Annotated in this window: 97 protein-coding genes (1 of these 97 running past the window's edge); 51 read left to right on the forward strand and 46 right to left on the reverse strand. The window is 43.7% G+C overall.

What is annotated here, in order from left to right:
* Positions 1-1,534: 1,534 nt before the first annotated feature.
* Entirely contained in the window at positions 1,535-2,044 is a 510-nt protein-coding gene (locus tag L3V30_RS09565; RefSeq protein WP_052708202.1) for a hypothetical protein, read from the forward strand.
* A 446-nt stretch (positions 2,045-2,490) separates the two neighbouring features.
* Here L3V30_RS09565 and L3V30_RS09570 read toward each other — a convergent pair whose 3' ends face one another.
* Positions 2,491-3,042 carry a recombinase family protein gene (locus L3V30_RS09570; RefSeq protein ID WP_237308804.1) on the reverse strand — a complete coding sequence of 184 codons (552 nt, stop codon included), beginning with the start codon at positions 3,040-3,042 and terminating at the stop codon, positions 2,491-2,493.
* 656 nt (positions 3,043-3,698) lie between these two features.
* Here L3V30_RS09570 and L3V30_RS09575 point away from each other — a divergent pair.
* The 3 genes from L3V30_RS09575 to L3V30_RS09585 are packed head-to-tail and all read left to right on the forward strand — an operon-like array spanning position 3,699 to position 4,741.
* Complete coding sequence (locus L3V30_RS09575; RefSeq protein ID WP_237308805.1) at positions 3,699-3,983, forward strand: hypothetical protein; 285 nt, start codon at positions 3,699-3,701, stop codon at positions 3,981-3,983.
* 18 nt (positions 3,984-4,001) lie between these two features.
* Positions 4,002-4,355 (forward strand): hypothetical protein, encoded by a 354-nt coding sequence (locus tag L3V30_RS09580; protein WP_237308806.1) that lies wholly within the window; start codon positions 4,002-4,004, stop codon positions 4,353-4,355.
* A 14-nt stretch (positions 4,356-4,369) separates the two neighbouring features.
* Entirely contained in the window at positions 4,370-4,741 is a 372-nt protein-coding gene (locus L3V30_RS09585; RefSeq protein WP_237308807.1) for a hypothetical protein, read from the forward strand.
* A gap of 86 nt (positions 4,742-4,827) precedes the next feature.
* On the opposite strand, the gene L3V30_RS09590 is transcribed toward L3V30_RS09585, so the two are convergent.
* From L3V30_RS09590 to L3V30_RS09600, 3 genes are all read right to left on the reverse strand, one after another.
* Positions 4,828-5,139 (reverse strand): superinfection immunity protein, encoded by a 312-nt coding sequence (locus L3V30_RS09590; protein WP_153645782.1) that lies wholly within the window; start codon positions 5,137-5,139, stop codon positions 4,828-4,830.
* A gap of 123 nt (positions 5,140-5,262) precedes the next feature.
* Positions 5,263-5,844 carry a zinc ribbon domain-containing protein gene (locus L3V30_RS09595; RefSeq protein WP_237308808.1) on the reverse strand — a complete coding sequence of 194 codons (582 nt, stop codon included), beginning with the start codon at positions 5,842-5,844 and terminating at the stop codon, positions 5,263-5,265.
* A gap of 457 nt (positions 5,845-6,301) precedes the next feature.
* The gene (locus L3V30_RS09600) at positions 6,302-7,576 is read right to left on the reverse strand and encodes a site-specific integrase (RefSeq protein WP_153645998.1); all 1,275 of its coding nucleotides are present in this window, start codon (positions 7,574-7,576) and stop codon (positions 6,302-6,304) included.
* A 621-nt stretch (positions 7,577-8,197) separates the two neighbouring features.
* Between L3V30_RS09600 and L3V30_RS09605 the strand changes: the two genes are divergently transcribed.
* Positions 8,198-8,356, forward strand: a complete 159-nt coding sequence (locus L3V30_RS09605) for a hypothetical protein (protein WP_005377784.1) — start codon at positions 8,198-8,200, stop codon at positions 8,354-8,356.
* Positions 8,357-8,387: 31 nt separating this feature from the next.
* Positions 8,388-9,122, forward strand: a complete 735-nt coding sequence (locus L3V30_RS09610; protein WP_237308809.1) for a chromosome partitioning protein ParA — start codon at positions 8,388-8,390, stop codon at positions 9,120-9,122.
* A gap of 91 nt (positions 9,123-9,213) precedes the next feature.
* Here L3V30_RS09610 and L3V30_RS09615 read toward each other — a convergent pair whose 3' ends face one another.
* Positions 9,214-9,597 carry a hypothetical protein gene (locus tag L3V30_RS09615; RefSeq protein ID WP_005393414.1) on the reverse strand — a complete coding sequence of 128 codons (384 nt, stop codon included), beginning with the start codon at positions 9,595-9,597 and terminating at the stop codon, positions 9,214-9,216.
* Between the two features lie 100 nt (positions 9,598-9,697).
* Complete coding sequence (locus tag L3V30_RS09620; protein ID WP_053807339.1) at positions 9,698-10,063, reverse strand: VOC family protein; 366 nt, start codon at positions 10,061-10,063, stop codon at positions 9,698-9,700.
* 219 nt (positions 10,064-10,282) lie between these two features.
* On the opposite strand from L3V30_RS09620, the gene L3V30_RS09625 reads away from it, so the two are divergent.
* Entirely contained in the window at positions 10,283-11,317 is a 1,035-nt protein-coding gene (locus L3V30_RS09625) for an MFS transporter permease (protein WP_237308810.1), read from the forward strand.
* 335 nt (positions 11,318-11,652) lie between these two features.
* On the opposite strand, the gene L3V30_RS09630 is transcribed toward L3V30_RS09625, so the two are convergent.
* The 11 genes from L3V30_RS09630 to proV form a co-directional block, all read right to left on the reverse strand.
* Positions 11,653-13,602, reverse strand: coding sequence for an LTA synthase family protein (locus L3V30_RS09630; RefSeq protein ID WP_237308811.1), 1,950 nt, complete (start codon positions 13,600-13,602; stop codon positions 11,653-11,655).
* Positions 13,603-13,788: 186 nt separating this feature from the next.
* A complete protein-coding gene (locus tag L3V30_RS09635; protein WP_225461625.1) occupies positions 13,789-15,201 on the reverse strand; it encodes a HAMP domain-containing sensor histidine kinase in 1,413 nt (470 codons plus the stop codon).
* On the reverse strand, positions 15,191-15,847 hold the full coding sequence (locus L3V30_RS09640; protein ID WP_237308812.1) for a response regulator: 657 nt from the start codon (positions 15,845-15,847) through the stop codon (positions 15,191-15,193). The genes L3V30_RS09635 and L3V30_RS09640 overlap by 11 nt, the downstream gene beginning before the upstream one ends.
* A gap of 3 nt (positions 15,848-15,850) precedes the next feature.
* Positions 15,851-16,486: a hypothetical protein gene (locus L3V30_RS09645; protein ID WP_225461626.1), complete on the reverse strand. Its 636-nt coding sequence runs from the start codon at positions 16,484-16,486 to the stop codon at positions 15,851-15,853.
* Positions 16,487-16,500: 14 nt separating this feature from the next.
* Positions 16,501-17,295: an SDR family oxidoreductase gene (locus L3V30_RS09650; RefSeq protein ID WP_104969382.1), complete on the reverse strand. Its 795-nt coding sequence runs from the start codon at positions 17,293-17,295 to the stop codon at positions 16,501-16,503.
* Between the two features lie 8 nt (positions 17,296-17,303).
* Entirely contained in the window at positions 17,304-17,987 is a 684-nt protein-coding gene (locus tag L3V30_RS09655; RefSeq protein ID WP_065646781.1) for an iron-containing redox enzyme family protein, read from the reverse strand.
* 25 nt (positions 17,988-18,012) lie between these two features.
* Positions 18,013-19,572, reverse strand: a complete 1,560-nt coding sequence (locus L3V30_RS09660) for an AMP-binding protein (RefSeq protein WP_237308813.1) — start codon at positions 19,570-19,572, stop codon at positions 18,013-18,015.
* A gap of 80 nt (positions 19,573-19,652) precedes the next feature.
* Entirely contained in the window at positions 19,653-20,264 is a 612-nt protein-coding gene (locus L3V30_RS09665; protein ID WP_237308814.1) for a thermostable hemolysin, read from the reverse strand.
* Between the two features lie 216 nt (positions 20,265-20,480).
* Positions 20,481-21,488, reverse strand: a complete 1,008-nt coding sequence (gene proX, locus L3V30_RS09670; protein WP_005393392.1) for a glycine betaine/L-proline ABC transporter substrate-binding protein ProX — start codon at positions 21,486-21,488, stop codon at positions 20,481-20,483.
* On the reverse strand, positions 21,481-22,572 hold the full coding sequence (gene proW / locus L3V30_RS09675) for a glycine betaine/L-proline ABC transporter permease ProW (RefSeq protein WP_046874899.1): 1,092 nt from the start codon (positions 22,570-22,572) through the stop codon (positions 21,481-21,483). The genes proX and proW overlap by 8 nt, the downstream gene beginning before the upstream one ends.
* A gap of 4 nt (positions 22,573-22,576) precedes the next feature.
* Complete coding sequence (gene proV / locus L3V30_RS09680; RefSeq protein ID WP_005393388.1) at positions 22,577-23,764, reverse strand: glycine betaine/L-proline ABC transporter ATP-binding protein ProV; 1,188 nt, start codon at positions 23,762-23,764, stop codon at positions 22,577-22,579.
* Positions 23,765-24,202: 438 nt separating this feature from the next.
* On the opposite strand from proV, the gene L3V30_RS09685 reads away from it, so the two are divergent.
* The 7 genes from L3V30_RS09685 (at position 24,203) to L3V30_RS09715 (ending at position 32,737) form a co-directional block, all read left to right on the forward strand.
* Entirely contained in the window at positions 24,203-26,083 is a 1,881-nt protein-coding gene (locus tag L3V30_RS09685; protein ID WP_006741594.1) for a DUF294 nucleotidyltransferase-like domain-containing protein, read from the forward strand.
* Complete coding sequence (locus L3V30_RS09690) at positions 26,083-26,829, forward strand: 3'-5' exonuclease (protein ID WP_005393383.1); 747 nt, start codon at positions 26,083-26,085, stop codon at positions 26,827-26,829. The genes L3V30_RS09685 and L3V30_RS09690 overlap by 1 nt, the downstream gene beginning before the upstream one ends.
* Positions 26,830-27,020: 191 nt before the next feature.
* On the forward strand, positions 27,021-28,682 hold the full coding sequence (locus tag L3V30_RS09695; protein WP_005393381.1) for a BCCT family transporter: 1,662 nt from the start codon (positions 27,021-27,023) through the stop codon (positions 28,680-28,682).
* 313 nt (positions 28,683-28,995) lie between these two features.
* Complete coding sequence (ectA, locus tag L3V30_RS09700; protein ID WP_005393379.1) at positions 28,996-29,529, forward strand: diaminobutyrate acetyltransferase; 534 nt, start codon at positions 28,996-28,998, stop codon at positions 29,527-29,529.
* Between the two features lie 34 nt (positions 29,530-29,563).
* Entirely contained in the window at positions 29,564-30,829 is a 1,266-nt protein-coding gene (gene ectB, locus L3V30_RS09705) for a diaminobutyrate--2-oxoglutarate transaminase (protein ID WP_237308815.1), read from the forward strand.
* 15 nt (positions 30,830-30,844) lie between these two features.
* Positions 30,845-31,231, forward strand: a complete 387-nt coding sequence (locus tag L3V30_RS09710; protein ID WP_005393369.1) for an ectoine synthase — start codon at positions 30,845-30,847, stop codon at positions 31,229-31,231.
* A gap of 84 nt (positions 31,232-31,315) precedes the next feature.
* On the forward strand, positions 31,316-32,737 hold the full coding sequence (locus L3V30_RS09715; protein ID WP_237308816.1) for an aspartate kinase: 1,422 nt from the start codon (positions 31,316-31,318) through the stop codon (positions 32,735-32,737).
* A 184-nt stretch (positions 32,738-32,921) separates the two neighbouring features.
* On the opposite strand, the gene L3V30_RS09720 is transcribed toward L3V30_RS09715, so the two are convergent.
* Positions 32,922-34,487, reverse strand: a complete 1,566-nt coding sequence (locus tag L3V30_RS09720) for an arylsulfatase (protein ID WP_012841879.1) — start codon at positions 34,485-34,487, stop codon at positions 32,922-32,924.
* A gap of 393 nt (positions 34,488-34,880) precedes the next feature.
* Between L3V30_RS09720 and L3V30_RS09725 the strand changes: the two genes are divergently transcribed.
* Positions 34,881-37,202: a multiheme c-type cytochrome gene (locus L3V30_RS09725; protein WP_237308817.1), complete on the forward strand. Its 2,322-nt coding sequence runs from the start codon at positions 34,881-34,883 to the stop codon at positions 37,200-37,202.
* A gap of 58 nt (positions 37,203-37,260) precedes the next feature.
* Here L3V30_RS09725 and L3V30_RS09730 read toward each other — a convergent pair whose 3' ends face one another.
* Positions 37,261-38,049: an SUMF1/EgtB/PvdO family nonheme iron enzyme gene (locus tag L3V30_RS09730; RefSeq protein WP_237308818.1), complete on the reverse strand. Its 789-nt coding sequence runs from the start codon at positions 38,047-38,049 to the stop codon at positions 37,261-37,263.
* Positions 38,050-38,226: 177 nt separating this feature from the next.
* Here L3V30_RS09730 and L3V30_RS09735 point away from each other — a divergent pair, with 177 nt between their 5' ends.
* The 7 genes from L3V30_RS09735 (at position 38,227) to L3V30_RS09765 (ending at position 46,086) form a co-directional block, all read left to right on the forward strand.
* A complete protein-coding gene (locus tag L3V30_RS09735) occupies positions 38,227-39,549 on the forward strand; it encodes an anaerobic sulfatase maturase (RefSeq protein ID WP_048626338.1) in 1,323 nt (440 codons plus the stop codon).
* 40 nt (positions 39,550-39,589) lie between these two features.
* Positions 39,590-40,672 (forward strand): hypothetical protein, encoded by a 1,083-nt coding sequence (locus L3V30_RS09740; RefSeq protein WP_237308819.1) that lies wholly within the window; start codon positions 39,590-39,592, stop codon positions 40,670-40,672.
* Positions 40,673-40,831: 159 nt separating this feature from the next.
* Positions 40,832-41,833, forward strand: coding sequence for an HAD family hydrolase (locus tag L3V30_RS09745; protein WP_237308820.1), 1,002 nt, complete (start codon positions 40,832-40,834; stop codon positions 41,831-41,833).
* Positions 41,834-42,020: 187 nt separating this feature from the next.
* Positions 42,021-42,794, forward strand: coding sequence for a DeoR/GlpR family DNA-binding transcription regulator (locus tag L3V30_RS09750; RefSeq protein WP_074191408.1), 774 nt, complete (start codon positions 42,021-42,023; stop codon positions 42,792-42,794).
* A gap of 11 nt (positions 42,795-42,805) precedes the next feature.
* Positions 42,806-43,846 carry an oxidoreductase gene (locus L3V30_RS09755; protein ID WP_237308821.1) on the forward strand — a complete coding sequence of 347 codons (1,041 nt, stop codon included), beginning with the start codon at positions 42,806-42,808 and terminating at the stop codon, positions 43,844-43,846.
* Positions 43,843-44,319: a heme-degrading domain-containing protein gene (locus tag L3V30_RS09760; protein WP_048626342.1), complete on the forward strand. Its 477-nt coding sequence runs from the start codon at positions 43,843-43,845 to the stop codon at positions 44,317-44,319. The genes L3V30_RS09755 and L3V30_RS09760 overlap by 4 nt, the downstream gene beginning before the upstream one ends.
* Positions 44,320-44,508: 189 nt before the next feature.
* Entirely contained in the window at positions 44,509-46,086 is a 1,578-nt protein-coding gene (locus L3V30_RS09765) for a sensor domain-containing diguanylate cyclase (RefSeq protein ID WP_237308822.1), read from the forward strand.
* A gap of 51 nt (positions 46,087-46,137) precedes the next feature.
* Here the strand turns inward: L3V30_RS09765 and L3V30_RS09770 are convergent, their stop codons facing one another.
* A complete protein-coding gene (locus tag L3V30_RS09770) occupies positions 46,138-46,695 on the reverse strand; it encodes a DUF3750 domain-containing protein (RefSeq protein WP_005394154.1) in 558 nt (185 codons plus the stop codon).
* A 481-nt stretch (positions 46,696-47,176) separates the two neighbouring features.
* On the opposite strand from L3V30_RS09770, the gene L3V30_RS09775 reads away from it, so the two are divergent.
* The 5 genes from L3V30_RS09775 (at position 47,177) to L3V30_RS09795 (ending at position 51,511) form a co-directional block, all read left to right on the forward strand.
* Complete coding sequence (locus L3V30_RS09775; protein WP_226421637.1) at positions 47,177-47,539, forward strand: hypothetical protein; 363 nt, start codon at positions 47,177-47,179, stop codon at positions 47,537-47,539.
* A 35-nt stretch (positions 47,540-47,574) separates the two neighbouring features.
* Positions 47,575-48,051 (forward strand): GNAT family N-acetyltransferase, encoded by a 477-nt coding sequence (locus tag L3V30_RS09780; protein WP_237308878.1) that lies wholly within the window; start codon positions 47,575-47,577, stop codon positions 48,049-48,051.
* Between the two features lie 240 nt (positions 48,052-48,291).
* Positions 48,292-49,710: an SLC13 family permease gene (locus L3V30_RS09785; RefSeq protein WP_005394158.1), complete on the forward strand. Its 1,419-nt coding sequence runs from the start codon at positions 48,292-48,294 to the stop codon at positions 49,708-49,710.
* 3 nt (positions 49,711-49,713) lie between these two features.
* Complete coding sequence (locus L3V30_RS09790; protein ID WP_237308823.1) at positions 49,714-51,051, forward strand: ATP-binding protein; 1,338 nt, start codon at positions 49,714-49,716, stop codon at positions 51,049-51,051.
* A complete protein-coding gene (locus L3V30_RS09795) occupies positions 51,038-51,511 on the forward strand; it encodes a response regulator (RefSeq protein WP_047008729.1) in 474 nt (157 codons plus the stop codon). The genes L3V30_RS09790 and L3V30_RS09795 overlap by 14 nt, the downstream gene beginning before the upstream one ends.
* A gap of 128 nt (positions 51,512-51,639) precedes the next feature.
* Here the strand turns inward: L3V30_RS09795 and L3V30_RS09800 are convergent, their stop codons facing one another.
* Positions 51,640-53,343: an EAL domain-containing protein gene (locus tag L3V30_RS09800; RefSeq protein WP_237308824.1), complete on the reverse strand. Its 1,704-nt coding sequence runs from the start codon at positions 53,341-53,343 to the stop codon at positions 51,640-51,642.
* A gap of 486 nt (positions 53,344-53,829) precedes the next feature.
* On the opposite strand from L3V30_RS09800, the gene L3V30_RS09805 reads away from it, so the two are divergent.
* The 4 genes from L3V30_RS09805 to L3V30_RS09820 all read left to right on the forward strand — a co-directional run bounded on the left by L3V30_RS09805 (position 53,830) and on the right by L3V30_RS09820 (position 58,527).
* Positions 53,830-55,047 (forward strand): HD-GYP domain-containing protein, encoded by a 1,218-nt coding sequence (locus L3V30_RS09805; protein WP_005394162.1) that lies wholly within the window; start codon positions 53,830-53,832, stop codon positions 55,045-55,047.
* 192 nt (positions 55,048-55,239) lie between these two features.
* Positions 55,240-55,863 (forward strand): LysE family translocator, encoded by a 624-nt coding sequence (locus L3V30_RS09810; protein ID WP_237308825.1) that lies wholly within the window; start codon positions 55,240-55,242, stop codon positions 55,861-55,863.
* 214 nt (positions 55,864-56,077) lie between these two features.
* Complete coding sequence (locus L3V30_RS09815) at positions 56,078-57,622, forward strand: YjjI family glycine radical enzyme (protein WP_237308826.1); 1,545 nt, start codon at positions 56,078-56,080, stop codon at positions 57,620-57,622.
* Between the two features lie 23 nt (positions 57,623-57,645).
* A complete protein-coding gene (locus L3V30_RS09820; protein ID WP_237308827.1) occupies positions 57,646-58,527 on the forward strand; it encodes a YjjW family glycine radical enzyme activase in 882 nt (293 codons plus the stop codon).
* Between the two features lie 24 nt (positions 58,528-58,551).
* Here the strand turns inward: L3V30_RS09820 and L3V30_RS09825 are convergent, their stop codons facing one another.
* Positions 58,552-59,490, reverse strand: coding sequence for a LysR family transcriptional regulator (locus tag L3V30_RS09825; RefSeq protein WP_047008735.1), 939 nt, complete (start codon positions 59,488-59,490; stop codon positions 58,552-58,554).
* Between the two features lie 415 nt (positions 59,491-59,905).
* Between L3V30_RS09825 and L3V30_RS09830 the strand changes: the two genes are divergently transcribed.
* Positions 59,906-60,676, forward strand: coding sequence for a TerC family protein (locus tag L3V30_RS09830; protein WP_085343871.1), 771 nt, complete (start codon positions 59,906-59,908; stop codon positions 60,674-60,676).
* A gap of 160 nt (positions 60,677-60,836) precedes the next feature.
* A complete protein-coding gene (locus tag L3V30_RS09835) occupies positions 60,837-61,439 on the forward strand; it encodes a 2OG-Fe(II) oxygenase (RefSeq protein ID WP_046875222.1) in 603 nt (200 codons plus the stop codon).
* Positions 61,440-61,500: 61 nt separating this feature from the next.
* Here the strand turns inward: L3V30_RS09835 and L3V30_RS09840 are convergent, their stop codons facing one another.
* Complete coding sequence (locus L3V30_RS09840; RefSeq protein ID WP_237308828.1) at positions 61,501-62,766, reverse strand: HD domain-containing protein; 1,266 nt, start codon at positions 62,764-62,766, stop codon at positions 61,501-61,503.
* A 624-nt stretch (positions 62,767-63,390) separates the two neighbouring features.
* On the opposite strand from L3V30_RS09840, the gene L3V30_RS09845 reads away from it, so the two are divergent.
* From L3V30_RS09845 to L3V30_RS09880, 8 genes are all read left to right on the forward strand, one after another.
* Positions 63,391-64,584 (forward strand): iron-containing alcohol dehydrogenase, encoded by a 1,194-nt coding sequence (locus tag L3V30_RS09845; RefSeq protein ID WP_237308829.1) that lies wholly within the window; start codon positions 63,391-63,393, stop codon positions 64,582-64,584.
* Positions 64,585-64,745: 161 nt separating this feature from the next.
* Positions 64,746-65,951 carry an aromatic amino acid transport family protein gene (locus L3V30_RS09850; protein ID WP_065646762.1) on the forward strand — a complete coding sequence of 402 codons (1,206 nt, stop codon included), beginning with the start codon at positions 64,746-64,748 and terminating at the stop codon, positions 65,949-65,951.
* Between the two features lie 274 nt (positions 65,952-66,225).
* Positions 66,226-67,350, forward strand: coding sequence for an HD domain-containing phosphohydrolase (locus L3V30_RS09855; protein WP_237308830.1), 1,125 nt, complete (start codon positions 66,226-66,228; stop codon positions 67,348-67,350).
* Between the two features lie 87 nt (positions 67,351-67,437).
* Positions 67,438-67,656, forward strand: a complete 219-nt coding sequence (locus L3V30_RS09860) for a hypothetical protein (RefSeq protein ID WP_005377723.1) — start codon at positions 67,438-67,440, stop codon at positions 67,654-67,656.
* A gap of 324 nt (positions 67,657-67,980) precedes the next feature.
* A complete protein-coding gene (locus tag L3V30_RS09865) occupies positions 67,981-68,745 on the forward strand; it encodes an ABC transporter ATP-binding protein (protein ID WP_005394180.1) in 765 nt (254 codons plus the stop codon).
* 10 nt (positions 68,746-68,755) lie between these two features.
* Entirely contained in the window at positions 68,756-69,640 is an 885-nt protein-coding gene (locus L3V30_RS09870) for an ABC transporter substrate-binding protein (RefSeq protein ID WP_237308831.1), read from the forward strand.
* Positions 69,637-71,613 (forward strand): Fe(3+)-hydroxamate ABC transporter permease FhuB, encoded by a 1,977-nt coding sequence (gene fhuB, locus L3V30_RS09875; protein WP_237308832.1) that lies wholly within the window; start codon positions 69,637-69,639, stop codon positions 71,611-71,613. Before L3V30_RS09870 ends, fhuB begins: the two co-directional genes overlap by 4 nt.
* A 201-nt stretch (positions 71,614-71,814) precedes the next feature.
* The gene (locus L3V30_RS09880) at positions 71,815-74,037 is read left to right on the forward strand and encodes a TonB-dependent siderophore receptor (RefSeq protein WP_237308833.1); all 2,223 of its coding nucleotides are present in this window, start codon (positions 71,815-71,817) and stop codon (positions 74,035-74,037) included.
* A 41-nt stretch (positions 74,038-74,078) separates the two neighbouring features.
* Here the strand turns inward: L3V30_RS09880 and L3V30_RS09885 are convergent, their stop codons facing one another.
* The 6 genes from L3V30_RS09885 to L3V30_RS09910 form a co-directional block, all read right to left on the reverse strand.
* Complete coding sequence (locus L3V30_RS09885; RefSeq protein ID WP_005394187.1) at positions 74,079-74,627, reverse strand: hypothetical protein; 549 nt, start codon at positions 74,625-74,627, stop codon at positions 74,079-74,081.
* Between the two features lie 252 nt (positions 74,628-74,879).
* Positions 74,880-76,655 (reverse strand): ABC transporter transmembrane domain-containing protein, encoded by a 1,776-nt coding sequence (locus L3V30_RS09890; protein WP_237308834.1) that lies wholly within the window; start codon positions 76,653-76,655, stop codon positions 74,880-74,882.
* 3 nt (positions 76,656-76,658) lie between these two features.
* Positions 76,659-78,398 (reverse strand): ABC transporter transmembrane domain-containing protein, encoded by a 1,740-nt coding sequence (locus tag L3V30_RS09895; RefSeq protein WP_237308835.1) that lies wholly within the window; start codon positions 78,396-78,398, stop codon positions 76,659-76,661.
* Positions 78,399-78,671: 273 nt separating this feature from the next.
* The gene (locus L3V30_RS09900) at positions 78,672-79,163 is read right to left on the reverse strand and encodes a type II secretion system protein (RefSeq protein ID WP_101911898.1); all 492 of its coding nucleotides are present in this window, start codon (positions 79,161-79,163) and stop codon (positions 78,672-78,674) included.
* A 214-nt stretch (positions 79,164-79,377) separates the two neighbouring features.
* Positions 79,378-80,721, reverse strand: coding sequence for a sodium:glutamate symporter (locus L3V30_RS09905; RefSeq protein WP_237308879.1), 1,344 nt, complete (start codon positions 80,719-80,721; stop codon positions 79,378-79,380).
* Between the two features lie 575 nt (positions 80,722-81,296).
* Entirely contained in the window at positions 81,297-81,983 is a 687-nt protein-coding gene (locus L3V30_RS09910; protein WP_065646753.1) for a DNA-3-methyladenine glycosylase I, read from the reverse strand.
* A gap of 86 nt (positions 81,984-82,069) precedes the next feature.
* On the opposite strand from L3V30_RS09910, the gene L3V30_RS09915 reads away from it, so the two are divergent.
* The gene (locus tag L3V30_RS09915) at positions 82,070-82,264 is read left to right on the forward strand and encodes a hypothetical protein (RefSeq protein WP_005394200.1); all 195 of its coding nucleotides are present in this window, start codon (positions 82,070-82,072) and stop codon (positions 82,262-82,264) included.
* Positions 82,265-82,362: 98 nt separating this feature from the next.
* Here L3V30_RS09915 and L3V30_RS09920 read toward each other — a convergent pair whose 3' ends face one another.
* From L3V30_RS09920 to L3V30_RS09930, 3 genes are all read right to left on the reverse strand, one after another.
* Positions 82,363-85,173 (reverse strand): Hsp70 family protein, encoded by a 2,811-nt coding sequence (locus L3V30_RS09920; RefSeq protein ID WP_237308836.1) that lies wholly within the window; start codon positions 85,171-85,173, stop codon positions 82,363-82,365.
* A 61-nt stretch (positions 85,174-85,234) separates the two neighbouring features.
* On the reverse strand, positions 85,235-87,190 hold the full coding sequence (locus L3V30_RS09925; protein WP_237308837.1) for an Hsp70 family protein: 1,956 nt from the start codon (positions 87,188-87,190) through the stop codon (positions 85,235-85,237).
* Positions 87,190-87,822, reverse strand: coding sequence for a DUF2760 domain-containing protein (locus L3V30_RS09930; protein ID WP_005394205.1), 633 nt, complete (start codon positions 87,820-87,822; stop codon positions 87,190-87,192). Before L3V30_RS09930 ends, L3V30_RS09925 begins: the two co-directional genes overlap by 1 nt.
* Positions 87,823-88,111: 289 nt before the next feature.
* Here L3V30_RS09930 and L3V30_RS09935 point away from each other — a divergent pair, with 289 nt between their 5' ends.
* Entirely contained in the window at positions 88,112-89,653 is a 1,542-nt protein-coding gene (locus tag L3V30_RS09935; protein WP_237308838.1) for a sensor domain-containing diguanylate cyclase, read from the forward strand.
* Positions 89,654-89,736: 83 nt separating this feature from the next.
* On the forward strand, positions 89,737-90,267 hold the full coding sequence (locus L3V30_RS09940; RefSeq protein WP_005394213.1) for a 3'-5' exonuclease: 531 nt from the start codon (positions 89,737-89,739) through the stop codon (positions 90,265-90,267).
* Between the two features lie 252 nt (positions 90,268-90,519).
* Here L3V30_RS09940 and L3V30_RS09945 read toward each other — a convergent pair whose 3' ends face one another.
* From L3V30_RS09945 to L3V30_RS09955, 3 genes are all read right to left on the reverse strand, one after another.
* Positions 90,520-90,960: a TerB family tellurite resistance protein gene (locus tag L3V30_RS09945; RefSeq protein WP_005394215.1), complete on the reverse strand. Its 441-nt coding sequence runs from the start codon at positions 90,958-90,960 to the stop codon at positions 90,520-90,522.
* A gap of 189 nt (positions 90,961-91,149) precedes the next feature.
* Positions 91,150-93,090, reverse strand: a complete 1,941-nt coding sequence (locus L3V30_RS09950) for an alkaline phosphatase D family protein (RefSeq protein ID WP_237308839.1) — start codon at positions 93,088-93,090, stop codon at positions 91,150-91,152.
* A 9-nt stretch (positions 93,091-93,099) separates the two neighbouring features.
* The gene (locus L3V30_RS09955) at positions 93,100-93,450 is read right to left on the reverse strand and encodes a hypothetical protein (RefSeq protein ID WP_005377676.1); all 351 of its coding nucleotides are present in this window, start codon (positions 93,448-93,450) and stop codon (positions 93,100-93,102) included.
* A gap of 236 nt (positions 93,451-93,686) precedes the next feature.
* On the opposite strand from L3V30_RS09955, the gene L3V30_RS09960 reads away from it, so the two are divergent.
* Both L3V30_RS09960 and L3V30_RS09965 read left to right on the forward strand, forming a co-directional pair.
* Positions 93,687-94,991 carry a MipA/OmpV family protein gene (locus tag L3V30_RS09960; protein WP_237308840.1) on the forward strand — a complete coding sequence of 435 codons (1,305 nt, stop codon included), beginning with the start codon at positions 93,687-93,689 and terminating at the stop codon, positions 94,989-94,991.
* 62 nt (positions 94,992-95,053) lie between these two features.
* Positions 95,054-95,473: a hypothetical protein gene (locus L3V30_RS09965; protein ID WP_225480717.1), complete on the forward strand. Its 420-nt coding sequence runs from the start codon at positions 95,054-95,056 to the stop codon at positions 95,471-95,473.
* Positions 95,474-95,552: 79 nt separating this feature from the next.
* Here L3V30_RS09965 and L3V30_RS09970 read toward each other — a convergent pair whose 3' ends face one another.
* The gene (locus L3V30_RS09970; RefSeq protein ID WP_237308841.1) at positions 95,553-96,137 is read right to left on the reverse strand and encodes an FMN-dependent NADH-azoreductase; all 585 of its coding nucleotides are present in this window, start codon (positions 96,135-96,137) and stop codon (positions 95,553-95,555) included.
* Between the two features lie 185 nt (positions 96,138-96,322).
* Here L3V30_RS09970 and hrpA point away from each other — a divergent pair, with 185 nt between their 5' ends.
* The 5 genes from hrpA (at position 96,323) to L3V30_RS09995 (ending at position 104,150) form a co-directional block, all read left to right on the forward strand.
* Positions 96,323-100,309, forward strand: a complete 3,987-nt coding sequence (gene hrpA, locus L3V30_RS09975) for an ATP-dependent RNA helicase HrpA (protein WP_182036578.1) — start codon at positions 96,323-96,325, stop codon at positions 100,307-100,309.
* 182 nt (positions 100,310-100,491) lie between these two features.
* Entirely contained in the window at positions 100,492-100,971 is a 480-nt protein-coding gene (locus L3V30_RS09980) for an outer membrane beta-barrel protein (RefSeq protein WP_005394221.1), read from the forward strand.
* Positions 100,972-101,170: 199 nt separating this feature from the next.
* A complete protein-coding gene (locus L3V30_RS09985) occupies positions 101,171-101,686 on the forward strand; it encodes an outer membrane beta-barrel protein (RefSeq protein ID WP_237308842.1) in 516 nt (171 codons plus the stop codon).
* Between the two features lie 372 nt (positions 101,687-102,058).
* Positions 102,059-103,639 (forward strand): BCCT family transporter, encoded by a 1,581-nt coding sequence (locus tag L3V30_RS09990; RefSeq protein ID WP_005394224.1) that lies wholly within the window; start codon positions 102,059-102,061, stop codon positions 103,637-103,639.
* A gap of 121 nt (positions 103,640-103,760) precedes the next feature.
* Positions 103,761-104,150, forward strand: coding sequence for an ATP-binding protein (locus tag L3V30_RS09995; RefSeq protein ID WP_085343852.1), 390 nt, complete (start codon positions 103,761-103,763; stop codon positions 104,148-104,150).
* A 19-nt stretch (positions 104,151-104,169) separates the two neighbouring features.
* On the opposite strand, the gene L3V30_RS10000 is transcribed toward L3V30_RS09995, so the two are convergent.
* The 10 genes from L3V30_RS10000 to L3V30_RS10045 all read right to left on the reverse strand — a co-directional run.
* Positions 104,170-104,808 (reverse strand): sugar transferase, encoded by a 639-nt coding sequence (locus tag L3V30_RS10000; RefSeq protein WP_005394228.1) that lies wholly within the window; start codon positions 104,806-104,808, stop codon positions 104,170-104,172.
* 10 nt (positions 104,809-104,818) lie between these two features.
* Entirely contained in the window at positions 104,819-106,006 is a 1,188-nt protein-coding gene (locus L3V30_RS10005) for a glycosyltransferase family 2 protein (protein WP_237308843.1), read from the reverse strand.
* Positions 105,999-107,117 carry a glycosyltransferase gene (locus L3V30_RS10010; protein ID WP_237308844.1) on the reverse strand — a complete coding sequence of 373 codons (1,119 nt, stop codon included), beginning with the start codon at positions 107,115-107,117 and terminating at the stop codon, positions 105,999-106,001. Before L3V30_RS10010 ends, L3V30_RS10005 begins: the two co-directional genes overlap by 8 nt.
* Positions 107,118-107,337: 220 nt before the next feature.
* Positions 107,338-108,771: a chain-length determining protein gene (locus L3V30_RS10015; RefSeq protein ID WP_006742947.1), complete on the reverse strand. Its 1,434-nt coding sequence runs from the start codon at positions 108,769-108,771 to the stop codon at positions 107,338-107,340.
* A complete protein-coding gene (locus L3V30_RS10020; RefSeq protein ID WP_237308845.1) occupies positions 108,768-109,892 on the reverse strand; it encodes a glycosyltransferase in 1,125 nt (374 codons plus the stop codon). The genes L3V30_RS10015 and L3V30_RS10020 overlap by 4 nt, the downstream gene beginning before the upstream one ends.
* Positions 109,893-110,007: 115 nt before the next feature.
* Entirely contained in the window at positions 110,008-111,372 is a 1,365-nt protein-coding gene (locus tag L3V30_RS10025) for an O-antigen ligase family protein (RefSeq protein ID WP_237308846.1), read from the reverse strand.
* Positions 111,369-112,799 carry a lipopolysaccharide biosynthesis protein gene (locus L3V30_RS10030; RefSeq protein WP_237308847.1) on the reverse strand — a complete coding sequence of 477 codons (1,431 nt, stop codon included), beginning with the start codon at positions 112,797-112,799 and terminating at the stop codon, positions 111,369-111,371. The genes L3V30_RS10025 and L3V30_RS10030 overlap by 4 nt, the downstream gene beginning before the upstream one ends.
* The gene (locus tag L3V30_RS10035; RefSeq protein ID WP_006742943.1) at positions 112,792-113,964 is read right to left on the reverse strand and encodes a glycosyltransferase family 4 protein; all 1,173 of its coding nucleotides are present in this window, start codon (positions 113,962-113,964) and stop codon (positions 112,792-112,794) included. The genes L3V30_RS10030 and L3V30_RS10035 overlap by 8 nt, the downstream gene beginning before the upstream one ends.
* 11 nt (positions 113,965-113,975) lie before the next feature.
* The gene (locus tag L3V30_RS10040; RefSeq protein WP_182036582.1) at positions 113,976-115,160 is read right to left on the reverse strand and encodes a glycosyltransferase; all 1,185 of its coding nucleotides are present in this window, start codon (positions 115,158-115,160) and stop codon (positions 113,976-113,978) included.
* A 155-nt stretch (positions 115,161-115,315) separates the two neighbouring features.
* Positions 115,316-115,343 carry the 3' end of a glycosyltransferase family 4 protein gene (locus L3V30_RS10045; protein WP_237308848.1) on the reverse strand. It continues 1,043 nt past the right edge of the window, so 28 of the gene's 1,071 nt are visible here — the last part of the coding sequence; its start codon lies off the right edge, out of view; its stop codon occupies positions 115,316-115,318.

A 115,343-nucleotide genomic window follows, 5' to 3' on the forward strand; every position in this document is an offset into this window, starting at 1 on the left:
CATCCTCTACGACTACATGGTCAAGTGCATGCAGGAATTAGCGAAAGCTGAACCTGATATCGATGCGCTCCTGCCTTGGAACTTCAAACATTAGCAAGATCGCCCCGTGGGTTCATGGGGCGTTTACGTTTCAATGTTCATACCATCGTAATCAAAAATCTGCATTTCTTTGTTCATGTATTATTTCTCCTTATTTAATTTCAATAATTTCACAATTGTTTGTTAGGGATGATACGAATGTGTCCACTTCATCTTCGTAAACATCGATCTCTTTTGTTTCCCAAACTTCTTTCTTAAACACCCACCAACCTTTTGAAGATACAAGTTCTTTGTACTTGATAGTCTTTGTTGGTGTTGGTAGGAATTCTACAAGGGGTAAACCAGTCCGTAGAATGAACCAGTTTCACGGGAAGGTAGGAGTTCGGATTTCAGACCGCTTTTACTTCAATACTAATAAGAACCAGTCCGTAAACTGTACCGCTTTTACTCATATAATCCTAAAAAGCAGTCCGTGAACCGTACCGGAACCAGTCCGTAGTTCTGCCCTTATAATAATAATACGTTCACTTCGTTCTCTGTAATAATGACTAAAGCAATCCTTTCAGTCGCCAGCTCCTTACATTGACTGCTTTATATAGTAATAATACTGTGTCGTCTCTTCACTCCGTTACGCTGACCACACAACAACACTACGTTTATGTGTTCACTAACTCACTACGTTCATAAGTGAATATCGCTACGCTCTAACACAAACAGATTTTTATTCTTTATTAGAATATGTATAAGAAGATAACTAACACCATTGCACTACGTTCCATTGTGTTGTGTTCGCCTTGCTCACTAATAATACAACGCTACGCTTATGTGTTTTCTATGTTCACTGTGTTCACTAAGAAAAGAAACCCTGTGTTGTCTTTAAGCTCCGCTTACACATGTTGTGTGTTTATCACTTTGTGATAGTGAATGTGTTTTATAGCTCCGCTATCTATGTGTATGTAAGATTCACGATACAACCCACCTGTAAAGCTCATAGACAAGCTATTTCACTTTCCATGTGTGATGTGTTCATCTAACCCCTAAAGGGGCTGTGTGTTGCTTTCATAAATCTTGTGTTATTCAAAGAGTTCGCAGTGTCGTAATCCAACACATTGCTATACTTAACCTCATGATACTTTTAACTCTGTTCAACGCTGAGACATCACCATGAAACGTTTATTGCTGGCTGCTATGTGCTTACTTACGGCTACTGGACAAGCAGAAACCATCTGTAAAACCGATGCGATAGGAATAACACGTTGTAAGGACTCCAATGGAGTAGAGACAAGGTACAGGACGGACACTCAAGGCACTGTTAGATCATCGGACGGAACAACGTATAAGGTTGACGCTCATGGAGCTATACGAGGCTCTGACGGCTCAATATATAAGACTGATTCAAACGGAATCATTAGGGATAACAAGGGTAATACTTGGCGTGAAGATACGCATGGAAAGTTGAGGGGGTCGGACGGATCAATCTGTAAGAAGGGACCACATGGTGAAATACGCTGTACGGATTAAGAACGAGGCTTATATGATAAAAATAAAATACGTTACTACGTTGTTAGTAATGACAATGTCAGGCTGTGGTGATTACGAATCGGTATCTATACCGAGCTTAGAGCTATCGGAAGAACAAAACCAAGTGCTCTTGGGAGTAACAGCGTCTAACCTGACATGTGCTGCTATCAGCAGATATTCAAATGATATCGGTTCACCGATTGAAGATCGAAGTTATCTAGAAAACGCAGAAACTGCTTTTAGTATTATCGCTAATTCCAATCTAAGTGGTAGAAGTAAAAACTGGGATGAAACTTATAAGCAGATGAAAACCGTAGTTTATAATGGGGTTATTACAGATTTGAATAATGCACCATCTTTGAATGACTTTTACGATCATGTATTTCCACATTATCAAGAAGCCTTAAAAGTAAAATCTATCCGAGATTGTGCCGATGTAAGTGCAGTAACTAGGCGTATTCTTGACCCGTTGTTGGTTCTGTAAAGTAGTCGATAGTGGATGATAAAGAGGTCATTACTAGTGAAATTAAGTAGTACACCTATTAACGATAGGTTTCTTATTACTTGCTAAACAAACTGCGTTATCGATCTCTATCATTCAGACCAAACTTTCATAAATGAAACGATTTTTCATTAAATTGCATAAATTCAGGCTGAATAATAATTCAATAAATGCATATAACCCATTTGTGCAATATAAATGCAAATACTCCGATATTAAGTCGATTTGTGCACTGGATGTGGGAGTGTGGGGGTAGGACTACTCAAGAATGAGCGTATATAGTCCATAGAAAGGTTTTAGCGATGAATTGGTGTGATTGTATTAATGTTGATTGAAACGTTGTGAGAGGCTTTGAGGAGTTATTTCAGACAATAAAAAACCGCCCATGATAGGCGGCTATATGATAGGACAGGGGATAGATTGAACGGTTAGATAGTCTTTGAAATTCTTATGATAGTTTGACGGCTTACCTCGTATTCTCTTGCAAGCTCTGACTTACTCACACCATCAACAAGCTTTTTCTTAACATCATCAATCTGAGTGTCTGTGAGAGCCTTAGAGCGTCCACCTTTATTACCTGTACGTTCTCTACCTGTCTGCAATCTATCTACTATTATGGAGTGCTCAAGCTCTGCAAATACCCCAAGTAGTTGTGTCATAGCCTTTTGCATTGGATTGTTACTGGTAGTATCTACTTGACCATCAAGTGTACGAACTTGAACACCTTTCTGTTGCAAGGTTTGGATAGTGAACAGAATAGCGTTGAGGCTTCTACCCATACGATCAAGCTTTGTTAATACAACAGTGTCACCTTCTCGAACATAATCTACAAGTGCATCTAGTTGCTTCTGGTTATCATCTGATTTACCTGATTGTTTACCATGAAATACCTTATCGCATCCTGCGTTATTCAGTGCTTCAAGCTGTGCTGATAAATCTTGATCATGTGTACTTACTCGTGCATAGCCTACTAATGTCATAAATCCCTCTGTCCAAAACTATGTAGTTACGTACATGACTATAGGGTGGTGTACATTGTTTGTAAAGTTAAGTTTCGGACATGTCCGTAATTGTTATTATACAATCGTACACCACAAGGTTTAAATGAGAGTAATTCTCAAGTATCACCACTATCATTTGTTGCTTAAATGATTCTTAAAATGTCCACAGAAAAGGGCAGTGATTGGTGGGGTAAATAGAGTGTTGTTTGTATGCAGGAGAGGTGCATAAATATTTCTACATTTCTACGATTTTCACATCTGGGCGTGTGTGCCGTGCTCAGTGAGTCGATCTCTCAATTTTGAACTTCAAAACCTTGCCAGCATTACCTTATCTATCCATTTAGATATTTTGCCATATCTACACCAGAGCCAATATTTTAAATGCTTATGTGTCAAATTTAATTTCATAAATATGCGTATTTTTGAGAATAAATATGTTGTTTATGGTATAATTAGACATATAGAAATATTTCTATCCTTCCCGAACTAGTCCAAATACCCCAATTTTAAGCAGTACACCAAAAATTTACATAAGGCACTGAAATATAAGTAAATTGTATTAAATCTTGGCGTATTTACACAAAAGTAAGCAGCACACCTTTTTACACGATATTTCAACACATCAAGGTATCCCAATGACAGCAAAACAACGCCTTGCAGAATTAATTCAATCAGATTTAAGAACTCTTACGTTCTCATTGATAGGTGATACACCACGGATCGCAGAGAGTACGGTAATCACAGTCTGGTTATTAGGTTTGAACCTAACTCCTAAGCAAGTGGTAGAGCTTCAGCCAGCCGTACACAACTCATCCCCGACACTAACAACCGTTTATAAGATTTCTAGTCGATTCAAAGACACAGTGAAGTTACTAAAACTCGAAGCTCATGAACTATACACAAAAGCCAACCTCCTATAAAAATAAGGAAACAACACAATGTCAGCCGTAACAGTGAACATCCCAGTTCAACCAAAAAATACAAACCAGCGAATTCTTGACAATCAACTAGATCAAATCCTAGACCTGATTACGCAGAAAAATAAAAGCCTAGGCGATCTCACGAAAGCATTCCCAAAGCTCACAAAGGTTATCCTCGACGCTGCCACAGGTAAGAACAAGGATATTTCGGGAGTCCAATTGAAAGCCGTTCAGATGGCCTTATCACTGGTTACAGATTTAGAAAAATCTATCAAAGACAGTGAGCAGATTGTCTTAGCTCTTGAAGCTGTCAAAGAAGCAGAGAAGGCAGCACCAAAAGATAGTAAATCTTCTCTTCTCCCTAAACTTTAATCGAGAGGTGTACTATGCAAATTCGACTTATTGGTGAGCACATCTCACTGTTATACAGATACTTAACACACCTTGGTTACAGTGAAGAAGAGATCCAAGAGAAAGGGGTGTACTGTCCATTAATCAGCCTCACCTCTACCGATACTTCAGAAGCTTTGTTTGGATTTATTCTGACTGAGCATGAAACACTGTTTAGCGTTCTAAAAACTGGTGGGTTCAATCATTTGATTTTTGTACTACAGCAATTTGTTGAAAATACAGGCTTACCTTTTTCGCCACCAACACAAGAAGAACTCACACAAGCGTTCAATGATGCTGTGAAGCTCTACAACAAAGAAAAGGTTGTTGGCTGTGAGATCATAATGGGTTTTGGAGACAGTAATTGAAGTCACACTTGGCATAATTAAAAAGGAGCTTAATTGCTCCTTTTTGCGCTGTAAGTAACGTTGTTACCTGATATTTGAGTGTGTACCTATTGCATTAATTCACTTTTTTTTGAATTGAACTCATCTTCAGAGATAACACCTTTTTCTTTCAGTGAATGTAGCTTTTCAATCTCATCAGCGATACTACCCGATATATTGGTTTTCTTCTCAGGGACTATGAAGCACCAGATTAGGGCGACTAGCCACCCAACACCCCAGAATAATCCGCCTAATACGTTAATAAGGATTATGGGAATTTTGTAAGGGTGATTTTTTCTGATAGAAATAATCGTTGGAAGAAAAGCCAGCGGTAGTAAAACTAAAATAATGAGTAATTGCCAAACGCTAACGCCACCCATATCAACACCTAATTAATAAGTTAAACTGAAGACATGATAACATAAGGTTTCATATCATATATTGGTTGAGATCCTGTTTTTAATATCATGCAAAAATTTTAGTGAAGTACCTAAACATGAGAATCATTGAAGTGTCACCACCCAGTTACCGCCTTTATCCTTAATGTGATAGGCGTAGTTGTGGTTGTTACACCACACGGAAAACCCTCTTGTAAATGACATTTCTACAATCCCCGATACGCTGTTGCATTTGTACCCGTACAAACCAATGATTTTAACAAGTTGATTTATTGCTTCAGGGTTTTCTTTAATACCTTCTGGTACTCTAGCTCCTGATTCGAGGAGAGGGTGAGTAAAGGTATTTGCTTGATCAGCGTTTTTTCTTACCCTACTGTTTTCCAGATTACTTATCCCAATGGTCATAGCGACTAATACTATTGAAACTAATACGAATACTGACCTAGCCTTAGCTTCCTTGGTTGGTTCTTCTTCTTCTTCGGTACTTTCAAGGCTGTTCCGGTCTTCCTGATGTGGAAGCGGTGTAAGCTCATAAGAATTACTTGCTAAATTGCTTTCTTCTTCTATTTGTTCAGGTTCTTGTTGAGGTGGTGAAACATTAACTTCCGTTGGACAACCACAGTTTATACATGCGCTTGCCTTATCGCTGTATTCCTTTCCACACTCTGTACACGTTATCAATGCCATCAACACACCCTAGATCATGTTCATCTAGTTACATATTTTAGTACCTTAACCTTAAAGTAAGATTGCACTAGTTCAAAAAGTGTAGAAATTGCACTTATGGAAAAATTCCACAATACTGTATAAATGTACAGTTATAGTGTATTCTTGCATTACTTTAGATGTTAGGGCGTCAATATGAAACTTACTGAGAGCCATTGTACACGACAGTTAAAATCTGCATTGCTCGTAGAGTACCGTTGTGAATGTGGTGAAGGTTTTTATCGTGTATCGCAAGACCACCCGATAACGAGACACAATCAGATACCACACCTTTGTACTAGCTGTAATCAGTTAGTCTATTTTGCTGCGCCTTACCCCTTTGTAAGAGTTAACAACGAACATGACTTTGTACACTGGCAAACGTTGAGAGGTGCGAACTTGAAAGGTAAATAAGGCGGCCACGTTGCCGCCTGTAGTCCTACTTGAATTCAAAATCTAACCTCTCTATTACTTCCTGTAACAACCTAGGCTTGTAGTCCTTACCGTAACGACCATATGTCATTGTTTCATCTGTATGACCCAACAGGTAAGAAGCTGGACTATATTCAACACCCAACTGTTTGAACTCATTGGCTACAGTGTGTCGGAAAGAGTGGAATGTCTTTTTGTAACGTTCATTCTTGTTTAGAACTTTATCACGCTGAATACTGAACCACTTAGAAGGGTACTTACCGTAACCATCTTCTGGTAAGTATTTGAGAGTAGGGAACACTAGCCCTAAAGGTAAGCTTTTAACGTAGTCGATAAACCCTAACTTAATTAGTTTACTGTGTATCGGGATATTCCTAAATGCAGCTTTGGTTTTGAGCTTTTGATCCGGTCTATCTGCATTGATGGAGATACACCAAACTCCATCTATTTGCTTGATGTTGTCGGTATATAATTGACACAACTCATTAATTCTAGCTCCCGTGTACAAACCTAGTAGTGGTATCCAATAGTGCCAAGCTTCTTTGGGGGTCGTTTTGTATGGTTCTATAGTGAATAACTTTTTAATGTCTGAACGTGTGAAAACTTTCCTTTCTTCACTTGCTTTGATTTCTTTACGTACTTGCAACTTAGTAAACGGGTTTTTATCTGATTTTTCATTCAAAACCAACCAGTCAAAGAAACCGCTAACCACCTTCAACGTGTCGTTAATCGTATGAATACCGATAGGTTTATCACCAAAAGCAATAATTTGTTTAATCGGTTTCCCTTTGTAACGTGGGTTGTTGTTGATATTGGGCGGTAGCTGCACAAGTTGGTGTTTAAATGATAAGGCATCATCACGGGTGAATGAGTTAATCCCTTTATCTTTAACAATGCGTAGTAGTAGTTCAAGTCTAGACCGATACCGAGCTAGGGCTTTTGGAGATACCCTATCTACTGTTTTAGCTGTCAGAAATAATTCTATGCATTCTGAGAGTTTCGGCTCTTTCTTCTTTGCTTGCTGCTGAAGCTTAACTTGGGGTCGTTCGGCTATAAATTGATTAGTTACAACAGGAGTCTGTGACAATGTTATGTATTGGAGTTGAAAGAATTCTCTATCGTAATTTGCAGTATGTTTCGTTGCTAGTATTACAGCCTCACGAGGGTTGGTTGTATGAAGAGAAAACCGTACAACTTTAGCATTTTGATAGTGATGTTGAAGGTGGGAGGGGATTCGCCTCTGATAGTAAAAGGTGTTGTTTCGTTTGGTGAGATGTCTCATTTAAATGTACCCCAAAATGTGGGTAACATCTAAGAAAGTTAATAATATCAGATAGGTAACTCTAGAAATTTAAATCTCCAGAGGTTCCTCCAACTACAGTCCCCGCTACCTAGGTAGCACCTGAAATAGTTAATTCTTCGGCGAGTTATGCTAATCAAATGTTAAAATTTGATTAATAACCACTCTCCTGCAGTCTTCATCGGAACAATTACTCAATTAAATGAGTAAAGGTTAGTTAATGATGCTGGTCATCATTAACGTGTGAACTCTATCATGTTTTTGGTCCATTTCAACACCCTATGTCAATTTATTTTCAACGAAATAACCCCACTTAATTTTCACGAAGCTATGTTTACCCAAGTTTTTTGTGTGAGTAACTGCAAAAACAAAACTTATTGGGCTAGGGAATAGAACCAAGAACACACTTCAGAACGATAAATGTGTTTCGATTATTACGGCATAAGTTATTCAATTGAGAACACAAATTTGATTAAAATCGAAGCACTTATTTTAAAATCTACGCTAAGTTGACCTTATGGGGCGTATAAATGAGTTACAATAAATCTTTGTGAAACCGTCTATGGACCTAGGCAGTTTTTCATAAGTGGACAAGGAGGCGGTATGACCAGATTATTAGCCATTGCGGTGTTGATTGCAGTAGCATTTGTGCTGTTTCGTTATCGAACCAATGAAAAAGTCCAAAAAGCGACCGTTATAACATTAATTGGCGCCTTTCTGATTTATACAGCATCGATTATGTTTGCGGAATTGATCCGCTAGCAAAGTAAAAGAGTCCTTGGAGTAGTATACGGTGAGTTCTCAGAACAAGATGGAAGAACAAGACGACGTTGTTGTCATTGAAGAGCGTGACAAACGTACTCATATCTATATCGCGATTGCTGCGGTATTAGGCTTGGCATTTGGTGGCCTTGTTGGTTCGATTGTCACTGCGAACAAGTGGGAATCGACTTATCATGTGCTAGAAGAAAAATACCAAGCGTTGACGCAAGATAAAACGCAGTTGGTGTCTCAAGTAAAAGTGCGCGAAGAAGCGCTCGACCAAGAAATACAAGAGAAAGTCACTGAACTGCTCGCTGCGAAAGATGAAGCGCACGAGAAAGCGCTTAAGAAGTTACAAAAGCAATTGACTGAGGTCGAGAAAGTTAACCTGTCGCTAGAGTCTCAATTGAAACAACAGGCAGATAAGATCAATACGACAAAATCAGAAAATGAGAAGCTGAGTCGTCAAGCGGATATGCAAGCGACTATCTTTGAACGATCGCGCGAGGTGTTTCAAAAAGAGCTGAAAATTTCGCAAGAATTGGAGTCTCTAGAGAAAGAAAGGGCGAAACTATTGCCTAAGATCGAGAAACTCAAAAAAGAGTGTGATGTATTTTTGGAAGGTAAATCTTGGGACGTGAAATCGGACGCGTGTGATAAACACGATGAAGCCAATTCACGACTAAGTCAGGTCGATCAAATGATTGAAGTTTATAAAATGGATCTCAAGCAAATCAAAGCAATAACTGAAGATATCGGCCTCTAGATCTTTTATACCTGATTTTGGAAAGTAAAAGGAGCTCTTTAAGAGCTCCTTTTTCGTTGCTAGCTTTAAACTCGGGAGCTAACGTTTATTCTTAGATACGCGAGGCGTCATAGCCTGAAGCAAGCAGCAATTCTCGCTCATGTTTAATCAGTTGGGCGCGATCTTCAATCAGCTCATTGAGAGCTAGTGAGGGCTTGCCTGCTAAAGCCTTGAACGACTCAAAAGATTCCGCGGTGTCGATTTTATCAATCATCTGACTGATGACATTACGAGCCTCACACGGGTTACTCGTAGTGGTAAAGTATTCCACTTGCTTTGCTGCCGATTTCATTTCTGTCAACAGCTCAAGTGGGCTGCTCTCTTTTGCTACCGCCATGTAGTTATCCAGCACGCGCTTTGCGTAAAGCAGTTCTTTGAGGGGGATATCTCTTCCACTCTCGATTAGAGATTCGCTAAGGATCATACTTGAGCTCATGGGCATTCCTTCTTATATACAACGCAGCTTTTGATGTTTCCCTGAGTCTAATTTATTGAAGTCACATTGGGAATGGGTAAAAAGCATTTTTAACGCATTTTTATTCACTAATGAAAACGCGAATGCGATGTTTATCCGGATCGGTAGCCACAAAATTTAAGCCATACACCGAAGTCATTGGTGGTTGAGCAAACTCAACGCCCATGTTTTTCCAACTGTTGTAAACGTGCTCTAACGTATGGCGGTTGCGCACTGCAAATGATAACTCGGTGCCACCACCTTTGATGTCGCTGGAAGGGGAAAGAACATCACTTTGCTTGAGTGTCAGTTTTAAGCCATTTGCGAGTGGCATAGAAGCAAATGTTGGAGACAAAAACGTGACCTCATAATCAAACAGTTTCGAGTAAAAAGCTTGGCTTACGTGGATGTCCTCAACATAGAGGACGAATGAATTGATAGTTAGCATGGTCTGTTTCTCAATTTACTAGAAGTATGAGGTTGAATCTAACGGAAGGGTAAGACAGGCTTTGTCAGTAGACCAAGTTAAAGTACCTTGTTTGAAATAGTGAGAAGTATCACTTTCAATTTTATTGGCTCAGGATCGAGCATATGAACATATCGTTTGCTTTGTATTTGATTCCATTTATCTTCTCGACATTTCCTTGTCAAAAGCAATTCCGTTCATATGTGTAAAACGATTAGTTCACTGTTAATTATTATTTTTTGTGTTACATGTTCATTAAGTATTTCAGCAAAAAATATAGAAAAGAAAGAAAGTCAAATTTTAACTATCAATGAAATTAATAATAAAGAAAAAATTCGTGATCTTACAGAAATAGAAAGAGTGAGCCTTTCAACTATCTATCTTCTTTACAAAAATGGAGTGATAACGGAGAGTGAAGCAAACCAAGAGTTTGGACACTTTCTCGAAAATGAAGACAGAAAAAATGCCTTATTGAAACTCGCTCACATTGATGACGCTCAAAAAGAGCTGAAGCAAGCCGAAGAAAGCAGTGACTGGGTGAAACTATTTAACTTAGTTAACCTGATGAAACTATGTGGAGTGTTGCTTCTTATCGCTGCTGTTGCTTATTTTATCGCTCAAACCTACGAACTTCTTCAAGATATCGGTAGGGTATTTTGGCGACTTATTTGCACATTACCCGCGATTTGTTACCAGATTCTATTTGTTATCATTGGCTTAACCCTAGCCTTAGTTCCAATGATTATCAGTATCTCAGAAGCGCAATATGTTGTCATTTTTGGTGTGTTGCTCGCTTATGTCGCACTAGTATGGTGGACTATTCATTACGAAGAGCAGTCAGAAATTCTCCTAGAAAAACTCTCCTTGGGTTTACCAATTGGTATGGTTTGGTCTTTTTATCATGCTATTTACTTTGGCTTTTTTGCCATCCGCGAAGAGATCGCATTTTTACAGCTAGTGACATTTGCATGGGTTGTTCTTGGTATTGCAGTGGGAATTTTTAGTTTATTTAACTTTGAAGACAAACCTTACAAAGGAACAAAGTGTTTTTCTTTAGCGTTATCATCGACCATTGTTACTTGCATAATACTATTCTTAAACCAGAGTTCAGATTGGATTACGCCATATTACAAATTTACTTATTATGGGTTGGTGCCATTGCTGTTGTTGTCCTTTTCTATTTCGGGTTTTTATCTACAAAAACCAAGTTGGGTTAAAAAATTTCAAATATTATGATGTTTTCACTCCTATTTATTAGCGCACCCTTACCAAGTTTTGGTCTGGATAATTTGTACGCTATGATTAATAGTGGTGTATTTGCCTATGGTTTTATCACGATAACAACGATGGTATTTCGGGTCAGTTTTCTGTTTGGCTTGATATCAACAAGCCTCGTTGTTTACGTGTTGGCCTTATTTATCGAACACAATCCTGAAAAGTTCATTCTCTACATATGAACTATGATTTTCTAGATACAAAGTGTGCGTTCCTCCATGTACTCTAAGAGTGAAGAGTCTTACAGAATAAAGAAAAGGAGCCAGTTGGCTCCCTTTTAACTGAATCAGCGGATATTAGTTGGTACGTTTCGAAGCGTACCAGTTGTTTTGATACGCCTTAGATGCAAACAATGCGTTTGCTTTTGCGCGTTCAATAACGGATTCATCGACTTCTAGCGGTTTCATGGTTTGGCTTTCAAAGTCGTACGCCAGGGTCGATACTTTTTCACCAGGAGAAAGCACAACTAGGTTGTCACGCGTTAAATAACCAAAGTTTTTGTCGTATTGCATCATTGCGCGTTCATCTTCGCGAGCCAGTGGTTTCGTTAAATCACGACCAATCATCGGCGTTTTGGCGTCTACGCCAATAAGAGACAACAGCGTAGGCGGCATATCTATGTTGTTTGCGATACGGTCATCTTTACGTGGTTGAATGTCTTTACCAATGATCAATGCAGGAATGTGGAAGTGCTTAACTGGAACCAAGTTAGCGCCAGACACGCGGGCATCGTGGTCTGCAATGACAATGAAAATAGTATCATCCCAGTAGGATGAGTTTTTCACCTTTTCAAAGAACGTACCCAAAGCGTAATCTGAATATTTCACCGCGTTGTTACGCGTCATGTATTCGGAATCGTATGGCTCAATTTTACCTTTCGGATACTCATAAGGACTGTGATTACTTGACGTAAAAACTAAGCTGAAAAAAGGTTTGTCGCTTTTTGAAAGGCGTTCAAACTCTTCGTCTGCTTTGTTGTATAAGTCTTCATCACTGACCCCCCAAGAGCCAACAAAGCTTGGGTTATTGTAATTATCTTCTTCGACGATTTGATCAAAACCATTACCGAAGAAGAAGGTTTTCATGTTATCGAAGTTTGCTTCACCGCCATAAATAAATTGCGTGTGATAGCCTTGTGCTTTGAGTAAGTCTGCGATGGTAAAGAAGCCTGTTTGGCTTTTGCTTAGTTTCACCACTGCGCGAGAAGGGGATGGTGGAAAACCCGTGGTTACAGCTTCGATACCACGAACAGAACGAGTACCCGTTGCGTACATTTGCGTGAACTGCCAACCTTCAGCCATGAGTTCATCTAGGTTTGGCGTAAGAGGCAGACCACCCAAAGAACCCACAAATTGTGCTCCTAAGCTCTCTTGTAGCAAGATCACTAAGTTCTTACGTTTACCATGGTAAGTCGCGGGGTTACTGTTCATGGTTGGAAGCAATGTTGGATCAAAGTCGGACTTTTTTGACGAAGCGCGAACTAGCTCCAGCATCTTTTGATTATCCATCTTGCCGTAGAACTGCTCTGCGCTTTTTTCTGACTTCATGCTGTTGACAGCAAACAGCAGTGAGTAAGATGAGTTTAATGCTAAGTCGTTAAGCAGTGGATCGTTAGAAAATGCCACCATGGCAGGGTTTAGTGGGCGGTGGCCTAAAGACGAGCGTGCGCCTGCAACACCAAGAAGTACAACAAAAATGGCTAATAGTGGGCGCCACTTCCATTTGATCTGCTGTGCATTGTCGGTCAGTTTTTTGCTCCACTTCCAACCCAAAACTAGAGTTAATGCCGTGCCTAACGCGCCAATAAACAGCTCTAGCTTATAGCCAGTCCAAAGCATGCTCATGACCTCTTTCGGATAGATAAGGTATTCCACAAACAGACGGTTTGGGCGTAGGTCATATTCTTGAATGAATGGTGCCGTTGCCAGTTCCATATATACGAGAATCCAAAGCCCTAAAACCATCCATATGCGCAATATCCATTTCCAGTATTGCCCAATCTTGCCGTTTAATGGCATTAGGGCTGAAAGCAGTGCAGGGAGGATGAATAACCAGCACAGTGTTGCAATGTCTACGCGTAAGCCTTGGCCTAGGATGTAAATTAAGTCGTTGAAAGAGTCAATTCGATCAAGTTGCCAAAAGGCGAGCAAAACGCGTGAGATAGACAAAAATATAAGTGAAAACAAAGAAAAAGCAGCAATTGGCTGCAAAGGCCCCCACACAGAGCCCTTAGATAAGTTTTTCATATTTATTCGAATAGTTTAATTGTTATGTTGTGTTGTTTTTAACAAAGCAAGCGTGAAATAAACGTGAATTATAATGTGGGTTTATGGTCGAGTAGTGTAAGTGTTGGTATGTCTATGTAAGTGTGGAATGAAGCTCATGTTCGGCTGGAACATAAATTAAACAGGTTATGGTCTGTATCGCTTTTGTTAGCACTTTGGGAAAGTGACGACAAACGTATTCCTACTATTTTCTCTGGGAATGAGCTCAAGTGTTGCACGGTGTAGTGCTGTAATGTCTTTGCAAATTGACATCCCTAAACCCGCACCGTCGCCATGTCCGGAATGACCCCGATAAAACTGTTCGAAGATTCTTTCACGAGTTTCTTTCGGGATTTCTGGACCAGTATCGGAAATTAAGACTTTGATTGTATTATTGTTCTCTGTGACGCTGACTTGTATGTCACTGTGCTCGCCGGAGTAACGAATCGCATTATCGACGAGGTTACGAAATAACACCTCTAACAACATTCGATCACCGGATATAGCGATGTTGGAAGATGATAAACTGATGTCTTGCTTATGCTTCAATGCTAACGGTGCCAAATCAGCAACAACGGTTTGCAACAAAGGGGTTAGCTCAACGGTGTCGAATACACGTTCTGATAAGCAATCTACTTTAGCTAAAGTCAGTAGCTGATGGATAAGGCGGTCAGTGCGTTCAATGCCTTGCAGAATGTTGTGTAAATCTCCTCTCAGTTGCTCCGGCTCATTACTTTCAAGTGCATTTTCTACGTTAAGACGAAGGATTGTTAGTGGGGTTTTTAGTTCATGCGCTGCAGCACGTGTAAAGCGTTTCTCTCTTTGCCAGGCTAACTCTAGTTCAGAGAGGAGAGAGTTGAGCGAATCGACAAGTGGTGCGAGTTCAACGGTGTTGTCTTTTACATGAATGCGATCTAATCGGTGTACGTTTCTTTGTGTGATGGCGGTGCGCAGGTCGTTAATCGGTCGGAAATGTTTATCGATCAACCAAAACAGCAAAAGCAACAAAGTTGGTAGTATCAGCAATTGTTCTATTGATGTGGATAGGGCAATTTCGTGGATGATCTCTTTACGTATCTTGTATTTTTCTGCAACCACGACGTATTCATTATCATGTTTTGTTTGTGGCAGTGAAATCTGAAATGTACGCCATTGTGTACCGTCTTTTACGATATCAGCGTAGCCGTTATTATCAAAGGACGTAGAGAGTGCGTGTAAGGTTTGATCAGAGCTCCAGAGCAGTGTGTTGTCTCGATAGAATTGAAAAACCAAGTTTTGTTCATAAGGGTGGCCGAACGTTGTGACATTGTCATCGTCAGACTTTGATATTGACTCAATGTTTTCCATCCACTCATTAAATAATTCTCGATGGTTAGCGAGAGTCCTCTCTTCCGTTGAAATTGAGAGCGTCAGCAACATTAATTTTGCGGATTGTCCAAGCCTAGCGTCATAAACTTCTTCGACCTCGTGCTTCGCAGATTGGAAACTGAAATAAAGTGAGATGAGTAAGAGAACACTTACCAACACGCCTACTGATAGAGTTAACTGACGTTTGATCGAGTACGATTTCTTATCTTTCAAGAATGTACCCCACACCGCGAATATTTTTAATGACTACTTTGGGCGCTTTTTTACGCAAATTGTGAATATGAACTTCGATAGCGTTGTCGCTTGAACCTTCATCCCAGCCGTGCAGTGATTGTTGCAATTGCTCCTTACTTTGCACGCGTCCGGCGTTCGTCATCAAACTGGTGAGGATTTTAAATTCATTGCGTGTGAGTTTAAGCGGTGCGTCATCGTAGCGAATGCTTTGTTCCGATAAGGATAAAGATAACTGCCCAACTTGAATGATTTCTTCTGCACTACCGGATTGACGGCGAATCAACACACGTAAGCGAGCGAGCAACTCTTCGAGTGCAAACGGTTTTCCGAGGTAATCATCTGCGCCGCCATCAAGGCCTTGAACGCGATCGCGAATGTCGTCTCGGGCGGTAAGTATAATCACTGGGAGCTTAAATCCGCCTTTGCGAATATTACGCAGAACTTCCAATCCATCGATATCGGGGAGAGTGAGATCCAATATTACGGCGGTGAACGCTTCTGTTTTGAGTGCGCTAGTCACGCCAGAGCCTTTTTCAACCCAATCCACGGTGTACCCATGGCGACTTAATGAAGTCACCATGGATTGACCGAGTAGTTTGTCATCTTCTACGAGTAATAAGCGCATGGATTATTTCAAACTCCCAAGAGTCGCTTCAATTTCCAGTTTTCGACCTTTATCAGCCAAAGGTCGGTCAGGGCGAGGTGACGCCTGCATTGCGCGAGTCAAATACACTTTCGCTTCCTTGTCTCGACCTTCTTCTGCAAGGAAGTCTCCATAAAAATAGTTCGGATCGATGCCTTTTGGATTGATCTCTAACGCTTTTTTCAACATTTCTTCGGCTTTATCGTCATCACCAAAGCCAATTGGCCACCCCGGAACTTTGTAATACAGAGAACCTAAACTGGTGTATGCAGATCCATCAAGCGCTTGCGGTGAAGTTGCGATTACCCCTTCGAGTAAAGATTTGGCTTCTTTGGCGAGTGATAGTGCACCTAAGCCACCTTGAGCACCAGCCAGCGATGCTTTGTTGATTGCCAGCCAAACGGTGAGTTCGGGATTACCCGGTTCTCTGTCGAGATAAATACTGGTTTTGGCAATCGCGCGATGGAAGCATTGTTCCTTTTCGTCACCATCGGGCGTACTGTACTGACATTCCGCCCATTTCTTTTGGACCTGTTGCAGTGGAGCATTACCTGCCAACGCGGCGGTCGAAGCTAACGTTGAACAAATCGTCAAAGCGCAAAGTAGTTGTTTGGTCTTCATCGTCTATGTCCTCTTCAGTGACTGACTCGGTTTACGTATTGGTGAATGGTTTCTTGCTGCTTACGAATCGCAGAAGAAACCGTGCTTGGAAGCAGTTGATTGATGCGTGCAAAAAGCTTCTCTGGCCAACCAATCCATTTCGCGGAAATTTCTTTTTCCAACATGGTGACAACGTGATCGGCAACAACTTGCGGCGAGTCCGTTTTGTTACCTAGCTGTCGATTCATTTCATTGACGGCATCGCTATTGAGTGAGGTTTCTGTCGCTCTTGGTGCCAAATACAGCGCACGGATTCCGGTTGCGAACAGTTCTCTGTCGAGCGATTCGGTAAAACGGTGCAACCCCGCTTTTGCCGCGCAATAGGAGGTATAGCCAGGGTAGCCAATTGAGCCGAATGTGGAACCAATATTGAGAATTACCCCAGGCTGTTTTAACCACGTCAACGCCGATTGGCACAGCAGCATCGGCGCAACGAGATTGAGTTGGATATCGTCTGCAATCTGCGTTGGTCGTTTGTGGCTTAACAACGAGAAATCGTTGCTGCCCGCATTGTTAATTAGTGCGTCCACTTTTTGATGTTGGCGCGCTCGATCTTTAATCGCTGTTAATCCTTCTGATGAGGTGATGTCTGCAACGACTAGGTTATGGCGCTCTGGATTCGACAGTTCACGCTGTAGTGTTTGCAAGCTCTCTTCGTTTCGCCCAACAAGAATGAGGCTGGCACCGCGTTTTGCTAACTCTTGCGCGATGGCTTGCCCAATTCCGCCCGTTGCGCCTGTCAGGAGAATGGTGCTGTTGTTAATGATCATGCTTCACCTCACGCCGCTTGTTGGGTTGAGAAAGAAGGCAAAGAACGCAGCATTTGTCCGTACAATGCGAACACCATTTTTGCGGAGTCGATGATGACTTGTTGATCTTCCACTTTGGTGATTTTGTTCATCAGTGATTCAAAAAATTGCAGATGATCTTGGTCTAACACGCTGTGTGAAACTAGGTAAGTCATTGCAGAAGGCGGTAGGCTTAGCGTTGACTGGATTTTTTCAGCCATTTGGCCACCAATGCCGACGCTGGTGCCTTCTAATACCCACACCATGCCAAACAGCGCGAGTGGGTTGTGGCGGTCAATGTTGTGGTAAAGGTAGGAAACCATCAGTTCAATCGGTGCACCTACTTGACCTACATCTTTGTTATTGCGCACTGCTTCGGCATCGCCGCCGCACGCTTTGATGTCATTTAAAATCCATTCTTGATGGCCTTTCTCTTCCTCGATGTACTCGGCAATGGCATCTCGTACCCATTCGTATTCGCCAGATAGTCGGCCTCCACACGCCATCAGCAAGGGAACAGTGTGCTTAACGTGATGGTAAGCTTGGGTTAGAAAGGCGATATACATATCTTTGGAAATGTTGCCTTGTTGAACGTCTGCGATGACTGGCGCAGTTAACATTGCTTGTTGAGCAGCGGTAGTGCTTTGTTTGAGTTGTTCGAAAAATAAAGTCATAACCTTCTCCTTAAGAAGCCGTTAACTAAGATGCAGTTTGGAAAGACGTAATGTGTTGCTGGAAGGGCAAATCGATGCGTTGGATCTTTTGCGCTTGCAGCGTTAATTCAGGCGTTGTGCTCGCTAATAACTGAGCCACATCATGTTCGATTTGATTTCGTTTGAGCTTGCCGTTATCCGTGTACCAACCAGAGATGGTTCGGGGGTTGTCAAACAGCAATAAGGTTCGGATTTGAGCGTAATCGGGTAGGGTTCGGTTTAATGCATGAACCTTTGCTTCGACGTCTTCGCTATTGGCAATGACAGCGCATAATGTTTGTTGGCTATCGCCTGTAACGATCAGTGGCGTCATCGGCAAAAACGCCAACGCTTCTGATTCAATCCATTCCGGTGAGACATTTCTGCCATACGCGGTGACGATAAGGTTCTTCTTGCGCCCCGAGAGAGTGACAAAACCTTGCGCGTCAATTTGGGCTAAGTCGCCAGTCGCTAACCATTCTTGAGTAAACGGCTCATTCAAATAGCCAAGAGCAACGTTGCCTTTGACGAGCAGTTCACCATCTTCCGCGATACGAATCTGAGTGTGCGGAAGCGGTTTGCCACACGTTCCTGCTTTAAATGCGGCTGGTGTATTCAAACAAACGACGGAGCCACATTCAGACAAGCCATAACCTTCAAACGCAGGGATGTTCAGCGCATGCGCGGTGTTAATCAGTTGCGACGACACTCTTGCGCCGCCAACAGCAACAAAATTTAGAGAATCCGCAAGAGAGGGCTGCTGTTTCGCGATATGAATGAGCGCAAGCAATAAAGCAGGTGTTAGTACTAAGCTTTCTGGCTTGATGGTAGCTAATACTTGCGCAAACAAACCCGGTTCGAATTGGCTTGAACCGAGTAAGCCAGTTTGCTCTCCGGGTAAAATAGATGACGTCACGCCCAACATGAGTGGAACATAAACGCCGGTTATGTTCTCGAGAAGCGTCGATAACGGAAGCAGCACTAAGTGTGAGTGCGCCGTGCCGTTTACTGCGTCGGCGAGCGATTTCGCCACCAAACACAAATGATCATTGCTTAAACACACGCCTTTAGGCTGACCAGTCGAGCCCGACGTAAATGTGATTTTTCCGGTTTCTGGTAGATAAGCTACCTGTGTATCTTCATCTCCCAACTGGTTACGATGCAGCAAAGGCAAATTTGCAATGGAAAACGAATGGTCTTGCTGGTTAAAGCTTTGCTTAGGATGAGAAGCCAACCATGCTTGCCAATCGCCGACTAAAGCATCGACGCCTGATTGCTCTAATGTGTGTTCAACTTGTGCATCAGAGAAAAAAGTCGGAATAGGTACGACGACTATGTCTGCCGCCATCGCCGCCAAATCAACAATGGCCCAATTGATGCTGTTTTCTGCGCGTAGCGCGAGTGCTTTGATGTTCTGTGCAATAAGCTCGGCGGCAACGAGTTCGATCTTGTTTAACAATTCAGAGTAAGTCAGTTCAACCGCTTGATTCGCTTCGTAGCCGACAAGTGCTACTCGAACTGGTGTCGTTTTTGCCCATTTTGTAATGGCATCGAGGAGAATATTCATACGTCACCTATATTCTGGCGTGGTTTTTAACCAAGTTGTTCTGGTTGTGTTTGCGGTTTTAACGACGTTTACTTTTCTATCTAGGCTTGTTTACGTTTTTTTTCTTGGACTAATCGAAGGCGTTCGAGTCCTTTTTGCAAATTGCCAGCTAACACACGCGGTTGATGCTCGTAGTACGCCCCCCAAGTGGACTCGGCATCGGGGACTTTATTTTGATCGGCCTGCGCGATGATATGAGGCTCCAATCCTAGGCGCGCCATCATGGCGTGAAGAGGGTCTGTTGCGGTGAAGATGCACCATTCAAAACCGAGATTGACCAGCATTTCTGCGATCAGGTAGAAGTGCAGAGATGACATGCCCTTAGCGAAAGATGCCAAGTGACCAAACTCCACTAAGTTCGAACGTTTTACGTCGCAGTTAAATACGTTAGAAACCAGCTTTTGGGCGTCGTCTTCTAAATACTGTTCAAGGAACAAAGGTTCATCTTCGGCGATGCGAAAGCCGCATACGGAAATAATTTGACCGCCGTCAATGAGGGTTAAATACGCCGGCATAAACTGTTTGAGCTCGGCAAAGAATGCTTCTTGATAACGCTGAGAAACATGCTCGATAACTTGGCTCCAAAGCGGATGCATTGGATAGACGATGTCTAAAGTAAAGCCATCTACAGAAATTTGTGCATGGTGTTTCATGAGCGCTTCCTTTGTTTGATTGGTTATCAACAAAATAAAACGCGAAACTTAAGAAACTCTTAAGGAATGAAATTAAGTAGAAACTTTAAGAAAATACTTAGGATCAGGGCTCAATATTGTTGTAACCCTTTTTACTACGGTGAATAAAATTAGAGCCAACCGATGTGATCGGTTGGCTCTAAAGTTAGGTGTCACGTATTTTAATGGTCGTGTCGGTTACATGGCTGCTTTTTTAGCTTCGTCTACCCATGCGTCGAACTTTTTCTGGTTCGCTTTGATCCAGCCATTTACATGAGACTCGATGTCTGCTGAGCTGTTCTTACCTTGGCTCATCATCATATTCTGCGCACTAACATCATTGATGTTTAGCTTGATGATTTCAAACAGCTTCGCTGCTGCTGGGTTCTTTTCAGTAAACTCTTTGTTCGCAACGATGCGCATAGAGTTCATCTCAAAGCCGTAGTTCTTACCGTTCTCTAGTGTTGTGTCGATGTCCTTACGCTCACCAGGAAGTGAAGAGAATGGCACTTCTAACCAAACAACATCTTTACCCGGAACTAAGACGCCACTTACCCAGTAAGGTGTCCAAGTGTAGTAAAGAATCGGATCGCCTTTTTTGTAACGAGAAATCGTGTCAGCGATAATCGCAGCGTAGTTACCTTGGTTGTGCGTTACTGTGTCACGAAGCTTGAACGCATCCAACTGATGCTCAACGACCATTTCACAACCCCAACCTGGGTTACAACCTGTTAAGTCCGCTTTACCGTCACCGTTGGCATCGAAAAGCTTGGCCAGTTTTGGATCTTTTAATTGACCAATATTTGTGATGCCATATTTTTCAGCGGTTTTTTTATCGATCAAGTAACCTTGAGCAGCACCACTTACATATTGACCTTTGCGGAAAAACTTATCATCACCGCCAGACATTGTGTACTTATCGGCGTGAAGAGGGAACCAACCTACTGCTAAGAAAGTGGCGTCGCCTTTAGCAATAGAGGTATAGCCTACGTTGTAATCCACTTCTTTAGTTGGTTTTACATCGTAACCAAGCTCTTCAAGTGCACGGTTTACGATCAATGTTTGAAACGTTTCCTCTGCAACGGTTGATTGAACTGGCTGAACAGTCACACCTTCACCCGGTAGTTCGCTTGCCACACCATAAGTTGAAAATGCGATAGTACTTAGAGCTCCAACAGAGAGCGCTTTCTTCCATGAATTATTCATTGATGTTTCTCCTAAGTTTTAGATCGTCTTGGTTCGTCTTTGTTTTCAGTTTTAATAGGTATGAAACAGGACCTGTGTGATACCAGCGAAGCTTGGTGTTACCCGCATTAACCCCTAATACTTGGGTAATACGGTCTAATAAAATGGCAAGAATTACGATGCCTAAGCCACCGACAGCAGCAAGACCCATATCAAGTCGGCCGATACCACGAAGTACCATTTGGCCCAAGCCGCCAACCGCAATCATTGAAGCGATCACTACCATAGAAAGTGAAAGCATCAAGGTTTGGTTTACCCCTGCCATAATCGTTGGTAACGCCAATGGCAATTGGATGCGATAAAGCATCTGTTTTTTGTTTGCCCCGAAAGAGTGGCCCGCTTCGATCAGCTCTTCAGGTACTTGCTGAATCCCTAAAATAGTCAGGCGCACAACGGGAGGCAGTGCGAAAATGATGGTTACTACAACGCCTGGAACGTTACCAATACCGAATAGCATAACGATTGGCACTAGATAAACGAACGCGGGGGTTGTTTGCATTGCATCGAGTATTGGTCTAACAAATTTGGCTGCGGTTTGGCTTCTCGCCAACCATATCCCCATCGGTAGCCCGATAAGCAAACAGAAGAAGACGGCGGTTAAAACCAGTGCGAGCGTTGTCATCGCCTGTGACCAAGCACCAATTAGGCCGATAAAAACAAGGGATACAAGCGTTGAAAAACCGAGTTTTACATTGGAAAACTGCCACGCCAGCAAAAATAAAATGAGTACCATGATAGGCGCAGGTGTGGACACCAAAGCAGTTTCAAACGAGGTAAGAATAAAGTCGATTGGAACTCGAATTGCTTGGAAAACAGGGCGACCATGTTCCACCAACCAGTTCAATCCCGATTCCACCCAGCTATCAAGTGGTAGAACCGCATCTTGGAATGGGTTCATAATATCGAATGGCGCTTGCTCTACAGTTTCTGAGCTCAACCAGTCATTACTTGGGGCAGCGTCAGCACCTGCACCTTGTGACCAAGGATCATCTTGTGCAGGAGCGGTATTCGACCAGGGATCATTGTTAGTTTGCTCTGAAGACATCGTGTTAATCCTTATCTAGTGTTTGTAGAAGACGTGATTTAGTCACGACACCAAAGTAAGTACCTTGCTCATCAACGACAGGTACGGCATAAGGAACGCCTGCAACTAGCCCCAAAATGTCATTGATTGACTGCTCTGGCTGAAGAGTGACTTCATCCGTCAATTGAGCACTGGCTAGAGAGCGGTTTTCTTTGTGAGCCAAACGTAGTGAGTCAAGAGACACGATGCCGGAATATCGGCTAGATTTATCGACGACAATGCCGTAATCACGGTCATGATCCATCAGAATCTGCATCGCAGAGCCTGGGCCATCATTTTCCGATTTCTTAAAGACGGCGGCTGGCTTCTTGCGAGCGATATCTTTTGCTGTCAAGACACTTGCGATGTTTACGCCGCGGAAAAACGCTTCGACATAATCATTTGCTGGGCTGTGCAATATTTCATCAGGTGTGCCAACCTGAACAACCTCACCGTTTTGCATGATGGCGATACGATCACCAATACGCATTGCTTCGTCCAAATCATGAGATATGAAGACAATTGTGCGTTTGTCATCGTTTTGTAGACGAATAAGCTCATCCTGCATCTCAGAACGGATTAATGGGTCTAAAGCGGAAAACGCCTCGTCCATTAATAGAATGTCTGGGTCACAAGCCAATGCCCTTGCTAGACCCACGCGCTGTTTCATACCACCGGATAACTCGTCAGGGAAAGATTCTGCATAAGGGTCTAAGCCAACTCTTTCCAAGGCGGAAAGGGCACTTTTCTGACGTTCATTAACATCAATGCCAGCAAGTTCTAAACCGAATGCAGCGTTTTCGATCACCGTCATGTGAGGCATAAGTGCGAAACTTTGAAACACCATTGAGATATTGTTGCGACGAACTTCTCGAAGTTCGTCTTCAGAGATATGGGCAATATCTTTCCCTTTTAGATAAACACTGCCTTTCGTTGGCTCAATGAGTCGGTTTAGGAGTCGAACGAGAGTAGATTTTCCCGAACCAGAAAGCCCCATGATCACGAAAATTTCACCTTCGTTAATGGTTAGAGATACATCGTTTACGCCGACTGTTAAACCTGTCTGTTCAAAAATACCGTCCTTATCGATACCTTTTTCGATAAGCGAGAAGGCTCTTTCTGGGTCTTCTCCAAACACTTTATACAGTCCCTTAACTTCCAGTATGGGATCCATGTTATCTGTCCTTTTTTGTGTGTTTATAACTGTTTAACGATTTGTACTCTAATTAATTTTAGTTCAACTTTCAACGAATGGGGTTCGGTTAACAGGATTTTATGTGCATACAATAAACAATGAAGGTGGTGTGGTTAAATAGTGTTTTTATTAACAAAAATAGATAGTTACGATTGGTTTTGTCTTCGCTTAACTTTTCCATGACATTGGTTTGAATTTATTTTGAAGTTTTTAGTACATTTCAACTCAGCCCATCTGCATAGCTATAAGGAGAAATAGATTAGAGGTCTATATTTAAAAACATTAGAGCTCTAATTTTTGGTTGGAGTTTTATTCTGCGAACTAGGTTAGGTGTTGTTATTCTTAGATTTATTCATTGATTGATTTCAATCTTGGTGATATTTATCGCTGTAGTTTAGGCAACGTATGGAATAAAAGATGGAAGCCGAACAGTTAGAAGTGCTCAACTTCATTAGCCAGTACCCACCTTTCGATGATCTACCCGAAGAGCAGTTAAAAAAGATCGCTCTAAATGCCGAGGTTGCATACTTTCGGCAAGGCACCGAGATACTCAATTTTGGAGACACGATCCGCGACTTATATATGGTGAGAAGCGGCGCTGTGGAGATCTACCGACGTAAAGGCGAACTCTATAACAGGATTGACGCTGGTGGACTGTTTGGACAGATGGGGTTGTTAATGAACAACCGTGTGCGTATGCCTGCCAAAGCGATAGAAGACACCTTGGTTTACTGTATTCCGGAGGATATTTTCAACGAGCTTTGTGACGAGTTTGAAAACTTTGCTGACTACATGGAACTGGAAGACAGCGCGCGTTTGCGAAGCGCAATATCCAGCCGCTCAGAAAGCAATGACTTTACCACTGCCAAGGCACGTAAAATCTTAGCGAGAGATCCGGTAACGTTGGAGGCGACGGCATCGATTCAAGAAGCCGCGATACTGATGGCGGAGGAAAATGTCACCTCTTTGCTTATTGTTCGCCCAGCAGAAGAACTCACAGAAGAAGATGATGAACAACTACTTGGAATATTGACTGATCGCGATCTATGTATTCGCGTATTAGCTCAGGGCATTGATACCAATATCCCAGTGAGTGAGGTCATGAGTTATGACGTGGTGTCTCTGGATTACAACGCTTATGTCTTTGAAGCCATGTTAACCATGTTGCGCTACAACGTGCACCATCTCCCAATTTTAAAAGATAAAAAGCCGATAGGAATTATTGGCATGACGGATATTGTCCGTTATGAATCTCAAAACAGCTTGTTGCTCGTTAGCTCTATCTTCCAACAAACCAGCGTTGAAGATCTCAAGCAAGTTTCTGAACAAGTGAAAGACTGCTTTGTACGAATGGTGAATGAAGATGCCAACGCTCATATGATTGGTCGAGCCATGTCGGTCATTGGTAGTAGCTTTAAACAGCGTTTGGCTGAATTAGCAGAGCAAGAGCTTGGCCCTGCGCCAATTCCGTATTGTTTGGTCGCTATGGGATCGATGGCCAGGGATGAGCAGTTAATTGTAACGGACCAAGACAACGCCCTTATTCTCGACAACAGTTATGATGTTGAGATGCACGGGGAGTACTTTGAAAAGTTTGCCAAATTTGTTTGTGATGGTTTAGCAGCATGCGGCTATGCTTACTGTACTGGCGACATTATGGCAACCAATCCAGAGTGGCGAAAAACCCGAGCGGAGTGGGAGGAGTGCTTTGGCAACTGGATAGATAACCCAACTCCTGAAAGGTTGTTAAACAGTAATATCTTTTTTGATTTATTAGGTGTTCATGGGCGAGTGAAGTGGGCGGAACAATTAAGCAGCTTTATTGTTAGGCGCGCGAAAAGAAACAACCGCTTCCTTGCATGTATGGCTTACAACGCGATACGTCGTACACCGCCATTGGGCTTCTTCAAAGATTTTGTTATGGAAAAAGATGGTCGTCATCGCAATTCTATTAACTTGAAAAGAAGAGGTACTGCGCCATTGGCAGATTTGATTCGAGTACATTCATTGGCAATTGGTTCCCGTTCGCAAAACTCGTTTGACCGATTAGACGATATCAATGATGCGGGCATTTTACCTAAAGGTCGAGGAATGGACTTGAGGGATGCAATGGAATTGATCTACATGGTTCGAATTCGTCATCAAGCACTCGATATCGAAAATGGAGATGAACCAGATAACAACATTGAGCCAGAGAACATGTCAGAGTTTGAGCGCCGAAACTTAAAAGCTGCTTTCCAAATCCTTAGTAATGCACAGAACTTCATCAAGTTCCGATACCAGAGAAGTAGCAAATAATGTGGTTCTCAAAAAATGCAGCAAAAGATCAGCCGTTGTTGGATACGTCTCGGACGCCAGAGTGGTCAACGTTATTCAAACAGCTCGCGAAAGAAGCAAGAGACGAGAGGCTCAAACGTTATTACTCGACACCGATGGTTAATGGGGAAACACCAATTGAGGAAGTGCCATTTGTCTCGGTAGATTTTGAAACGACAGGTTTGAATGCGGAAGAGGATGCAATTCTCACGATTGGACTTGTGCCGTTTACCATTGATCGTGTTCAATGTAGTGGCTCTGCGCATTGGGTTGTTAACCCTAATCGTGAGTTAAACGAAGAGTCAGTTGTGATTCATGGCATCACTGATTCTGAAGTCAAAAACGCGCCCCAACTAACCCACATTTTAGGGGAGATATTGGATGCGCTGTCAGGCAAAGTTGTGCTTGTTCATTATAAAAATATCGAAAGGCAGTTTTTTAATAACGCGTTGCTAAATAGCATTGGGGAGGGGATACAGTTTCCCGTTGTCGATACGCTAGACATTGAACACGCGATACAGCGCCGTGAATGCAGTGGCCTATTCAATAAGTTAAAAGGTAAGAAGCCAGGCTCTGTCAGGCTGGGGCATGCTCGTGAAAGGTATCGCCTTCCTGCTTATCAACCTCATCACGCTTTGACCGATGCGCTGGCAACTGCTGAACTGTTTCAAGCACAGTTGCAATATCATTTTAATCGAAGCATGCCAATCTCTTCGATTTGGCAATAAGCGTTGTTTATGATGAAGACAATAAAATGCAATGAAAGGTAGGGGGCTTTGCGATTATGATGGCGGACTGAGTAACCGCTTATAAGAACTATGTTTTTTGAACATGTGCTTGGTAGTGATGGGAGGCTTCATCACTCAAACTCCGACGAAAGTAATTTAAATTTGGTCACGTATTTTTAAGGAGATTATCCGTGAGCACCGATAATAACGGTGGCATTCAACGCCCCGATGGAAAGGTAAACGCGATAGACACTGACTATCAAATTGGTCAGGATAACGTCGCGTTAAAAGTAGGCCCGTTTGGCCTTGATATTCATAACCGTGTTTTTGCAATTTCTGGTTTAGCAATCATCCTATTTGTTGTAGTAACACTATTATTTCGAGAACAGGTAGAGCCGTTTTTCGCAGATCTAAGAGCGGGTTTGTTACACCATTTGGATTGGTTCTTTCTCGCATCTGGTAATATTTTTGTCATTGTCTGTGTTGGGTTGATTTTTACACCGCTAGGTCGGGTACGAATCGGCGGTACAGAAGCGACGCCAGATTATTCCTATGCGGGTTGGCTGGCAATGCTCTTTGCAGCAGGTATGGGTATCGGTCTGGTGTTCTTTGGTGTATCAGAACCTATGTCTCATTTTAGTTCTGCTATTGGTGGCGTGAACGTTGAGAACGGTGTTCGTACTGACTGGGCCCCTCTAGGTGGTGCAGAAGGCGATGCAAGTGCTGCATCTGCACTAGGTATGGCGGCGACGATTTACCACTGGGCGCTTCATCCGTGGTCAATCTATGCGCTATTGGCTCTTGGTTTGGCGATTTTCTCGTTTAATAAAGGCTTGCCACTTACCATGCGATCCATTTTTTACCCACTGTTTGGTGAGCGTGTATGGGGTTGGACTGGTCACATTATCGACATTCTTGCCGTTGTAGCGACAGTTTTTGGTCTGGCAACGTCTCTAGGTTACGGTGCGTCTCAAGCCGCAACGGGTCTGAACTTCCTATTTGATGTTCCAATGACGAATACTACGCAGGTACTATTGATTATTGGCATCACCGCACTCGCTTTAATCTCAGTTGTTGCGGGACTAGACAAAGGCGTGAAAATCTTATCTGAGATCAACATGGGTCTCGCTGCGCTTTTACTGCTTTTCGTTATTGTTGTCGGCCCGACGATCGCGATTTTAACGGGCTTCTTCGAAAATATAGTGTCATATGTGGCTAATATTCCTGCCCTATCAATGCCATTTGGACGAGAAGACGTAAACTATTCTCAAGGTTGGACAGCATTCTACTGGGCTTGGTGGATTTCTTGGTCACCATTTGTCGGTATGTTCATTGCGCGTGTATCTCGTGGTCGTTCAGTTCGTGAGTTCATTATTTGCGTTATCCTTATCCCTTCTTCTGTTTGTGTGTTATGGATGACCGCTTTTGGTGGTAACGCTATAAGCCAATACGTGAGCGATGGTTATGAAGCCGTGTTCAACGCGGAATTACCGTTAAAACTATTTGCCATGTTAGATGTGATGCCGCTAGCTGAAATTACATCTTTCGTCGGTATTATTTTGGTGGTGGTATTCTTCATTACCTCTTCAGACTCTGGTTCACTGGTTATTGATACTATTGCTGCGGGCGGTAAGGTCGATGCGCCAACGCCTCAACGCGTGTTCTGGTGTACGTTTGAAGGCTTAGTTGCGATTGCATTGATGCTTGGTGGTGGCCTAGCGGCAGCTCAAGCAATGGCCGTGACCACAGGCCTACCATTTACGATTGTTCTGCTTGTTGCAACGGTTTCTCTAGTAAAAGGCTTGATGGATGAACCTCGTCCAAAAGCGGTTTCTAAGAAGAAATCGAAATAACCAACATCAGCAGTTAAATATTTGAATAAAGCGGCATGCGAAAGCATGCCGTTTTTTTTGATTTTTGAATTTTTTGCTGAGAAATGAAGACCATGGAGGACTGTTTTTTCTGTTCATTTTTTATACTTATTCTTTAAGTGATTTTTTAATAAATTAGACCTCGAACTATTTTAAGATTTGGTTAAATGGCGTATTTTTGTGACGCTTGTCACAAAAGTGCCGATAAAAAGGCGGATTATTTGATTTTTAGTCGCGAGGGATGCCCATAATAAAAAGGAAATTTAATTAGACCTCAAAGGATATGTATTTCCACATGATCACATCAGCACCTTGGGTTCTTTATCCAGAGATTGGAGAAGACTCAAGTAAAAAATGGATTTTTCGTGAGCCTAAAATCTCTGATGGTGACGACATTTACAGCTTAATTGCAGACTGTCCTCCATTGGACATGAACTCATCTTATTGCAATTTCCTACAGTCTACGCATTTCAGCAAAACCAGTATTTTGGTTGAGCAAAAAGGCGAAATCGCAGGTTTCATTTCCGGTTATCAGAAACCAGACGAGCAAGACGTTTTATTTGTCTGGCAAGTTGCAGTCTCACCTCGCTTTAGAGGTCACGGTTTAGCATTCCGCATGTTGAAAGAACTTCTCACCCGAGAGGAATTGGGCGGTGTTAAATCGGTAGAAACTACCATCACGGAAGATAATAAAGCCTCTTGGGCATTGTTCAAAAAGTTAGATGCGATGAACGGCAACTCTGGCCAAGTAAGCACATTTTTGGATGAAGAAGCCCACTTTAAAGGCAAACACGATACAGAATATTTGTATCGCATTCCTCTCAAATAATCCTCAAACAATAGGAATTAAAAACGGTCTCATCATGGATATTTTCAAAAAGCAGGAATCCAACGTACGCTCATATTCAAACAATTTCCCAGTCGTTTTTCGTAAAGCGAAAGGCTGCTGGCTGGAAACAGAACAAGGTGAACGATACTTAGACTTCCTTGCTGGAGCGGGATCTCTAAATTACGGCCATAACAACCCAGTACTTAAGCAAGCACTGCTTGAGTACATTGAGATGGACGGTATTACTCACGGTTTGGATATGCACTCAGAAGCGAAAGCATCGTTTCTTGAAGCGTTGGATACGTACATCCTTAAACCAAGAAACTTGGACTACAAAGTTCAGTTTACTGGCCCAACCGGTACTAACGCCGTTGAGGCAGCACTTAAGTTAGCGAAAAAAGTAAAAGGTCGCGACAGCGTTGTTGCATTTACCAACGGTTTCCACGGTTGTACAGCTGGCGCACTGGCTACAACGGGTAACCAGCATCACAGACAAGGTAACGGTTCTAGCTTAAGTAACGTCACTCGTATTCCATTTGAAGGTTACGCTGGCGTTGATGGTCTAGCATTGTTCGAAACCATGCTAAACGACAACTCTGCAGGTATGGATAAACCAGCCGCTGTACTTCTTGAAACTGTGCAGGGCGAGGGTGGCTTAAATGCTGCTTCAAACGAGTGGTTACAACGTTTGAGCAAAATCTGTAAAGCCAATGACATTCTTGTGATTGTCGATGACATTCAAGCTGGTTGTGGACGCACAGGTACTTTCTTTAGCTTTGAGCCGTCAGGTATTCAACCAGATATCGTGACGCTATCGAAATCGATCGGTGGTTACGGTTTGCCAATGGCCGTCGTTCTACTTAAACCAGAGCTAGACCAGTGGAAGCCAGGTGAGCATAACGGCACGTTCCGTGGCAACAACCATGCATTTATTACCGCGGCGAAAGCATTAGAAATTTATTGGGCAAATGATGACTTTGAAACACACATCAAGCAGTGTTCAGACAAAGTAAGTGCTGTTATTGATCGCTGCGTTCGTCGCTTCCCACAAATGTTTGTGCAGAAAAAAGGTCGCGGCATGATGGTTGGTATTGAGTGTATCAACGGTGATATGGCATCTGAAATCGCGAAAAACTGTTTCGAAAACGGAATGGTAATTGAGACAGCTGGCCCTGACGACGAAGTCGTTAAGTTCTTCTGCCCACTTACGATTAGCGAGTCAGAATTAGACCAAGGACTAAGCATCTTTGAAAGTGCAGTGGAAACCATCGCTGCGAAACATTTCAAACAAGCATCTTAATAAGGATTATTAATTATGATCGTCAGAACACTCGATGAGTGTCGCAACAGTGAGCGACGTGTGGTTTCAGATAACTGGGAAAGTGTCCGTATGTTGTTGAAAGATGACAACATGGGTTTTTCTTTCCACATTACTACGATTTATGAAGGTACTGAAACACACATTCACTATCAAAATCACCTAGAATCGGTTTTTTGTATGAGCGGTGAAGGTGAAATTGAAGTCGTTGGTGGAGAAACTTACCCGATTAAACCGGGTACGTTATACATCCTTGATAAACACGATGAGCACTACTTGAGAGCTTATAAGAATAAAGAAATGGTAATGGCGTGCGTATTCAACCCACCAATTACCGGCGCTGAAGTGCACGATGAAAACGGTGTTTATCCTCTCGTTGACTAAAAGATAGAGGTGGGGTGCTTGTCACCCCACGATCAACTATCTCTTCTTTTTTCTTTTAAAGTTACCAATCAAAAAAGGCTTATCATGACATTTACCGTAGAAAAAATCGGCGGTACATCAATGACAGCATTTGATGCTGTTCTCGACAACATTATTCTTCGTCCTAAATCGCCATACAATCGTATCTTTGTCGTCTCTGCATACGGCGGTATGACCGACGCGCTACTCGAATGTAAAAAAACCAGTAAGCCAGGTGTTTATCAGCTTATCGCGAAACGTGATGACAAATGGGAAGAAGCGTTAGCATACGTTGAAAGCCGTATGCTGCTCACAAATGAAAATATTTTCGCGGACCCAATGAATCGTATCCGTGCAGATAAATTCATTCGCTCACGTATTGCTGAAGCGAAAAATTGTATTGCGAACATTTTAGAAACTTGTCAGTACGGTCAGTTTTCGCTACGTCAGTATTTGCCTCAAATTCGAGAGTTTCTGTCGTCTATTGGTGAGGCGCACAGTGCTTACAACACGGCACTGAAACTAAAGAATATGGGTATTAACGCTAAGTTCGTTGACCTGTCCGGTTGGGACAATCAAGCGCCAAGAAGCCTTGATGAATCGATCAGTGATGCGTTTGCTGATATCGATGTGTCAAAAGAACTGCCAATCGTTACAGGTTATGCTTACTGTAAGGAAGGCCTAATGCACACTTATGACCGAGGTTATAGTGAGATGACATTTAGCCGAATTGCAGCGATAACAAAAGCGGATTTAGCGGTAATTCACAAAGAATATCACTTGAGCTCTGCAGACCCGCGTGTTGTTGGTCCTGAAAAAGTTTTGCCAATTGGTAGTACAAACTATGATGTAGCAGACCAACTTGCTAACCTTGGCATGGAAGCGATTCACCCAAATGCAGCCGCAGGTTTACGTGAGAGTTGTATAGAGCTACAGATTAAAAATACATTTGAACCTGAACACGAAGGCACTTTGATCTCTTCAAGCTACCGCCCAGAAGAAGACAAAGTCGAAATTATCGCAGGTAAAGAAAAGGTGTTCGCACTGCATTTGTTTGACCAAGCGATGGTGGGAAAAGCCGATAACGTTAGCTACGAATTAATGGAAATTATCTCTGATGCTCGCGTAAGTTTAGTTGGTAAAGAGATGAACGCGAACTCTATTACTTACTATCTAGGTGGCAGTACTGATAGCTTGAACAAAGTATTGTATAAAGCTGAAAAACGCTATCCGAATGCGTCGATTAAAGGCCGTATGGTCGCGCTGATTTCAGCCATCGGTTCTCAAATTGACACTAACAAGACACTAGCGAAAGGTGTACTTTCTTTGATGAACAATGGCGTAACGCCAGTTGCACTTCACTCATCAATGAGAAATGTAAACGTCCAGTTCGTCGTGGGTGATAAAGAATATCAGCGTGCGATTTGCGCGTTGCATGATGAATTCTTTCAGAGCAATAGTTTAACTAAATCGGTTAACGTAGCTTAGTTTATTCACGGTTAAAATACAAAGGAGAGCAGGTTTGCTCTCCTTTTTTGTTTTTCTGTGTTCTCAATATGGGCCCGCTTTGCATGGAGTAAACTACCGAGCTAAGTGTGTTCCCATCCCGAGATACAGATAAGCCAGCAGAACTCTGCTGGCTCAGTAACGCAATCTAGAGTGATTAATTAAATTACTTAACTTTATTCACTTCTTGTTTAAGCATTTCTAACTGCTGCATCTTTTCTTGCATCTGCAAAGAGTCGTAATTTAAAGAAGCAGGGTTCATAGTTGTACCGCGTTGCATTGGGTATTCAGGTAACGTTTTAAAGAAGTCGCCAACAACGTCTTGAATTGGTACAAACAACCACATGTTGTCTGCCATCCAACGTAGATACATTTGTGACTCGCTAGGACCTTTTTCAAATGGATCAGCGCGTAAGTGAATGATCTTAGGCCAGTTTGGTACAGATCGCACGGCGTCGCTTAGGTTTCCTTCCAGAGTTGCAAAGTGAAGTTTCCAGTCATTCCAGCGTACTGCGTTTAGTTCACCATTTGAGGTGAAGTAGAGCAGAGACTCACGTGGTCCTTTCTCTTCTTTTCCCTCGAAGTATGGCATGAAGTTGTAGCCGTCTATATGGACACGCCAGTCTTTACCATTTGCTTTGTAACCTTCAGCAAGCTTTTCTTTCACGTCAGGAACGCCAGCTGCCGCCAACAATGTTGGCAACCAGTCTTGATGAGCCATCATTTCGTTGATTTTCGTTCCTGGCTTAATGACACCTGGCCAACGCACAAGTTGAGGCACACGCATACCGCCTTCCCAAGTCGTGCCTTTCTCACCGTGGAATGGGGTTGCGCCCCCATCAGGCCAAGTCATGGTCTCTGCGCCGTTATCTGTTGTATAAATAACAATGGTGTTGTCAGCAACGCCTAACTCATCGAGTTTGTCGAGCAATACGCCGACTTGATCGTCATGCTCTAACATGCCATCAGCGTAAATGCTAACACCGGATTTGCCTCGGTACTTCTCTTGTAATCGGGTCCACACGTGCATGCGCGTAGAGTTATGCCAGATGAAGAAAGGCTTATCTGCTTTAACAGCTTTCTCCATAAACGATAAAGTGCTTTCGAGGAACTCTTCGTCCGCGTGTTCCATGCGTTTACGCGTCATTGGGCCAGTATCTTCAATCTTACCGTCGGCATAAGATTTAATTACACCACGAGGACCATAGTTTTTACGGAACTCTGGGTCTTTAGGGTAATAGTAGGTTTCGGGCTCTTCTTCTGCATTAAGGTGGTACAAGTTACCAAAGAATTCATCAAAACCATGATTGGTAGGTAGGTGCTTATCTTGATCGCCCAAGTGGTTTTTACCGAACTGAGCTGTCATATAACCTTGGTCTTTTAGTAAGTCAGCAATAGTTGGTGCCCAATCTGGAATCCCATGGTCGGAACCCGGCATACCAATCGTCAGCAAGCCAGTGCGAAATGGTTCTTCGCCAGTAATGAATGCTGCTCGACCCGCAGTACAAGATTGTTGGCCGTAATGGTCTGTAAACAAAGCACCTTCGTTCGCGATACGATCGATGTTAGGGGTTTTGTAACGCATCATACCTTGGTTATATGCGCTGATGTTCCAGTAACCGACATCGTCACCGAAAATTGCAAGTATGTTGGGTTTGTCTGCCGCCATCGCTGCGCTGGACGTTGCTAACAGTCCGACGCCTACTGCGATTTTTCTCAATTGGTTTGCCATAAAAAACTCCAGGTGGTTGAGAGTAACGAGAAGCACAAGTAAACCTTGTGCTTAGGTGCTGCATAAGTTAATGATGTGTATAGAAAAATCCTCTTATACTCTTTATAACCATAAGTTATTGAGGGTATTTAACTATTTGTTTCTAAATAAAAATACTTGTCATTGTGATGATTTGGGGAGGTTTTAAAAATAGAGATGGGTCACTAATGAACACCAGAGCAGGTTGCTGGTGAGACGAATAAAGTTTCAGCAAAAACACCGAGATACTCCCTAATCGGGGGACGAAGAATGGAGCACTCATTTTGAAGGCCTTTCACTTCTAATTATTTGTATAACCAAGAGGTTAGCGACTATATTGATTCAAGTTGCACCATCTAAATACTAAGGATAGTTATGAGTCAGTGGGCAGGTCGGTTTCGGTGTCTATTTCTGGGTATCGTCATGGTGAGTGGTTCGTTTTTTCCCCAGGCATCAGTGATAGAGAGTCCCCAAAATACCACGAAGCTTGGGTTGGAATATGTCGGCACGCAAACGTGCGCGGAATGTCACCAACAAGAGGTGGAGGCTTGGAAGGGCTCTCATCACGATATGGCAATGAAACATGCAAACTCAGAATCTGTTCAAGGTGATTTTGATAACCGCACAGTGACGCATGATGGTCAACCCAACCGTTTTTTTAGACAAGGCGAGGAATATTGGGTCAATATTCAAGGCCCTGATGGTCAATGGCACGATTATAAAATTAGCTACACATTTGGCTGGGAACCGTTACAGCAATATATGGTGGAGTTTGAAGATGGTCGTGTACAGCTCATTCCTTTTGCGTGGGATTCAAGGACGAAATCGGAAGGTGGTCAGCGCTGGTTTCACCTTTATCCAGAGACAACAACGACAGATGAGTTTTACTGGACTAACACTGGGCAAAATTGGAATTTCATGTGTGCAGACTGTCATTCGACCAATGTAAAGAAGAACTATGACGCAATCAAAAATACCTACAACACGTCTTGGTCCGAGATCAATGTTGGTTGTGAAGCGTGTCATGGCCCTGCAAGTGGACACATCGAGTTGGCGAAAAAGTCCGCATCTACAGGAGGCTCTTTCGATACAGATAGTCACTATGGTTTTGACCGAAATTTATCTAAAGCGGTAACCGAGTGGGTATTTGAGAAGGGCCACAGAACATTACAACCAAAAGCAATCGCAGAAACAAATCAAGTTCAGACGTGCGCACAATGTCACAGCCGTCGAACGCAGTTAAATGAGACAGGTGATCACATTCAAGGCTCATTTTTCGATAAATATCGGTTAAGCCTGATCACTCAAGAACTCTACTACCACGATGGCAAAATTTACGATGAAGACTATGTTTACGGTTCATTTCTTCAGTCTGAAATGGCTGAAAAAGGCGTAACATGCACCAATTGCCACGATCCTCATTCGGCAAAGCTAAACATCCCAGAAGAGGCGGTATGTTCACAATGTCATATTGCGTCAGAATATACCCCAGAAAATCACACCTTCCATGAAGCGGGATCCAAAGCGTCACAATGTACGACTTGTCACATGCCAGAAACGACTTATATGCAAGTCGATCCTCGTAGAGACCACAGTTGGCACGTACCTAGACCTGACTTGAGTAAACACATCGACACGCCCAATGTATGTACGTCTTGTCATGAGGATAAGAGTAACCAGTGGGCGGATGCGCAGATAGCCGAATGGTTTCCTCACTCTCAATACCGCAATCAACAACACTTTGCTGTCGCGTTTTATGCCGATGTAATTGGGCACAAAGGGGCGGCGAATGCTCTGGCTTACTCTGCTCAGGATTCATCATTAAAAGACATCATACGAGCTTCTGCATTAGAGCGAATGGGCGGCAATACTGACCAAAATACGACTGTTTCGCTCGCAAGGGCCGTTAAAAATGAGAATGAAATGATTAGACTCGGCGCAGTTGCGGGCTCGTCTGGTTATGAGTTTCATGATCGATGGCGAATTTTAGAACCACTGCTAGATGATCCCGTACTTTCAGTGAGGGCGGAGGCGGCTTCGGTATTAGTGACCAGCTATGCGCAAATGACGCCGTTACAAAAAGATAGGATTCAACCACCGCTTGAAGAGTACATGGACATTCAAAAGTTTAACGCCGATCGTGGTTTCGGCAGAACCAATTTGGCAAATGTATACCGCAGCTTAGGCGAAATCGATAAGGCAATTGCGTTATACCAAGAAGCGATAAGTATCGAGCCTTATTTCGAAAATAGTTACGTGAATTTATCGGACCTGTATAGACGCCTTGGGAAAGAAAAAGCTGCGCTCTCGGTGTTACAACAAGGAATGAAAGCTCAGCCTAAATCCAGCTCATTACCTTACAGTGCTGGTCTTTCTTTGTTACGCCAAGGCAAGGAAGATGAGGCCAAAGCTCTACTTAAACATGCCGCAGAACTAGGAAAGACTCACGCTCACTACTGGTATGTTTATGGTCTAGCTTTGGAAAAAAGTGACGTTCTGGAAGCCAGTAAGGCATTGCAGACTGCGTTTAAAGTCGGTGGGAACCCTCAACATTTATATGCTCAATGCGAAGTTCTAGCGAGAAATCATAAAAAAGGCGCTGTCGCTTTTGCTTTCGATAGGTGTCTAAAAGAGCTGAGTAATTATGCTCCTAAGCAGGCTATTGATCAGCTGAAAGCACCTATTACGAATCTGTAGAGATTAAACACCAATAGTAAAAAGTGGAGCCTTTATCGCGCCACTTTCTCTACTTAGTTTAGTCTACGTCTTTCGCTAGTCTAAGGCCCATGTCAGACATAATGACGGATTGGCTGGCAAAATCGCGGCGATAGTTTTCAGATTCGTCTGCGTCATAAGCAAAGCTGCCGCCACGTACAGACTTGTGTGCAAGGCTTTCTTTTTCCTCTTTTGCGTTTACCGGATTATCACTGGGCGCTGTTTTGTAATAACCTTCGTCAAAAGCATCAATCACAAACTCGCCTACGTTACCTGTCATGTCGTACAACCCGAGCTCGTTTGGTTGCTTTTGACCTACCTTATGAGCCTTATTGTGCGAGTTATTCGCATACCAAGCCACATCGTCAATATTGTTTGATCCAGAAAAAGTGAAGCCTTTGCTTAAAATTCCGCCTTTAGCGGCAAACTCCCATTCAGCTTCTGTTGGTAGACGGTAATGCTCTCCCGTTTTTTCATTCAATTTCTTAATGAAATAATTGGCTTGTTGCCAACTAATATTATTGACGGGTGTATTTGGATCTCGAAAGTAGCTCAGAGAGGAGCCAGTGACAGCTTCAAAGACCGATTGAGTTACCTCGAATTTTGACAAATAGAATCCATCAACCTTAACAGTGCGAGCTGGGCGCTCTGACTTTTTGGCTGATGGATTATCTGCGCCCATCATAAACTGCCCACCTTCGACAAGAACCATATCTTGATCGATTTTCTGAGCGAGAGAGTTTGGTGGGGTTGTTGCACACCCACTAATTATCAGCGTGACCGATATGGCTGAGACAAAGGAAATAATCTTACTTTTGGGATGCTTCATTCGGCAACTCCGTCAACGACTTTGGTCAAAAAGTCTAGCAAGCAAAACCATAACAAACGGTTATACACACTATAACAAGCGCCGAGAATACTTGAACATTATCATCACCCTAGGCGATTAACTCGATGATTAGGTTTGACATCATTGGGGACAGGTTAGCAACTAAGAAGGTGATGAATGCACATAACTCAAGGGCCGCAGTTCAACGGAAAAGCATCTAAGCGTTTACATGTGATGGCAAAGCCCATTGGTGCTGCCTGCAACATCGATTGCACTTATTGTTATTACTTAAGCAAACAAGATTTGTTGGAATATAAGCAAGGGTGCTCGCCAATAATGGATGACGAAACCTTAGAGAGCTATATCCGCCAATACATAGAAGGGCAGAACACACCTGAAATTATCTTCTCTTGGCAAGGTGGAGAGCCGACCATGCTGGGGTTGGATTACTTCAAAAGAATTGTTGAACTACAAGATCAATACCGCCCTCATGGTATTACGATCTCTAATGATCTTCAGACTAATGGCACGCTTCTTAATGATGAGTGGTGCGAGTTTCTAAAAGCGAACCACTTTCTTGTCGGTTTAAGCATCGATGGCCCTGAGATGATGCACAACGCTTACCGAACAAATCGAGCGGGAAGAGGCACATTTAAACAAGTGATGAACGCCGTTGATCTATTACATAAGCATGAAGTGAAGTTTGCAACGCTTACGTGCGTGAACAACTTGACCAGCCGAAACCCATTGGAAGTGTATCGCTTCTTACGAGATGAAGTACGTTCCCCTCAAATGCAGTTTATTCCGATTGTTGAGCAGAAAACTTTCAGAACAACAGCGCCACAAACTTGGAAGCCCAATGAGCAACTAATGCAAGGTGATAAACGTCTGATTCCCGGCCACAAGGATTCAGTTGTCGAGCCATTTTGTGTGGCGGATGAAGCATGGGGTAACTTCCTTATCGCGATATTCAATGAGTGGGTCGTGCATGATATTGGTAACGTTTTTGTACAGTATTTTGAAGCAAGTTTGGAAACATGGATGGGAAGCAAAAACCCACTATGCACGCTAGGTGAAATCTGTGGCAAAGGTTTAGCAATGGAACCAAACGGTGATGTCTTTGCGTGTGACCACTATGTTTACCCGGAATACAAGATCGGAAATATTCACCGCGAAAAACTCGATACTCTCGCTTATAGCCCTGACCAGCAGAAATTCGGGTTTGCTAAAAGTCGTACACTGCCTCAGCAGTGTGTTAATTGCGATTATCAGTTTGCATGCTTTGGAGAATGCCCTAAAAACCGCTTTATTCGCACCAGAGAAGGTGAGCCCGGCCTTAACTATCTATGTGCAGGTTGGAAGAAGTTTTTTGCGCATGCCGATAAATCAATGGCGTACATTTTACGAGCGATGGGCAACCCTGTGGTACACGGCAAATACAGTGATAAGGCTTTGCACCTGAAAGCGTCTAATCAACCTGTTTTTGACACTAAGTTCTAAGATTCAACTGGTCCAGTTTTATAAAAGTAAGGTCTAATCAATGCAAAAGATAACGCATTTTACGAAGTCACTCTTAACTTTCGCGATGAGTGTAGCGTTAAGCCAAGGCGTTTGGGCTCAAGATAAACCTCTGCTCAATTCAGATAAAGTTTCACCCGTTGAGATAGCATCTCAAGAAGCTCCAATTACACCAACACAGCAAATCGAAAAGCTGTCTTATGATGCACAAAACAAAAAGTTGTCTTCAGAAAAGCGTATTGATGCTTTACGTGAACTGGCCAACTACCCCAGCCAAAACGCTTTGGTTGCCGTCGCTCGTGGTTTGAAAGATGCAGATGCTGGAATTCGTGAAGCAGCAATTGTAGGAGCTCAACCCTATATGATAGAGCATCGCTGGCGTCTGGTTTCCCCGTTGCTAAGTGATGACGATGCAATGGTTCGAATTACCGCAGCGATAAACTTGGTTCGAGATTACGCCAGTTTAAGTTCGGAGCAGCAACAGTTACTTGAAGGCGCGGTGACTGATTTAACATCCTACTTGTCGCAGAAAACTGACAACGTTTCTAGATTACTCCTTGCCGATGTATATCGTTGGCATCGAGAGTGGGACAAAGCGGCATTGATTTATCCAGAGCTAACCAAGCTGATGCCAAGTAACCCGCAAGTCTGGTTAAGCTATGCGGACAATTTTCGAGCGCAACAAAAAGATCGACAAGCTATCCAAGTACTTGATGAAGCAATCACACTTTTTCCTGATAACGCTGCTTTGCATTACTCGAAGTCATTGGCGCTAGTAAGACTCGGTGAGAAGCATGATGCCGCTAGCGAAATTGAAAAGGCCGCTAACATGGCAAAGAACAACAGTTATTTTTGGTACTTAAATGGTGTTCTGCAAGAAGAGTTAGATCTTAAAAAATCTGTGGACGCTTTTGAAAAAGCTTATTTGATCTCTGGCGCGCCGGAGCAGCTTTATGCAGTGTGTGATATCTACATTCGTTACGACAACCCCAAGTCTGAACAGTGTTTAGCGGAACTTAAGAAAGTGGCTCCGGATTACGTGATTGATGAGCTTAATCAGAAAAAGGGACGTCAAAGTACTTCAGAGCAGGTTGACGCCAGCTAACTCAACACTTTATCAGTAAGCTTCTTTAATTAAAGCGTGTTTCTAGTTACAAGGTCACTTTCTGGTGTCGTTGCATATGTTGCTCTGAATTGCGCTTGTTAATCGTGAACTATACTTTCATTTGGATTTGCATCCCGTACCTCAATATAAGGAATTAAAATGGCTATAAAGTTAAAGGTGATTGTCCTTGCGACAAGTTTTGCTCTGTCTAGCTATAGCATTGCTGCTGATGTGCAAGATCCTCTGCCGTCATGGAACAACACCGGTGCGAAGCAAGCTATTATGGCGTTTGTTACTAAAACGACGACTCAAGGATCGGACGCTTATATTCCTGAAAGCCAAAGGATCGCTACGTTTGATAATGACGGGACGCTGTGGGCAGAAAAACCCGTTTATCTACAGCTGTTTTTTGCGATCGATAAAGTGAAAGAGATGGCCTCTGAGCATCCTGATTGGAAAACAACAGAACCTTTTGCTTCGGCAATAAAAGGTGACTTGGAGGGGGTTGGCAAGCAAGGCCTTGAAGGTGTGATGCAGCTTGTTATGGCGACTCACTCTGGAATGTCGACTGATCAGTTCCATCAAGAAGTGAAGGAGTGGATGAAAACGGCCGTTCATCCTACGACGGGAAAGCCATACACTGAAATGGTTTATCAACCGATGCTTGAGTTACTCGACTACTTGAGAGCAAATGACTACCAGACCTATATAATTTCTGGAGGTGGCATTGATTTCATGCGTGTTTGGGCACCAGAAGTGTACGGGATCCCAACGCAAAATATCGTTGGGACGACATTAAAAGCGGAGTATCAGGTCGTTGATGGAAAGCCAACGATTCAACGCTTGCCAGAAATTGATTTTGTGAATGATAAAGCGGTGAAGCCTGTCACGATCCAGAACTTCATTGGTAAGCGCCCGGTGATGGCATTTGGTAATTCTGACGGTGACTTACAAATGCTAGAGTGGACTAAAGCGGGGTCTGGCCCACGATTTTCAGCGGTTATCCATCACACGGATGACAAGCGTGAATGCGCGTATGATAAAGACTCTCACGTGGGGAAATTAGACAAATCATTTAAAGTGGGTGAAGAGCAAGGTTGGCTGTTTGTCGATATGAAACAAGATTGGAATCAAGTTTTTAAAGAAGCGATGAAAAAATAGCGACCCAGCCAACGCAAACATTACACCAAAAATTTTTTGATAGGGGGTGATGAGCAAAACGCTCTTCATCTCCTCAACTTAACAATTCTGTTTGGTATCAGCATAAGCAAATATTGCGTGCGTCCGTATTGGTTATTTGATTGCTGTGTGGCATCATTGCTTAAAACCACTTAAGTGAATTTAAGTAATGACGCAAGAAGAGCGATTGATAGAGCTCAGAGCCAAGCTAGAGCTACAAAACAAAATAACGTTATCGGAAGTTTGCGAGTATTTTGGCATCTCTCGAGATTCAGCGCGTCGAGACTTAGTCAAGTTGAGCCAACTACCGGGATTACAAAGAATCCGAGGTGGCGTCATGCTTGCCCCGATATCTTCCTCTACAGAGGCGTACTCTAATCGACCAATTAGTGACACTAAGCATCGCCTCGCTCAAGCGGCCGCTAAGCTTTTGGATGAGCGTGACCACCTTGTTATTGATACCAGCACTATCTTATCTCTGCTCCCACTTTACGTAGAAAAAGCACGCTGTGAAGAAGATAAGCTCAACGTGGTCACCAACAGTATTGACGTACTAATCGCTGCTGAAAAAAGTGAATCAATGGACGTCCATTTCTTAGGTGGACACTTTGACCCCTACGCCAGAGCGATCTTGGGTGCACAAGCAGAACAGCAAATGAAGCAATATCATGTGAATAAGGCGTTTATTGGTGTGTGCGCGTTGTCATCCCGAGGGTTGACGACAAATAATGAGCTAGAAGCAACCATGAAACAAACCATGATAGAGCAAGCTCAACAAGTCATTGTCGTTTGTGAATCCCGCAAAATTGGAAGCGACAATTTTCACCATGTATGTGATTTGTCAAAGATCGACATCGTTATTACCGATCATGCTCCTCAATCAGATTTTCAACAACTTCTCGACCACAATGATATTGAATGTATTGTTGTTTCACCGAAATAAGGAATCTTAGTATGGCTTACGATCCCGTAAAGACCGCCGTGATTGGTTACGGATATTCAGCAAAAACTTTCCACTTACCCTTCATTAAAGCACTGCCAAACTTGACGTTGAGCGCAATAAGTTCTCGTCAACAGGAAGCGGTCCAAAATGATTGGCCAGATGCTCAGTGGTTTGCTGATGCCAATACTTTACTCGATGACAGTGACGCTGAGCTTGTGATCATCACTGCGCCAAATGACGTGCACTACGAGCTCGCAAAGCGCGCGTTGAACAATGGCAAACATGTTATTGTCGAAAAGCCGTTTGTAACGCGCATAGAAGATGGGAATGAGTTGATCGCCTTAGCAGAAGAAAAAGGATTGGTTCTGAGCGTTTTTCATAATAGGCGTTGGGATGGCGATTTTCTCACTGTTAAATCGCTTATCGAACAAGGTAAGTTAGGTGATGTGAGGCTGTTTGAGTCGCACTTTGATCGCTACCGTCCTGAAGTTCGTCAACGCTGGCGAGAGCAGGCTCAAGATGGCGGTGGTATTTTATTCGATCTTGCTCCCCATCTTCTCGATCAGGCCTTGGTGTTATTTGGTTTGCCAGATGCAATAGACGCACAGTGTCGAATGATGCGCCCGGGCGCGACGACGATTGATTACTACAACTTAGTGCTTCATTATCCAGATCATATTGTGCATTTACATTCAAACTTATACAGCCCAGAACCAAACCTGCGTTATAAAGTATTGGGTACCGAAGCTAAATATGAAAAGTTCGGATTAGATCCTCAAGAAGGTTACTTAAAAGAAGGCCGATTACCGGAGAACGATGCTTGGTCAGAAGAGGACGAGGCGTTATACGGTGTCCGCTACGACGAAGACGGTGCGCAAACTATCAAAACGGAGAGAGGTGCGTATCAAGCTTATTTTGTTGGTGTAGCAGATGCCATTCGTTTGGGTACTGATAACCCGGTTCCTGCCGTTCAAGCAGTACAGAATATCGCTCTGATTGAGATGGCATTGGAAAGCAGTAAAACGGGTAAAACGATTCAGGTGAAATCATGAGCTTAACGCTTGAGCTCGTCGCTCAACAAGAGCATGAGCTTCAATTGAAAGAGTTTAACCACCAAGTAGCGTGGTCTATTGGTTTAGCTTTAAAAGAAGCGGCGGAAGCCTGTGACGCGGCTGTGGCTATTGAGGTCTACGGTTTTGGACAAACGCTATTTCAATACGCGATGACAGGAACGTGCGCTGACCATTTGGATTGGGTTCGTAGAAAGCGAAATTCAGTATTGAGATATGGTCACAGCTCTTACTACCTCTCGCTGTACAATAAGCAAAAGCAGCGTGATTTTGAAAATCAGCCACATCTCGATGCGCGTGAGTATTGTGCTCATGGCGGCGCGTTCCCAATTCGAATCATGGGTTCTGGTTTAATTGGGGTTGTGACGGTATCGGGTTTACCGCAGTTAGATGATCATCAGCTTGTTGTCGATGTATTAAAGACAATGGTAATGACCAGCACAGAGCTTGCTTAAAGTTGTGCGATATTACAGTGGCACGGCATTTATTTTGTGTCACTGAATTCTCTTATTAGCTCATTTTGCGTTCTATTATGTGAGAAAATATTTAACACTGCTCCCAACTTCCTACCTGAAAATTAAATCAATTTCATATAACCTATACGCTCATTCATACAAAAAGCCATCGAAGCTGGCAGTTGGCAAATGTCCTTTAGAAGAAAAGAAAAACTTAATCTTAGAAACCTTATTGTAATCCTGTGTGTTTTCAGCGTGCTTGTCACTTTGATCAATGCGTTTTATTCGATCTATCGAGTGCAACGAGATCTCATCATCAATAACACGTTAGAGTCCAACCGCGTTTATGCGCAAAAAATGTCAGAAATGACGGACTCTTTCATAGAAAGCTCAATGTCGCAGTTAAAATACAGTGCGAACTTGCTAAAAGATAAGATGCACGATGCTCAGTTTCTTGACGAAGAGGCGGAGAGGCTGAGAAAGCAAACCAAATCATTCAACTCTGTGGTTGTCGTTAATGCGAAAGGCGTCATTATTTCTGTATCACCAGAGACACTTCAGGTGAAAGGTGTAAAGCTCGTTGGTGAAAGAAAACGTCAATCTTTAAATGCTCAAGCGCCCGTTGTCACTGAGCCATTCATCTCACCCGCAGGAAATTATCTGTTAACGATCTCATACCCTATATTTTCTCAGTCCAATGAATATTTAGGCTATATCGGCGGTACTATCTACTTAGAGAAGGATAATATTCTTGCGGAATTACTTAGCCAGCATGCTTACAAAGATGGCTCTTTCCTTTACGTTGTGGACGAAAGCAATACGCTGATCTACCACCCAGATAAATCGCGGGTTGGTGAAGTGATCAACGATAATATGGCAATTAACGCCGTGACAATGGGTCAGCGTGGTAACAAAGAAATTGTGAACTCTCGCGGTGTTGAAATGCTAGCAGGGTATGCACCAGTTGAATCATCAGGGTGGGGAATTGTCGCTCAGCGCCCGAAATCAATGACGTTAATGGTGCTAGATGAGCAGATGTGGAGTGTATTTTTCAAATCGATTCCAATTGGTTTATTAACTCTGCTGTTGATCTGGTTCTTCTCTCTACTTATTTCAAGACCATTATGGCAACTGGCTGGCGCTGTTCGAGGAGTGGAAGAACACTCTTCATCCATCGATGATTTGAAGCTGGTTAAGTCTTGGTATTTTGAGGCTTCACATTTGAAGCTCAGTTTCCTCAAAGCGTTTGGTATCGTTTCAAAAACCATTGATAAGCTGCAACTGGATACGCTAACAGACGCGATGACTGGGTTGTTAAATCGACGCGGCTTAGACAAAGTTCTAGGCTTGTTTAAGCAAGAAAACACCGCTTTTTCTATTTTAGCTTTGGATATTGATCACTTTAAGAGCGTGAATGATAACTATGGTCATGATGTGGGTGACAATCTACTCAAAGAATTCGCTCAGTTGATGAAAGAGCAGGCCCGAGCGAATGATCATCTTTGCCGTTCCGGTGGGGAAGAGTTCATGATGTTCCTTGAAGAGACGGATGTTCATCACGCGGTTGATGTCGCTGAGCGGATTAGGCATAACGTAGAAAAACACGATTTCCTGGTCGTTGGTAAGGTAACGGTATCACTTGGTGTTTCTCACTGGAAAGGCAACGATATGCCAATTGAAGCGGTAATGAAAGACGCTGACAACGCTCTGTATAAAGCAAAGCACAACGGAAGAAACAGAACCGAGTTAGGTGAAGACGCACAATAGGTATAGTGCTATGCGCTGAACGTAAAACGCGCCAGTTACCAAGCTTTTGTTCTATTCGTTGGCGTAGCCGCTACCAATTGCTCTAAATGGCAAGTCGAGTTCTAACTCTGGAATTTGCTTGCCCACCCAAGCCGGGAATGTGTTGCTATTTGGTCCTGGAAACAACGTGTATTCTTCAGCCCAAGGGTATTGGTTGATAACACTTTGTATTTTCGGGATAAGTTTATCGGCTTTTTCACCTTGTATTGAGAGTATTTTTTCTGGCTTCGCACCATACCAGTAGCGATCTGGTGTGCCCGTTTGGTATTGATACAGAGCGGGTTGTCCACGATTCACGCGCCACCCAACCACTTCATACACGGTATATTCGTTCGCATTTTCAGGCTTTACTGCAAACCAAGTGTGCACCGCAAACCAGCCTCGCCAACCAAATGCATCTGCGGCATAAAACTCAATTACGGCATGTTTTACATTGGAAGGGTCAGGCGCGATACCGGCAGGTTCTCTGCTTGCGGTACGCCAATCTCCTTGAGTGCATCCACCCATCAAAGCTGCGATTGATATCAAGCCAACTTTTAATAGATGAGTAAAACTGAGAGAGTTTTTCATTGATCGCTCCTAGACCAACCGATGTTGGAAATGCTTTATTGATTTTAGCTATAAAATAGGTGCAAGCCTTATTGTTAAATCTTCCCTTCGTTAAAAAGAAGGAAAGGCTAGCGCTACAATATCGGATCATACGTGATAATGAGATGAGTAGATTTGTAACATGTGGCATAGAAAATATTGTCTTTCTCTATTAACTCGCTTAGTTGCGTATGAAAAAGTAAGAGCTTGTACGTATATTGCTTACACTATTTAGTAATTTAAAATTAAATAAAAACAATTGCTTGGGTGTTATTGGGAGCGATTAAGTAGGCTGATTTATCCTCAGCTGCATTGTGATTTCCCCATTTTTAGCGGAATTTCATCGTACATCCTTTTACTGTATTTAGAGACTTGCGTACACCTGTGGCACAATGGGCGATTACGGAAGGAGTGCTATTTGGTAATGCAAATGGCAGAAAAATAACTAGAAATTGAATAACCAATGTTTAAATCAAAAAGTATACTTGCATTATGCATGTTCGCATTTGGCTGTTTTGCCAATCAAGATAGTGAACCAACGTCCGTTGTACTGAACTACGGTGACTCTTCACTCAGTGCGGATATTCAAGCAAATCGAAAATTTCATGTGGTCCAAGATAATGAAAGTGAGCATGTGGAGTTTTCTGGAGGAGTCACGAAGGAATATTCCGATTACATTGTTAATATACATATCATCAGAAAAAGCAAAATACGCAGATCAAGTCGAGAGCTGAATACCACCGTATTGATGAACAGCGATCAGCTTGAAAAGCCTTTAGTGGTTGGTATTGAAAATGATGAGTTCACCAGTATTACTTTGCGTTAATACTTGGTATTTATCGAATAGGAATGGTTGAACCGATGCTCTCAATACGTCGCTATCGCACAGAGGATGCTCCAATATTGTGGACACTTTTTTACCACACTGTACGAGTCATTAATCGTCGCGATTATACCGAATCACAAGTTTCAGCTTGGGCCCCATCAGATTTTGATCTCAATTCATGGCAACGCACAATGGATGCTATTCAACCCTATATCGCGGAAATAGAAGGGCAGATCGTTGGCTATTGTGATTTGCAAAGTGACGGCTTGATTGACCATTTCTTTTGTCACCATGAATATCAAGGCCAAGGTATTGGTCGTGATTTGATGTCTTTTCTATTTTCACAGGCGAAAGTAAAGGGGATAGAGCGACTGTACTCTGAAGTGAGTATCACTGTCCGACCTTTCTACGAGAAAATGGGGTTCACAGTTAAGGTTCAGCAACGTGCTGAAGTTAGGGGAGAAACCTTAACTAACTTTATGATGGAAAAGTATATTTCACTGAAATCGTGAGCATTTAGTGAGCTTGAACACAGATATAAAATGTTTTCCAATGTGAAAACAAGTTCATTGATCTCGCACCAAAGTTTTGTTTGAAAACAGTGTGCATAATCTTCTCTGGAACAAGCCATTACTGCATTTTTCGTCTCTGAAGGCTTAGTCAGAGCCTAAAAGCTTCGGTATTGCGGTGGGTAATGGCGTTCCAAACGCCAAACGTGTCTGGCTAACCATCTCAGGAAGAGAAGTAGTACTATGCGCCCTTATCTCAAATACATTATTCCAACATTGATACCATTGCTTATTTGGTTAATGCCCCTCTCTGCATTCCCATTTGATGGCATTACTATCGTCCAGCAGAGAGTGATCGCAATCTTCTTGCTTGCTGCACTCTGCTGGGTGTTTGAACCTATTCCAATCTACGCCACTTCGGTCGTTATCATTGTGCTCGAATTATTGCTTGTTTCGAATAAAAGCATCGTGCTTTTTCGCTTGCAAGAAGGGCAGCCACATTTTGGTGAGCTGTTGCAATATAACGAGATAATGGCGACTTTCGCTAGCCCGATTATAATGCTGTTCCTCGGTGGGTTCTTCTTAGCTATGGCGGCGACAAAGTACAGGCTGGATGTCAACTTAGCGCGCGTGTTGCTAAAACCATTTGGGCAAAACCCAAAGTTCGTTATGTTGGGTTTGATGTTGATCACCGCTGTCTTTTCCATGTTTATGTCAAACACCGCAACAACAGCGATGATGTTGTCGATTCTAACCCCTGTGATTGCGGTATTTGGGCCTAAAGATCCCGGTCGAATTGCGTTTGCCTTGTGTATTCCTGTTGCCGCCAACATTGGTGGTATTGGTACACCAATCGGCACGCCCCCGAATGCTATCGCGCTGAAATATTTGGTTGGTGACAACTTAATTACCTTTGGTGAATGGATGGTCTTTGGCGTGCCATTCGTCATTGTGATGATGGCGCTAGCGTGGTTTCTGATTGGCTTTTTGTATAAAGCCGAGCAAACCACCATTGATCTGAATATTAAGAGCAAGTTTTTGAAAACACCAAAAGCGATGATTGTCTATGTCACCTTCGCAGGTACGATTATTCTCTGGTTGATGGGGTCAGCACATGGGATGAACTCTTACACAGTGGCATTAATTCCGGTCGCGGTATTCTCATTGACGGGCATTATCAACAAGGAAGATTTGAAGAAAATTTCTTGGGACGTGCTTTGGTTGGTGTCAGGTGGTATCGCTCTGGGTCTTGCTCTGGATAAAACAGGGCTTGCGAAGCTGGTGGTACACAGTATTCCGTTTGATCAGTTCTCGCCATATGTGGTCTTGTTTGGTGCGGCTTTCTTGTGCTTGTTAATGGCAAACTTTATGTCGCATACGGCTACTGCAAACTTACTTATGCCGATTATGGCTGCGCTAGGTACCTCGATGACTTCGTTAACGCCATTGGGTGGAGAAGTGACGCTGATCTTAGTCGTGACATTTGCCGCGTCACTCGGTATGTCGTTACCAATCAGTACGCCACCAAACGCGTTAGCTCATGCTACTGGGCATGTCGAAAGCAGCCAAATGGCTCGTATCGGTGCAGTGCTGGGCGTGATTGGTGTATTACTTAGTTTTGTTATGGTTTGGATTTTACATACCGTTGGGCATATTGGGTAACCCATGTACGAAACGAAACTAGATGCGTTAGTACAACGCTATTTTAACCATCTTGAACGCCGATTAACGGTTTTATCCGGATCGGTGCTGATCGAGCAAGCTGGCTACAACGATCGGTTGTACTACGTGCTTTCAGGAGAGTTGGCTGGCTATTATGCGGAAGACGACAAGAAGCCAATTCAGGCATTTTCTGCGTCTCAAGGTGCGTTTATTGGCGTACATAGTTTCTTTTCTGGTACATGGACGGCCTCTTCGACAGTTATTGCTCAAACCGACGTTGAACTGGCTTGGATACAGCGTGATACGCCCGCGGTGGAAGAGGTGACATACGGACCATTGACGACACAATTTATGCCTGTGATGGTGAACGAGTTATCTCGGCGTCAACGGCGTGCAATGCAAGAGGCCTTGGCTAAAGAAAAAGCGTTACAAAAGCTGCATACCGCAGAGCAAATGACAACGTTAGGACAGCTTGCTGCGGGTATTGCTCATGAGTTGAACAATGCTATTGGTGTGGTAAGCAGTAAATCAGAGCGACTCGAGTCGGTCATCATGGAATTGCTTGAAGAAGTTCATCCGGAAGCGAGTCAGTTTTTTGATTTTGGTTTGATGCAAGGACAGAAAGTCTCTTCCAGCGAAGCGAGAAAGCGGGGGCGTCACTTCGAAAAATATTACGGCTTACCTAAGGATCTCGCGCGTGATCTCGCTCGTGCCGTTCCAAATAATTTCCTGTCGGAGCATTGGTTAAAAAGACCCGAAGAAGCGATACGTTTCTGGCAAATGGGGCGAGACCTTCATGATTTGCGTATTGCCTCTAAACATACTGTTGGCATTGTACGTTCAGTGAAACAATTGGGGCGTACGGATATCGACTTGGATGAAGCGTTTAATATTAATGACTCAATCAATCGAGCGCTGGCCCTATTGCAAAGTGACTTAAGACGCGTGAGCGTACGTTTTAGCCCAGCGGAGTTGCCGGACTTTGTCGGCTCTCAAACCGAACTCGTCCAAGTTTGGGTCAATATTTTAAAGAATGCGTGTGATGCACTTGGTCAAACCGAAGATCCGGGGATCGAAATACATACTCGAGAGAGTAAGGGGAAAATTTTGGTCACGATTGCTAACAACGGACCAGAAATCGATGAAGCGACACGCAGAAAAATTTTCCGGCCAAACTTCACCACTAAAAAGGGTGGGTTGTCGTTTGGTTTAGGATTAGGGCTGTCGATTGTGAAACGCATTATCGCCGGATATAACGGCTCTATTGTGGTAAAGAGCGACAGTGAAAAAACAATTTTTAGAATCAAGTTACCAGTAGAGGGTGAACATGGAGAAGCTTAATGTAATTTGCGTTGATGACCAACGAGAGGTATTAAGCGCGGTTCTACAAGATTTAGAGCCGTTACATCAGTGGTTGAATATCGAAGACTGCGAATCCGCAGGTGAGGTTCTAGAACTGATGGATGAGCTTGATGCAGAAGGCGAGATGATCGCATTAATAATTTCCGATCATGTCATGCCAGGTAAAACAGGAGTGGAACTACTGACAGAGGTATCACAAGACAGTCGTTTTGTTCGCACACGTAAAGTGCTTCTGACGGGGCAGGCGACGCACACGGATACCATTAATGCGATTAACTCCGCAGGTATTGATCGCTACTTTGAGAAGCCATGGCAAGCGAGCCAATTGATTGAGTGCGTTAGAAACTTGGTGACTCAATATATCTTTGATATGGGCTTAGATTACACTCAATATCACGAACACTTAGATCAGAGTGTTGTTTTTGAGCGCCTACGTTAATCAAGGCTCTCTAAGGTTGTTTTCGTCACGGCCAGTTAGTGTCTGAAATTTACTGTGAGTAGTTCAGCATGCTTAACGTGGCCGTGCGGAATAGCGTTAATTCTGGGATTATTTCGCCGAAGAACGGTTTAGCTCAATGAATAGCGACTGGCACTGGCAACAGAGAGTGGTTTAGAGAACCAATAACCTTGCAAATAATCGACGCCCATCTCGGAAAAGAAGTCACACATTTTTGCGTCTTCGATGCCTTCTATCACCACTTCAATATTATTTTCCTGACACATAGTGATAAGAAACTTCAAATACTCTTGAGAAGAGCGATTGGTCAGTGTCTTCCATGCCATCGACTTATCAATTTTGATTTGTGTCATCGGCAAGTCGAAGAAGCTATTTAATGAACTGTAACCAGAGCCAAAGTCATCGAGCGAGAGTGCAAAACCTAACTCCCTGAGCGTGCTTAGGGGAGCAATGGCCGTCTGGTTATTATCCAAAATAAACGTTTCTGTCAGTTCCAAAACAATAGACTCGGGGTCAACGCCAGCTTCATCCGCCATGGCTTTAATTCGCGTAGGGAATTCGCTGTTCATCAACTGAAGTACAGAAACGTTCACGTTAACACGAACTTGGTTTTGGTAACGTTCACGGTAGTTTTTGATGAATTCATACGCTTTGGCAAATACTTGATATCCCAGTTCGACGATCAATCCTTTGTTCTCTGCTACAGGGATAAACTCGTCGGGATAAATTTCGCCAAACTCTTTGCTACGCCAGCGAACTAGCGATTCGAAGCTCACCACTTTTGAGCTTTTGGCGTCAATAATTGGCTGAAACTTAACACTTAATGTCTGTTTTTCTAGCGCACTTTTAAGACCTTGCTCAATAAAGAAGTAGCGATCAACGGCATGCTGCGTCTTCTCACTGTAGACCGCGACGCGGTCTCTATTTTGTTCGCTCGCGTACTGACAAGTTCTTGCCGCTTTACGTAAAATTTCCTCTGCGGAGTGACTAGGGTCAATACAAGGATACAAACCAATGCTAATGTTGCTACCTAGGTATTGGCCTTCTTCAATCACCGCTTCATGGTAGGTTTGTTTTAAACTTTCAGCGTAACTCTGTAGCGCTTCTATTGAGCACTCATCGTGAATCAAAATCGCAAAGTCATCATCATGCACGCGATACACCGAGCTGTTTGGAGAGGGCAAGTGACTGAGAGTTTGTAGCAACTTCTCTACTAACCCATCGACCAGTTCACTGCCATATTGATTCAAGTAAGATTTGATGTCTTCGATCTGAATATAACAAATAGACGCGCAAGAATCGGTGGTACGTACACTGTCCTCGATATCCAGCAAGAGATGGGCGCGGTTAGCCATGCCTGACGCGTTGTCATGAAATGCAACTTGATGGATGTAACTTTCCATCAGCTTACGCTCAGAAATATCGCGATGGCTGCCAACCATGTAATGGCCATGTTCTGTTTCTTTGGTCATGGCTACGCCTTCTATCCAGACGTATTGTCCATTGGGTTTACGCACTCGGTAAGTGGTTGTAACCCTCGTATTGTTGGTCGTGATGTGCGCATCGACCCTTGTGGACAGCCTTTCTCGATCAAGAGGATGAACAAGTTCTAACCACTGCTCTAAACTGATTCGGCCAGCGTTAATACCGAGCTGTTCATAGAAGCCTTTGTTGTAAAATACCATGGTACCAAACTCATCCATGTAGAAGAGGCCTTCGTTAAATACGTCGAAGATATGAATGAATCGTTCTTCAACGATTTTCAGGAACTCTCGGTCACTATCTGAGGCTTGTTGGTCAAATATGGTGGTCAAGATATTTCCTCCTCGAGCGTGTTAGCATCAGAGATGAGTGTGGGGGTTTGATAACATAGAGTTGATCTGTTGGCGTACATTACAATCACAAAAGTATCAGTTCAAATTGTTTGGCTATCATTTTATGCGCTACTAGGTTAATAACATACTAAGATTAGGCGGCTAATCATCGACATTTATAAAAAATAGTCAACAGTAAAAATCATTTATAAAATACAGTTATTGATGCTGTCCGCAATCTATAAATATTTATGAATAATTATCCTCAAGTTATTTTAAGACGTGTCGGTTAGAGGTTCTGCTCTTGAGTGTCATATCTGTATATTTGCTAGGCTAAAGACCATATTAAAAAAAAGGGCTTAGTGATAGCGATAGGTTATTAATTGACAGGATGCTCATTAATAGTAATCAATTCTAATTTATTATCACGCCAATTAATCAAATCTCTTATAATACTGCCGTTAATATCGAGTAAGCTTTCTTTTTATGCAGTACGATCCAAAAAATTCAATCAAAATTGCGCTCGCTGATGTCGGCGTTGGTATGTTTGTTACCGCGATAGAGCACAACAAGCGCGTAAATTTAGCCAATGCAGGGCGGATATCTAGCCCAGAGGGCATTAAGAAGCTTACCGCGAGCGGCGTGAAGTATGTTTGGGTAGATCAAACATTATCTTCTCAGAAGTGTGTCTTTAAGCCTGTGGATGAATCCATTGTTGCCGTAGAAGAGGAGCGAGAGCCCAAGTCCTCTGACTTTTCGAAGGTTCAACGCGCTTATCGCTCGAGAGATGTTCAACATAAACGAGCCAAAAAGCTAATTGCGGAAGCAAAAGATCTGGCGCAGAAACTATTGAATCAAACTTTTGAAGGCAAAATCATTGAAGTTGATGAGGTAGAAGCTTGGGCCGATGATGTCATTGAAAGCGTTTTTATCGACTCAGATGCGTTGCAATGTGTTTCTGCACTCCGAAAAAAAGACTCCTACTTGTTGGAACACTCCGTCAATGTGGCTTGTCTTTTAGTGTCATTTGGTAAGTACTTGGGGTTAGATAAGCAGACACTAAAGCAGCTCGCTATTGGTGGCATCATTCATGATGTAGGTAAAATTAAAGTTGATGACAAGATTTTGCATAAACCAGCAAAGCTAACACCTGAAGAGTTTGAACACATGAAGCTACATCAAGTGTTCGCTGGTGAGATTATTCTCCATGTAAAGGGCCTTAGTGATGTGAGTCGCGATGTCTGTTTGATGCATCATGAGAAGTTAGATGGCAATGGTTACCCTAGAGGCTTGAAAGGCGATGAGATTCCGATTCACGGCCGCATGAGTTGTATTGTTGATATTTACGATGCATTGACGGCCGATCGTTGCTACAAAAAAGGCATGAGCTCAGCAGAAGCGTTTAAAATCTTGTTGAGTTTAACGCCATTTCATTTAGATGCAGACCTAGTCTACAAGTTCATCAATTGCGTTGGGATGTACCCAGTGGGCTCTATTGTTGAGTTGAGTGATGGGCGTGTTGGTATTGTTTGGTCCTCAAATGACTCTCAAGCTTTAAAGCCAGAAGTGAAGTGTTTTTACTCACGCAAATATCAGCGTTATATCGATGTGGCGATGGTCGATTTGAAAAATAGCTTACACAAAATAGAAAGAGCAGTCGCTCCGTCATCGTTAGAAATCGATCCCAAGCCTTTTTATGATTAAGAAAAATAAACATGCTTTACAACCTTGCATGCAGAGCGTATTTTGATTGCATAACTATCTATTAATGGTTTCTAAATTATGTAGGGACTAGGTGGTTATTAAAGAATCGAGTTTCATGGATGGAAACTGAGCTAGGAATATCTCAATAAAGATTGAGATATAACCCTTAACTTTTTGCGGGAAGGGATGCCAATGCAAATTGATACATGGATTTTTTACACCCTGGCCATTTTGGTGCTCACTGCATCGCCTGGGCCAAGCTCATTGCTGTGTTTAAGTAAAGGTGTGAGCAGTGGGTTTCGTATTGCCCTCATGACTGCGCTAGGCAGTTTATCAGCGATCACTATTATACTAACGCTTTCTTTTACCGGGTTAGGGGTTGTGATTGCCTCATCTGAGTTGGTCTTCAATATTATCAAATGGTGTGGTGCCGCTTATTTAATCTGGTTAGGCATTCAAGCGCTGCGCTCTTCTCAAACGGATTTTAACAAAACGGCAGCCGTCCAAAGCTCCTCGAATACGATCAGCGCGTTCACCAGTGGTTTTATTGTTGGTGCTAGTAACCCGAAAGCGATTGTCTTTTTTACCGCTTTGTTTCCTCAGTTCATTGATCCCTCTGCGCCTTTGCTGGCTCAATACGCGATTTTTGCATCTACATTTGTGGTGTTTGAGCTAAGTTGGCTAACATTTTATGCATTATTAGGTGTAAAAGCTTCAGACTGGCTGTTTGTCGCTGGAAGAGCCAAGTTGTTCAATCGCCTGACTGGCGGAGTATTTATTAGCGCGGGCGTCATGTTGTCGACGGCAAACCGATGAGAAAGCGCGTGTTCGGTGCATGGTTGGGTTATTTCAATAGCGTAAGTTGCAATAACCTAATTTAGCGTTAGCTTATTTCCATTATGGAAATAGACGTTTTGTTTATTTTCATTAGTGGCAACAGGTAAGCCGGAGTAAAATCACGTTACTCTTTAGGGGTAGAATCCATGTTTTAGCTTGTGGGTTTGTGGTTACTTTTTCAGGGACATCTCAGATGAAAAGCCTTTCTGAACTACAACAACGTTTTCTATACATTGCGACTGATGTTCGTCTTTCTCCAAAACAAAAGTCGAACTTTTTGGCCTTGGAGGCGGAAGCATGTATTCCTTACATGTCGATTTCCCCATCGCTAAGACAAGCAATGGATGAAGGAATCATCTGTGATATGTTTGAAGGCCATGCACCTTTCAAACCACGCTATGTGCTGCCTGATTACGCTAAGTTCCTATCGCAAGGCTCTGAGTATCTAGAGTTGCTTCCAGCTGACGATTTCGATGATGCGCTGAATATGCTCACCATCATTTACCATCATGTTCCATCGGTAACGAATATTCCGGTGTATTTAGGTCAGTTGGATGATGTCTTGCTGCCTTACATAGGCGACCTAACAGAGAATCAAATTTACAAAAAGTTAAAACATTTTTGGATCATGTTGGATCGCACATTGCCAGATGCGTTTATGCACGTGAATGTCGGACCGACAGACAACGTTATTTGTCGCACTATTTTAAAAGTGGACGCCGAGCTCAAGCAGATTGCGCCAAATCTTACTTTTATGTACGACGAGTCGGTCACGCCTGATGATTTACTTCGTCAAGCGACGCAGAATATTTGCGAGTGTAGTAAGCCTCATATTGCCAATTACCCTGTGCACTCGAAAGCCTACAGCGGTTCACGTTTTGGTATTGTAAGTTGCTACAATTCACTGCCACTGGCTGGTGGTTCAAACACGCTGGTGCGAATGAACCTAAAAGAAGTCGCAGAACGAGCATCGGATTGTAACGACTTCTTAAACAGTGTTTTACCTCTATACCATCAATTAATGGTTGAGTTGATGGACGCTAGAAGTACGCACTTGCATGAAAAGTCCAATTTCTTTCAAGGATTTTTGACGCAAGAAGGGTTGATTGAAGAGTCCCGTTTCGCACCAATGTATGGCATTTATGGTATGGCAGAAGCGGTGAATCTTCTGTTCGAAAAAGAAGGTCAAACGGGGCAGTACGGAAAAGATGAACGTGCGAATGCCTTTGCTCATGATGTTTCAGCCACACTGGCGAAACTAGTGGAGTCAACCCCAGTGAAATACGGTTTGGATGGCAAAGCGCTCTTACATGCTCAAGGTGGTATTAGCTTAGATCTTGGCGTTACGCCAGGTGTGCGCCTTCCTTATGGCACGGAGCCAGACCCTGTCACTTATGTACAAGCAACAGCTGAGCATCACCAGTATTATCGTGCAGGTATCAGCGATATTTTGACGATTGATGAAACGGTGAAATCAAACCCAGAAGCGATGTTCAATTTGTGCAAAGGGGCATTAAATGCAGGCTATCGTGAGTTTACCGCGAATGTGGCCTCAAATGATTTGATTCGCGTTACGGGATACATGGTTAAACTTTCTGATATCGCAAAATATGATGCAGAAGGTTCGAGAACCAATACGACGTTTCTGGGAGCAGAGGCGGCAAAAAATACTGGGATTTTAGAACGCTCACCACGTGTGGTGAGTCATGAAATGACACCGACCTACACGCAGGCGTAAAGGTCGGTTTAGGAAAGAACAAGATGTCTAGACGAAGTGGAAGCCTTTTGGCAAAAGTCACTCGTATCCTTCCTTTCTCTTGTGTTGATGGGCCAGGAAATCGTCTAGTCATCTTTCTACAGGGTTGTAACTATCAGTGTTTGAACTGTCATAACCCTCATACAATAAACCATTGTAATCACTGTGGTGATTGTGTGAGTGAGTGCCCGGCAGACGCACTGAAGTTCGACGAAAACAACAACGTTGTTTGGCTTAAAGAGGAGTGCACCCACTGCGATCATTGTATAGAGATATGTCAGAACCAATCTAATCCAAAAATTACTGACTACTCTGTGGTAACAATGCTCGATTTGATACGCAAACATCGCTTTTTCATCAGTGGTGTTACAGTATCCGGTGGGGAATCTACCTTACAACTTCCTTTCATTATTGAGCTGTTTAAAGGGATGAAGCAATATCCTGAGCTACAGCACCTTTCTTGTTTCATCGACAGCAATGGCTCTTTATCAGTGACAGGTTGGCAGCGTGTGCTTCCTTTTCTGGACGGTGCGATGATCGATTTGAAATCGTGGCAGACAGAGACGCACCAGTGGCTAACTGGGCGTGATAATCACCGTGTATTCAAAACGCTTCAGTACCTCGCAAAGCATGAAAAATTGTATGAAGTTCGGTTACTGCATATTCCAGGGAAAAGTGATTTAGATATAGAAATCGTAGCGATTGGGCGCTATTTGAGTACTTTGCCTGAATCGGTGCTTATCCGTTTAAATGCATTTCAACATCACGGAGTCATGGGGGAGGCGCTAACTTGGGATGTCTGCTCGCGCCATGATATCGAACGCTTAAAATCAGAACTTTTACGTTACGTGAGTAACCCCATCGCAGTGCCGGCTATACTCACGTAATGCAGTTTTGATTCGTTATCTTACTCACGCATCGCACGCGTCTAGCATGGCACAGGCATCGAGCAATTGTTTTTGTAGCCATTTTAAAGCCGGATCGTTCAAGCTCGCTTTGTTCCAAACGAGGCTGTAGGCTACCTGTCCATAATCGAATGGAAGGGATTGTTCAACCAAGCCTTTTGCTTGCATGGCCGCCCTTGCCCAAAGTTTGGAACAGGTGAACAAGTAATCTGAGTGCTGACACATCACCGCAGCTGAGCCAAAATCCGCTACACGCATAGCCATGTTTCGCTTCGAGTGCCTTTGTGTGAGGTTCTGCTCGAAATAAGGTTGTGAGAGATCTTTATCATGAATCCCAATGTGTCTTGCACAGAGGTAGCTTTCAACAGACAAAGGCTGTTTAGAGAGTGGATTTGATGGTCCCATTAAACAAACCATTTCGTCTTTCAGAATGGTTTGCCATACCAAGTCTTTGTTTTGCGTGGGCGGCTGACTAAGATCGTGTGGAAGCAGCAAAAAGTCCACTTGGCCTCTTACCAACGCATCGAAACTCATTTCCTCTTTTGCATGCACATTCAAATGTGCGTGATTACCGAGTTGCTGAGATAAATGTTGTAGAACTGGCGCAAAAAGCTCAAACGAACTTTCACGCATAGCTAATGAGAAACTGCCCTGATAGTAAGCTGGATTAAATGAGCCCTGATGTAATAATCCATTCATGCTAGAGAGTATGCCATGGATTGAGGGGCCAATGTGCAGCGCAAATGCTGTTGGTACCAAGCGAGTACCATCGCGATAGAAAAGGTCATCTTTCAGCGTTTCACGTAATTGCCCAAGTGTTTTACTGACGCTCGAAGGTGTTACACACAGGCGCTCTGCGGCAAGCGTAACACTGTGAGTGGTTAACAACATATGCAATACAGTGAGATGTTTTAGGCTAATGCGTGAAAGAGCAATGTAGTCCATAAATAGCATGGTTTCTTATGATTTTTGGCAGTATATCAGGATGAAACAAATTTTTACTATTGTTTATCTCGTAAATGAGCATCTTTCGCTTTGAGCTCAATGTATTTAACGTGTTGCGTAAAAATAATTTGAGCTTTGTAAGATTAAAGAACTCTCTTGGATTTGTTAGGTCTTTGGCGTTTTCCTTTCTTCAATTTTAGAATTTCTATTTTATTTATCTTTCTAGTGCGAGGGCTGAATAGTTTGTGTACGAATGAAAAGCCGTCATTACCTATTAAAAATAGCCATTGTGTTGTTGATTGTTTGGTGATTTACTCAAGATCCTTAAGTAACAGAGGTATAAATAATTAATGGACGACCCCTTTAGTCGACAGAACCCTTCACCGTATGTCTTCCCATCACTGGAGGCGTACTCATGTTAGAACTTTTCATGCAACCAGAGGCTTGGGCGATTTTTGCCACTTTGTTTGCGCTTGAAGTTGTCTTAGGCGTTGATAACGTCGTTTTTATCTCCGTCCTATGTGAAAGATTGCCACAGCACCAACGTAAACTGGCAAGAAACCTTGGCATCGGCCTTGCTGTTATTGCTCGTATTGCATTGGTTTTTTCTATCTCTTGGATTATGCAGTTGACTCAACCACTGTTTTCCGTCGCAAACCAAGCGTTTACCGGAAGAGACGTGATCATGATCGCGGGTGGTGCATTCTTATTGGCAAAAAGCCTGAAAGAGTTGTGGAGCTGGCTAAATCACAATGAATCTGGCCACTCGACTCATGCTCGTACTGGATTAGCGGTAGTACTGCTGCAGATTGTTGCTGTGGATGCGGTATTCTCAATGGACTCGGTGATAACCGCCGTCGGTTTGACAAGTGATGTCCCGCTTATGGTCGCGGCGATTGTCTCGTCTGCAATCGTGATGGTAATGACTGCTGAAAAAATCAATAATCTGGTGACGCGCTATCCCGGCTTTAAAACGTTGGCATTGCTGTTCCTCGTTTTATTGGGTGGCTTATTGATGGCAGAAGGCTTCGCAATTCATATCAATAAAGGTTATGTGTACTTTGCGATGGCATTTGGTTTGATTCTGGAACTTTGTCATATCCAGCTAAAAAACAAACAGCGTCCTAGCATTAAGCGTCTTCGTCCGTTGCGAATTCGAGCAACGAGATTAGAAGCTCGTCAATAATAAACGACATTGCCGCTCACATGAGCGGCATTTTTGTATCTTACATCGCCTATTTTAATTCTCGTTTTGCTTTGTTGTCGTCTCGATAAAAAATCGCATTTGTTGTTGTGTCGCAGATTTTTTATATAGAGCGCCCAACTAACACGAGTGAACGAAAATAATGAATAAAATGATCGATGCGTTAGCAACCAATGGCTACTACATCTGGGATGATTTTCTTTCTGAACAAGAGGTGGCTCAACTGCGAGATTGCATTCCAAGCAACTGGAAAAAAGCACGTATTGGTCGTAACGATGATGTTACTCGTATTGAATCTATTCGAAGTGACAAGATTCAATGGTTATCGCCAAATATGGGGCATGCTGTTACTTCTTACTTGGATAAAATGGAAGAGATCCGCCAAGAAGTGAACCGTCACTTGTTTCTTGGACTTTTTGAGTACGAAGCTCATTTTGCCAAGTACGAGAAAGGGGACTTCTACCAAAAACATTTAGATTGTTTCAAAGGTAACGAAAACCGTCGATTGACGACCGTTTTTTATATGAACGAATCCTGGACGGAAGAAGACGCGGGTGAATTAGTAGTATACGATTTGAATGACACTAAAATTGCAACCATTCCCCCACGCTCAGGGCGTTTGTTCGTATTCTTATCAGAGCAGTTCCCACATGAGGTGTTACCAACTAATGCCGAGCGTTTTAGTATTGCTGGTTGGTTCAGAATCAATGGTGTGCGAGATAATTTACTTGATATTGCTAGGTAGCTGTTTGTCGGCCTAGTCTTATCATCCTAAAAAAGGGGGCGTGTGTTCGCCCCTGTTTTGATTAAACGTCGGTTGAGAGTTCGTAACACTCTGTCATGTTTCGTTCTAATACCGCATAAACGTTAGAGCAAAGCTCCTCTTTGGCTATTTGCTCACCCATAATGTCGGCGATCTGTGTTTGAGTCATTCGTCCTCGATAGGGGCGATCTTGAGACAGGGCTTGGAAGACATCCGCGACAGCAATGATACGCGATGGAACATCGAGCTCGTCGCCTGTTTTGTGATAGGGATAGCCCGACCCGTCTAAACGTTCATGATGATTGGAAGCCCATTCCGCTATTTTCGCGTTAGGAAAGACCTTGTGCAATGCGAGCTGAGTATCAATGGTATGGCGTTTAATGCGTGTGTACTCTTGTTTGTTCAGAGAGCCTTCTTTGTGAAGGATTTCATCTGGTGTTTTTAACTTTCCAATATCATGCACCAGCCCTGCAATATATAACATTTCTTGGTCGTGCTCGTTTAGCCCAAGCTTAATTGCTAGATAACGAGATAATTCCGCTACTTTTTGTGAGTGTTGATAAGTGAACGGGCTCTTTGCATCGACAATTTGAGCGATAAACATTCCCAAACTATTCATATCTTGGATGGTTAATTGTTTTTGAAGCCAATCAATGCTTTTAAAATTTAGGCCTATAGTTTCAATATTTTCCGACTCCATCGCGAACCAAAACGCGTCGGTCATGACGAGTTTAACCATTGCTTCGGCCATGCTTGGATTAAACAAGGTTCCAACGTTTGCCATGATGCACTCAGCAATCAATTCTTCATGAAGCGTGACAATGTCACAGTGGCAGTTCATGACGTATTTTGAGCGCATAAAATCAAGGCGGTCTGATAAGTAGAGCAGGGCGGCCACCTCTTTTTCAAAAGGCGGTAAATCGAGCTCTTTTAGTTCGCTCCAATGTGTATGGTGGTAAAGAACTGGTGTCGCAAATTGGCGCAACAAACGACACTGCTCGAGGCTTCGGTACCCTCTTAAGCAGTGTGTTTTCACGTCTTGTGGCACGAGCTCTTCAAGTAACATTTTATGTTCTTGTGTTTCGGAGACTCCACAGTCGTGGATCATACCTGCGAAGTAACAAAACTCCGCTTTTTCTGGCTCCCAACCCATGACGCGAGCACATTGGTAAGCGATATAAGCGACACGATGGCTGTGGTGAGTATCGTCAACACCGACATAATCGAGTGCTCGAGCAACCCAGATAAGTGCTTGTTTTAGATCGACTTCAAAGCCCGTGTCCGTATGGGAATGGCAAGAATGATTCATGGTTTATACCGACATTGCTAATTAGCCCACGCGAAACCCAAATCAGAAGGTGATAGGAAAATTGGGTACGACAGCGAATAGACCCCAAAAAGGTGGGCGTTTAGACGTAGTTTTAATTATGGGGCGGATAATAATCCTAGTTGCATAACAATATCACCTGAAGCTCATGATTAAGAGTCAGTTATTTGAACTAAGTATTAGTTTTGAAAGATTATTGTTGCTTTTATTGACTTATTTGAAAACGACAATAAATCATGATGTAACGCATTCTTATTTGTATTTTTATAAGTGATGTTCGGATTAGATTACTGATATTCCGTACCGTTATGTGATTAAGCAGAATTCATATTTTTGAGTTTGTATGAATGATAAGGCACCTTCAATAACCACTTTATGATCGGCAAAGCCGAAGAGGGGTGAGTTATTAAGGTAACGCTAATGGAAAGTCATAAAAAATAATTTTCTCTACAGCTCACATGGTGTGGGGAGATCAAGATAACGGTATTGCTCCCTCAGCAGCATTTATGTGTTGATGGAATGACTTAATTAAAAATGTGTGATTGCAAAGTAAGCATAGGTGATAAAAGTAGCTAGAATGATAGCTCTAAATGAAAAGGATTTCGTATGTTGAAGCATCGCTTATATCGGACTTACACCGCAGGGCTAAAAATAGCAGCTCTTATCCTTCCTATGCCGAGACCAACCTTGTTTTCCGGCCCTGGTTCGATGAATGAGCTATTAGAATCGATGACCGAACTGGGATTTAAACGCGTCTTATTAGTTACCGATGAAGGGTTAGTCCAAGTCGGTATTGTCGATAAGGTGCTCAAGGCGGCAGCACAACTCGATTTACAGTTAGATATTTTCTCGAAAGTGCAGCCCGATCCTACCTATGATCAGGTAGAAAGCGGTCTAGAGGCTTACCATCGTTTTCATTGTGAGGGCATATTAGCTTTGGGAGGTGGCTCGGCAATGGACTGCGCAAAGGTCATTGCTGCGAAAGTTACCAATAAACGGCCAATAAAAAAGTTAGCTGGACTATTGAAAGTATGGCGAATGCCAGCGCCTCTGTTTGCTATTCCAACGACCGCAGGAACAGGAAGTGAGGTCACTATCGCCGCGGTCGTATCAGATCCCTCCTCACACATTAAAACCCCTTTGATGGATCCAAAGTTGGTACCACTAATGGCAGCTTTAGATGCGAACTTAATGATTGGTTTACCTCCTAAGATCACGGCTGATACTGGCGTTGATGCATTAACTCACGCTATTGAGGCGTATGTGTCGAGAAATGCTACTCAAGAAACTAGGGCTTACTCTGTTGCCGCCATTAAGTTAATTTTTAAGTATCTTCCTCGGGTCGTAGCACAAGGGGATGATGTTGAAGCTCGACATAAAATGGCCATGGCATCCTACTATGCAGGTTTAGCATTTACGAAAGCGAGTTTGGGTTATGTTCATGCGTTTGCTCACACATTCGGTGCGAAATATGGAATACCTCATGGCATGGCAAACGGACTAGCCTTATTACCTGTGCTGCGCTTTTCATTATCAGAGATAGAGCCTCAACTAAGAAAACTCGATGCGTTGACGGCCGAAGGGCAGTCAGGTGAGGCGAGTGCTCAACACTTTTTGACGCACGTGGAGTCTTTGTTTGCAAGCATTGATATTAAGCAGAAAAGTGCACTCATTAAGCGCGAAGATGCTGATGCGCTTGTAGATTTAATTCTGAAAGAGGCGCACTGGAATTACCCTGTCCCTAAGTTCATGAGCAGGGAAGAATGTACTCAGCTATTGTTGGATATTAGTGGCGTGTAAGTTTTTATTTACACCTGTGGTTTTTTATCCTTACACTTTGCTTGATCTTCTGCTTAAGATCCTACAATATCGACAGCATTACAAATATGGTATTGGTTTCGGTACGCCGTTGCCCGATCTAATACCGATAATTCCTAATAAAGTGTAAAGATAAATATACAATGAGTCGTTCTAAAGTATTCGGTAGTACGCTAATTATTGCGGGCACTACAATAGGTGCTGGCATGCTAGCCCTTCCACTTGCCTCTGCCGGCATTGGTTTTTCAACTTCAATCATCATCATGCTCAGTTTATGGGCTCTGATGGCTTTCACTGCCTTACTCATGCTTGAGCTTCATCAGCATGCAGAAAGTAGTGCAACTCTTCATACTTTAGCGAAACAGATCCTGGGCCAAAAAGGCAAGTGGGTGGCAAGTTTTGCGATGTTGTTTCTGTTCTACTCATTGTGTGCAGCGTACATCGCTGGCGGTGGTGCTCAGTTCGGAGACCGCCTTGCACAATGGTTTGACCTTGATATTTCAGGGCCTACATCAACGATAATCTTTACCTTGATTGTGACTTTAGTTGTGACAGTGGGTACAGGTACGGTCGATAAAGTTAACCGAGTGTTGTTCGCGATGAAACTTGTTGCGATGGTTGCTGTGCTTTCTTTTCTTGCTCCAAACGTTACGGAATCTTACTTATTGAGTATGCCGATTGAGCAAGGTCTTATTGTAGCGGCGATTCCTGTTATCTTTACTTCATTTGGTTTCCACGGAAGTATTCCGGCAATTGTGAATTACTTAGATGGCGATACTTCTTCTTTGCGCAAAGCCGTTATTATTGGCTCGACGATCCCGCTCGTGATTTACATCTTTTGGCAGATCGTGACATTGGGTGTGGTTAGCCAAAGTACGCTTATTGAAAACGGCGGGTTGAGCGCCCTTATTGGTCAACTATCGCAGACGGTGCACCAATCAAACTTAGGCAACATTGTCGGTGTATTTGCTGATTTGGCACTGTTAACGTCATTTCTTGGTGTGAGTTTGGGTCTATTCGAATTTTTGGGTGATACCATCAAAGGGAGCAACGATAAGCCTAATCGCTTGGTTGCGGCACTCGTGACATTTACCCCACCGCTGGGCTTCGCACTTTTTTACCCTCAAGGCTTTATTATGGCTTTGGGTTATGCAGCGATTGCATTAGCGATTTTAGCCATCTTTTTACCTCTGGTTATGGTGATCAAGGTTCGTAAATCGGATGATTTTACAGGAGAGTACCGAGTAGCTGGTGGCCAAGGCGCATTAGTGATAACGGGTATCGCTGGCACAGGTATCGTATTAGCTCAGCTGTTAATTACGCTGGGTGTGCTTCCTGCTCTGGGCTAGTTGTTTAGAACGTTCTCTGAATAACCTCTAGTTACTGAATCCATCGTAATCAATCAGTATTGTTAAGCCAACGAGTTGCGCTCGTTGGCTTTTTTAATCTGGATCAAATTACCGTAAGATATTCGGTGAAAGAATTGGTAGAAATGTGCTTTTATTTCGTACACTTAAGTTGTGGTATATCGATAATTTAAGTGGAGAAAACCGCTCAAAATACCATTGAATTTACAACACAATGAGCTTCTCTTGTTTCTCTGCTTGGGTGTGGAGGTGAAGTATGGCGCACCGGAGTTTTTACCCGTTTGCAAAACCGCTTAATGAGCAACTGCAAACGCTAAAGGGCAGGATGCAGGCGCACTTGCCGTGTATTGATAGGGTGTCATTTGCTAAATATCACCCAGACCAAGATGTGCTCAAATCATTTGCAGAAAGTGAGTTCGACACTTGGTGTTTAGCCCACCATGAGTCAGCATTCCGTAAACTCCACCACCTCAATATTGCCTCCAAAAACGCGATTCCTCGGATCGTCGAAGACCTTCACTATATTAATCACTGTCCTCGGGTTCAAACCTTACTCAAACACGGATACCAGTCGTCGGTTGCGATTCCTTGTTACGACAATAAAGCATTTACAGGCTTTGTGTTTTTAAATTCCACTCAGCCCAATGCGTTTAGCTTAGAAGCGTTGAATAGTCTCAAACCTTATTTCGAAATGATTCAATTTGCGGTTGAATCAGAAGACCACGTCGTTAGCGCGATAGAAACGTTGGCGAACCGAATGCAATGTATGATGCCAGGCTACTCCCCTGAGTTTTACGCGCATACCAAACGAATGAAGTACTACAGCCAAGTCATCGCAACGCAGTTAGCGGATCGTTATCACCTGAATGATGAAATGGTCGAAGATATTGGTATTTTTGCTCAATTCCATGCGCTCAGTGATATTCAGCTGCCAGTTGAAATTGCTAGTCGCCGAACAAATTATACTCAAGAACAAGAGGCGATATTGATTCAACATATTGAGCGTTGCATCGACTCGGCCGATGACATAGTGGCTCGTATCGGAAATCCGGTTCACCCGAGTGTGACTTTGTTTTTGCAGATGGTTACTTATCAATACGAAAACTTAAATGGTACTGGTTATCCGTATGGTTTAACCAGTGGCGATATACCAATCGCCGCGCAAATTACGGCTGTCGCGAATGCCTTTGATTTTATGACGACGCACCATCCGTACAGACAAGCGTGGTCCATCCCATACGCATTGTTAGAACTTGAAAAATGGGTATATCAGGGATGGTTATCTCGAGAATGTGTTAATGCTCTGCGAGAGCATCAAGGTTATATAAAGCAAATCATCCACAAATATCCGGAGCACTATACAGGCTTGGGGTTAATGTGAAGAGCAGTAACGAAGTTGAAATGTTGACGAGGAGGAATATTTAAACAATACTGTTTTTATATACAGTAATAGGTTTGGAGGTGAAGTATGTTGTGGGAAACCCTTGAAAGAGTAAACCGCTTACGCCAACAAGCACTTGCAAATCCTGAGTTTGTTGAGTCAGCAAAAGAGCACGAACAAGCACTTCAGGAGCAAGAATACCATTATCAAACGAAGAAAAAGCGTTCAGCCAAAGACAAACAAGGTAAAAAGTCGCTGGCCGATATCTATAAAGAAGTAGAGTTTGGCGCTGACGCTCGTCATTAATTTATTCACTGCGGCATTTCTCATTTCTTCATGCGCCGCAGTATTCATTCAAATTTATGCGAGGGCAGTGGTAGACCGCTGCTCTCGTTGACCTGCGACAATCCACTAATGAAGTCATCCGCAACAAATAATCATTAACGCTTAGTAATTCTCTCAATGATCTTGTTGATGTAATGATAATGACAACGGTTTGCATTTGTATCTTTGTTGTTATATAAAACCTCCCTTATTAATCGTTCTGTTGAATAAGAACGGCAAACGTGATGAACGAATGAAAGCGATTGATTAGCTTTCATTTGTGAATGGCTATTAGGTGAAGTAGGGATGTTGGAAGCTAAAGCACTCCAGTTTGAGATTGAAGGCAAGTCATTGCTAAAAGCGTTTGATGTGACATTTGAACCTGGGAAAACATACGCTCTTGTTGGGCACAATGGTTCAGGAAAATCCACATTGTTGAAGTTGCTGGCACAGCAACAGCCATACACCGCTGGTGACGTGGTTCTGCATGGAACGAGCATTAACGATCTCTCAGCGAAAAAATTCGCCCAACACATTGCCTACTTGCCTCAGCATCTTCCGGTGACCGACAGTATTTTAGGTCGAGATTTAGTCGGTTTTGGTCGTTACCCATGGCATGGTTTACTTGGTCGTTTGAGCAAGAAAGATCATGACATTGTTGAAGAATCAATGGCGATGACAGGAACACTAAAATACGCAGATCGCTTAGTTGATACGCTATCTGGAGGGGAGCGCCAACGAGTGTGGCTAGCCATGCTATTAGCGCAAAAAACCGAGTATTTGCTTCTTGATGAGCCTTTGTCTGCGTTAGATATTAGCCATCAAGTCGATATGTTGAAGCTCATCTCTAAACTCAGTAAAGAGTTGGGCTTGGGCGTTATTATCGTATTGCACGACATCAACTTAGCGGCGCGCTTTTGCGATCATATCGTTGCATTACATCAAGGTGATTTGATTGCACAAGGCAATGTTGAACAGGTGTTTACTGAACCTAAGCTAAGGGACATATACGGGATAGAGATGAAGATCTCTGACCACCCTGCGGGTTATCCGGTGGCGATGCCAAGCTAGAGGTTGAATAATGAGCAGTACAAACACTCGACTTAAGCATTTCTCTTTCGCTCTCTCACTTAGTGCGCTTTTGGTCAGTTCCTTTCAAGCAGTAGCTGAGGCGTCACCTCGGGTGATGTCGGTTGATTGGACACAAACTGAAACGATGTTGGCGTTAGGGGTTGTGCCCGTAGGCGTCGCTCAAGGGCAAGATTACGATGCTTGGGTAAAATCCCCACCGTTACCACCTCAAACTAAGGATGTAGGGTTAAGAACTCAACCCAATATAGAGCGTATTTACGAGCTCAGACCTGACCGTATTTTTATTGCCCCGTATTTCTCCTCAATGAAGCATCGCTTAGTCGATATTGCCCCCGTTACCACGATTGACTTATATGAAAGCGGGATTACAGATTGGTCGGTACTTACTCGTTTCACTCGGAGGTTTGGTGAAGAGCTAGGAAGAGAAGCGGAAGTTGAGGCACTTATACAACAATATGAAGAACGTTTCTCTTTATTAAAACAGCGCATAAACAAAGACCAGCCGCCGCTTTTAATGATTCAGTTTATGGATACGAAGCACGTTCGTGTTTTTGGTCAGAATAGTCTTTACTCTCAGGCTATCGAAAAGATTGGGCTGAGTAATGCGTGGAACGAAGAGACAAATAGCTGGGGCTTCAGCTTAGTCGGCATCGATAAGTTAGCAGGTATAAGAGCCCAAATTGTTATCGTTGAGCCATTGCCTCACGGTGGCGAAAAGCAGCTCTCTCAAGATCCGTTTTGGCAATACGTTGTTCAACAGTCTGGTGAGAAGGTCATGCAAGTCGCGCCTGTTTGGAGTTTTGGTTCTATGCCTTCAGCGCTTCGGTTCGCGGAGTTAGTTACGGCGAGTAAGGTCGAGGAGTTAGAACAATGAAAGCCATGCCTTTAAGCCTTGTGGTGTTACTTTCGGCATTTACCTTTTCTATTGGTGCTTTCCAATTGTATCAAGCAAGTTCATTCTCACTGGCTCTTAGCAGTTTATGGAAACCTAACTTTCAATCTATCGATTCCGTCTTACTTCACTTTAGCTGGTGGCCTCGAGTCTTCACCACGATTATTTCTGGTGCCGGATTAGCGGTTGCTGGGGTATTAATGCAACAAGTTCTGCGCAATCCTCTTGCTTCGCCAACAACATTAGGTGTGGCGAGCGGTTCAAGTTTTGCTTTGATGTTAGCTACGCTATTTGCCCCTTGGATGTTGGATATAGCACCTAATTTGGTTGCTCTCATCGGCGGTGTGACATCGATGGGGTTGGTGATGCTGTTGTCATGGCGACGAGCGTTATCTCCAACGGTCGTCGTCGTTTCTGGGTTAGTGATAAACCTGTACTTTGCATCATTAAGTACGGTTATTCTGATGATGAATACCGAAAAGCTGAATGGATTAATGATATGGGGAGCGGGCTCGCTTGTTCAGAGCGGATGGGGTGATTTCTCGTATCTTGCACCTCGAATCGCACTTGCTACGGTTATCGCATTTGTGTTTGCAAAGCCGTTAAGTCTGTTAGAACTCTCCGAGCAAGGTGCCAAGAGTTTAGGTGTCTCGCTAGCCAAACTGCGCTTTGTCTGTCTTGGGCTTGCGGTGTTAATCACTTCTTGGGTCGTTTCTGCAGTAGGAATCATCGGTTTCATCGGATTAGCAGCGCCAGCGATTACTCGATTGATAGGTATCAATAAAATCCAGCATAAGCTTTGGGTATCGATGCTGATTGGTGCCATGTTATTGACTTTAACCGATTTGGTTATTCAGCAACTGCCAGGGCTAATGGCGAGTTTTATACCAACGGGAGCAGCAACCGCTGCACTGGGCGCTCCGCTACTGTTATGGCTGCTACCTCGCTTATCACAAAAGACGCAGGGTCATACTCAAACGGTGTTAACTCGACATCGTCAACATGTTTACAAGCTAAACCCTAAAGCGATCTCATTGGCGTTGATCGGCACATTAATTTCCGTTGTTCTTTTTGCCACGGTTGCTGTGCAAAATGAAGGGTGGACAAACTTGTTTGCTAGCCAAAATTGGATTTTTTTGGAATGGCGCGCACCTAGATTATTTTCAGCAGCAATTGCGGGGGCAATGTTAGCGATTGCTGGCACCATGATTCAACGCCTAAGTGGAAACCCAATGGCCAGTCCAGAAGTGATCGGCATCAGTTCAGGGACAGCGATGGGATTGATCATCGCGATGTTTACTGGGTTAGGTTCGTCAATTTTCACTCTTTCTTTAGGCGGGCTTGTAGGTGCATTAGCGACGGTATTGGTCATTGTGCTGCTAAACCGTAAATCAGGTTTTCAGCCGGAGCGCATTTTGTTGACTGGTATTGCTATTACCGCACTGATGAATGCAATACAGAGCTTTATTCTAGCCACTGGTGACCCAAGAAGTTATCAAGCATTGGCTTGGTTGTCTGGGTCTACCTACTATGTTTCGGTTGAAACGTTACTCCCATTGTCTTTATCTGCGCTTGTTTTTATAGGGTTGAGTTTTCTCTGCGTAAGATGGCTAGATATTCTTCCTGTTGGCGCCGCTTCCTCTAAAGCACTTGGGATTCGCGTTGATCGTTCACGCTCGATACTGCTGCTTTTAGTTGCTTGTCTCACGGTCAGTGCGACATTGGTTGTTGGTCCTATTAGCTTTGTTGGGTTACTGGCTCCGCATTTAGCTCGCTTATTTGGCTTTAACAAAGCGTCACAACACATGTTATGCGCCGCGATATTGGGTTCCGGCGTGATGTTGTTGGCCGATTGGTTGGGACGACAAGTTCTTTACCCGCAAGAAGTACCAACAGGGCTTATGGCGTCTCTCATTGGCGGTTTGTATCTGATGTGGGGATTACGTCGTTTGTAGATACGAGCTACGCCTCAACCAAGAAAGTAATTATACAAACAAGCACTCGCAGTGGCATTCGCAACCTATGCGAGTGCTTTATGCAAAACCTCTGGTTTGTCTTTTATGGAAACAACTGGCGATGCCGTAACTCGCTTTTCTTTCAGCGATCGCTGAAGTCATGAAGGGTTGGTTTGGCTGCCGACAAAAAAGGAGAATAATATGACTCGGCAGTTTATGCTGACACCAACGTCAATGGCGGTTGTATTAGCGTTATCAACGCCAAATGTCTTGGCTCAGGAAGATGAAAATATAGTTGTGATTGGACAGCAGCAAGACAGTGCAGTTGGTCCTGATTTTAGTTATCTTGGAGCGAAGAGTCGGGCAGCGACGAAAACTGATATTGCCATCAATGAAACCCCAAGAGCGGTATCTGTTGTTACGCGAGAACAAATGGATGATCGTGCCTCTATTAGCATTTCTGACGCGCTACAGTACACACCAAGTATTCAAACTAATTATTTCGGCGAAGATAACAAGCAAGATTGGTTTATTATTCGTGGTTTTAAACAGGCGAACAGCGGGCTGTATCAAGATGGTACCCGTTTATATTCTTCTGGTTTCTATAGTTGGCAAATAGATCCGTTTGCGTTAGAAAGGGTTGAAGTGTTACGTGGTGCAGCGTCTGTTCTTTATGGGCAAAACCCTCCTGGTGGGGTTATCAATGTCGTCAGTAAGCGACCTCAATTTGATGGAGGCTCAGGGCTTGTATCTTTGGAGTACGGTTCTGAAGACCGTAAACAACTTTCTCTTGACGTAAACTCTGAGGTGAGTGAGCAGTTAGCTTTCCGCTTTCAAGGGTTAGCGAGAAAAAATGGGACGAGAATTAGTGGGGTAGAAGCAGAGCGCATTCTTCTCTCTCCATCAATGACGTACAAATTTAATGAGACGTCTGAAATTACCTTTCTAACGAGCTATCAAAAAGACGACTCAGATCCTTATCTGCAATTTTTGCCAGTTGAAGGAACGTTAACGCCAAACAAAAATGGAAAGATCAGTGATAGTTTAGCGATAGGCAATCCCAACTGGGAGACGTTTGAGCGTGAGCAGGTGTCTTTAGGCTATGAGTTTTCTCATGCGTTTAATGATACCACTTCGTTTGTTCAAGCTGCTCGTTACAGTGAAATGGATGTTAAGTTGAGACAAATGTATTCGTACGTTTACTCGGCTGATGTACCTGGGTTGGGGCCGATTTTAGATCCATCAAATGAACGCAAGACCATACTTCGGGGCGCTTCAACAGAAGATGGATCATCCGATGCTTTTAATATTGATAATCGTTTGATGCACCAAGTAAATTGGGGAAGCGTTGAGCATAACTTGATGTTGGGTTTAGATTTTCAAATGATCAGTATCGATGGTAAGGACTTTGCGAATGATCCTATCGTTGCTGATGGTAGTGCGCTCTTAAACACACCAATGGGAGCTTTGCCTGACCCTAGGTTTAATGTATTTAATCCCACTTATTCGGATAATATAACGTTACTCGATCCGAATACGCTACAGCCATTGAGCGAAACCGATAAGCAAAGAACGAAAGTTGAGAACCGACAGCTCGGTGTCTATTTTCAAGATCATATGCTGATTAACGATAAATGGACAATGTTATTGGGTGCTCGTTACGACGATACAAGTAACGAAGTACATAATGTTACCACGGGTGCTCGCACGAAAGTCGATAATGGAGAGTGGACGTTTAGCGTGGGAACGGCTTATATTTCTGATTCTGGCTTCACGCCATATTTTAGTTACTCTCAGTACTTTGATCCAATTATTCAAGAAGACAGCAATGGTATGCCAGCGAAGCCGGAAAGCGGTGATCAATTTGAAATCGGTGTAAAATACCAACCGGATTCATTCGATGGCTATTTCAATATCGCAACGTATCGGGCAACAAAAGAAAACTTGGCTCGTATCTACTTGAGTGAATTGACGCAAATAGGAAAAATAGAAAATAACGGCGTTGAGTTTGAAGCTGTAGCCAATGTGACACCTTCTTTAACATTAATCGGAAACATAGCCTATGTTGATGCAGAGATAAAAGAAGACGTCAATAAGACATGGGTTGGCAAAACACCTTCTCAAGTCGCGAATACCGTATCATCAGCTTGGGCACATTATCGTTTCTTTGATGGACCTCTTGATGGCTTTGCTGTTGGCTTAGGTGCGCGCTATACAGGTGAGTCATACGGAGATAATGAAGAGAGACTAAAAGTACCAAGTTACTTTTTAATGGATGCGACGGTCAGCTATCGCATTGGAGATTACAAGCTACAAGTCGCAGCCAAAAATATCACTGATAAAGAGTACATAGCGACATGTGATGGTTTTTGTTGGTATGGCGATCGACAAAATATTATTGCCAGTTTAACTTACGATTGGTGATTTAACGGATAAATAAACACCCCTAGTGTAGGGGTGTTTATTTAGAAATCGGCTTTGCGGACAAAGTGTGGGTTTTTGTACTTTTTCTGCGGACCAAACGATGATACGACGAGCTTGTTCCATAACGTTTTGTCAAACTCACCCTTTGGAATCGAAGGGTAGAGGGTTTCCTCTTCTTCTCTTGCAAAGTTCATGTACTGTTTCTTCTTAATTTGATTGTACTTTTTGGCGATCTGGTTATGTTTCCTTACCCACTCCAGTTTGTAATTGTGGAGCACTTTTTCACCTTCTTCCGCACTCATTCGAGATAGGAATAATCGCTTGTACGAGACCTTTCTGTCCAACATTGTGCGCATGACGGTTTGGATATATTTACCGTGGTGCGTGACAGTAATATCTTTTTCGTCAATAGGAGTGACGCACCAGCCTTTAGGTAAAAAGTCTGGCTTCTTAAATTGCTTATTACGCTCCATTAGCGCCTGATGTAAAACTAAATCAGAGGTGCCGCGGAACGTTTTTTGCCATTTACCGATACGAATTTGAATCGAACCAGGCAAGCGATAGATGTTAGTAAACTTATCTTTGTCCATGGACTTGTGTCATGAGATTAATATGCATTATTAGAAAGTGAAAAACAGTCTAGTGCAAAGGGCACCAGACTGAAGTACCGTACGATTTTACAACGACCTTGCGTGATATAGCGAGGGGTTATGTCAATAATAGGTAAGAAATAGAAAATTAGTTCACATTATGAAGAAATTGGAAGCTAATCAGGCTAACTTTTGAAGTTGGGCCGATTATGCCCATGCCTACCAAATAAAAAGAAGGCATGGGTATAAAAATCACACCGCTTCTTCGAGTTGCTTGGTTTCTTCTTCAATCTGCTGTAAATGTCGGTTTGCTTGCTGTAACTGATACATTTGGGCATAACGACCATTTTGTTTTAACAGTGCTTTGTGTGTGCCTTTCTCTACTAATTCCCCATGATGAAGAACAATGATTTGGTCCGCATCCAAAATAGTTGAAAGTCGATGAGCGATAACGACTAGTGTCATGTCTTGTCTGAGTACCGCCAAACTCTTTTGTATTAAAGCTTCTGTTCCTGAGTCAATATTGGCCGTTGCTTCATCTAGTATCAATATTTTAGGTTTTACCACAAGCACACGCGCTAACGCTAAGAGCTGTTTTTGTCCAGCAGATAGATTGGTTTCACCTCGACCTAACTGCGTGTCTAGCCCATTGGGATAACGGTGAATTTGCTCTGCCAAACCTACCTTGTCTAACGCATCCCATATTTGAGTATCGTCAACCGCTCGACTAAGAGAGATGTTTTCTCTGACTGAAGCAGGGAGAATATGTGGATCTTGTTGAACCATTGCCACATCTTTGCGAAGTACGTCTTTCCCTAATGTTTTAAGTGGACGACCATCTATGAGCAGTTCACCATATTGCGTTGGATAAAAGCCCATTAACAGTGACGCTAATGTGCTTTTACCGCTTCCTGTATGCCCGACAAGCGCAATAAAGTTTTGGTGGTTGGCCCTCAACGAAATGTCTTTTAGGACGTCCTGTTTACCATCGTAGCTAAATGTGAGGTCTTTAAGTTCGATAGCACCTGACCTTAATGGCTGATGGTCGTCCCCATAAGTTTGTTCTTTCGCATCAATCAATTCAAACACACGTTCGCTTGATACTAACGCTTGCTGAAGTAGAGCAAGCTGCTGAGTAATTTCAATTAATGGCTCAGTAACGCGCGCAAGATAACTGATAAACGCATACAGTACCCCCACACCAATCAACTCAATACCGTTAAAGCCAAAGATCGCAACCAAGCAAAGTAACGCGAGGCCAGCGAGCAAGTCCATCAATGGTCTTAGCAGATAGCCGTTTAGCCGAATCACTCGTTTAGATGCCACCAAATGCTCTGCGGTTAGCTCGTTGAACTGTTTATTAAAACGCTCTTCTTGTTGCATTAATTGAATGACACTCATCCCTTGAATGGATTCACTCAGATTCGCATTTATATCAGTCAATAGGTCACGCATCTTTCGGTAGCTTTCTGTACTTAGCTGCTTAAACAAGTACATAAAGCCGATGACGATCGGTAGCAATACAAGCACAACAAGTGTGAGTTTCCAGCTCATGAAAAACATAACGCCAAGCATCACCACAATCATGACCACGTTTTTCACCACGGTCGCGATCAAGAGCTCATAAAATTGCTGTAGAGATTCCGTATCGTTGGTGATTCGCGATACCAATTTTCCAGCAGGAGTGTAATCAAACGCAGATAACGGCTGCTTAATCACGCCAGAAAATACTTGCTTACGAATCGCTTTGATCGTGTTAGCCGCGACAATGCTAAATTGCAATGACTGAAAATACTGGAATGTTGCCGATACGATCTGAAGAGCGATATAACCTACTGCTAGCGAAATCAGAATATTTTGTGAATAGTCACCTTTAGCGATGTGCTCATCAATGAAATATTGAATTAACCAAGGGCCGCCGGCGCTGGCTAACGCTGCAATAAACAGCAAGGCGAGTCCTTTAATCATTGGCTTTGGTTGAGATAATGGGTAAGACATTAACCGTTTAAACGTACTGGTCTGCTTCATTCATTATTCCTCCATCGCCTGTTCTAGTTTTTGATACTCGAACATTTCGGCGTACCAGCCTTTATGCGCTAATAAAGCGCTATGTTGCCCACGTTCAGTAATGTGTCCGTGATTCAATACAATGATCTCGTCTGCTGCTTCCAATGCGGTGAGGCGGTGCGCAATAACGATTAGGGCTTGATCACGGTAGTGCGTTTCCAAATTCTTAAGGATTTGATGTTCGGTCCGTCCATCAACAGCGGAAAGTGCATCGTCCAAAACCAACACTTGGGCATTCAACAGCATAGCGCGTGCTATCGCAATACGTTGTTTTTGCCCGCCGGAGAGTGTAATGCCTTTTTCACCGACTTCTGTTTGGTAGCCTTCAGGAAACTTCTCAATATCGTCATGTATACAGGCTAACTTTGCTGCTCTGTAGACTTCTTCCTTTCCCGCGTTAGGGTTGCCTAAGGCAATATTGTCAAAGATAGATTTTGAAAATAGAAACGGGCTTTGATTAACCACGGCAAAGCGGTTGCGCCACTGAGGAAGTAGGGCATCTTTAATCTCAACATCCCCGAATGTAATTGAACCGTTTGTTAGGTCGTGCTGACGCAAAAGCAGCGTTAGCAGGGTTGATTTTCCGCTTCCGACAGGGCCAGCTACTCCCAACATTTTACCGGGCTTGAGCTCGATTTTTATTTCGGCTAGAGCTGGTGGTAAATCACTGGACCAGTGGAAAGCATCGATATCAATTTTTAATGGCAGTGGTTTATCTTCTAATGGTTTATTTCCACTGACAATCTCTGGTGTTTCATCAAAGATCTCTTGTAGGCGATTCCATGCTGCGGAGCCTCGCTCTAAAATATTAAATAAGAAAGCGAAGGCCAGCATAGGCCATATCATCAACCCTAAATACATCGTAAAGGCTGTTAGATCACCAAGCGTGATCTCTCCCTTATCGACAAGGTAAGCACCGGCAGCGACACTGAGAAGGAAAGAGAGGCCGATGGTGAGTTGGATAGCTGGATCAAATCTCGCGTCGACTCTAGCGACGGCGATATTTTTCTGACCGGTATCATCGACTACATCGTCAAAACGCTGTTGTTCTTGATTCTCTAACCCAAAAGCTCGCAACATTCGCACGCCGTTAAGTGACTCTTGCGTCATGTCTGACATGGTAGAAAAGGCTTCCTGAGCAATGCGGAAACGTTGATGCAGTATACGGACAATAAAAAAGATGATGATTGCAAGAAACGGCATTGGAAGAAGTGCCATAACGGTGAGCTTCCAGCTAACTTGCGTTACCATGATGATTAAAACTGCAATACCCGTGATCAAGGAATCGGCTGCCGTTAAAACCCCTTCGCCGGCTGTCATTACGATGTTACGTACATCATTAGTACCACGCGCCATCAGATCACCGGTCTTATAACGTTCGAAAAATCGGGGTGGTTGTGTCGATAAGTGCCTATAGAGACGATTACGTAGAATGGTTCCGAGTTCCCAGCTTGCGCCGAAAAGCCAAATTCGCCATAAGATACGGCATCCATAAATGGCAAAGATCAGTGCAGTGAGTCCCAAGAGCCACAGAATCAGCGTATTTGTATCTAACGTGTTATCTACGACCCCATCAACGATGATTCCGACCGCTTTAGGAGGAACAAGTTGTAGAGTTGATATCACAGCGAAAAGCAAAATCGATCCGACATAATGCTTCCACTTTTGTTGGAAATACCAACGTAACTGCCAGAATATTCTCATCACGCCTCCCGCTTTAAATTATTGAATTTGTTATAGAACTATTATTGAGCGAAATGATGAGTTTACAAGCACAAATTATTGGCGGTCGGAAAAACGATAGATTGTTTCGATTACGGGCGTGTGCGGTCGCGAATTACTTGTTTTCTCGCTGCAAGCTAACTATGAAACAACATTATGTGAAATAGTTGTTAATAATGGGTTTTGGGGCCAGTATTCTGCTAAAAGCGATGAAAGCACCAAAAGTGCAACTGTTACTTTCACTCACTAGGGGAACTAGCAGTCGTCAGTTTGTATTTTGTAGCTGACTTGGCCTCCTGGAGTTTCTGGGTAGTAAACTTCGACATAACACATATGGTCTGGACCAACAGGTTTGTTTGCAAAGCCGATAAGGAAATAGGGTTCGTCCGGGCTGTCTACCCCGTACCAAGTATTGATAGTGAGTTGAGGGTCGAAACCTGCCAGCTCTTTTGCGGGAATGACATTCTTAATGAATCCAAAGTAACCAATTAGGTCGTTATTGCCGTCATTATCTAGATCAATGTTATATTGTTTGTCGCCATCTACCGTCTCTTGAGATTGAATAACGGCTTTGGTGTACACAAAGTTGTTTGCAGTCATGAGCGCTTCCCTCGCGCCATATAGAACCGCCACTCGAGCATCTTTTTGCAGACCAAGAAATTTAGGAAGGGCAATAACACTAACGACACCAAGGATAATGATGCACACAATGAGTTCAATGAGGGTAAATCCTTGAGAGCGATGCACTGCCTTTTCTCCATGAGTCATGAATAGTTTGGCGGCTATTTTGATATAAAAATGCGCAGGTCAAGTATTAAAAAAGGATGGGAAGGAGTGACCAAGCTTGCAGATCTTAAATATAAAACAAGTTGCTTATTTGTTGCATGCTGGTGGGAGGCGGCTATCGAATAAGGGGAGAGAGTTAAATTCGGGAGGATAAAATACCTCCCGAAATGATCAATTAAGACTCGTTTGCGACGGCTTGACCGCTGCGCTTAAATACAAATCGCCAAATGAATAAGACAACGGCAATATAGGTTAGACCAACACCTAACGCTTGCCAGTGCATGTCGTTATACATTGCGATTGGCATAAGCGAGATGATGAAAATGTCCGTAATTGAGCCTGGAACATAAGCGATAGCATAGTCGTCTAACACTTTACTGCGCATTTTGGGGTCGACAATGCGTAATAACGCGATACCCATAGCGACTGTACCTGTTAACCATCCCCAAGAGAAAATGCCTTTCTCAAACCAGTCATCTCCCATGATGCGAGGTGCAACCCAAAAGATAAGCCATAGCGTGAACGCGATACCACCAATTGCGAGCACTACCATTGGCATTAAATACTGTGCTAGAACCGTGATCTTAATAGCTGAAATACCAAAGATGATCAGGTAATCCGTACTAATACCCGCTGCGTGTTTGAATGCGCCGTCACATAGGTAATGAGATGCCTTGGTTTGCTTAGCGATGATTCGAACTAACATACCGCCTAGAAAGCCAGTAACGAAAGTCGGAATTTGTACCTTATCGTGGAAAGAAGATAAGTAGTTGGCTGCTACATAAGAGAAAGCCGTTACCACTACAACCAGCGCCGCGTGAATCGCGAAAGAATCGACTGACAATGATGACATCGTATCTTTCATCACAGGTTCTTGATCGTCAGGCTTCACTAAGCCTTTGCGTTCGTGTTCGTCCATGCTGTCGAATGTCGTAAAGCTACGAATCCAGCCCATTTTCAACGCAAACTGAAGCATTAACATGCCCACAGAGATTGAAATAAAGATCCCAACCGTGGCGAACGTTAAACCAAGTGTAAAACCATCTTCCCAGCCAAGGCCTGTGAAGATTTCACCGACTACAGATGCTGAACCATGACCGCCCATGAATCCCGCGGACATGGTTACGCCAAACCCAGGATTAATGTCAGGCCAAAAGAAGGTGGTAAGTACTAAACCAAACATTGCTGCAAACAGCCATTGCGACACGGATGCAATTTGGTTAAACGCCCACAATGAGCCTGCTCGTTGAGCAACCACTTTTGGTGACGGGACATCTGTTGCTAAACCCAACGCAGAAAAAAGTGCAGCAGTTAAGAGGCTTGCGTTTGCGGTAAAGGTATCTGTCCAAGGTAATACGTTAAGCAGAGCTGGGCCAAAAATAAGACCAAATAACCCAGCCAATACAGCAGATGGAATGTACATGCGTTGTAGTAAAGGCATATGTACACGAATTACTTTTGCTGCAATTAATAGTAAGCCAGCGATGGCTAAGTCAGTCAGCATTAGACCTTTTGGCATTTCTTGTCCTCCAGTAAATGCGTTCAAGGGGCTCATCCTTTTAACCAGCCTTGATGTAATAAATAACTTCCAGCACAAAACCACGAAAATAGTCACTCATGTGACATCGCGTCATGGTTGTTCTAGTCAGCACTCTATTGCGCTGTCGAATTTGTATTAACGGATCTGTTGATCCTTAAATCTATAAAGTGAGTGCAATTGTTGTGAGTGCTCACGAAGTGTTGAGAAATTTGAATAAATTCCTCGATCAAGTTTCTGATAGTTCACTCAGGAAGGGCGTGTATCCTAGTCAGTTTGTCAGCGCAATGCAATTGAGCGTCATCAATATTTAGTGCCTAAAAACTGGGCACTTGTAATTAAATATTTGATAAATAAAAATATTGAACAAGAAAAATAATTTGTCGATATGATAACTTTTTGTGATTTGAATGGGGATTTTGCCACTTTAAGGAGGGATTTTTTGGAGGAATCGAGAAAGTAGTAATATCAGTAAGAGCTAAAGTAGAGTGATTCGCGCAAATATCATGCGTTATAGGGGGGCCGGAATTTCGCCCCCAGAGCTACAAAGTGCTTGTTTAAATTCGGTTGTCACCAGTACTAAACGCGATAATTTGACTGATTTCGGTCAAGCTTCTTCCACTTTCTTGCTGCCACTGAATAAAGGCTTTATTAGCAGAGTCCAAGGACTTTTTCGTGTCTTTGCCGCCTTCAATGATCTTGCAGTTGCGTAAATAAGCTTCGACATCGTTAGACAGAATAAAAGTGTCCACGCCCATTTGGCGTAAAGTGTAAGGGCCTGTATTTCCACCCAAACGACTACCATGCTTCTTCAAGTAGCCCCATAGTTCCGTGATCTTTTCCCGAGGCCATTCAGCAATCATGTTACTGAACGAGCCATATTCGATTCTTGCTTCATGGATCATGCGAGCGTTGGCCGGAATCGACATGACTTTAGTGAGGTGGCGAATGATGCGTTTGTCGGTCGCTTTGGTTTCCCATTGCTCGTCTGACAGCATCAACAACGGCTCAATCTTAAATCCGAAGAACACTTCTTCGAAGTTCGGCCACTTGTTGCGAACCACGCTCCACGATATCCCACTTTGGAACACCTTCATCGAAAAAGCGGCGAGCCAACGGTCATCGGGAATCGCTGCTAATTCCTCTTTACTTAATGGGTGAGACAATAGCGCTTCAAGCTGATCTTTTCCGCCTTTTCGCTTAGCAGCACGTTGATAAATCGCGTCAAATTTTTCGATACTCATAAAAGAAGTTAGTCCTAGTTTATGTCGATATTTGCGAAACATACTACGCTTAAGTGGCTGAATCGTAAATTGATGGAGTGTCACAAATGAAGAAGGTCACATTAACGTTTGTCGGGGAAGGTTCGGAGCGTATCGCGGATAAATTTTATACTTGGCTGGCTGATGGCGGATTAGAAGACAGCTTAATTGAAACTCTATCGGACAGAGAAGTGTCGGTGGTCGGTATTAGCGATATGGATAACGAAACGCGCGATGTAGTGATTACGACAGAAATGAATTAGCGCGTTGTACACGATAAAAACCAAAAGAATGCGATACAACAAAGCCCTTCGTCGGAAGAGCTTTGTACGTCTAACTCGTGTTCTTGTGTAGAGTGGATTTAATGATGAACCAGCGTTAAACCGCTTGGTAAAGCATCACCGAAGACACGTTTTGACTCACTTTCTGAGAGCTCTTTCACTTCTTCAACCAGTGATACCCAAGATTCAGGCACCTTGCTTTGCTTCAACTTAACCAAGACCTGCTCACGGTAGTCGTCAGAAATATCAAACAGGCGGTCCCCCGTCTTACGACAAATCATTACGGCTGCGAAAGCGATCATTGGCTCTTTCTGCCAGTTCTGCTCTAACAACTTAGGCAACCACTGTTCTGCTTGTTCACGAGGAATGACGTTGTGCTGGCTGCCATAAAGTGGTGTGCGAGAAGCCAAACGTCCCATCGCCCACCAGTGCGCTTGTTCAAACTGGTTTTGGTTGATCGCTTTACTCAAGAACCACGTTGCTAATAGAACTTTATCTTCCACTTCTAGATGCTCTAGCGAGGCTGAAAGACGCACCATGGATTCGTAACCCATGTCTTGTGCCGCTTTGGCGGATTGTGGGTTTTTCATCGCGCCGGGATGCAGATATTTTGCGATGTCTGCCAAAATGGTTTCTTGTTGTTCTTGGCTTAGACCGCCCGCGATACGTCGCCAGAATACCCACCAGTCTGTCCAGCCTTGATGGTTTTTGAACTGAATATTTTGTTGATACAGTCCCCAAACTTGCTCAATACGCCAAGAGTCTGTTGGATCGCCAAAGCCCGGACGCAGTGCAAAGCCAGCCAAACGAAGCCAGTTTTTCTCGTGCTGTTCAGAACGACGGCGACGCTTACGACCTTGTGCAAAAGTATCGAAAAGTTGACGGAGTGTGGTGAAGTCCCATTCGTCACGTTTGCCGAGCTTCTTCTCAAGGTCTTTGGCTAAGGTTTTGATCTCTTTGCCTTCTGCGCTTTTCTTGTTACCGCTGTAAAGGCGAGCGATCAGCTCCTTACATTCGTTCAACTTAGGGTGAAGTTTAACTTGTTCACTGTCGTCGGTTTGCTTGTTACGAACTTCGAATTCCAGCTCCCAACGTTTGTTGTCGTCTTCTGCACTGACACACTCCATCTTAAGAGTGCCAACTTCAGTCAACTGACACGCCAGTTGCACTTCTACACGCTCTTTCTGGTTAGCTTGTAACTCTGCGCCTTCACCTTCAAGTGTCGTGATGTAAGGCGGTAGCGGAGCAAACAAGTCTGGGTCAACATCAACCATCACGCCATTTTGAATGGCGGTGTTATTGGTTAAGGTATCGTGGGTAGAAGTCAGCAGGTTAAAGCGGACTGGCTCTCCAAGAGTGAGCGAGAAACGACGACCGCTTAAACGGATCTCATGGCCTTCTTCTGTTCCTTTTGCAAGTAAACAGAGGGCTTTACCCATTTTGTTTTTTTCTTGAAGATGCAAGAAGTAAGAACGCGCTGCACCACCACCAATTTTCAGTTGTGCGCCACGACGCGCTTTACCAAATGCTACAGCACCTAATGCAACAGACCAATCTGGATGTGGGTTATCTAATACCGTAACTGGTGCGCCGCGCCAGTCAGAAAGTAGGGCGGTGACACGTTCAGTCACCAGATCACTGTTAAACACGCCTCCGTTCAACAACACGCCAACTGGAATCGCGTTTTGTTTATCGTCTTCAATGCCAAGAGCGGCACGAGCGACTTGCTGGTGCTGAGTTAAGAACTCGGCAACGTGCTTGCTCACCGCTGGGTCAGCAACGTATGGAAGGCCAAACTCGACAACCGCGCTACGACGTTTGTCTGGTACGTCACTGAAATCAGAAAGCGGGAAGAAGCCATCTAATGCGATTTGGTGCACTTCTTGTTTGCTTAGAGCAATACTCTTTGTGCCCCCAAGTAGCTTAGAGCCGCTACCTAACATGGTGATCTTCACTTCGTCAGGTGCGCTCGCTGAAAGCAGGTTCTCTTTCGCTTTACGTGTTTGCTGAATTAGCTTTGTTAGGCTTGCTGCAGTGAGCTTCTTACTTTGATTGAAGCGGCTTTCTGCAAGGTGTGCTAATGCTAAGTCGAGGTTATCACCACCCAGCATCAAGTGTTCGCCAACGCCAATACGATCAAGGGCTAGCTCATCTTGAGAAGAGAAACTTGCTTCAATCAAGCTTAAGTCGGTGGTACCACCGCCCACATCGCACACCAGAATCAGCGGTAACTCTTTGAGCTCATCAGCTGCGGTTTTCTGATGGCGTGCGTACCAGTCGTAACATACGGCTTGTGGCTCTTCGAGCAGGACGATTTTCTTTAAACCTGCCAACTCTGCGGCTTCAAGCGTGAGCTTACGAGCGGTTTCATCGAACGATGCTGGAACGGTCACAACCACATCTTGGTCTTCTAGCTTGTTACTAGGATGTCGGTAGTTCCATGCTTGACGAATGTGATTGAGGTAACTTGCGCTGGCAATAACTGGCGAGACTTTATCCACGTCTTGCGCACCAGCCCAAGGAAGAATGTCTGAGTTACGATCAACCGCTTGATGTGAGAGCCAGCTTTTCGCGCTGGATACCTGACGGCCTTCTACTTTCGCGCCTAATTCGCGAGCCCATTCACCAACGATTACATTGTTAATGTCGCCGGCAACAGGTTCGTTGTCCCAAGGAAGAGTGAGGTCAGAAGGGGAGATTTGACCTACAGCTGGATGATAGCGGAAAGAGGGCAGAAGTGGTTTACGAACGACTTCGCCCGGACCAATCAGTTGGTCAATGTCAAATAGGGATACTTCGGATTGTTCAAGGTTGTCGGTTATTTCACAGTAGGCCACCACAGTGTTTGTGGTGCCAAGGTCAATACCAACAAGAAAACGAGGAGATGCCATACAAAACCAAACCTTCGTGTATTTAAAAACGGCACCCGATTGGATGCCGTTTGACTTCTAATTATTGTTCTTCGTTTGAGTCACTTTTCGCGTCTTCGCGCACATCGAACTCAACATGCCATTTTTGCCCGTTATCAGCGGCAATGGCTTCTAAGTAAAGCGTACCAAGCTCTGTGACGCGAGAGGCTAGGGTAACTGGAACCACTTCACCTTCACGACGACCTTCAGATACAGGCAGCGTTACTTGAATTTCTGGAAGCTCTTCAAGCTCTTCTGGTGCCCAGTAGTCTAAGTGAGTACCTGCTAGGTCGTCACGACGAACGGTTGAGCCGAAGAATTGGAAGTTAACTGGCTGGCCGATGATCAAACCAAACTCTTGGCTTGGTACGTCAACGCTTGAGCCTTCTTCCATACCAAATGGTGCTACACACAGTGCTTCCATTGGAGGCGCCATGCCCGGAATCGCAGGCATCGCACTTTCGATACCCACGTAGTACGCCGAAGCAATACCGCCGCGGATACGAACGCCTTGACCACGACGCACAGAGCCGTAGTAAGCCGCACCGCTAGCAACTGCAAGGTCTAGATCCACACCTGTTAGGCGTTTCGCCATTTCTGCGTCTGCTTCAATTAGCCATTCGTTGATCGTGTCTTCTAGACGAGTTGCTAGAAGTTTCGATTTCAGCACACCACCGTTGAATAGGATTGCCGTTGGTTTGATGAAGTCAGCCGATTGCGCTGCATCCGCCCCTGGCATACCTGGCATGTTTGCAAATGGGTTGAAATCTTGAGCTTGCGCTGATTCAACACCGCTTTGCGCGTGTGCTTGCTTAGACAAGAATGCTGCAATGTGGCGAGTAATACCCGCATCTTGTGCGTAAGGCAGGCCCATTTGCGTTAGTGCACCACGGTTACGTTGAACAGGGTGGTCCGTAATCGCAACTTGAGGGAAGAAGCCGTCAACCAATGTTTGTTGTACTTCTTCTTGAGTTAGTTCTGTTTTCAGTGTTGCGCCAAGCAGTTTAGAACCGCGGCTTGGTACTACGATTGGCACTGACTGAAGTTCGCTGTCGTTCAAGAGCGCTTCTTTCGCATCGCGACATGCGTGCGTCATCGCCTGAACTTGCCATGGCTGTAGCTCTTTGCCTTCTTGCGCTAGCTTCATCTTCAAGCGGTACGCAAGTGCAAGATCCATGTTGTCACCGCCAAGTAGGATGTGTTCACCTACCGCGATGCGGTTCAAAGTTAGGTTGCCGTCGTCTTCAGTTACTTCAACCAAAGAAAGGTCAGTTGTACCACCACCGATATCGACCACAAGCACGATGTCGCCAACTTCAACTTCGTCGCGCCATTTGTCGTTGCTGTTATCAATCCAGTTGTAAAGTGCAGCTTGTGGCTCTTCTAGAAGCGTTAGGTGCACAAAACCAACGTTGCGTGCTGCTTCTGCAGTTAGATCACGAGCAGCAGGATCGAAAGAAGCCGGAACCGTAATGGTAACGTCTTGATCGGCAAGTTTGTGATTTGGGTTCGCGTGATTCCAAGCATCTTTTAGGTGCTCTAGGTAAAGCTCTGTCGCGCGAAGAGGGGATACTTTTTCCACTTCTTCAGGGCTACCTGCTGGTAGGAATGCGTCACGACGGTTTACACCACCGTGGCAAAGCCAAGATTTCGCACTTGCAACAAGACGAATTGGTGTTTTTGAACCTAGGTTACGTGCAATTGCACCAACTAGAGCTTTTGGCTCGCTCGACCACGGAAGAACGCGTGATTGCGGGTTCATTTCGTGTTCGTGTGGTTGGTATAGGAAAGAGCCTAATTGGCTACGAGTCTCTACCGTACCCGGCGCAGTCAGCTGCGGGATAGGCATTACTTCTACGCGAGCATCTTCGTCGTGTGTATCAACAAAAGACATTACACAGTGTGTTGTACCTAAGTCGATACCAACACTGAATTTAGGCGTCTGTTGAGTTTCAACAGACGCTTCTTGAGAATGGTTTTCTTGGTTCATGTGTTCCATTACAGCTCAACCTCGGCTGGAGCAATCACAGATGCATCGTAGTTTTCTGCCAGCTTAGGAAGGTTCATCGATGTTGCCTTCCAGCCTTTGTGCACTAACGTGCCTTGGAATGGCGCGCTGCCTGTCACGTTGCCAGTAAGGCGGATTTCTTGTGGGTTGAAGCCTTCTTCAACCGTAATACGAGTTTCTTCGTCTTCGTTGCGAACGTGCGCAAGTGTTACGTAATCGTTCAATACTTTCTGGCCACCAGTATGAATTACGCGAGCTGCTGCGCCTACTTCTTCATCAGAGAATGACGTTAGGTCTTCTTGTAGGAAGTCGATCAGACGAGCTTCTTGCTGCATGATAGAAAGCAGCTGCATTGCAGAGTCCGTTGATGCTGTTGCAAGTTTCGATTCAACTTCAACCACTTTTTCAACGACTTTCTCAACTTCAACGACTTTTTCTACTTCGACGATCTTCTCAACTGGCTTCTCAACTTCGACGATTTTCTCGACCGGTTTTTCTACGACTTTCTCAACCACTTTTGATTTGCGAGAGACCGCGACTAAAAGAAGCAAAACGCTCGATGCGGTTAGGCCAGCGTGAAGCATATCGAACGTTTGAGGAATTAGGTTCAAATCAATGTTCATGACGTTTTTTCTCTTTCTATTGATTATTGGTGCTCAGTATTGGCTCATATGTGTTCACTAAAACGATCGTCTTTGCGATCTTGCACCAAGTTTAGACATTAAAATGATGACGGATGGTAGCATATTCAAGGCTTAAGGCTGTAATAATTCGTGACTATACCGTACGAACAGCGTGAAAAATCGACGATCGGACTGCCCAGCATAGGTTGTTGCTTGATGTTTGTGCGTTGCTAACGCAGTATTTCAATAGATCCCGAAGTTTAACTTACGGAAGTATCAAAATTACGATATGACACAAAGCACCGCTCACAAGAGCGTTATCAAACGACATTCAGACTCTATTCTAGCTTTTGCAGCGACGTTGTGTGTCACTGCTGGTGTGGTCGGTGCTGCTTATACGATGCAGCAACGGTATACGCAGACGACGTTTGATACTTTAGCTGACCGACAAGCAGAATCACTGAAAGCGAACGTCGAAAATGATTTAAAGTTCATTGGTGCAGGTGCAAACTTTTTTCATTCGATTGAACGCACCTATTGGTCTTCGTTCCCAATGTATGCGGAACAAGTAATCAATAGCTCGCGAAGTCTAATTGGACTTCAATGGATGCAAAAAGTCGAATTCGACGACCTTGATGAGCATATTTTAAAGACCCGTCAAACATTTCCTGATTTCCAACCGTTTACCGTTCCTAAAGATGGCCCCAAAACCTACGGGTACATTTTTGAACACAAAGAGCCAATTTTTATCGCATCGGATATTTATCCAAGAACACCAGAAAACCTTTCTCTACTAGGTTTCTATTTTTCACGTAAACGCTTCGATCTCATCTTGGATGATATATCCACAAATGGGCGAGCGAATGTCTCGGATAAAGTTCGCTTACTGCAAGATGGGTATGACAAGTCCATTCCTAAAACTGGGCTGCTAGTGTTCCATCCAGTGTTTGACTTCGAGAACCAACATTTACTAGGTGTAGTGACAGGGGTGATTCGAAGTACAGTTTACTTTGAGGATTTGATCACGAAAACCGCGACTGAGCTAGATATGTCGGTGCGCGTAGAAGATTTAGGCTTTGACGCAGCAGATGACCCCGTTCTCTTCCAAAGTTCAAACTGGGACAACATTCGAGGGACGGTTATAAGCCGTACCATTCAACTGCCTAATCGTGAGTGGCGGATTGATTTTAAACTTTCTGATGCCGTCTCTGCTTGGGAGCGTTCTATTTTAGCGGGCACGACATTAGCCGGGTTGGTAATCGCCTTTTTGATTAGTTGGATTGTGAATTTGCAGTCACGAGAAAAAGAGCGCTTGGCGGTCATGTTAGAGCTTAAAACCGTCGAATTAAAAAGGATGGCTGAGCGTGACCCTCTAACTCAGTTACTCAATCGCCGAGCGTTTAACGATCATTTGCTTAGCCAGATAAACAAAGGTGTTAGCTTCGCATTGGTTGGTTTTGATATCGACCACTTCAAAGTTATCAATGACAAGCACGGTCATTTAGGGGGCGATGAAGCATTGCAGCATGTGACTAAGCTAGTTAGTGCAAATCTAAAGCCTGGAGACCGATTTTATCGTGCTGGTGGTGATGAGTTCTGTATTATTTCTAAAGTCATTGATAAAGAAGCACTGGAAGCTTATCTGGAAAAGTTGCGGAGCATCGTGGCAAGTACGGCTTTTGACTATGGCGATGCTTCAATCATTTGCACGTTAAGTATTGGCGCGGCTGTCCATAAAGATGAAGATCCTGAAAGCTTGTATCACAAAATGGATAATCAACTTTATTTGAGTAAAAAAAACGGTCGTAATAATGTGTCGATTGGCGATTAAATGGGCGCGCAAATTCGAGTTTTACACCGTGTTACGGTAGAATCGCACGCTTTAAAATTTTATGTTAGGAATCAAGACAAACTATGAACCATAACCGTATTGTATGCTTCGATTTAGAAATGTGTTGCTGGAACGAAAATGGTGTCGGCAGCACGGGTGAAATTATCGAAGTTGGGTTGGCTGAAATAGATTTGTCTAGAGGCGAGATAGTCAAGCGAGCTCAATACTACGTAAAACCTGAACATGATGAAGTTTCGCTGTTTTGTGCCGAGCTAACAGGTATTACGCCGCGTAAAATTGAAAAACAAGGGCGCCCATTAGAAGAAGTGCTTAAATCCATGGTTAAGAACTTTGGTGGTCGAAACAAGATTTATGCATCATGGGGCCGAGATGACCTCATCCTGCTTGAAGAGTGTAAGCAAAAAGGTATTGAAGCGCCATTTACGGAGTTCATCAACTTAGCGACGCTTTATCGCATTCAAAATCGTCTTAAGGATAAGCGTATTGGTCACCGAGCAGCTCAAGAAGCAAAAGGCATTGATTGGGAAGGGCGCCAACATTCTGGTTATGTGGATGCCTACAATTTAGCGAAGCTTGCTCTGACTATGCTTTAATGGTCCGATATAGATAGGCAAACTTGTAATCAAATCGTCATTCAACCATTGTTGTTTTGTCATGGAATCTGTTTAGTGTAGAGCTCGTCAAACATATTCATATCTTGACCAGTATTTTAATAACAATGTCGTTGGCTTATCGAAAAAACGCGCGTAATGCGCGTTTTTTTATGGCTATAGAACCCAATCTTCGCCATCATTTCACGGTAGACTTGAAATAGCTTGCGTGACTTACATGTTTACCTTGTTTCCTTACTGAGATTGCAATTTTGCTCGAATGAACTCACTGTGATCAACGTAGAGTAGTTCTGCTGTTTTGCGGATCACAGCATCTTCTAGTGGATCAATTTCGCCATCGGCATACGCCACTTCCCACATGCTTTTGATTAAGTTGTAGCGTGTTTCTTGAGTCAATTCTCTCAGTTGAGAAGTAAAATCGTACAGAGACGCGGAGTCTTTTATTTTCTGTTGCGCTTGCTCTAACAAAGCATTTGATTCTTCTTCATTTAATGACAGGAGCTTCATCAATAATGAGCGCTTTGTTTCTTGCTCTTTATCATCGACGTTATGGTCGGCGCCAGATACTTCACACAGCAAGCACGCGATAGCCATATTCGGAGAGAGTGTGTTGGTTTGGCTTAAATCAGAGCCTTCAATGAGCTGTTTAAATAATGAGGTAAGAGAGTTAAACATATTGAACACCGAGCTATTGTTTATTTGGTTAACATGGTCATAAATACGGTAGATCTCAAGGTGTGGTATCAAATTTAGCACGCCGTTGACAGTCAAGAGCTTTGCTCATCTACCCAAATCCCTCGTACTTTTAAGTTCAGTCAAAATGACTTGCCTTCAAGAAAGGGCAAGTCATTTTGGGAGCGAGATTTAGCCTTCTGCACGAGTTGGTGGAAAATGTACCTCTTCACCATCGCTCGTTAGAATGCTAATTTGACTCGGCTTTCCTTCGTCATCAAGACGCAGCTCACCAATGGCGCTGTGGTTAACTAAGCGATAAAAATTGTGCGTACTTGGTGCGCGTTTGTAGATCTTTAGCCGCTTACGTTTTGTAAACCAGTTTAAAGGCGAACGAGGGCTATATAGCAGTCTATCTAGACCATCACAAATATTGAGCAATTGGGTTGGGAACTGATTTTTAATCCCGCTACAGGTGATTTGATAGATATTCGGACTATTTTTTCGGTAGCGAAGCTTAATGTCGTATGCAAAAGAGTAGTGCACGTCGCCAGAGAGAATAACGAAATTGGTCGGCGTCTTAGTATGTGTAAAAATACTAATAAGCGTATTCGCACTTCCGGGGTGCGCCATCCAGTTTTCAGCATCGACCATCAATGGTTTACCAAGCATCGTTACTACTCGCTGCAGTGCTTCGATAAATTTCACTCCGAACATCGGCGCGGCAGAAACAATGATAACTTTGTCTTGATGAACAAGTTCTTGGTGGAACTCAATCATTGCTTCCCAGTCCATTAACCCAGAGGGCTTGTTCATTTTCGACTCAGAACGCCAGCGTCTGGTTCGCGTATCTAGCACGACAACTTTTGGCGTCGTCGGAATGGTGTAATGCCAATTCTCAAAGCGATACAAATATTGAATAAATGCATCTTGAGTTTGTGAGGAACGCTCGTTGAAAAAGCGTTGAGCGATACTCATAAACTCATCATTGAATTTTTCTGGCGCGTTTCCCCACCCTTGGCAGAGCCAGTAGGCAATCAGGCTGTTCCCTATAATACGTTTTGCAAAGGCGTTGCTGTACGCGGCTTGTTCCCAGCCTATGGTAAGGTTCCAATCGTCGGTGACATCGTGATCATCAAAGATCATGTAGGTTGGAATGTGAGCAAGTAGGCGTTGAACATTATCTAGACCTGAGACGAATTTATCTATTTGAGCCTTTTCTTCGCGCCATTGCTGTTGCCATTTGGGTTCGAGAGTTGCTCCACCGACAGTAAACTCATTTTCTAATAAGCGATCTGTCCGAATAAGCTTCCATAAGGTCGGAGACCAAACCAATAAGTACATTGCAAAGCATTCGGCAAAGCTTATTAGATGGTTTTCACACTCTTTGGCGCTGAATATTGGCGTCCCTCTGTGCGGGAAAAACGTACTCAGTAAACTGCCATCATTCACATAATGAGGCAACAATTTGTCCCGACCATAATAACAAGCTGAGTGCTGGTAGAGGGCATTGGTATTTTTTATCGGCGCTTGCTCGAATTCTTCGCCCGGTAAACCGAGTAGGGCAATGACTTGTTCGATGGCGTCCAGAGTAGGGCCTGCAACATGGTCTGCGTAGATTTGGTCACCACTCATGATGAGCATATCTGGTCTTTCTTCGATGGTTTGAGATGCGATTTTATGATCCGAAGCGACCAATGTATCTTTACTGAAGTGGTGGGGATTCCGGCACGAGCCATGTAGAACATAATCTGCTTTTTCGCTGATTAGGAACTCAACGCCCAAATTTGGACAGTTATCTCGTTCATAAGTCAGATGAGGAAGCAGTTCCGTTACTAAACCGTGTTGCGTTTGTATTTGATAGCGTAACGTTTGATGGGGCGGAAACTCGCCCTTTAATTGCAACAAACAGCACCACGCATTGAGACCGATTTGAAGCTGTTCTTTTTGCTCACTTAAGGGGGCTTGATGAAGGACGGAGGCGTTTTCATCCGTAATTTGCACCATACCCTCCAAGCGTTGGGTGGTGACTAGCCAAATATTGATTTCAGTTGCGGTCACTTTGCGCAAAATCGGACCTGCAACGATAAGAGGAAGTGAAGATGTTTCAGTCGTATTCATCAATGCTGGCAAAACGGCTCCTTATGTGTCAGCTTCTTCTTCTAATATTTCGATAACTTGTGAACTGCTAAGTTCATGTCCCATAAGGAATAAACCTAGCATGGCATCGGCTTTTGACGCGTTATCACTGTCTTCATCCAAAATCTGCTGAAGTCGCGTTCTGATTAGATCTATTTCGTGCTCGACGAAGCCGCGTCCCTCTTCGTCTCCCTGACCATCTTCTGGAGCATTATCAAAGTGCAAAAATAACATGTCACCATCAAGTTGAGTCCCTATCAACCTTTCAGGCAGCCATGCTTCTCCCATCACAATGTCTGGGTCCGTGTCTGCGGGTAAATGATTCAAGGTAGAGATGAGTTCTGATGCTTTCACTTTTTACTTCATTATGTTTGATTTAGAACTAAGCTAGAGTTTTAAGAGCTTGTTACGATAGTAAAATATTCACAAATAAGCTCATCTAGTCGTGCAATATTAATATAATCTTGGGACTCAAACTGTCACGAGGATGACAACATTTGTCATTGTAACGGCTATCATCAGAAGAACATAAGCTTTAAATGGCAAATCATTGATGTTTGCCTGCTTCTCAACCAACATTTTTCGAACTCATGAAGAGATTAATTCTAACAACACTCACTTTGCCTTTAGCTGCGATGGCTTCTTCTGCGTATGGTGTAGAAGAGCAAACGTGGGGAATTGCAGCGATGTATCGCACCGCATCGATCCCGTTTTATACCGCCGATAATGACTCGACGGTGAGTACATTTGTACCAATGATGTTCTTTGAAAACGAGCATTTGTATATCAATGGCATTGAAGGCGGCGTTTTTCTGTATGACGAGAGTGATTCTGACTGGCGCGCGAGTGCGATTATGCGATTGAGATTTGTTGATATTCCCATGTCGCTACAAAATGCCAATGAAGGGGACAGAGTCGACTTCGGTGGTCAAGTTCGTTATAGCATTAACGACAACTGGCGCGCAGAAGTAGAATTAATGACGGACGATGAACTCCAGTTTCACTCTAATTATCGCCTTGCCGCTAATTATGCGTTTGGTGATTGGGAGTTAGAGCCATCTATCACGATTCGATACAAAGACGCTGACTTCAACAGTGAATATTATGCGTTTAAAGATGTTACTGGGGAAAGAATTGGAGCAGGACTTGACGCCAACCTCGGCATCAAAGCGCGTTATCATGTGACTTCCAACTTGTATTTATTGGGGGAGACGAGTGTCACTCGCTTAGATGATAATGCTTACAACAGCCAGCTTGTAGAAGACCGATATCAAGGTGAAGTGTTTGTCGGTTTTGGTTTTTTCAACGATAAAGGCAAAGCTCCGAAATCAACACTGAGGAATAAACCATACCTACGTATCGCGCATGGTTGGGCGACGCCTTCAAATATTGGTGAAATATTTAGCTTTGAGAGAGAAAAAGACCCATACGACAATCAACTTACTTCATTGTTTTATGGGCACCCGCTAACGGACGAGTTGTTTGGTTATCCTCTTGATATTTATTTAACACCAGGTTTGGTTCATCACTGGTCGTCCAGTGTACAGTCCGCGAGCACAGAATACGTGATGGCGATTAAGGCTTATTATACCGTTAATTGGCCAACGACTTGGCGATTTGGTGTTGCGGAAGGTATGTCATACGTCGACAACATTACCTACATCGAAGGAACCGAAATGGAAGACAAGGGTTATACACCAAGTAAGCTACTGAACTACTTAGACTTCTCGTTTGATGTAAATATAGGTGACTTATTCAACCAAAAAAACTGGGAAAATATGTGGGTGGGTTATTCATTGCATCACCGCTCAGCGATTTTCGAAAATGCGTCCCAGTTTGGGCGCATTAAAGGCGGAAGCAACTACAATACCATTTACTTCCAGTTCGAGTTTTAGAGCATCGTAAGATGCATATAGGTCGGATTTGCAACTGACTTCTTTATCGCCCATTATGAGTAATGATGAATAATACAATGCTGCTTTCAACGCGAACCTTCGTGTATCGTGCCAAAGTTAAGGCTGTTTGTGATGCATCTGATGAATCGGATGGCATGAGCACCATGAGTATCGACTCCTCATTCAATATTCAAATTGAGGCGATAAACTGTACCAACGATGAATTTGCCAAGCGCTTTTTTGTCGTCCACGGGGAAGGACATTTAGAGAGTGATGAATGGTTAGTGTTGTACGTCAATTCTCTTGAGGTTGACGTTGGAGACGATCTCGAAATTCCGAGTGATGTCGCGTTTGATGCGATGATTGAGAATATGATAAACGAAGCTGAGCAGTCTTTGGAAAAGCTCTATCACGAAGCGCTACACAACTTAGAGAAAGTGAATCGCTCTGGGAGAAATAAGATAACTTCTAAACACGATTAGGGTATTTTGATCGACAAGGGATTGGCGCGAACCAATCCCTTGTTATTTGTATTCTACTTGTTCTTGAAGTTAGGCTAATTTACGCTATCGCTGCAAGTTGGCTCTGCGCTTCAGAAATGCCTTTCGCAGCGAAATCTTCACCCATGTTTAGCGCTTCCGCATAAACAAATTCCACATCAGTGATACCAACGAAAGCTAGCACGGTACGCAGGTATGGTGTGACGTTGTCAGTTGGTGAATCTTTATGGATACCACCGCGAGTCGTGATGACAATCGCTTTCTTACCTTCGATCAGGCCTTGAACGCCGTTTTCAGTGTATTTGAATGTCACGCCAGCACGAGCAATCAAATCAATCCAGTTTTTAAGCTGAGTTGGAATTGTAAAGTTATACATTGGTGCGGCAATAACCAAAGTGTCTGCGGCTTTTACTTCTTCAATAAGGGTATCCGACAGTTCGACAACCGCTTGTTGTTCTTGTGAAAGATCTTCCGTTGCGCGAAGTGCAGTGGCAACGGCGAAGTCCAAAACTGGTAATGGGTTGGCAGCCAAATCACGAACAGTTAGCTTGTCTTGGTCCACATTTTTGATGAAGTCTTCAACCAGTTTGTTTGATTGAGAGTAGTCGCCAAGGATGCTTGATTTTAGAGCTAGTACACGAGACATAATGGTTATTCCTTAAATAAGTGCTTTTGACTATGGGAGCCATTATAAGCGAGGCACGTTGGTTAAAAAGTATAGGGATTCGCTGAACATGTTCGAAAAATTTGAATGTGGTTTCGGTTATCTTGTTGCAGATCTTGTGTGATACAATCCGCGCAGTTTTTGTAATGAAAAGAATAGGAAACGCTTTGACTTCGTCACAGCCCCCAAAAAAGAATCCCGCTGAAGAGCAAGCGACACCGTCAAATGGTGTGCAAAAGGCGACAGCGAAACAAGATAAAGCACCTCAGGCTCAAGTGAATAGCGCGGCGTCTCTACGCAAAGCGTTAAGCCAGTGCATGATGCGTGACCGCTTCCGTTTAAGTAAACGCATTTCTGGTGCGAGCAAAATTAAGAAAGACGCAGCACGTAATGCTGTGTTTGATGAAATTGCACTCGACATTGCCAAATCAATGATGGTTGCGGAACAACGCAGCAACTACAAACCAACGATTGAATACCCAGAAATTCTGCCCGTCAGCCAAAAGCGTGACGACATCGCTAAAGCGATTGAAGAAAACCAAGTGGTTATCGTCGCGGGTGAAACCGGTTCAGGTAAAACCACTCAGTTGCCAAAGATCTGTGCAGAACTTGGTCGTGGCAAATTCGGTTTGATTGGTCATACTCAGCCTCGTCGTCTTGCGGCGCGCTCGGTTGCGAACCGTATTGCTGAAGAGATGGAAACCAAGCTTGGTGAGTTTGTTGGTTACAAGGTTCGATTCAACGATCAGATCTCTGAAAATACCCAAATCAAATTGATGACGGACGGTATCTTGTTGGCTGAAATTCAGCATGACCGTTTCTTGAATCAATACGACACCATTATTATCGATGAAGCGCACGAGCGCAGCCTTAACATCGATTTCATCTTGGGTTACTTGAAAGAGTTGCTACCACGCCGTCCTGATTTGAAAGTAATTATCACGTCGGCAACCATCGACCCAGAGCGTTTTTCAAAACACTTCAACAATGCACCAATTATTGAAGTGTCAGGTCGTACTTACCCAGTAGAAACCCGTTACCGCCCACTAAGCGGTGATGACGACAATGATCGTGACCAACTTGAAGGCATCTTCGAAGCGGTAGACGAATTGTGCGATGAAGGTTTAGGTGACATCCTGATCTTCATGAACGGTGAGCGTGAAATTCGTGATACCGCAGATGCATTGTCCAAACGTAATCTGAAGAGCACGGAAATTGTGCCGCTTTACGCGCGTTTGTCGGCGGGCGAGCAGAACAAGATTTTCCAACCTCATGCTGGTCGCCGAATTGTACTGGCAACCAACGTGGCAGAAACCTCGCTAACCGTTCCGGGCATCAAGTATGTTATCGACCCGGGCACGGCGCGCATTAGCCGCTACAGTTACCGAACTAAGGTTCAGCGTCTTCCAATCGAGCCGGTTTCTCAGGCGAGTGCGAACCAACGTAAAGGTCGTTGTGGTCGTGTGGAAGAGGGTATCTGTATCCGTCTGTACTCTGAGGAAGATTTTGAGTCGCGCCCAGAGTTTACCGATCCCGAGATCCTGCGTACCAACCTAGCATCGGTTATCTTACAGATGACCGCTCTTGGCTTGGGCGACATTCAAGCCTTCCCATTTGTGGAAGCTCCGGACAAACGTAACATCCAAGATGGTGTTCGTTTGCTGGAAGAGCTTGGCGCGATTAATTCTGAGGTAAAAGACCCGAAAAAACGCCTGACTTCCATCGGTCGCCAATTAGCTCGTTTGCCAATCGACCCACGCTTGGCGCGTATGGTATTGGAAGCGCCAAAATATGGTGCGCTTAAAGAAGTGATGATCATTGCAGCGGCCTTGTCGATTCAAGATCCACGCGAGCGTCCTTCAGACAAACAACAATCATCAGATGATAAGCACCGTCGTTTCTTCCATGAAGAGTCGGACTTCCTGACGTTTGTGAATTTGTGGGAATACATCCAAAAGCAGCAAAAAGCGTTGTCTAGCAACCAGTTCCGCAAACAGTGCAAGCAAGATTATTTGAACTACTTGCGCGTTCGCGAGTGGCAAGACGTGTACTTCCAAATTCATCAGTCGATGCGTGAGATGGAATTCAAACTTAACGATGAGCCTGCTTCTTACCATGGTGTACACAGTGCGATCTTGGTTGGTTTGTTGTCGCACATCGGTATGAAAGACCAAGAAAAGAATGAATATCAAGGCGCGCGCAATGCTCGTTTCCATATCTTCCCTGCATCGGGTCTATTTAAGAAACAACCTAAGTGGATAATGTCAGCCGAGTTGGTGGAAACCTCGAAACTTTGGGGCCGTATCATTGCCAAGATTCAGCCGGAGTGGATTGAGCCATTAGCCAAACACCTTATCAAGCGCAGTTACAGCGAACCGCATTGGTCGAAGAAACGCGCGGCGGTGATGGCGCACGAAAAAGTCATGCTTTACGGCGTGCCAATCGTACCGAAACGTTTGGTGAACTACGGCAGTATCGATCCGACCGTTAGCCGCGAAATCTTTATTCGTAGTGCATTGGTTGAAGGTGAGTGGGAAACCAAACACGCGTTCTTTAAACAAAACCGTAAGCTTCTGCAAGAAGTGGAAGAGCTTGAACACAAATCTCGTCGTCGTGACATCTTGGTGGATGATGATGAGCTGTTTGATTTCTATGACCAACGTGTTGGTACCGAAGTGGTGTCTGGTAAACATTTCGATACGTGGTGGAAAAAAGCATCGAAAGAAGATCCTGAACTGCTGAACTTTGAAAAAGAGATGCTGTTCAAGGGTGATGCTAGCCATGTGACCGATTTGGATTACCCGAACTTCTGGCATCAAAATGGTTTGAAGCTCAAGTTGAGTTACCAATTTGAACCGGGCGATGATAGTGACGGTGTCACAGTGCATTTGCCGTTGCCGATTTTAAACCAAGTTGAGCCAGCGGGCTTTGACTGGCAGATCCCTGGTCTGCGTCATGAGCTTATTGTTAGTTTGATTAAATCGCTGCCGAAGACGATTCGTAAGAACTTTGTGCCTGCGCCGAACTATGCCGATGCATTCTTAGCACGTGTAACACCAATGGAAGCACCGCTGCTAGACTCGCTAGAAAAAGAACTGCGCCGTATGACGGGTGTAGAAGTATTGCGTGAAGACTGGAACTTGGAACAGGTGCCTGAGCACTTGAAAGTAACGTTCCGAGCGGTTGATCATCGAAATCGCAAACTGAAGGAACATAAAGACCTTCACGAATTGAAAGAGAGCTTGAAAGACAAAGTTCAAGAAACGCTTTCCAAAGTGGCGGATGACGATATTGAACAGCAAGGTCTGCATACGTGGAGCTTCGGTGAATTGCCGAAAGTGTATCAACAAAAACGTGGTGGCTACGATGTAAAAGCGTATCCAGCACTTGTTGATAGCAAAGACAGCGTTGAAATCAAACTCTACGAAACGGAGTACGAGCAGATAACGGCAATGCGTGCTGGTCAGCGTCGTTTGATTTTGTTGAATGTGCCGTCTCCAATTAAATATTTGCACGCTAACTTACCGAACAAATCGAAGTTGGGTTTGTATTTTAACCCTTACGGCAAAGTGCTTGATCTGATTGATGACTGTATCGCCTGTGGTGTCGATAAGCTTATTGAAGAGCAGGGTGGCTTAGTTTGGGAGCCAGAGAAGTTCGAAGCGTTGAAAGAACACGTTCGTGCTGAACTGGGTGATACCGTCGTAGAGATCGCGAAACAGGTTGAGACTATTCTGACAACGGCGTTCAGCATCAATAAGAAGCTAAAAGGCAAAATCGACTTCACAATGGCGTTTGCTCTGTCGGATATCAAAGCACAAATTGAAGGCTTGATCTTCAAAGGTTTTGCGACGGAATGTGGCTGGAAACGCTTGCCGGATATTCTTCGCTACATGCGTGCGATAGAGCGTCGTATGGAGAAGTTGCCAATCGATCCAAACAAAGATCGTTTACATATGCTGAAGATTGAATCTGTGACTCAAGACTATAAGGAGTTGCTGAACAAGATCCCGAAAGGCGTGGCCATTCCTGAAAACGTAAAAGAAGTGCGTTGGATGATTGAAGAGCTTCGCGTGAGTTACTTTGCTCAACAATTAGGCACTCCTTATCCTGTTTCTGATAAACGAGTCAAAAACGCGATTGATGCTTGCTAATCAACCAGTAAAATAGCGTCAGATTTGTAATTATCGCGTATGAGGTTACTGGTACACTAATTGCTAGTAACTCAATAAGCGTAAATTTTTAGTTCTGGGAGGCAATGGTTCGCCTCCCTTTATTTGTAGTACCAACGACTGAGTTATGCAGACGTGGGAATAATAAAGAGTAAAGGTAGATGATGAAAAAAACTCTATTAGCAGTGGCGCTACTTGGCGCATCTTCTGCGGCAATGGCAGATTCTTGGATTTACGGTGGTGCAACAGTAGGTCAGTCTGACTACAAAGGTGAGACGGATACATCATACTCTGTTCACGTTGGTACAGGCATTCTACCTATCATTGGTATTGAAGCAGGTGTGACGCAACACGGTGAATTTAACGTAAATGGTCAAGACACTAAGCTAACGTCTTACTACGCAGCACTTAAGCCAAGCATCGACTTTGGTCCACTGCATGTGTATGCAAAAGGTGGCTTCCACCAGTGGGACAAAGAAGTGAAAGGCGGCAAAGACGATGACGATTTGGATCTAATGTACGGTGTAGGTGCTGAGTACTTCATTTTTGGTCCGATGTCTGTTGGTGCTAGCTACATGAACTACACGGCGGGTAAAGACGATATCGGCACGTTCTCTGTTAACGCAACACTGCATTTCCTATAAGCGTCTAGCTTTCTAACACCCATATGAAAAACACCGACTTTATGTCGGTGTTTTTTTGTCTGGAAGTCACAAAACAAAAGTTGAACATAAATTATTCACTTTTGGATCTTAAAATGCTCATGCTTTCCAATATATAGTGGCGATTAAATGCGCATATTTGCGTAATGTTTCGCTTAGGAATCGCTCAGGAAGGGATAGTATGAAAAAAACACTCTCGTTATTAGCTCTAACGTTGTGCTCAACATCAGCAATGGCAGACTCATGGATTTACGCTGGCGGTCAAATCGGTCAATCTGATATCGATAGCGAAAACGATACAACCTACGGTATTCATGTAGGTACTGGTATTTTGCCATTCATTGGCATTGAGGCAGGTTACTTTAACCACGGCAAGGTGGATTTATCACTGAGTGGCAGCAGGGGTAGTGCTGATTTTGATTCATTCTATTTAGCAGCGAAACCAAGCATCGACTTTGGGCCGCTTCATGTCTATGCCAAAGGTGGCATCAATGCATTCAATGTTGATTATGAAGGCGGACTGAGAAATTTAGATAAAGATGATGGTGTCTCCTACATGTATGGTGTCGGTGCCGAATACTTCTTGCTCGATAATGTTTCTATTGGGGCAAGCTATCAAGCGTTTGGCGTGGATATTGACAGCGATAGTGACACCGTGAGCAGTGTGACGGGGAATATTACCTTCCATTTCCTATAATACTCAATCTATATGAAAACTTTACTGACATGGTTTCATCGCTAGCTTTGAAACCAAGTCAGTGTTACTTATCTCAATTTACGCGTCCATCAATGATAAAGCCACAGAGCGCAAGTATTTCCAGTGCTTTTCGAACGATCAAATTACGATAAAATCAATCGTTAGACCTCATAATTTTTGTGTTGATATTACTTTGTTCTCATCTGCCTTTAACTGAGCCAAAAATGCAATAAATGGCGATTTTTTGCAAAAATATGTGATTACTGCTAAACTTCGCCCCGCTTTAAAACTTTAGAGTTCAAATTAATGGAGGGCGGTATTGGAGTTCTTCTCACCTGAGGGGCGTTTCAAATTCACGTTAAATTTGTATTTATGGATAATGCATTTAAAAAATATAGTATCGACACAACAGACTATCAGGTTGGACAGGACAACGTTCAAAAGTGGGGATTCGACATACATAACCCCGTTTTTGGCATCAGTGCGGGTCTCGTTGTTTTCTGTCTAATTTCACTTCTTCTTGTTGAGCCAACCACTGCTCGTGATGTATTAAACGGTCTGAAAAACGGAATTATCGAACAGTTTGATGCGTTCTTTATGTGGTCGACAAACTTCTTCTTATTATTCGCTGTTGCTCTTCTTTTTTCTCCGCTGGGTAAAATCCGCTTAGGTGGCAAAGAAGCAACGCCGGATCACTCAACCGTTTCTTGGTTGTCGATGCTCTTTGCTGCTGGTATGGGTATTGGCCTTCTGTTCTGGAGTGTGGCGGAGCCGACCGCGTACTTCACTGATTGGTGGGGAATGCCACTGAACGCAGTGCCATACACAGAAGAAGCGAAATCTCTCGCGATGGGTGCCACCATGTTCCACTGGGGTGTGCATGGTTGGAGTATTTACGCACTCGTTGCACTAGCACTTGCGTTTTTTGCTTTTAACAAAGGTTTACCGCTTTCATTGCGCGCGGCGTTTTATCCAATTTTTGGTGACCGAGCATGGGGTTGGTTAGGGCATGTTATCGACATTCTTGCCGTTTTATCCACGCTGTTTGGTCTTGCAACGTCGCTGGGTCTCGGTGCTCAGCAGGCGACCAGTGGTATTAACCATGTCTTTGGTCTAGAAGGCGGCATTGGTACACAAATGATTGTGATCACCTTTGTTACCTTTATCGCGGTGCTATCAGTAATTCGTGGTATTGATGGTGGTGTTAAGCTACTGAGTAACGTCAATATGGTGGTTGCGTTTGCCCTGCTTATTTTCATTACCTTTATCACGTTTGATACGGCGTGGGGTTCGCTACGCGACACAACAATGGCTTACATTGAAAATATTATTCCGTTGAGCAACCCCCACGGTCGTGAAGATGAAACTTGGATGCACGGCTGGACGGTATTCTACTGGGCTTGGTGGGTATCTTGGTCACCGTTTGTTGGTATGTTTATCGCGCGTGTGTCTAAAGGTCGTACGGTTCGAGAATTCCTGTTCGCAGTGATCGTTATTCCTACTGTAGTTACCTTGATTTGGATGTCTGTATTCGGTGGTATCGCGCTTGACCAAGTGGTGAATAAAGTGGGGGAGCTAGGTGCAAATGGTCTAACTGATATTTCACTGACTCTGTTCCATGTTTACGATGCGCTACCGTATAGCTCAGTGATTTCAATGCTTTCTATCGTGCTGATTCTGGTGTTCTTTATTACATCATCAGACTCTGGCTCACTGGTTATCGATAGTATCACTGCGGGTGGTAAGATTGATGCACCAATTCCACAGCGTATTTTCTGGGCTTGTATTGAAGGTGCAATTGCAGCCGTTATGCTTTGGGTTGGTGGCAAAGAAGCCTTGCAAGCATTGCAGTCAGGTGTGGTTGCAACGGGATTACCGTTTACCTTTGTTCTGTTGTTGATGTGTGTAAGCTTGGTTAAAGGGTTAAGAACCGAACTGTCAGCTTACAAATAAACACTATCCACTATTGAATTTAAATGCCGAGCCTAATGCGCTCGGCATTTTTTATTTCTACTTTTCTTTTTCAATAATTCCGTTACAGTTTGGGCTTATTCCCACCTCATTTAACAGCATTATGTCACTGGCTAAACTCATTCTTATTCGTGGACTTCCAGGTTCAGGTAAAACAACCTTAGCAAAGCAACTGGCAATAGAGCTTGGTGCTAAGCATTTTGAAGCTGACATGTATTTTGAAAATGATGAAGGTGATTATCACTTTAACCCGACTCAATTGCCCCAAGCGCACGAATGGTGTTTTCAGCAAACTCGAAAGTGGTTGAACAAAGGAAAAGTCGTGATTGTGAGTAATACGTTTGTTCGGCACTGGGAGATGAAGCGTTACTTGGACTACTGCGTGAAGAAGCGCATTGAGGTGGAAGTTAATGTGTGTCGCGGCGCGTATCAAAGTATTCATGATGTGCCACCAGCGACCATCGAAAAGATGCGACGCCAGTGGCAAGAGTGACCGTTACCAGAACTAGGGGTTACTGACCTCGTCCGTCAATCATCACAACGAATGTTTTGCTCATGATTGAAAGGTCCATTGAAATCCAAGAGTAGAACGAACCTAAGCTTAGTGCGTAACTGTGATCAAAACCAACTTTACGTCGTACATCTTCAATGCAAGCATCATAGCCTTGGTTAACTTGCGCTAGGCCCGTAATTCCCGGTAATACGCCATATGTGCGTTCTACAAAATAAGGGATTTCATCTTCCAACTTTTGGTAGAAAGCAGGGCGCTCTGGACGTGGCCCGATCATCGACATTTCACCTCTCAACACATTAAACAGCTGTGGTAACTCATCTAAACGCGTCTTACGTAAAAAACGTCCTACTGGTGTGATTCGAGGATCATTTTCGGTTGCCCAAACTGCACCGGAGCGTTGCTCCGCATCAATATACATGGTGCGAAATTTCATGATTTGAAAAAGATCCATTTTTTCTGGTGTACAGCGCCCAACACGCAGTTGACGATAGATCACTGGGCCTTTCGATGTGATTTTTATAGCTAGCGCGATAAATGGGAATAGCGGTGCAGTGACGAGCAAAATAAACATTGCAACCAGTACATCAAACGTTCTTTTCGCGTGGCATACATTTGAATCGTAGCGTGAGTTTTTCATGATTCTTTCCTTATTGGTTGACGCGTTTCCAACGTCCATTTTCCATTCCTAGCAAATACTTCATACCGCCGATGAAATTGGCGAGATGACCAATGACGATGTAGCTAATCAGTTTAAAAGGCTTGACTGTGTTAAGTGCAGGCACCAAGTAAGTGACAAGTGCGATACCATAAACACAGGCTTGAGCGAGCAGCATTATTTGAAACAGCGGGTTGTGTGCCAGTAGTAGTGAACAAACCAAGCAAACAATCATCAAATAGGGTGTTGCTAAGCGCAGAACCTTTCCCGATAGAAATGCAAAGGCAGTGCCACGATAGCGAGGTAGCAGTAATTTCTTTAATTGCATGAGCTGCTGCATGTTACCCGCTGAAATTCTTAGGCGTCGCTTGAAGTCTGCGTCGTCTGAGCTTTGTTCGAGTTCAAGAGCCAGCATGTTAGATTCGTAGATAGCGTTATAGCCTCGCAAAACGATTCTCATAGGGAGAATAAAATCGTCATTGATGGTGCTGACTTCAAGTGGTTCAAATAGGTGGGTTCTGAATGTATAAAACGCACCGTGAGAGCCAATCGTTGAACCCAGCAAGGATTCTTGGTGCTTCACTCGAGACTGGTATTGCCAGTACGCTGCTTCACCTTGGTTATCGGTACTCATTATTTGATATGTCGCGTTAACCACTCCAACCTTCTCATTTTGATAATGCTGACTAGCTAGCAACAGAGAATCGCAAGAAATCAATGCCGATGTATCACTCAGTGCGGTAATGTCCGAGCTAACATGACGCATTTCTTCGTTGAGTAGGGCAACTTTACCGCGATTGACTTGGTGGTCATTAATGATGAACAGTGTATCTGAGCAGATTGCTTCTTGAATCGTCGCTTGAGCAATCTCGGCTGTGTTATCTGTGCAGCCATCACATGCGATCACCACTTTCAATTTATCTCTTGGGTAATCTAAGCTCGCAAGGTTGCGGATCTTTTCTGCTATCCATTGTTCTTCATTGTAGGCGGGCACGATGACAGTAATAGATGGTAACTGACTGTCTGTTTGAGAGGCTTTGTAAGCTCGCTCTACAAATGGTGCTGTGGTTTTTTGCTGTTTTAAAGGAAGCCATTTAAGTAGCAATGGATAACCAACATGATGATAGACAATCAAAAATGCGGATAAACCAAAACCTGTAATCCAAAGTAAATCATTCATAGCTAGCCTCCTTGGCCAAACGTGAGTAGCGACTCACCATGTCTCTGATATCAAAATGTTTGAGAATAAAAGTTCGAGGAGAACCATGGGTTGATTTCAATTGCAGCGACAAAGCTTCCGCCAAAGAGAACACACGGTTGGCTTCAACCAATGTGCTGTTAATCGGGCAGAGCGTCTCTTTCACGCCACCAACATCGGTTGCGACACAAGGAACGTCACATGCTTGAGCTTCTAGTGTTGAGAGGGGGAAACCCTCTTGAAGCGACGGTAAACAAAATAAATCGAGGCTTTGGTAAAAGCTGGGCATATCGTCGACCAAGCCTAAAAAGGTAACGCGATCCTCAAGTTTTAACGTTCTAACTTGTGCTTCCAATTGAGCTCTCTGAGAACCATCTCCAGCAATGGCTAGGTGTGTGTTTGGCGTAAGATGAGAGAAGGCTTCGATAAGCACTTTATGGCCTTTAACTGCTTCTAAACGCCCGGCAACGCCAATTACGGTTTTGTTGGCTGGAAGCCCAAACAAGTTTCTCTTGGTTGCTTGGTTACCGCTTTGAAATTTCTGGCAATCGATCCCATTATGTATGGTGCAGACTTTGCGGTAATTCAGTTTTGTCTGGATTTGTTCGGCGACAAAGTTCGCATCGGCAACCACATGTGGACGAATCATTTTTAGCAGTAGGGACTGCAGTCGAGCTGACTTTCTGTTATTCAGATGCCAGGCGTCGTGCTCAGTATGGATAATTACTGGCACTTGCGCTAAGCGTGCCGCAATCCCACCATATAAGAGTGGTCCGATATGGTGAGTGTGGACCACATCAGGTTTAAGTCCTTTGAGCATGGAAGTCAGCGTACTGATGGTTGTCCCGCTGAATCCAGGTTTCTTATTGAGGAAGTGCAGCTGGCCTTGGTAGGCCGAGAGTTTTGACCAGCATTGCAGTGCTTGCGCTTTGCTTCCCTCTAAACTTACGACAAACACGGAATGATTCGGTTGCGCAAAACGAAGCATCTCTAATACGAGCGTTTCCAAACCGCCAGGAGCTAAGTGCTGCACGACGTGTAATATCACTTTTTTATTGCGTTGAGTGCTATTTTGTTTTTGTCTGAATTCCATTCTCAAACCCTCGCTGAGTTCTTTGTTTCTTTAGGAATTGCAGACTGTGTGCCAATAAATTAAGTGTTTAAAAACATGAGGTTAATGGCAATGCATATGAAGGGCGATGTTTATTCTCAATTTGAGATTCATATTAGTGGAAACCTTATGCAGAGTTAGAATAAGCACAAAAAGAAAAGCACTCGCTGAGTGAGTGCTTGTAATAGAGTGTTAACGGCTGTTAGCTTCCGTATACCACTTTAGGTAGAGTGGTGATCACAGGAACGCCAAGATGCTTTTCTAATGCTCTTTTAGAGCGGATAGAGTTATCTGCTAACTCAAGTATCGTCGCTAATCCAATGCCCAAACCCGCACCACCGATAAACCCTAAAATGACAAACACAAAACTAGGTAAGTTAGACGGAATGGTTGGTGTGAAAGGTTCATCAATGATTTTCACGCGTTTATTCTCTTCAAATACGCCAAGTGAACCAGTTAATTGAGCCATTTCATAACGCTCTACAAGGTCATCATACATCTCTCTTTTTACCGCGACATCACGAGCTAGGCGGTTAATTTCTGTTGCGGTGCTACCAAATCGATGTGCATTACTTTCTAACTCTTGAATCATTGTTCGTAAGCTATTGGTTTCTTCTGTGAGGGCTTCAAAGCGTCCGCGCATAATTTGCAGTTGGTGAAGCTGAGAGACCAGAAGAGGCTGAGCTTCTCCAAGACTGTTTACGGTGGTATTGCTTGCGATATCCCAAAGTTGGGCGCTGTTTAATTCCGGTTGTTTAGAGTTTAATAGTACTGAGCGCTCTTGCTCCAAGCGGTTTAACTCTCGTAGCTTGCCTTGAACCATGCTATGCGCCTCAGTGTACTTGGCGCGAAGCAAGGTGAGCTCACTACGAATGTCGATGATTTGTTCTTCAAGCTTACCGATAACCGGGTTGGTTTTAGAAAGTTGTTGGTCCAAACTACCTAGGCTTCGGGTAACACCAGCAAGCTCCGCTTCTTTTTCTGCCAAGGTTTGTTTAAGGCTTGCCAGACGAGTCAGGCTTTGTGCTTGCATTTCAGGCGTCGCGTGAGAGTAAGTATTCTTGTATTCCGCGAACGCTTGCTCTGCTTTATCCAGCTCTTCTCTGCGTTTATTAATATGGATGGTTAAAAAGTGACTTGAATCTTTAATTGAAGATCGTTCAGGAGCCAAAAGCTGTTCGACAAAATGTTCACTGACGGAGAGTAACATCGACTCCATGCCATTCGGTTTGCCACTTCGTAGTTGGATTTGAATGAAGTCCTTACCGAGCTGCTGAACAGACAAACGCGACGCGAGATCTTTAATGATGAACTCTTGCTCCTTGGCACTCATTTCGTCACTAATCAGCGCTTGTTCTTTGGCAACTGAGTACAAAACATGTCGGCTTTTTAGTAGGGTACTGAGTGCGCTCAATCGATCTTTCAGCATAGTTGAGACGGCAAGGTCTTGAAGGAATGGGTTCATTTTCGCTGTCTCTTGGATAAGCATACTTGTATGAGCGACATAAGTCGTCGGAACCAGTTTACTTACGATGAAACCCAGCACAGGCAATACAAGCATAGGAATAACGATCATGTAGCGACGTCTCCAAGCACCATGTAACAGTACGCTGAGGTTTTCTCTTAAATCGTTCATAGCGCCCTCACTAATTTATCAACTTGGTTGGCTCTTGCTTCCCAGCTTTGCTGTTGAACAAATGACTTTGAATCTGTCGGTGGCGGTAGGAGGTGATCGAGACTGGCACGTACGTCTTCGACATCTTGAACCACATGAAGCATATGTTTGTAGGGCATTAATGCAGGAAACGGTGTGCTGATAACAGGGGTTCCTGTTGCCAAGTACTCAAGAAGTTTAAGCGGATTACATGCCTTGATTTGAGCGTTATCAACAAAGGGCAACCAACTGGCATCCCAGTGTTGGGAGTAACGTGGCAGAGTGTGATGCGCTCTCGGGCCCAGGTAGTATATGTTGCTTCTTTGTGGAAGCGGATTATCACTGAACTCGTTGGGGCCGATGAACACGAGATCCCAGTCAGGCGCTTGGTCTGCGACTTGGGCAATTAAGTCGTAGTCTAACCATTCAGACAAACTGCCATAAAAGCCCAGCACTTTGCGACCATTATTAGGAAAATCTTCAGCCTTAGGTGCTGGCTCAGAAAACAGACTAAAGTCGACACCGTGAGGCAAAGTGACGGTTTTACCAGATGTAAATTGAGTGGCGAGTTTGTCACTTGCTGTAAAAATCACATCAGCCGCGTTAACCAGTGTACGTTCATGCTTGGCAACCGTGTCGTGGTCAACACCAGCTAAAGCGCTAAAGTCATCGCCACAATAGTAAATTAGCCCACGTGAATTCATTTCCGCACAAACATCTGCGGCCGTCGGGAGCGATGTCCAAAATATAGGCTTATCAAAACCAAGAACGTGTAATTTTTTATTGAGCTGGTATTTCATCATCTTAGCCGCTACTTTTCTTGCCAGCGCAGAACTTGGAGCAGGAATAGTGAGTAGGTTAATGGTGTGAATATTTGGGTTTATTGCAGACTCTAACGTTGGCTTATGCGATCCAGCGTTATTAAATACACGAGTGAGCTTGTTTAACGCACGTTGCATGTCTTTAGTGGTCAGCCTAGGTTGACGCAGACCGATTGAGTTAACCCAAAGGATGCGGTGGCTCGTTGCTAGTCGTTTGACAATGTGTTGAGTGGAGGAGGGTAACCCGCCAAAATCTTCTCCAAATACTACGATGTCTGTCATGTGGCTCTCCTTGAGTCTTTGTTATTTGATTACTAATCAAGAGAGTAATCACAATACGTGCCAAGGATTTATTTGTTATAAAACAGGTGATTGGGCTTTCTGTTGGTATTTGAAATTAGGGTTTCTCATTTTGACAATCACTTTGAACGATTCGACTAACGACTACCGTTAATGCCGCCAGAATGTATATTGGCCAAGTGAAACCTTGAGTGAGGAAGGTGCCTGATACGATGGTCCCGATCAGCCCACTTAAGACTGCATTTGCTCCAACAGATAGGGTGTAATCCGAGGTTGGCGTCAGTAGTGAAATAGAATGCAAAGAGGTTCGAATCAATGACACAATCAATGTAATGAACACGGCGAGTCCAACAAACCCCGTTTCCGCTAATACGCCAAACCAAGTACTGTGTACGGCGTGATTGATGCCATCCCAGTGAGGGCTATAGAAATAGTAATTAAAGTAGAAATTATCAAGCCCAACCCCAGTTAACGGATGATGGAGAGCCATTTTAAATGCGGCTTCCCACGCGTAAAGTCGCCCCATCGCAGAGGCATCTATACCATCCTCGGCTGCGCCACCCGATTCTCGCCCTGAGATACCAGCAAATGCGTAGAGTACGATGGCTGCTACGGCGCCTAGTACTAAGACTAACGTTTTGCTTTTGATGTGCTTAAAGGCAAAGTACGCAAATACCGATAAAGAGCCTAACAAGCCTCCGCGGCTTTGTGTCTCAATAATCGCAAAAAACAACACCAAACAGGTAACAAGTGCGAAGAGCCGGAGATGCTTAGGTGAACGTTTCTCCATTAACTGACTAACGGTAAAGGCGAGGGGAAACATTAATACCAGCGCCAAGTCGTTCGGATCGCCGAGTACTGAACCTATGGAGCGTCCAATCGATACGCGCGTCCCTTCGACTAAATCAATGCCATTCGCTGCGTTTTGTAATGCGACTAAACCAATCAACAATCCGGCGAAAATTATCGCTTTCGACATTTGTGCTAACTGAGCCGGTTTGGTAATAAGCCAGGTGATCGCCAATGTCATAATGATGATTTTCCAATAGGTATTTTTGAAAACTGTAATGGCAATGTCACGACTGGACGCAAAGACGATGCCGATGATCACCAACCCCCAAAATATGCACAGCCATTTTAATGAAGGGTGCCAAAAAGCAGTAAGCTGGCGACTTATCAAAAGGTGGAAAGCAAGTGCGGCCAGTGCCCCCAATGATAGTAGCAATGGGATCTTAAAGTTATAGATAACGGGAAACGCTTCATGAATACGAAAGAATGAAAAAATAACGAACAGCGTGACAAGCCAAAACGTTTGGTTGAGAACGAACAGTAAAGCCAGCGGGGCGAAACATAATGCGACAATCAAAATAGGGTGAGGCATAACAATCCAAAGCAGGCCGATAAAGACGGTAATCGTCAGCGCTGCGATGGACTGCTTTCTTCTCACCTTGCTTTCAGTCATAACGAGTATCTCTTCACCTGTCCACGCCATTTCACCATGTATCGAGTGAGCGCATTTAGCGTCTCTTTACTCATATAGCGAGTGGCTATCCCTGCCAGCAAAGTGCATGTCAAAATGCAAATTGCGATGGCGATGCCTATTGATTGTGAGGAGTGAAGCAGGAACAGTGCCACACCGGAGATAATCTGCAATAAAACCATCAGACTTAGGTGAAAAGGCAACGGCATGCATTGTTGGCCTACCACATAAGTAAGGCCAAGCTTACACAGTTGAGCGTAATAAAGCGCAATGAAAACTCCATAGATACCCAGGGACGATAGGCCAAACAGCAAAGCAATTGCAACGCATGCTGAGACGACATTAATACCCAGTAACCAGCGAGTACGACGCTTGTACAAAATGGAAATATTAATGAGCTCGCTCCACTCTTTTAGCATAGCGATAGGCAGTAAGAACAAGCTGAACAGTACCGCCTCATGATAGGTTTCTGGTAACAGGTAAGTGATCATCACCATTGCTAATGTGCCGACTGCAACACTTAAACCGGTAATGTAAATCATGCCTAGATGAGTGATGCGCACAGCTTCTGTACTCTTACGACCTTCTAGGTAATTAAATCGACGTGGCATCCACCACATGCCAAATGGCTGAACTAAAATACACATGCCAACCGCAAATTTTACGGCTATCGCGTAAATCCCTAAGGTCGCAAGTGAGGCGTTCGCGCCGATGAACCAGCGTTCAGCGCCATTGAGACAAAACGCAACCAATCCAGCCATCATCATTGGAAGACAGTAATTTAGGTATTGTTTCGCCACTGTCAGATTTGGCAGAGTCATGCTGTAGCGGTTAATGATGTGCAGCCAGACAAACTGAGTAATAGCAGCCAACAAGCCACCCCATAAAACAGAAATAACATGTGGGTGAATAGACAGTGCCGTGATGATGAAAATGACCTGAAAAACAGTGGTAGTCACCATGACGTTAAGTAGGGTTCTTGCTTTGTCGTCCTGTGTTCTCAACCAAGCTGTGCCGATTGCGATACTGCCTTCTAGAGCGATAGCAAACATAACAATAGCAAACTCGACTCGCGTAAAAGGTGCAGGAATAGGCGCGAGCATAATGATAGCGAGTAGGCATAAAGCCACGATGCCAGCGATGAATAAAGCAAGTGAGTACAGCTGGTTTAGAAGGCTTGTGCGCGTATTTTGATCCTTTTCAACCCCGACGAATCGATACAGCGCTTCATGCAAAGCGAAACTGACGAATAAGGTTGTGACAACGCCAAAGGTGGTAAGCAGTTCAAGCTTGCCCATTTGTTCTGGTGAGAGAAAGTGGGGCAATACAGGCAGCATGATTAAGCTGATGCTTTTGTTTATCACTAACGCGATAGCGAACAGCGACATGTTGGTCATTGCTTTAGACATGGTCATATCCTTTGATGTATCGCGGTGTTTTGAGTTTACAATCGCCATTCGGTGCGGATTCTGCTGCAAGGTGCTGAGCGATTGGCAGATAACAACGTTCGGCCGTATAAAGTTGAGAAACGTTGAGTGCTTCGATACCCATTGTCACTTTCATCCATGGAGACTCATTCAAAAGGCGAATTGCGTTATGTAACGACGCCACATTGTTTGGTGTGTACTTGATGCAATTGCGGCCATGCGTCAATACGCGATCCCAGTAGCTATCATCATGTGGGATGACGATGCACATGCCTGCTGCGAGAGCTTCTAAAATGGATAATCCAAAAGGTTCGTTAACACTGGTGGAAACAAACACACCACACTGAGAGCGTAGGTCATCGAGGTTATCTGGGCATTCATGCCATTCAACACCTTTTGTGGTGAAGTCTGGTGTTGAATATTCCACACCTGCCACATTTGGTTTGATGTAACACACGGTAGATTTGATCTCTTTTGTCTTATCAAGTGTTAAAGCATCAAGAAAAAGATCGATGTTCTTCCATTTTAGTAAGCTGGCCGCCCAGAAGACGCGGTTTGAAATCGGATTTGCTTGTTTTGGCCAACGGTCTCTCGATAGTCCGTTAACAAACGTAGACGCATTCAAACCACACCAATAGCGTTCAGTGGCTGGCTTCTCTGTTTTGAGGTAGACCTGTAAGGCCTCTAGCATCGATTCTCGGGTGTTTGCCAAGTAATAAATTGCGGATGCTTTTACCAAGCAGTAGCCGGAAGATCTTGAACGACCAACTGGACCATGAACCATTTGTACCACAGGCTTTTTGCTGATTAATCTTAGTAAGTACAAAGGCATATCGTTACTTGGGCAAGATAGACCTAAAAAGCTATCTATCTTTGGTAGTTTCATGCACGCAAAAATCAGTTGGATAAAGTAATACGCGTTCATTAACCAGTAAGTGAGGCCATGAGTGGAGCTCAGTGGTGATGGTTTGATTTTGATAATCTGCACACGAGGCGTATCGCTAAGTAGTGACTCCCAATGCTCTGGATTCGTGGTCAGCAGATAACCAATTACGTTCAGTTTATCGCACTGTTTGAGGAGCTCTGCATTCGCAATTTTAGAACCACCTTGCATTGGGATTGCGTCGAACATTAATACACGTTTCATGACTGGCCTCCTCAATTGATGCTCAACCAGCGTGAAAGAGGCTTCATGCAGTGAGTCATTGGCATTGGTGTAATACTGTTGCTCTCAAGCTCACCTTCATAAATACGTTCAATGGCGCTTATGGATGCTGCAGTCGTGAGGTTTTGGCTAGCATGAAGATAGGCGTTTTCAGCTAGCTTGTTTCTTAGCGCTGCATCTTGCATGACTTGTTGGATAGCGTTTAATAAGCCTGCCATTCCACTATTCTGGTACAGTAGCGCAGAGTGATTATGCTCGAACAACTCAGGAATGCCTCCTGTTTTAGGAGCCACGATAGGCAGTTGAGCTAAAGCCGCTTCCCCTAATACGAGACCAAAGGCTTCCTCGTAGGCGCCGCTAATAAAAGCGTCTGCATTCCCAGACATCCATGCACCAGCATTGCTTTTTTCCCCGACAAAGTGGACTCTGTCTTGGATACCGAGATCCGAAGCAAGTTGTTGCAATGTTTCTCTTTCCTCGCCATCGCCAACGATAACAAGATGAGGATTATCGTGATGGTAATTGTGCATGCGCATAGCGCGAATAAGGCGGTCGAATCCTTTTCTTTTAATCAACGAACCTACCGAGAGAAAGGTAAACGCTTGTGGAGGTATTCCGAGGTGAGCCTTGATATCAATGGGCGTATCAGAGTCTTGAAGCGATACACCGTTGTGCACAACATAAAGCTGGTCTTCTGGGTAACCGTCCTGAATAATTTCACGACCGACATCTTTACTAACGCAAATCAATTTTGGGGAGAGGTGTAGCCCAAGAGAGAAGCGATCTCGCAATGTATAGTGACAATGAAGTTGGGTGACAAGTGGTATGTGATTCATGCGTGCAGCCAAACACATCCATTGACAAGGGCCACCGCTATTAACGTGTACCAAGTCGATATTGTGTTTTTCGATCAGTGCTGAGCCTTGTTTGATAAGGCTATTCCATCCGCTAATATCCCAGCGAGGCGCACTCCAGCCACCAACGAGATTGAAAACAGAATGTTCCGCTTCAATTCCGAGCGATTGACACTTATCGATTAGTGGCTGGCAGTTTGACCACACGAATGGCTCAAACTTATCACGGTCAATCCCTGAGATGAGATCCAGAAGTACCACTTCACTGCCGCGAATCCAGTTATCACCATAATGAACATATAGAATGCGTTTTGGAGTAGTCATAAGTCACCTCTGTCTCATCATTAACTTGTGTTAACTGCTGAGTTGCAACAGAGATGCCAAAATATGCCATTAGTTTATGTGTTTGAATATTATTAGATATTTGTGCTTGGCCTTAAGGGGGTAAGCAATATTCTCATATTGAGAACCAATATGGCTTATTGCTCCGTTTCAATTTGATATTTT

Source organism: Vibrio sp. A1-1 (assembly GCF_021728175.1).
In the GTDB taxonomy this organism is placed as follows: domain Bacteria; phylum Pseudomonadota; class Gammaproteobacteria; order Enterobacterales; family Vibrionaceae; genus Vibrio; species Vibrio diabolicus.

Coding starts and splice junctions, on each gene's coding strand:
- L3V30_RS09565 (WP_052708202.1), top strand. CDS start 1,535: ATGGTGAAATACGCTGTACGGATTAAGAACGAGGCTTATATGATAAAA.
- L3V30_RS09570 (WP_237308804.1), bottom strand. CDS start 3,042: ATGACATTAGTAGGCTATGCACGAGTAAGTACACATGATCAAGATTTA.
- L3V30_RS09575 (WP_237308805.1), top strand. CDS start 3,699: ATGACAGCAAAACAACGCCTTGCAGAATTAATTCAATCAGATTTAAGA.
- L3V30_RS09580 (WP_237308806.1), top strand. CDS start 4,002: ATGTCAGCCGTAACAGTGAACATCCCAGTTCAACCAAAAAATACAAAC.
- L3V30_RS09585 (WP_237308807.1), top strand. CDS start 4,370: ATGCAAATTCGACTTATTGGTGAGCACATCTCACTGTTATACAGATAC.
- L3V30_RS09590 (WP_153645782.1), bottom strand. CDS start 5,139: ATGGGTGGCGTTAGCGTTTGGCAATTACTCATTATTTTAGTTTTACTA.
- L3V30_RS09595 (WP_237308808.1), bottom strand. CDS start 5,844: ATGGCATTGATAACGTGTACAGAGTGTGGAAAGGAATACAGCGATAAG.
- L3V30_RS09600 (WP_153645998.1), bottom strand. CDS start 7,576: ATGAGACATCTCACCAAACGAAACAACACCTTTTACTATCAGAGGCGA.
- L3V30_RS09605 (WP_005377784.1), top strand. CDS start 8,198: ATGACCAGATTATTAGCCATTGCGGTGTTGATTGCAGTAGCATTTGTG.
- L3V30_RS09615 (WP_005393414.1), bottom strand. CDS start 9,597: ATGAGCTCAAGTATGATCCTTAGCGAATCTCTAATCGAGAGTGGAAGA.
- L3V30_RS09620 (WP_053807339.1), bottom strand. CDS start 10,063: ATGCTAACTATCAATTCATTCGTCCTCTATGTTGAGGACATCCACGTA.
- L3V30_RS09625 (WP_237308810.1), top strand. CDS start 10,283: ATGTGTAAAACGATTAGTTCACTGTTAATTATTATTTTTTGTGTTACA.
- L3V30_RS09630 (WP_237308811.1), bottom strand. CDS start 13,602: ATGAAAAACTTATCTAAGGGCTCTGTGTGGGGGCCTTTGCAGCCAATT.
- L3V30_RS09640 (WP_237308812.1), bottom strand. CDS start 15,847: ATGCGCTTATTACTCGTAGAAGATGACAAACTACTCGGTCAATCCATG.
- L3V30_RS09645 (WP_225461626.1), bottom strand. CDS start 16,486: ATGAAGACCAAACAACTACTTTGCGCTTTGACGATTTGTTCAACGTTA.
- L3V30_RS09650 (WP_104969382.1), bottom strand. CDS start 17,295: ATGATCATTAACAACAGCACCATTCTCCTGACAGGCGCAACGGGCGGA.
- L3V30_RS09655 (WP_065646781.1), bottom strand. CDS start 17,987: ATGACTTTATTTTTCGAACAACTCAAACAAAGCACTACCGCTGCTCAA.
- L3V30_RS09660 (WP_237308813.1), bottom strand. CDS start 19,572: ATGAATATTCTCCTCGATGCCATTACAAAATGGGCAAAAACGACACCA.
- L3V30_RS09665 (WP_237308814.1), bottom strand. CDS start 20,264: ATGAAACACCATGCACAAATTTCTGTAGATGGCTTTACTTTAGACATC.
- proX (WP_005393392.1), bottom strand. CDS start 21,488: ATGAATAATTCATGGAAGAAAGCGCTCTCTGTTGGAGCTCTAAGTACT.
- proW (WP_046874899.1), bottom strand. CDS start 22,572: ATGTCTTCAGAGCAAACTAACAATGATCCCTGGTCGAATACCGCTCCT.
- proV (WP_005393388.1), bottom strand. CDS start 23,764: ATGGATCCCATACTGGAAGTTAAGGGACTGTATAAAGTGTTTGGAGAA.
- L3V30_RS09685 (WP_006741594.1), top strand. CDS start 24,203: ATGGAAGCCGAACAGTTAGAAGTGCTCAACTTCATTAGCCAGTACCCA.
- L3V30_RS09690 (WP_005393383.1), top strand. CDS start 26,083: ATGTGGTTCTCAAAAAATGCAGCAAAAGATCAGCCGTTGTTGGATACG.
- ectA (WP_005393379.1), top strand. CDS start 28,996: ATGATCACATCAGCACCTTGGGTTCTTTATCCAGAGATTGGAGAAGAC.
- ectB (WP_237308815.1), top strand. CDS start 29,564: ATGGATATTTTCAAAAAGCAGGAATCCAACGTACGCTCATATTCAAAC.
- L3V30_RS09710 (WP_005393369.1), top strand. CDS start 30,845: ATGATCGTCAGAACACTCGATGAGTGTCGCAACAGTGAGCGACGTGTG.
- L3V30_RS09715 (WP_237308816.1), top strand. CDS start 31,316: ATGACATTTACCGTAGAAAAAATCGGCGGTACATCAATGACAGCATTT.
- L3V30_RS09720 (WP_012841879.1), bottom strand. CDS start 34,487: ATGGCAAACCAATTGAGAAAAATCGCAGTAGGCGTCGGACTGTTAGCA.
- L3V30_RS09725 (WP_237308817.1), top strand. CDS start 34,881: ATGAGTCAGTGGGCAGGTCGGTTTCGGTGTCTATTTCTGGGTATCGTC.
- L3V30_RS09730 (WP_237308818.1), bottom strand. CDS start 38,049: ATGAAGCATCCCAAAAGTAAGATTATTTCCTTTGTCTCAGCCATATCG.
- L3V30_RS09735 (WP_048626338.1), top strand. CDS start 38,227: ATGCACATAACTCAAGGGCCGCAGTTCAACGGAAAAGCATCTAAGCGT.
- L3V30_RS09740 (WP_237308819.1), top strand. CDS start 39,590: ATGCAAAAGATAACGCATTTTACGAAGTCACTCTTAACTTTCGCGATG.
- L3V30_RS09745 (WP_237308820.1), top strand. CDS start 40,832: ATGGCTATAAAGTTAAAGGTGATTGTCCTTGCGACAAGTTTTGCTCTG.
- L3V30_RS09750 (WP_074191408.1), top strand. CDS start 42,021: ATGACGCAAGAAGAGCGATTGATAGAGCTCAGAGCCAAGCTAGAGCTA.
- L3V30_RS09755 (WP_237308821.1), top strand. CDS start 42,806: ATGGCTTACGATCCCGTAAAGACCGCCGTGATTGGTTACGGATATTCA.
- L3V30_RS09760 (WP_048626342.1), top strand. CDS start 43,843: ATGAGCTTAACGCTTGAGCTCGTCGCTCAACAAGAGCATGAGCTTCAA.
- L3V30_RS09765 (WP_237308822.1), top strand. CDS start 44,509: ATGTCCTTTAGAAGAAAAGAAAAACTTAATCTTAGAAACCTTATTGTA.
- L3V30_RS09770 (WP_005394154.1), bottom strand. CDS start 46,695: ATGAAAAACTCTCTCAGTTTTACTCATCTATTAAAAGTTGGCTTGATA.
- L3V30_RS09775 (WP_226421637.1), top strand. CDS start 47,177: ATGTTTAAATCAAAAAGTATACTTGCATTATGCATGTTCGCATTTGGC.
- L3V30_RS09780 (WP_237308878.1), top strand. CDS start 47,575: ATGCTCTCAATACGTCGCTATCGCACAGAGGATGCTCCAATATTGTGG.
- L3V30_RS09785 (WP_005394158.1), top strand. CDS start 48,292: ATGCGCCCTTATCTCAAATACATTATTCCAACATTGATACCATTGCTT.
- L3V30_RS09790 (WP_237308823.1), top strand. CDS start 49,714: ATGTACGAAACGAAACTAGATGCGTTAGTACAACGCTATTTTAACCAT.
- L3V30_RS09795 (WP_047008729.1), top strand. CDS start 51,038: ATGGAGAAGCTTAATGTAATTTGCGTTGATGACCAACGAGAGGTATTA.
- L3V30_RS09805 (WP_005394162.1), top strand. CDS start 53,830: ATGCAGTACGATCCAAAAAATTCAATCAAAATTGCGCTCGCTGATGTC.
- L3V30_RS09810 (WP_237308825.1), top strand. CDS start 55,240: ATGCAAATTGATACATGGATTTTTTACACCCTGGCCATTTTGGTGCTC.
- L3V30_RS09815 (WP_237308826.1), top strand. CDS start 56,078: ATGAAAAGCCTTTCTGAACTACAACAACGTTTTCTATACATTGCGACT.
- L3V30_RS09820 (WP_237308827.1), top strand. CDS start 57,646: ATGTCTAGACGAAGTGGAAGCCTTTTGGCAAAAGTCACTCGTATCCTT.
- L3V30_RS09825 (WP_047008735.1), bottom strand. CDS start 59,490: ATGGACTACATTGCTCTTTCACGCATTAGCCTAAAACATCTCACTGTA.
- L3V30_RS09830 (WP_085343871.1), top strand. CDS start 59,906: ATGTTAGAACTTTTCATGCAACCAGAGGCTTGGGCGATTTTTGCCACT.
- L3V30_RS09835 (WP_046875222.1), top strand. CDS start 60,837: ATGAATAAAATGATCGATGCGTTAGCAACCAATGGCTACTACATCTGG.
- L3V30_RS09840 (WP_237308828.1), bottom strand. CDS start 62,766: ATGAATCATTCTTGCCATTCCCATACGGACACGGGCTTTGAAGTCGAT.
- L3V30_RS09845 (WP_237308829.1), top strand. CDS start 63,391: ATGTTGAAGCATCGCTTATATCGGACTTACACCGCAGGGCTAAAAATA.
- L3V30_RS09850 (WP_065646762.1), top strand. CDS start 64,746: ATGAGTCGTTCTAAAGTATTCGGTAGTACGCTAATTATTGCGGGCACT.
- L3V30_RS09855 (WP_237308830.1), top strand. CDS start 66,226: ATGGCGCACCGGAGTTTTTACCCGTTTGCAAAACCGCTTAATGAGCAA.
- L3V30_RS09860 (WP_005377723.1), top strand. CDS start 67,438: ATGTTGTGGGAAACCCTTGAAAGAGTAAACCGCTTACGCCAACAAGCA.
- L3V30_RS09865 (WP_005394180.1), top strand. CDS start 67,981: ATGTTGGAAGCTAAAGCACTCCAGTTTGAGATTGAAGGCAAGTCATTG.
- L3V30_RS09870 (WP_237308831.1), top strand. CDS start 68,756: ATGAGCAGTACAAACACTCGACTTAAGCATTTCTCTTTCGCTCTCTCA.
- fhuB (WP_237308832.1), top strand. CDS start 69,637: ATGAAAGCCATGCCTTTAAGCCTTGTGGTGTTACTTTCGGCATTTACC.
- L3V30_RS09880 (WP_237308833.1), top strand. CDS start 71,815: ATGACTCGGCAGTTTATGCTGACACCAACGTCAATGGCGGTTGTATTA.
- L3V30_RS09885 (WP_005394187.1), bottom strand. CDS start 74,627: ATGGACAAAGATAAGTTTACTAACATCTATCGCTTGCCTGGTTCGATT.
- L3V30_RS09890 (WP_237308834.1), bottom strand. CDS start 76,655: ATGAAGCAGACCAGTACGTTTAAACGGTTAATGTCTTACCCATTATCT.
- L3V30_RS09895 (WP_237308835.1), bottom strand. CDS start 78,398: ATGAGAATATTCTGGCAGTTACGTTGGTATTTCCAACAAAAGTGGAAG.
- L3V30_RS09905 (WP_237308879.1), bottom strand. CDS start 80,721: ATGCCAAAAGGTCTAATGCTGACTGACTTAGCCATCGCTGGCTTACTA.
- L3V30_RS09910 (WP_065646753.1), bottom strand. CDS start 81,983: ATGAGTATCGAAAAATTTGACGCGATTTATCAACGTGCTGCTAAGCGA.
- L3V30_RS09915 (WP_005394200.1), top strand. CDS start 82,070: ATGAAGAAGGTCACATTAACGTTTGTCGGGGAAGGTTCGGAGCGTATC.
- L3V30_RS09920 (WP_237308836.1), bottom strand. CDS start 85,173: ATGGCATCTCCTCGTTTTCTTGTTGGTATTGACCTTGGCACCACAAAC.
- L3V30_RS09925 (WP_237308837.1), bottom strand. CDS start 87,190: ATGGAACACATGAACCAAGAAAACCATTCTCAAGAAGCGTCTGTTGAA.
- L3V30_RS09930 (WP_005394205.1), bottom strand. CDS start 87,822: ATGAACATTGATTTGAACCTAATTCCTCAAACGTTCGATATGCTTCAC.
- L3V30_RS09935 (WP_237308838.1), top strand. CDS start 88,112: ATGACACAAAGCACCGCTCACAAGAGCGTTATCAAACGACATTCAGAC.
- L3V30_RS09940 (WP_005394213.1), top strand. CDS start 89,737: ATGAACCATAACCGTATTGTATGCTTCGATTTAGAAATGTGTTGCTGG.
- L3V30_RS09945 (WP_005394215.1), bottom strand. CDS start 90,960: ATGTTTAACTCTCTTACCTCATTATTTAAACAGCTCATTGAAGGCTCT.
- L3V30_RS09960 (WP_237308840.1), top strand. CDS start 93,687: ATGAAGAGATTAATTCTAACAACACTCACTTTGCCTTTAGCTGCGATG.
- L3V30_RS09965 (WP_225480717.1), top strand. CDS start 95,054: ATGATGAATAATACAATGCTGCTTTCAACGCGAACCTTCGTGTATCGT.
- L3V30_RS09970 (WP_237308841.1), bottom strand. CDS start 96,137: ATGTCTCGTGTACTAGCTCTAAAATCAAGCATCCTTGGCGACTACTCT.
- L3V30_RS09980 (WP_005394221.1), top strand. CDS start 100,492: ATGAAAAAAACTCTATTAGCAGTGGCGCTACTTGGCGCATCTTCTGCG.
- L3V30_RS09985 (WP_237308842.1), top strand. CDS start 101,171: ATGAAAAAAACACTCTCGTTATTAGCTCTAACGTTGTGCTCAACATCA.
- L3V30_RS09990 (WP_005394224.1), top strand. CDS start 102,059: ATGGATAATGCATTTAAAAAATATAGTATCGACACAACAGACTATCAG.
- L3V30_RS09995 (WP_085343852.1), top strand. CDS start 103,761: ATGTCACTGGCTAAACTCATTCTTATTCGTGGACTTCCAGGTTCAGGT.
- L3V30_RS10000 (WP_005394228.1), bottom strand. CDS start 104,808: ATGAAAAACTCACGCTACGATTCAAATGTATGCCACGCGAAAAGAACG.
- L3V30_RS10005 (WP_237308843.1), bottom strand. CDS start 106,006: ATGAATGATTTACTTTGGATTACAGGTTTTGGTTTATCCGCATTTTTG.
- L3V30_RS10010 (WP_237308844.1), bottom strand. CDS start 107,117: ATGGAATTCAGACAAAAACAAAATAGCACTCAACGCAATAAAAAAGTG.
- L3V30_RS10015 (WP_006742947.1), bottom strand. CDS start 108,771: ATGAACGATTTAAGAGAAAACCTCAGCGTACTGTTACATGGTGCTTGG.
- L3V30_RS10020 (WP_237308845.1), bottom strand. CDS start 109,892: ATGACAGACATCGTAGTATTTGGAGAAGATTTTGGCGGGTTACCCTCC.
- L3V30_RS10025 (WP_237308846.1), bottom strand. CDS start 111,372: ATGACTGAAAGCAAGGTGAGAAGAAAGCAGTCCATCGCAGCGCTGACG.
- L3V30_RS10030 (WP_237308847.1), bottom strand. CDS start 112,799: ATGTCTAAAGCAATGACCAACATGTCGCTGTTCGCTATCGCGTTAGTG.
- L3V30_RS10035 (WP_006742943.1), bottom strand. CDS start 113,964: ATGAAACGTGTATTAATGTTCGACGCAATCCCAATGCAAGGTGGTTCT.
- L3V30_RS10040 (WP_182036582.1), bottom strand. CDS start 115,160: ATGACTACTCCAAAACGCATTCTATATGTTCATTATGGTGATAACTGG.